The following is a 115343-nucleotide window of genomic DNA, read 5'->3' on the forward strand; positions in this document are numbered from 1 at the left end:
CCGCTATCAAACCAAACATCTAAAATATCATATACTTTTTCTAAATTTTCAGCTTTGTATTTTGAATTTGTAGGAATTAAATCTTTGATTTCAAACTCCCACCACGCATCAGCACCGTGTTTTTCAAAAATAGCTGCTACAAAGTCAAAAAGTTCATCATCAAAAATCACTTCTTTAGTGTTTTTATCTCTAAAAAAGGCTATAGGCGTTCCCCAGTCCCTTTGTCTTGAAATACACCAATCTGGGCGATTTTCCACCATAGAACCTATTCTTTTTACCCCACTTTGCGGATAAAAGGTTGTTTTTAAAAGTTGTTCTTTTGCACACTCTCTTAAAGTTTTTCCTTGAAGTTTTGGTTCATCCATTAAAATAAACCATTGTTTAGTAGCTCTATAAATCACAGGCTTATGCGTTCTCCAACAAAATGGATAAGAGTGTATAAATTTAGAAGAATGTAAAAGTTTTTCGCCTAAAAGTTCTAAAATTTTTTCATTGGCCTTAAAAATATGAAGACCTATAAACTCTTCAAGCAAATGAGAAGGCAAAAGCCCTTTAGCTCTTAAAGTTTCATCATAACATCCACTATCATCAACAGGCATTAAAACTTCAATACCGTATTTCAAACAAGCATAGTAATCATCTTCGCCATGTCCTGGTGCAGTATGTACAAGTCCACTTCCACCATCCATCAATACATGCTCGCCCATAATTAAAACAGATTTTCTTCCATTTAAAGGATTGATAGCTTCAAGTTTTTCAAATTCTTTTGCGTTTAATTCTTTTTGAATTTCTCCACTTGTAAGTCCTTTTTCTACCATGCTTTTAAGCAAAGCACTTGCAAAAATCAAACCTTCTTTAGTGATCACATAATTTTCGTTAGGATTTAAGGCTATAGCTTGATTAGCCACCAAAGTCCAAGGCGTAGTTGTCCATATCACTGCGCTTGCTTTTGAAACGCCTAATTTTTCGCAAGCTTTTACATCTAAATCAAAAGCCACAAAGATAGAATAATCTTCTTTATCTTGATACTCTACTTCAGCTTCCGCTAAAGCTGACTTTGCCGCCCAACTCCAAAAAACAGGTTTAGAACGCTCACAAAGTAAGCCTTTTTTAGCAATCTCACATAAAGTTCTATAAATCGCTGCTTCAAACTCAAATTTCATAGTCAAATAAGGCTTATCCCAATCCGCAATAATGCCTAAATTTTTAAATTCTTCTCTTTGGATATCTACAAATTCACTCGCATGTTGTCTGCAAAACTCACGAATTTCTTTCTTGCTTAAGCTTTTTTTCTTTTCTCCAAGCTTTACTTCTACTTGTTGTTCTATAGGTAAACCATGACAATCCCACCCTGGAGTAAAACGCACACTCTCACCTTTAAAATAATGCGTTTTGATAATAGTTTCTTTTAAAATTTTATTTAAAGCATGTCCTATATGAATATGTCCGTTAGCATAAGGGGGGCCATCGTGCAAGGTAAAACCTTTTTTCGCATTTTTGCGATTTTCTTTCATTTTTTCATAAGCATAATTTTGCTCAAACCATTTTTTAAATCTTTGCGGTTCAAGTTCCGCTAAATTCGCCCGCATAGCAAAAGTAGTGCTGGGCAAAAGTAGAGTTTCTTTGTAGTCCATTTTTTCCACCTAATTTTTAATAATCTTAAATTCTACTCAAATTAGCTTTAATTTCTACTTTGTTTTTGGCTATAATTATAAGAAAAAAAGGAAAATTTATGAAACATTTGCTTTATCTTATAGGAGATGAGCTTACTATAAACGAAAAATTCAAAAATTATATTTATAGAACTTATGAAGAAAAATTTAAAGAAATTAACGAAATTCGCATACAAAATAAAACCGATAAAGATTTACCCTTTTTGCTTGAAAATCTCTTAAATCAGTATGATTTTATCACTTTATTTACAAGCCCTTTGCATTATGCGACTGTTGCTAAAATTTTAGCAACTTTAAATGATGATAATCTTATCTTAAAAGATGATACCTTGGTTCCAGATAAAGCAGAATTTAGTAAAAATAGCTTTGTATGTAATTTTTCAAATTCAAAAATTAATGTCGTTAAAATAAATCCAAGCGAAAAATTACCTGATCTTCTTGGGCATATAAAATTAAATTTTGCATATTTTTGCATTTTTGGCATGGATGATGAAAGCGCTATATTACTACTGCAAACCCTAACAAAATCTTATGAGATAAGTATAAAATCAACCAAGTTTTTAGATAATCTTGTGCTTATTAAGGCCACTTGCGCTAATTTTGGAAAACTTGATGGTTTTTTAAATAGCGTAAAAAATCTTTTTGGACAAAAGGTATTTTTAGGTAAAGATCCTATACATTTTATAAGCTCTAAACTTTTAGAAAAAAAATTAAAAATTTCTTTTGCTGAAAGTTGCACAGGTGGACTTTGTGCAAGCACCTTAACCAAAATTTCAGGTGTAAGTGAAATTTTTGAAGGATCTATTATAAGTTATTCCAACCGCATCAAACACGAATGGCTTGGAATTAGCGAAAGCATTTTAGAAAATCAAGGCGAATACAGCGAGCGTTGTGTGTATTTTATGCTTAAAGGTATCTTTAAGACCGCAAAACCTGATTTTGCACTAGCTATTAGCGGTGTTACGGGAGAGCAAGATGAAGGGTTGGTAAAATCAGGCACTATTTATATAGGTGCAATGTTTAGAGATGGAACTTTTATCCAAGAAACGCTTTATTTAGATGGAGATCGTGAATTTATGCAAGAACAAGCTGTTTTGGCAACTTTTTGCCTACTTTTAAAATTAAAACCTGAGATTTTTGAAATTTAAGGGATTTAAAAATGAAAGAAATTAAGCTAAAAGAAGACTTGGAAAAAATTTATCCCTTGATAAAACAATTAAGAAATAACCTATCTTTGAAAGATTTTTTAGATAAATTCCAACTTGCTACACAAACTCAACATTATAAACTTTTTGCCTATGAAAATGAGGGAAGCTACAAAGCAGCTTGTGGAGTCATGCCCTTTAATGTACTTTATCATAATCATTGTCTTTATATTTGTGATTTTGTCGTAGATGAAACTTTAAGAGGAAAAGGTATAGGTCAAGCTTTTTTGAAAAAAATCCAAATTTGGGTAAAAAATCAAGGATATGAAGAATTAGAACTAAGTTCAAGTTTTTTTAGAACACAAGCTCATGAATTTTATATCCAAAAAATGGGTTTTGAAAAATCTGGTTTTGTTTTTAAGAAAAATATCAAACTATAATATTTTTTGATTAAGCTTTGCATTTTATAATTAATATTATTATTTTTGATTTTAAGGAATAAAATGAATTTTAAAGAACTAATTTCAAAACGCAGAGCTTGTAAACTTTTTTAATGATAAAAAAATCAATGAAAAGGATTTGCATTTTATCTTAGAAAGCGGAGTCTTAGCCCCAAGCTCGCATGGATTTGAGCCTTGGAAATTTGTAGTATTAGAACAAAAAGAACATAATCTTAAGCTCTCAACTCTATGTTACAATCAACAAAACGTAGCAAGTGCGAGTCATAATATTATTTTTCTAGCAAGAAAAGATCTTCAAAGCAAAGATGAATTTGCACAAAAACAAGTGCGTCGTTTCTCAGGTTCTAGCGAAGAAAATTTTCAAAAAATTTTAGAAATTTATACTCATAAAACCAATGCAATGAATGATAATGAACTCTATCATTATGCACAACTTCAATGCTATCTTGCTATGATGCAAATGTCACTAGCTGCAATGAGCTTAGGTATTGATTCTTGTATGATAGGTGGCTTTGAAAAAGTTAAAGTTGATGATTTTCTTAATTTAACTTATCCTTTTGAAACTGCTGTAATTTTATCCTTAGGATATAAAGCCCATGAACCAAAATATTCTACTCAACGCTTAAATTTTAATGAAGTCGTCGAATTTTACAAGGAAAAATAATGAAAAAAGAACTTGAAATTTTTAGCACAAGATATTCTTGTAGAAATTTTAAAAATGAAAAACTCAAAAAAGAGGATTTAAATTCTATTTTAGAAATAGCAAGATTAAGCCCAAGCTCCCTAGGACTAGAACCTTGGAAATTTATAGTAGTGCAAGATGAGAAAAGAAAAGAAGAACTTTCTAAAATTTGCAACCAGCAAAAACATGTAAAAGATTGCGCTGCGTTAATTATCATCATTTCAAGACTTGATTTTTTGGATTATTTTGAAGAAAAACTTAGAAAAAGAGATATGAGTGAAACAGAAATTCAAAAACGCTTAGATGCTTATATGCCTTTTTTAAAATCTCTAAATCAAGAAGAAAAAATATCTTATGCAAGAGAACAAGCTCATATAGCTCTAGCTAGCATACTTTACAGTGCTAATGCTTTAAATATAGCAAGCTGCACTATAGGTGGTTTTGATAAACAAAAGCTTAATTCTTATTTATCACTTGATATTCAAAAAGAAAGATCAAGTTTGGTGGTGGCTTTAGGATATTGCAACGATGAAAAAAATCCTCAAAAAAATCGTTTTAGTTTTGATGAAGTTGTAAAATTTATTTAAATTTTGCTTAAAAGCAAAATTTAAATAAAAATAAACTGATTCTTTTTTGTATTTTTACTAAGTCTTTGCTTAAATTTTATACAATTTTGATTATAATTTTACATTTAATTTCACAAGGCTTGTTATGAATTTACCCAATATCTTGGCGATTTTTAGAATGGTTTTAGCGCCTTTGCTATTTTTTTTATTAATTCATCATTTTGAAAATATTCATCAAAGTTGGATTAACTATTTTGCTGCTTTAACTTTTTCATTAGCAGCTTTAAGTGATTTTTTTGATGGATACATCGCAAGAACTTGGAAACAAACTACAAAACTTGGTGGAATCTTAGATCCATTAGCCGATAAAATGCTTGTTTTAGCAGCTTTTTTAGGGCTTTTACTTACAGGAAAAGCTAATGAATGGGTAATTTATATTATATTAGTAAGGGAATTTTTTATCACAGGTTTTAGAGTTGTAATGATTAGCGAAAATTTAAATGTCAATGCTTCTTTTGCAGGCAAACTTAAAACCGCTTTTCAAATGACTGCGATAGGATTTTTAATCATGGAGTGGATAGGCGGTGAAATTCTACTTTACATAGCTTTGATTTTAACTCTTTATTCTGGATTTGAATACATCTATACTTATATAAAAGCTCAAAAAAAAGGAGAAAAATGAGATCTTTATTATTTTTAATTGTTATTTTGATTTTGGGAATTAAATTTTATTCTATTGAATTTTTAGCAACTGTTTTAGTCATCTCATTTTTAATTTTCTTTCACGAATTAGGACATTTTTTGGCTGCAAGATCTTTGGGTGTAAAAGTTGAAGTTTTTAGTATAGGATTTGGAAAAAGTCTTATAGAGCGTGAATTTAAAGGCACAAACTATCGCTTAAGCACTTTACCACTTGGAGGATATGTTAAACTTAAAGGACAAGATGATATGCGTCCTGGTTTTGAAAATCTAGACAAAGATAGCTATAGCATTTTAAGTCCTTTAAAAAAGATTTATATTCTTTTTGCTGGACCATTTTTTAATCTAATTTTAGCTTTTTTTCTTTATATTATCATAGGAAATTTAGGTCTAAACAAACTTGCTCCGCAAATAGGAAACATAGCGCCAAACTCTGCTGCACAAGAAATAGGACTTCAAAAAAATGATACTATCTTAGAAATTAACGGTATAAGAATTCAAACCTTTGATGAAATTTCAAAGCATTTAAGTTTAGATCCTTTGAAAATATTAATCAATAGAGAAGGAAAAAATTTAGAATTTATTTTAACTCCAAAAATAGGACAAGGATACAATGACTTTGGACAAATCGTTGAAAAACCTCAACTTGGAGTCAGTCCAAATGGGACAAGCACTCTTGTAAAACACCAAGGTTTAGAAAGTTTTAAATATGCCGCACAAGAAAGTTTTCAAGCTTCTACACTCATCATCAAGGGTATTGTAAAACTCATAAGTGGTGAAGTTGAAGCAAAAAATTTAGGCGGTATTATCACCATGACTGAAATTACCTCAAAGGCTGCACAAAATAGCTTTACTTTGCTTTTATTTATCACTGCTTTAATTTCTATAAATTTAGGCATTTTAAATCTTTTACCTATTCCTATGCTTGATGGAGGACATATACTTTTTAATCTTTATGAAATGATTTTTAGACGCAAAGTTCCACAGCGTACTTTTGAATATTTAAGCTATACAGGCATGGCAATACTTTTAAGTTTAATGCTCTTTGCAACTTATAATGATATATCAAGGATTATAGGTGAATAAAAAATTTTCCTACCCTATTCCAAATTTTACTGATAGAAGAAAAAGTATAATCTTTTGGCGCTATTTGCGTTTTCAAGCAAGAAAAATTTTATATTTTCCTCAAGTAAGACTTCTAGAAAAAACGCTTAATAAAGAAAAAAATAAACATTTAAAAGACTTTTTCTCTCAAAGACCCTATGCTTGTTACAATGCTACAAGAAGATTTTGCGATAAAAGTTTTAAAGCAAATGAACGTGTTAAAACACTTATTTATGATGTTGATAAGGGACTCGCTTGTTTTAAATTCCTTCCCGAGGAACAAATAATTTTTTCTTTTGATGAAGATTTTGAGCTTTTTTTAGGATATAACTATAATGTTTGCGAAGAAGGTTTTTGGGCTTTTTCTTTAAAATTTAAAAAATACACAATCTTACAATGTAATTTTTGCTTTACTTTAGAAAACAATCTTCTACTTTCTTGTATACAAGGACATAAATACAAAGATTTTAATATTTTAGAAATTAATAAAATTTTAACTAAAAAATGTCATGGTTTGCGCCCTGTTGCTTTACTTATAGAATGCTCTAAGATGCTTTGTGAAATTTTAAAACTTCAAACTACTTTAGGTGTACATGAAAAAAATCAAATCCGTTCTCAAAAAGGAAAAGAAAAAGGCTATTTTGTAGATTATCAAAAAATTTGGCTAGAAAATGGTGGAGAATTAATAAAAATCAATAAACACAAATACTATAAACTCCACCACTCTCAAAAAAACCTAGAAGAAATCCCTTCGCAAAAACGCTCCATGTATAAAAAACGTTTTGCTATGCTTGAAGAAATCAAAACAAATTTAGATAAAACCTTAAGTATTCAAGACTAATTAAGTATATTTTGATATAATCTAGTCTTGCTTTATGCAAAATCCTTGCTCATAAAAATGGGCTTTAATATCCATAAGGAGAAAAGATGAAACATTATGAGGTTTTATTTATCTTAAAACCAACACTTACTGAAGAGGAAGTGAATGCGAAGTTGGAATTCGTTAAAGAAGTCCTAACCAAAAATAGTGCAGAAATTGAAACTGTTGTTCCAATGGGTACTAGAAAATTAGCGTATAAAATCAAAAAATACGAAAGAGGAACTTATTTTGTGATTTATTTCAAAGCTCCTACAAACTTGATCGCTGAGCTTGAAAGGGTGTTAAGAATCACTGAAGAAGTAATAAGATTTTTAATCGTAAAATATGAAAATAAAAAAGAAATTGCAGCTTGGGAAAAACTAAGCCACGGGATTAAGCAATCTAAAAAAGAAATTAAACCTTTAGATGCTCCTGAAATTTAATAAGGAAAAAGATGTTTAACAAAGTTGTTTTGGTTGGAAATCTTACACGTGATATAGAAATGCGTTATGCACAAAGCGGTAGTGCTATTGGAGCTTCCGCTATAGCAGTAACAAGAAGATTTACCGCAAATGGAGAAAAAAGAGAAGAAACTTGCTTTATTGATATAAGCTTTTATGGTCGCACCGCAGAAGTTGCAAACCAATACCTTGCAAAAGGTTCAAAAGTACTCATAGAAGGACGTTTGAGATTTGAACAATGGAGTGATCAAAATGGACAAAATCGCTCTAAACATAGCATTCAAGTTGAAAATATGGAAATGCTTGGCAATTCCAATGTTCCACAACAAGGCGGTTTTGGCAATAATAGCTTTTCAAACAACAATTATAGTGGAAACTATGAAAATCAAAGCTATGATCCTTATATGAGTGAAAATCAAAATTTTAATAAAGCAAAAGCAAACCCTGCTCCACAAAGAAACCAAAACCCACAACACGAAGAAAAATTAAAAGAAATTGATATCGATGCTTATGATAGCGATGATACTAATTTACCATTTTAAAGGATAAACTATGGCAGAAAAAAGAAAATACTCTCGCAAATATTGCAAATACACTGAAGCAAAAGTTGAATTTATTGATTATAAAGATACAGCAATGTTAAAACATGCTTTATCTGAAAGATTTAAAATCATGCCACGCCGTTTAACAGGCACAAGCAAAAAATACCAAGAAATGGTAGAAGTTGCAATCAAACGTGCAAGACATGTAGCTCTTATCCCTTATATAGTGGATAGAAAAGAAGTAATCAATAATCCTTTTGAAGGACTATAATCTTTTAAAGCAAACTTGTAAAAAGTTTGCTTTCTTATACATTTATTCTCAAAATAAAGTTAAACCAAAGTATATTCTAAAACATCACTGAAAGTATCAACAGCAATGATTTCCATATTGTCTCTAACCTCACTAGGAATATCTTTTAAATCTCTTTCGTAATTTTTTCTTGGAATTAAAGCTGTTTTTATATCTGCTTTATAAGCTGCAATTAATTTTTCTTTTAATCCGCCTATTGGTAAAACTTTTCCTTTTAAATCTATTTCACCCGTCATTGCAACATCTGCTTTAACCTTTTTATCACTAAAAATAGAAGCAATAGCTGTGCTTATCGTAATACCTGCACTTGGGCCATCTTTTGGAGTAGCTCCATCTGGCACATGTATATGAATATTATAACTATCATAAACATTAACTTTAGGATCAATAATTATTTTTTTAGGTATTTTTATTTTTCCTTCATCGATTAAAACTTTTATCATGCTAAAAGCAATTCTAGCTGATTCTTTCATTACATCACCCAAACTTCCTGTGAGCGTTAATTCTCCTTTACCTTTAATTTTTACAGCCTCTACTTTTAAAACATCTCCACCTACGCTTGTCCAAGCCAAACCATTGACCTGACCTACTTGATTTTCTCCATTATTTTTTTCTATTTCAAAAACTTTTTTATCTAAAAATTCATTCAAATTTTTTGTATTAATAATGACTTTTTTAATATTTTCTAAAAGTAGTTTTTTAGCACTCTTACGACACAACTCTGCCACTTTGCGACGCAAATTTCTAACTCCTGATTCACGAGTATAATCGCTAATGATTAGCTCTATAGTTTCATCATCAATAAATAATTCATTGGATTTTAAGCCATGTTTTTTAAGCTCATCTGGAATTAAATATTTTTTCATTATATGAAATTTTTCACTTGGAGTATAAGAGCTAAGTTCTATAAATTCCATTCTATCTCTTAAAGGTGCAGGAATATTGCTAATATCATTTGCCGTTGCTATAAAAATGACTTTACTTAAATCAATATTAAAATTTAAATAATAATCCCTAAATTTAGAATTTTGCTCTGGATCTAAAATTTCTAAAAGCACCGCACTTGGATCGCCTCTAAAACTGCGATTTAATTTATCAATTTCATCCAATACAATTACAGGATTAATTTGTTTTGCCTCTATGAGTCCTTGAGTAATACGTCCAGGCATAGCGCCTATGTAAGTTCTACGATGACCACGCAGCTCATTAACATCTTCAAGTCCACCTAAGGCTATACGAATAAGCTCTCTTTTTAAAGCTTTTGAAACAGAATTTGCCAGTGAAGTTTTACCCACGCCAGGAGGCCCATAAAGACAAAGTATAACTTTAGCACCATCTTTTTCTGCTATTTTTCTTTTTTCTAAAAGCTCCCTAACTGCAAAATATTCTTCTATGCGTTCTTTTGGTTTATTTAATGCATAATGATCATGGTTGAGCTGTTTTGAAACTTCCTTAATATCAAGTTTTTTCTTAGAAATTTTTTCAAAAGGAACATCTAATGCTGTTTCTATGTAAGTTTGAATCATCGATGCTTCGGAATTATCTTGATGAATGCGTTCGAATTTTTCAATTTGTTTTTTGATTTCTTTATAAGCGTCTTCGTGCATAAATTTCTTCTTTAACTCCAGACGCTTTTGATACTCTCTAACCTCATCTTCTTTTTGCGTATCAGAACCAAGCTCTTTTTGAATTTGTCTTAATTGTTCTTTTAAAAAATATTCTTTATTTACCTTATCAATACGAGAATGTACTTTATTTTTAATTTCTTTTTGAATTTTATTAGCTTCTATTTCTTGAGCAATTAAATCTATTAATTTTACTAATTTTTGTTCAAGATCTGTTAAAACAAAAAACTCATAAGCAACTTGTTTTTTAATACGCACAGTATTTAAAATCAAATCGCAAATCCTAGATGCATCAAAACCTTCTTCAATTGTTCTTAAAAGATCTGGAGAAAAATAATGACTAATATTTGCCAAATTTTTTACTTTCTCTTTTAAAACTTCAAGAAGTGCTTCTTTTTTAGTTCCTTCTAAAAAGTCTTCTTTTATAAGTTCTATCTTGGCTTCTAAAGGTTTATTAGAAATTTGCTCTATAATTTTACCCTTGGCATATCCTTGAAAAAGTATTTTCACTCTTCCATCAGGCAAAGGAACTTTTCGCATGATAGTCCCAATCACTCCGCAATTATAAATTTCATCAAAATTTCTTCCATTTTCCAACTTTGAAGGTGCAACAAAAAGCATGCTATCATTTTTAATCGCAAGATCTAAAGCTTTCATATTGGATGAATCGTTAATAAAAATAGGAGTTATCATAAAAGGATATAAAAATAATTCATCTTCAACCAATACTGGTAAATTTGCTGGATAATTTTGTATCTCTTCAATCTGCATTTATTTTCCTTGTTTATTAAAATCTTTCAAATATACTTCTATACCAAGGAAGCTCAGGTTTGATAATACTTTGCTGATAAAATTCACTTTCTTGAAGTCTTTGTTTATAAATTTGTGCACTTTCATCATGCCCTATGCGCTGGTATAGATTTTCTATAGTACTATTAAGATAAAAAACCGCTAAATTAAATTTTGTAAGCATTGTTTGAACCAAAGGTTCATATTCTGTATAAGGATAATCTTTCAAAAAAGTATCTATTTCTTTTTGGCTTTCAAGCATTAAAGCCTGATTACGATTTGGCACTGCAAATGCATCAAATTTTGCCTTAATTTTAAGATAACGAATATAATCAGCATTGCGTGAATTTCCAAATTTTTTATTATATTCATCTAAATAAAATTCAGCTAACTTATATTCCTCTTCATCCATATGAGCTTGTGCTAAAATAATTAAAGTAGTTTCTAATAAAGGATCGGCAACATGCTCACTTGCCATACCATTATAATGATCATCAGCTTTTTCCAAATCCTTGTCCTGCAAATCTTTAATAATTTGCTTATACCACTCACTAGCACTAAGATTGTATAAACCTTCATCATTTTTCGTACTACACGCACTAAAAAAAACACTTAAAAAAACCAATAAAAAAATACCTTTTTTCATACTTCACCTTGATTTATATTCTCAAAAATATATATTTTAACGATTTTATAATTATGTTCTTCTAAAATTATAATAAAATTAATTAAATAATTTAAAATTTTGGAATGATTATTGCTTATTTTATGTTAAAATATTAAACATTATAACTTGAGGAGAAAACATGACCCTAGCTGTTAAATGCCCTATCTTAGGTTTTGAAGAAACCAAAAATATGGAATTTTCAACTATCGATGAAGTATTTGTAAGACTTAAAAGTCTTGATGGTAAAGACTTTTCTTTTGTTTTAATTAATCCTTATTTGATTAGACCTGATTATGAATTTGATATACCAACTTATTATCAAGAGCTTCTTTCTTTAACACCTGAATCTAATATGAAAATTTTTAATATAGTAGCCATAGCAAAAAGCATTGAAGAATCGACAGTGAATTTTCTAGCTCCAGTAGTCATTAATCTTGATAATAATACTATGGTACAAGTGATACTAGATACAGTTAATTATCCCGACTTTTTTCAAGCTGATCAAATTGCTAATTATATTAAAAAATAATGCTCTATATACTTGCAAATGGATCTATGGCAACAGCCTTAGCCTATGGGTTAAAAGATGATTATGAAATTTGTATAGTAGGAAGAAGTATAGAAAAACTTCAAGCCCTCACCAAAGAAGGCTTTAAAACCTTACTTTACAAAGATTTTAACATAGAAGGTAAAGATGTTATTTTAGCATTTAAACCTTATGCTTTAGAAAATATTGCTCAAATGCTAAAAGGACAAGCACGTATCTTAATCTCTGTTTTAGCCAATGTTGATTTTGAAAAACTACAAACCATCAAAGCTCAAAATTATGTTAGAATAATACCCAATACAGCAGCTAAATACAAGGCTTCAACCACACCATATATACTTAAAAACTCTCATTTCGAAAATGAAATTTTAGACATTTTAAAAACTTTTGGCTCGGCTTATAAATTAGATAATGAAATACAAATGAATGCAGCTATGGCGATTAGCGGCTGCGCTCCTGCTTTTTTAGCACTTATAGCAGAAAGCATTGCTAATGCTGGAGTTTATGAAGGTTTGTCAAAAGAACTTAGTCTCAATCTTACGCGCTCTTTATTTAAAAGCTCTAGTGCTTTACTAGAACATGAACATCCAGCTATTATCAAAGAAAATATTTGCTCCCCTGGCGGAGTTACAGTAAAAGGCATAAAAATACTCGAACAAAAAGGAATTCGCGGAAGTTTTTTTGAAGCCATAAATGCTAGCAGCGCTAAATGAAAAAGGCTTTCATACTTATAGAAAGCATTAGTGCTATAACGATCATATCTTTAATTTTCATTGGCATTTTTTATTACTATATTCAACTTTACAAAAACTATGAAAATTTAAATATTTTTGAAAGACTCTATAAACTTCAAGAAGAATTATATGAAAAGCCTATTTTTAAAACCATCATACTTCAAACTTCAGCCTTAAAACCTATAGTTTTACAAGAACAGTTTGTTAATGATGGTATATTTCAATTTCAAAAATTATACTTTCAAGATCAAAATTATAGCGTTTATTTTAAAGAATGAGCAAAGCTTTTACACTTTTTGAACTTATAATATCACTAATACTTTTTACTTTTATAACTAGCTTACTTTCAAAACCTTTAATGGATTTTTATCATTTAAATTTTACTGCTTTACATACAAACAATCTTATCACTCAAGCACATTTAAACTTGCTTAAAATAGAAAAATTAATACAAAATTGTATTAATATTACATTTTCACAGAATACATTAAAATGTCTTTTAAAAGATGAGTTAATTAGCCTAAAAGATAATAAACTTTATCTTATTAATTCTGCTCTTATTTTAGAAAATAATCATACACTTTATTCACCTCATTCTGATTTTAAAACACAACTCCAAAATAGAAAAGATTTATATAACGACAATGAACATATTAGCTATGCTTATAAAATTAATAAGATTGAAAAAATATCTATCTTGGAAAATGGTATATCTGCAAATTTTACAGGTAGTTTTATTCCTTTGCAAGCTCAATTAGTTATCAAATTGCAAAATGAAGAACTTATATATGAAATAAAGCCAAAATTTAATGAACAATTAAACCAACAAGGATTAATTTCTAAAAACATAAGCTCATTTAACCTGCAAAACAATAAATTAAAAATTTGCCTAAAAAGACAAACAAAACATTGCCTTGAAAAAAGAATTTTACTGTGAAAAAAGCTTATGTTTTAATTTGGACAATTTTTTTAATACTACTAATAAGTCTATGGATGAGCTTGACCTTAAACATATCCAGCTATACTCCAAAAATAATCCAAGATAGTTATTACTACCTTCAAGCTCAAATTTTAAGTCACAATGCAACACAATTTTCTAAATATTTTTTATATCAAGCAAAGCAAGAAAATAAAGAATGTTTAGACAATATATATTTTAATTACACAAAAGCTTTGATTAAAATAAAATATTTTTATCCTATTGCACAATGTGTTAATTTTAAATTTTCCAACTTCAATCCCGATGCAAATTTAAGCAAAGATGGTGTTATTATAGCCCACATTAGTATTGCTTTAAATCGTGATAAAAACGTCAATGATGAAATTTTACTCACAAAAAGCATTATTATTTATCCCAAAGAAAATTTTTGGAATTTAAAAAATTAAACCAAAGTCTTAGCGAGCTTAACACAGTCTAAAAGACTTTGATTTTCGCATATATAAAGATTTTTAAAATTTAAAAGCTTCTTTGCTGTGCTTTGCCCTATAACTACAACCTTATCTTCTTCTTTTAAGCTATAAAATTTTAAAAAATTTTCTACACTTAAAGGAGAGGTGAATATAAAAATAGCAGGATAGATAAGCTTTTTGTCGCCTTTTTTAAAAACATTTTCATAAACAATCATTTCATCTAAATCCACACCTACATTTTTAAGATCCAAATTTAAAGTTGAAACAATATTTTTAGCCCTTAAATACAAACATTTTTGCATTTTTAACTCCTCTTTACATTCAAGAAAAAGATCTTTTCCATAAGCCTTTGATGGAATTTTAATCTTTTTAAAACCTAAATTTTTAGCGTATTGAGCTGTACTTTGTCCCACAGCGTATAAATTGAGTTTGAAATTTAAAGTGATTTTTGCATGTTGTAAAGCTTTTAAAGCATTTTTTGAAGTGCAGATTAAAGCATCATACAAACTCAAATCCACACTAAAATCATAAAAAACAATCTCATTTAAAATAAGATTTTCCACCCCTTCAAAAGGAGTTTCATTTAAGAGATAAATTTTCATAGATTTTACGCTTTAGCTCTTTAGCTGCCAAAAAAGCATCTTTAGCATCCATGATCGCCCTAACCACAGCCACACCGCTTAAATTTATACCCTTTAACTCAACAAGTGCTTCTTTGTCAATCCCACCTATGGCTACAACCCCTATAGGGCTTTTATCACAAATTTGACTTAAAAGCTCAAGGCTTAAAAGCGAACTTTCTTTAGTAGGCGTTGCCTTAATAGCTCCACAACCTAGATAATTTACTCCTTGTATAAACTCAAGTTGTTCTAACTTTTTAAGACTTAAGCCTATGATTTTTTCATCTCCTAAAAGCTTTCTAGCTAATTTTGCTTCTAAATCTTCCTGTCCTAAATGCACCCCATCAGCATCTAAGGCTAAAGCTATATCCACCCTATCGTTAATCAAAAAAGGTATTTTATAAGACTTGCAAAGTTTTTGCACCTTTAAGCCTAGTTTATAAAATTCTCTTGCATTAAGCTCTTTTTCACGAAGTTGTATGATACTTACTCCGCCTTTTATAGCATTTTCTAAAGTATTTAAAAAACACTCCTCGCTTTTATTTCCCTTAGTAGCAACCAAATAAAGGCTAAGATCTAATTTATTTTTCATCTAGAAACTTGAAAAAATGATTTGTAGGACCACAACCTTTTCCAAGATTAAGTGAATAATAAATCGCATTTCTTACATACTCTTTAGCTTCACTAACAGCGTGAAATAAATTCTTGCCTTTAGCTAAATTACTAGCAATAGCCGAAGAAAGCGTACAACCTGTACCGTGAGTATTTTTAGTTTCTATGCGTTCGCCTTTTAAAATATAAATTTCTTTTCCATTATAAAGCACATCATTGGCATTTGCTTCACTATGTCCGCCTTTAAGTAAAACTGCCTTAGTCCCCAAGCTGCATAAATGCTTAGCTGCTTTTATCATCTGCTCTTCATTAGCGATCTTAAAACCACATAAAAACTCTGCTTCAGGAATATTAGGAGTAAGAATGTCTGCAAATTTTATTATAGTTTGTTTGAAAAAATCACAATTTTCTTGCGGCATTAAAGCATGGCCATTTTTGGCAAACATTACAGGATCAATAACTATATTTTGAGGTTTAAACTCGCTTAAATTTTTAGCTACACAGCTCATTAATTCACAAGAACCTATCATTCCGATTTTAGTTGCCTTTGGCACTATATCTTCAAACACGGCAAGCATTTGTTCATCCACGCTTTGAGTAGGTATATCGTGTACAGAAATCACCCTTGCGGTATTTTCAGCTACCACACTTAAAATCACACTCATACCAAAAAGATTGTGTGCACTAAAGGTTTTAAGATCGGCTTGTATCCCTGCTCCACCACTACAATCACTCCCTGCTATAGTTAAAACAGGTATAAGTTCACTTCCTTTTGCTTTCATAAATCTTCCTTTAAAATTTTGATCCATTCTTCACCCTTAGGGCTTAATTTTTGTCCTTTAAAACTCTGTTTTGCAAAAGCTACAATCAAAGCATGAAAAATTTGATAAAGTTCGTAAAGTTCGCATTTTTTTCCTAAAATTTTATACAAATTTTCTTGCTCACTCTCTATGTCACTTTGAAAAAATTCTCTTAATTCTTCATAATTTTCAAACTCATAACCTAAGTAAAAAGCCAAACGCAAACTATAATTATCTACAACCAAAATCTCTCTTTTGCAAAGATAGTTTAAAATACTATCAACGCTTTCAAAACCTAAACCTTTGATATTTAAAAGCCATTCTCTGCTTGCATTTGTTTTAAAATTTTCTAAATTTTCATAAGTGTTTATGATACTTTCTACCAAACCTTTTAAACGCTTAGTTTTGGTATTATAAAATCCGCTAGGCTTAATTAAAGTTGCAAGTTCTAAATTGGATAAAGTATTGATTTGTTCTAAGCTTGCAATATTTTCTTTTTTCAAATTTTCTAAAGCTTTTAAGACATTTTTCCAATTTGTATTTTGAGTTAAAACGACAGAAATTAAAAGCTCAAATTCACTCAATCCTTGATTTTCAAGCCAATCAAAATCATGATAATTTAAATCCAAATTTAAAAGCTTGGTAAAAATTTGTGCTCCAGTCATTTAAAATTCTCCTTAAAAGCTAAATAAAATTGCTTTGCGGTACGACCACTTCTACTTGCTCTTAGAGTAGCAAATTCTTTAGCTTTAGCGTGCAAAAGCTCTTTATCACAAGAATAATCTTTAAAATAAAAATCTATCATCTTTAAATACTCTTCTAAATTTCCCTGATAAAAACTTAACCACAAACCAAATCTATCACTCAAACTTAATCTTTCTTCAGCAGCATCGCTTAAATGAAGTTCTGTATGTGTGATTTGCGTATCAAGATTATCAGTAATGCTTTCACTTAATAAATGCCTACGATTTGAACTCGCATAAATAATTACATTATTTGGGGCTTTTTCTATGCTTCCCTCAAGTAAAGGTTTTAAAAATTTATAACTATCATCTCCCTTTTCAAAAGAAAAATCATCACAAAAAAGTATGAATTTAAAATTTTCTAATCTGATTTCATCGATGATATCTGCTAAGGCAAATAAATCTTCTTTATTTAATTCGACAAGTCTTAAGCCCTGTTCTTTAAATTCATTAAATATAGCTTTAATTAAACTTGATTTTCCAGTGCCCTTAGATCCCCATAAAAGTGCGTGATTTGCTCCCTTATCTTGAATGAAATTTAAAGTATTTTCATAAAGTGCTTTTTTTTGACTTTCCATACCTACTAAATCTTTTAAAGCAATAGGATCGATTTCAAAAATAGGCTTTAAATAATCTTTTCTTGCTCTATAAATTGCTGCATAAGTTTTATTCCAATCCATTTTAAGCCTTTCTTAAATGCGTTAAAATTGCCTCTAAAATATCATCGTCATCTTTGCTTTTTGCCTTGATGAGTTCTTTTTCATCATTTAAAGCAGTAAATTGAATATTTTGCTCATAGTTACTAATGCTTTTAAATTTATTTAAAGCTAAAATTTTAATAGTAATCAAAGATAAAAATTGCTTAGTATAAATGTCAAGTTTTCCAAAGCGATCTTCAATTTCACCTTCGATCTCATAAACCTCATGAACTTGCTCACACTTGCTAAGTCTTCTATAAAGTTCTAATCTTAAGCGATCTTCGCTGATAAGTTCGCTGTTTAAAAAGGCATTAACATTGAGTTTTAAATCAAGTTTATTTTCTTTTTGATCCACTTCATTTTTACTTAAAGCATTAAGTTCATCTTCTAACATTTTAAGATATAAACTATATCCAATTTGCTCAATATGTCCACTTTGATCTACGCCTAATAAATTTCCACCGCCACGAATTTCAAGATCATGATAAGCCAAAATAGAACCTGCGCCTAAAAAAGAATTACTTTCTAAGGAAACTAGACGCTTTAAAGCATCTTTTGTGATAGCATTTTTATCTTCAATTAAAAAATAACAATAACCTTGCTTATCACTTCTTCCTACACGCCCACGCAATTGATGCAAATCAGCCATGCCAAAACGATCGCTTTTTTCTACTATGATAGTATTTGCATTTGGTAAATCAATCCCACTTTCTACGATAGAGGTACTTAAAAGCAAATCATATTCTTTGTTTTCAAATTTCAACATTTCTTCTTCTTGCATCTTGGCATCGATTTTAGAATGTAAAATCAAAATACGCAAAGTAGAAAAAAGTTCTAATAAATGCTTTTTACATTGCTCTATACTTGCAATATGATTATGAATATAAAAAATTTGCCCACCACGTCTTAACTCTCTTGCTATAGCTTCTTTTAAAAGTGCGTCATCATTTTCTTTGACAAAAGTTCTTACATCCATTCTATCTTCTGGTGGAGTTTGCAAAACACTATAAGATTTTATAGAACTTAAAGCTTGATTTAAGCTTCTTGGTATAGGGGTTGCTGACATGGATAAAATATGTGAATTTTGAGTGATTTCTTTAAGCTTTTCTTTTTGCTTCACTCCAAATTTATGCTCTTCATCAATAATAACAAGGGCTAAATTTTCACATTCTACACTTAAAAGTGCATGAGTTCCTACAACTACACAAGCTTTATTTTCTTTTAAATTTTGTAAAACTTGTTTTTTTTCTGCACTACTTGTAAAGCGATCCAGTTTAAAAACCTTTATATCAAAAGGATCAAAACGCTTTTTTAAGGTTTTATAATGCTGATGAGAAAGCAAAGTCGTAGGCGCAAATAAAAATGCGCAAAATCCACTTTTAACTACTGGATAAATAGCATTCATAGCGACTTCTGTTTTTCCAAAACCCACATCACCGCTTAAAAGCCTATCCATGACTTTTCCACTTTGAAAATCTTGCAAAATTTCATGACAGGCTTTATCTTGATCGCTTGTATAAATAAAACCCGCACTAGCTATAAAATCAGTCTGTCTATTTAAATCCACTGTAATTTTTTTTGCTTGCACCAAAGATCTTTTAGCCGCCATAATAACAATTTCAGAAGCTATGGCTAAAAGTTTAGTCTTTAATTTTTCTTTAAGTTTAATAAAGCTTGTTTTACCTAGTTTATCTAAACTTGGAATAGATCCACTCACGCCCAAATATTTATCAATTAAATAAAGATTTTCCACTGGTAATAAAAGCTTATCAGAATTTTGATACTCTATAGCAACAAACTCTTTTTTTGCTCCGCTTATCACTATCATCTCAAGACCTAAAAATTTACCTACCCCATAATCTTCGTGTACTATATAATCCCCATTTTTAAGCTCATCTATAATCAAACTAGCTTTTTTTCTTGTTTTTTGTTTTTCTTTTTGATTTAAAGAAATGATTAGCTCTTCATGACTAATAAGATTAAGCCTTAAATCACTTTTTACAAAATGAATATTTTGAGTATCTTCAAGCTCCAAAGCTTTAAACAAAGCTTCGTTTTTAGCTAAAAGTGTGATTTTTTTATTTTTATGAAATTCAAAAAAATCTTTATTGTAAGAACTTTGCAATTCTTTAAATTTTTTAGCTTGAGGTAAAATTTTTGCATTCACAAAACTTATATCTTTTTCATATTCGTTAATATCAAACTTTTCACAAGCTAAAAAATCAAGTTCTAAATAATTAAAAAAATCATCAATACACCAAAACCCTAAAGAATTGATATCATGTATTAAAGTATCACTTTGAAAATCTTCTAATTTGTCCTTAAAAATTTCATAATTTTCTTTGTCAAAATATTTTAAAAAAGGACAAATTTCAAAATGTTCTAGTTCGTTAGGAATAGACTTTTGACTTTGCAAATCAAAATATCTTATACTTTCAATCTCTTCGCCAAAAAGCAAAATTCTAATAGGATTTTCTTCATTGATGCAAAAAATATCAATAATATCCGCACGAATTGAAATTTCACCTTTATCCTGAACTATATCTACAAATTCGTATCCCAATCTTGAAATTTCATCTTCAAAACATTTCAAATCAAAATTTTGTTTTTTATCGATATGATAATTTTGCAAATGTTTTTTTGAAGGAAGTTTTTTTAAAACAGTATTTAAAGGAGAAATAAGGATTTTTTTTTCTTCTTCTTTATGATAAGCATTTAAAATCTTACAAAGATCAAAAAGTTCTTTAGAAAAAGCCCTTAAATCATCTCCAAACTGCGCTCTAAAATCAGGTAAAACAAAGGTTTTTAAACCCTTAAATCGTGAAACTTGAGCGAGTAAATCTGCTTGTTTTTCATCTTTACAAAGAAAAAGTTCACAAATTTTTGGATTTTGTAAGTATTCATAAAATGAAGCTTGCATTATTCTTCGTTGTTATTTTCAATAAGTTTGATAGTATCTTCTTTAATTTTACTAGTTCCATTAAAGCGACCGCCATTTTCTATAGAAATTTTTTGCGTTGAAATATCACCATTAACAACTCCGCCCGCTAAAATTTCTAAACTATTAGCCTCAAGTTGCCCTTCAAAACACCCATTTACTACAATTTTATCTGCTTGTAATTCACCTTTTAAATTTCCATTTTTTCCGATAACCACAATGCTTTCAGAATGAATAATGCCACTTAACTCTCCATCAACATGGAGCATAGAAGTAAAATAAAATTTACCCTCAATTCTCGCACCTGAAGAAATTACTGTTGTTTCTGAGCTAGAGCTGGATGTTGGGCTGATACCGCCTTTATTAAAGATTGCCATGGAACTCTCCTTTCTTGATTAAAAAAATCATTCATATTTTTTCTTTGCAAATTTAAAAAATACAAAGGTTCTAAAGTTTTATTAATAAACCTTACCTCATAGTGCAAATGCGGCCCCGTAGAAAGACCTGTATTACCACTATAACCTATCAACTGCCCTTTATTAACAAATTGACCTGCTTTGACCACTTCTTTGCGCATCATATGAGCAAATACTGTTTTAAAACCAAAATTATGCAATAAAATTACATTATAGCCATAGCCATTATCACTATAACCTGAAAATTCCACTACTCCACTTGCTGGTGCATAAATAGGGGTACCAATTTCTGCTCTTAAATCAATACCAGGATGAAATTCCCTTCTTTTTAAAAGCGGATGCTCTCTCCAGCCAAAATTTCCTGTAATGCCTTTATTTTCAATAGGCCATCCATTAGGAATTTGTCCCAAAATTCCAAGTTGCTGCTCATTGGTAAGCTGAAGATTATCAAGTCTTGCACTAATTGTAAGATTATTTTCTACTTCTAAGCCCAAAGCCTCTTCAAAAGAAGCTATTTTATCTTCTATAGCTGCATACTGCTGAGTTTTTTCTTCTATGCTTTTTTGCATTTGCGAATTAGATAATTCCAATTCTTTGCTTTTTTTCAAAAGCTCCTCACGCTTTTCACTGATATCGCTAAGTTTGCTATCGAGATATTTGATATAAAAACCACTAAAAACTAAAAATAAAACAATAAAAGCAATAGTATAAAAAACTATTTTTTTGATTATTTGATTTAAATAAAAATGTCTTGAACCGTTAATATCTGTAATGGTAATAGTGAATTTATTTTTTACCACACCACTCCTTTAAAAAAATTTCTACCAGCATAAAAGAACCAAAAACTAGATTTTTTTTATTCTCTTCTAATTTTACAAATTCTTTGCATTGTATACCTAGCTTTGATGCAATACTATAAATTTCATCATCGGCCAGCTTTCGTTCTGCACTTTTATATTTATATATTTGTATTGTATCAATAATAGGCTTTAATGTATTTAAAATTTGAAAAATATCCTTATCCAAATAAGCATTATAAATAAGATTTATTTTTTCTCCTTGAAATTTATCAAGCATAGCCTTAGCAGCCATAGGATTATGACCCACATCAACAAAAAAATTTGGAGAAATTTCTTGGCATCTTCCTTGTAAATTTAACTCTTGTAACTTTTTTAAAGCTTCTAAGGTTTTTTCTTGCGAAGTTAAAATTTCACAAGCCTTTAATGCAAGCTTTAAATTATGCTTTAAAAAATAAGGTAAAACAAACTTTTTACAATAAATCTCAAATTTTTCTTTCAAAAAAGGATTTAAGGAGGAAACTTGCAAATTAGCTTTTTTTAAAAAAGCAATTTTTTTTGCTAAATTTAAAACATTTTGCTCTTGCTCATCACTTATAAGTGCTATAGGTGCCATAACTTTAAGCTTGGTTCTTGCAATATCTTCTAAAGAATTGCCCAAAATTTGAATATGGTCAAATCCAATTCTTGTAAAAATACTCATTCTTCTTTCAAAAATAGAAGTAGCATCATATTCTCCACCCACTCCTGCTTCTAAAACAATGAAATCGCATTTTTGAAATAAAATCATAGCTAAAAAAGTAGCATATTCGAAATAACTTAATTTTTGCAAGTCTTGTTTAAAAATTTCTTCAAGTCTTATATGAGCTTGTTCTAATTCTTCATCATTCGCAATCTTACCATCAAGATAAAATCTTTCATTAAAACTGAAAATGTGCGGGCTAGTATAATGCCCTATTTTATAATTTAAATTTTCTAAAAGTTGGGTTAAATATCTACCCGTGCTACCTTTACCATTTGTGCCTATAAGTTGGATTATAGGAATATTTTTAAAATATTTCTTATATTTTTCATACATTCTAAACATCAAAAAACGATCAATTTTATCGTAATTTATACTTTTTTGAGCTAAAAAATTCTCAACTTTCATTATGTTGTTCATTAACCGCTGCAATTTGCTTTATTAACTCATCTAAAATATTAATACTTGGCTTACTTTGCTTATCAAGATAAGCCACGTGAATTTTAGGAGTTATAATATCTTGCTTATAAATAAATCTAAAATTTTCTATAGTTTTAAGATTTGTATTTACAAGCTGTGTAATTTCATCTTTGCTTTTTCCTGGCGAAACAATCAAATAACTCTTTTCATCTATCATCCACAGTTCATCAAATTCACTACAAGAATCTTTTAAAATTTTTTTAAATCGAACAAAAATTTCATTCAAACTTCCCATACCATATTTTTCCATAATGAAACGGTAATTTACTATAGAAAATAAAGCTAAAGAATAATTAACTTTATACTTATTAAAATTTTCATCCATTTTATCAAGCTCTTTAAGAACACTCCAAGCCTCTCTCTCTTCTAAGCTTTGCGTGAATTCAATTTGATTATTTAAAGATGTAATTTTTTCTCCAAGTTGTTTAAATTTTAGTTTTAAATCCTCAAAACTAAGTTTTACTTCCCCATTTTCATCTGGTTTTAAGGTATTGATAAAATCCATATTTTTTTCATTCGATTTATTAAGTAAGACAAGCAATTCATAGATTTTTTTTAGATTATCGTTAAAAAAATTTAAATTTTTTTGGACATACATATTATCAACCATTATGCGATGATTTATAAATTCCATTAGTTCATTTTTAAAATTTTCTTCGCCTATTACAAAAGGCTTTTGTGTTAAATTTTGTATAAAACCTTGAATTTTTAAATCTTCTACCAATGAAGGATTTAAACCCAAGCATAATAATTCACTAAAGTGCTCATAACTACGCTCTTCAAGCTTGACTAAGAGTTTTTTAATCACGCTATCATAATCATCATATTTACTAATGCCATATTTACGAGCTTGTTCTTCTAAGTCATTTTCATCATAATTTCTTTCAAGCTCTTTCCATTTTTTAGTAAGCAAGTAAATACTTTCACTATCCATAGTTTTAGAAATTCTAATCGAAGTCACCTTAGCCAAATCTCTTATCTTTTTATCCTTACTTATTTGCAAAGTTTTAGATATAGTATATAAAAAATCAAAAAATTCACTAAATTGTTTTCCGCTTTGTCTATTTAAAACAGAAATTAAAAAACTAATTAGTTCTTCTAAACTTCTTATAGTTTTAGAATTTAATTCTTGTTGATAAATCGGTAAAAGCAAGGTTTTGTATTTGTCAAGTTTAGCTTTATTTGAGCTTGTGATACCATATTTTAAAGATAATTCTTCAAAAATTTCCGTATAATTTTCAGGAGTTGGTTTTAGTTTTCTTTCTTTTAATGCAATTAAAGTTTGCTTTGCTATTTCATTAGTATTTGGAATCACGTTTTTGCCCTTTAATAGCAATTACGGAAATAAACTCATCAAATGCCTCGCTTGAAGCTGCTCGAATAGCCTCATACCTTGCAGAATCACTAATAATACTATTTGGAGAAATTTCAAAATTATAACTTCCACTTGTACTAAAAGCCTGACTTGAACCATCTTTAAAGACAACATTAAAATCTAAATTTAATTTAGCTTTATAACTAATGACATAACCATTTTTATCATAAGCTAAAGGAATAAGTTCTAAATTATTCATTTTAACATTAATTACATCATCTGCCTCATGTTTTAAAGCAAGCTTACGCCCTAATTTTGAAATTACCATTTCTTTTAAAGTATCGGCAACATAGATACTATTTTTTGGGTCTTGTTGACTTAATTCAACATTAACATAAACTTTCTCATCGAAAATATTATTAGCGATTTTTGATGTAGGAATATATCCACAAGCACCTAAAAATAAACCAATACAAAAAATTAAAATCTTTTTCATTTAATCACTAGATTAACTAGCTTTCCTTCCACATAAATTTCTTTAACTATACTCTTGCCTTCAAGCCATTTAGCAGTATTTTCTTTTGCAAAAGCTAAAATTTCTTCTTTGCTCGCACTACTTGAAATTTCAAATTCAGCCCTTTTTTTACCATTAATACTTACAGCTAAATTTAAAGTATCTTTTACAAAAACCTCTTCTTTAAGTTCTAATTTTTTGAAATTTTTACATTTAAAAAGCTCCTCGCTAAGCTCAAAACAAACATGAGGAATAATAGGCTCTAAAATATTTAAAATAATATAAAAAGCCTCTTGCTCCAAAGCTTCATTTTTACAAAGTGCTAAAGCATTTAAAGCTTCCATACAAGCTGCAATTAAAGTATTAAAAGCAAAACTTTGATGATAAACTTCAAAAGATTTTTTCAAAGCTTCATATACCTTTAATCTTGCATATTTTTCTTCTTTGTTTAAATTTTCTTGTTTTAATTCTACAAGCTCACCTTTTTTAACATTTTGCGCCCTATCATAGAGTTTGCAAATAAATCTATAAGCCCCTTCAACCGCATCATCATTCCATTCAAGCTCTTTAGCCGGAGGCGCAGCAAAAAGTATAAAAAGTCTTGCGGTATCAGCACCGTATTTTTCTATAATCTCATCAGGATCTACAACATTGCCTTTTGATTTTGACATTTTAGCACCATCTTTTAACACCATACCCTGAGTTAAAAGTCTATCAAAAGGTTCATTTTGTGTTAAATAACCCAAATCTCTTAAAGCTTTTTGGAAAAATCTCGCATAAAGTAAATGCAAGATTGCATGTTCAATACCACCTATATATTGATCCACACTCATCCAATACTTTACACTTTTTTCATCTAAAGCTTTTTCCTGCCAAGTTTTCTCATCACTTGCAAAACGTGCAAAATACCAAGAACTTTCAAAAAAAGTATCTAAAGTATCGCTTTCTTTTTGAGCCTCTTTGCCACATTTGGGACAGATACAATTTTTCCAAGTTGGATGTTTATCAAGTGGATTACCCTCACCTGTAATTTGCACATCTTCGGGCAGAGTAATAGGTAAATTTTCTAGTTTTTGAGGTACTATACCACAACTTTGACATTTAATCATAGGAATAGGCGCACCCCAATATCTTTGACGCGAAACACCCCAATCACGAATTTTAAAATTTACAACCCTTTTTCCTATATTTTTAGCTTCAAACTGAGAAATGATTTTTAATCTTGCTTCATTACAATCAAGATTATCAAATTCTTGACTATTAATTAATTTTCCTAATTTTTGCATATAAGGTAAATTTTCTTGAGTTTGAATAACTTGTTTGATGGCAAGATTATATTTTGTTGCAAATTCAAAATCTCTTTCATCATGAGCTGGAACAGCCATAACCGCTCCACTACCATAATCAGCCAAGACAAAATTAGCCACCCATAAAGGAATTTTTTCTCCGCTTAAAGGATGAATGGCATAAATTCCTAAAAAATAACCTTCTTTTTCAGAACTTTGTCTTTCTCTTGGGCTTTGATTTTGAATAACTTTGATTTTATTTAATACATCTTGATTTAATAAATTTTGTGAAAGCAAATTTTGAACAATCTTATGTTCTGGAGCTAAAGCGATATACGAAACTCCATAAATTGTATCTGCTCTTGTAGTAAAAACTTCTAAAGAACTTTCTTTGGTTTTTTGCTTGCTTTCTTCGTCTAAATTTAAAGAAAATTCCAAACCTTCGCTTTTACCAATCCAATTTTCTTGCATAGTTAAAACTTGATTAGGCCATTTATCTTTTAATTCTTCTAAATCTTTTAAAAGTTCCTCAGTATAAGCAGTGATTTTTACATAATAACCTGGCATTTTTTTCTGCACTACTTCATGACCACAACGCCAACATTTTCCGTCTTCAACTTGCTCATTAGCCAAAACCGTTTGATCTTGTTCACACCAATTTACATTTGCTTCTTTAGTGTAAATCAAACCTTTTTCAAACATCTTAATAAAAAATTCTTGCTCAAATTTTGTATAAAGTGGATCTGAAGTAGCAAGCATTCTTTTTTTAGAAAAAGAAAAACCTAAAGAAAAAAGTTCTTTTTTCATATAAGCTATATTTTCATAAGTCCATGACTTAGGATGAATTTTATGTTTAATAGCTGCATTTTCAGCAGGCATGCCAAAACTATCAAAACCTATAGGATGTAAAACATTAAAACCTATCTTGCGATAATATCTTGCCAAAGCATCACCTATAGTATAATTTCTTACATGCCCCATATGAATGCGTCCACTAGGATAAGGAAACATCGATAAAATATATTTTTTAGGCAAATTTAAGTCATCTTTTGGCTCAAAATATTCATTTTCATCCCAAATTTTTTGCCATTTTTTTTCTATTAAACTTGCTTCATAAGCCATAAATTCTCCTTACACAGTTCCTTTTTCATACATTGCACGATTGCGTTCTTTATCTTGTTTTCTTTTTGCTTTTTCAATTTCTTTATTTCTAAACTCAAGCACACTAAATTTAAACCATAATAATGTCGGACTTGCAACAAAAATAGAGCTTAAAGTTCCCGCTATAATACCTACAATTAAAGCCAAAGAAAATCCTTGTATCATTTCCCCGCCAAAGAAATAAAGTATCACAACGGTTGCTAAAGTCAACCCTGAAGTTAAAACCGTTCTTGATAAAGTTGCTGAAACACTTTCATTAATAATAGGTGCAAGTTCGGTTTTTTTACTTGTTTTAATACCTTCTCTGATTCTATCAAAAATAATAATTGTATCATTCAAAGAGTATCCAAGCACAGTTAAAACAGCAGCCAAAGTATCTAGATTGACATCAATTTTAAATAAAGAAATTGCTCCTAAAGTAATCACAACATCATGAATTTCACTGATTATAGCCGCAAGAGCAAAACGCCACTCAAAACGCAACGCTATATAAATTAAAATTGCTATCAAAGATACAGCTATAGCCATAAGTCCTTTATTTCTAAGTTCATCACCTACTTTTGGACCTACCACATCAGCACGACGCACTTCAAATTTTCCCGTATCCTTTAAAAGAGTGCTTATATGCTCACCTATATCATTGCTTACATTATCATTACTTCCTAAAAAGCGTATAGTTACTTCTTCATTGCTTCCAAACTCAGTTACAGATAAATTTTGAAAAGTTCCTTGATTTTCTAAAATTTCTCGAATTTGCGTTATAGGAGCTGCATTTTCATATTTAAGCTGAACTAAAGTTCCTCCGCTAAAATCAATGCCATATTGCAAACCCCTATCCCAAAGTAAATAAATAGAACCAAAAAACAAAATAAAAGAAAGGGAAATAGCAGCAAAACGCATTCTCATAAAATCATAAATTTTCTTTTCGCTAAAAAACTGCATTATCTTCTCCTATAGCCAAACCAAAATCTTGTATTATTATTTTTTTCTATGCGTTGCATAAAATAATCAAACATTCCGTGAGTTCCTAAAATAGCTGTAATCATAGAAACAACGATACCAATTCCCAAAGTCACAGCAAAACCTTTAACTGCTCCTGTTCCATAGGCATAAAGTGCTACCGAAGTAACTAAAGAAGTGATATTTGAATCTATAATCGCACTCATAGCATTTTTATAACCTTGTTCTATACTAACTCTTATATTTACTCCATCTCGCAAGAGTTCTCGTATACGCTCATTGATAATCACATTTGCATCTACTGCCATACCCACAGTTAAAACAAGTCCTGCCATCCCTGGTAAAGTTAAAGTTGCTCCAAACATAGCCATAACGGCAACTACTACCAAAACATTAACTAGCATTGCAATATTTGCAAAAATTCCTGCCACACCGTAATACATCATCATAAATACTACAATAAAAACCGATGCACCGATTAAGGCTATCATACTCATTTTAATACTATCAGCACCTAAAGATGGTCCTATGCTTCTTTGTTCAAGTAATTTTACAGGCGCAAGCAAAGCTCCACTTCTTAAAGCTACCGCCACATCGCGTGCTTCTTCTTGAGTAAAAGCTCCACTGATTTGCCCACTACCTCCGCCTATGCGTTCATTGATAGATGGAGCAGAATATACTTTATTATCAAGTACAATAGCAAGACGCTTTCCAACATTTGCTCCTGTATAATCAGCAAATTTTTTAGAACCCTCGGCATTTAAAGTAAAATTAATCACAGGATAATTACTCTTATCACTAATCCCTACTCTAGCATCAGTAAGCATAGATCCATCTAAAATAGGTATACTTTTTAAGGTATATTTTAAATTTGGATTTCTAGAATCAGGCACTAAAATCAGTCCATAACTCGCAGCCTCAGCATCGCTCATTGTAGAAGCTTGACCCATTTTAGAATCATCAACTTCCATAAGTTGCAAATGTGCTGCTTTTGTGATGCGTTCTTTTGCTCTTAGTTCATCTTCTTTGGTTTTAATCCCTGCAAGTTCAACCAAAATCTTATCATCACCTTGTTTAGCAACTGTTGGCTCTGCTAAACCAAATTGATCAAGCCTATTTCTTATGGTTTCAACTGCTTGCAAAAGTGCAAAATTTTCTATATTTTTTACTTCTTCTGAGGTAAAAGAAATTTTATAGTGCATATTTTCACTTTGTATATTAATTCCTTTTATTTCTTTAAGCAAATTTTCAACTTTTGCAATATCTGCATTATCAAGCAAAGTAAATTCTAAAATATCATCATGGGTATTTAAGCCATCATTTAAAATATTTTCTTTATTAAAAGAATAACTCAATGAAGATGCAATTGATTTTATTTTAGATTTTACAGCTTCTTCATTATCTACACCTAAGAGCATATAAAGCCCGCCTTGCAAATCAAGCCCTAAATTAATCTTCGCACCACGTTCTGACTGCAAAAAAGAAGGGAGTGAAAAAGCCACTCCAAAAATAAATACCGCTATAAAAATAATCAAGCGATAATTGATTTTAGAATTACGCATCAATTTTCTTTGCTATAAATTCTCTTGAAATTTTTGCAGTAACATTGTCTTCATTAAGCTTAACTTTGATAAAATCCTCCTCTGGTTTTACGACTTCACAAATAAGTCCGCCATTAGTGATGATTTTATCTCCTTTTTGCAAAGACTCAAGCATTTGTTTATGTGCTTTTGCTTGTTTTTGTTGCGGTCTGATCACCAAGAAATAAAAAATTGCAAATAACACTACAAGAGGTAACAATGAAGTTAAAATTGAATTTTCTGCCATATTTTTCCTTTATTCCAAAAAAATTAAACACTAATTCTATCATTTTTAAAATAATAAAAGTCTTTTTTATTGCAATTTTACTTTCAAATTCTATTTATCTATCATTTTTTGAAAATATTTTTACACAAACTATTAGCCCATTTTTAGCTATTTGGGGGTTAGTTTTACTTCTAAAAAGTAAAAATTCTAAACAATATTTTTGGATAGGTTTTTTTGTAGGGATTCTTTGGTTTTGGTGGATTGGTTTATCTTCAATTTATTTTAATCTAAACTATTTAGTGCCAATTATACCAATTATCATTGGTTTTATTTATGGACTACTTTTTAGATTATGTTATTTATTAAAATTTGATTTTTTAAGGCTTTGTGGAATTTTTTGCATAAGTTTTATTCATCCTTTAGGATTTGATTGGCTTAATTGGGGAATTTTTACAGTTTATGGTTTTTTTGACCCAAGTTATCGTGGTATTATTTGCATATTTTTAATAGCATATTTCATCTATGAGGGTTATATATCAAGATATTATAAAATAGCCATTGTTCTTATTTTATTCTTTAGTGGATTTCAATATAATGAAAAACAAGCTCAAACTCTTAATTTAAACTATAAACTCATCAATACTAATATCTCTCAAGATCAAAAATTTTTACAAGAAAATTTAAAATCAAATTCTGATATCTTAATTCAAGATATACTTCAAGCTATAAATGAAAAAAAAGAACTTGTAATCTTGCCTGAAACCGCTTTTGCTTTTGATTTAAAAAATACCAAATACGAGCTCATGCTTAAAGAATTATCTTATAAAATCACCATTATTACAGGAGCATTTCATGTTGAAAAAGAACATACTTACAATAGCACTTATATCTTTAAAAAAGGCAATGTCTATATTTTAAATAAGCATTTTTTAGTTCCCTTTGGTGAAGAAATTCCATTTTTTAAAGACTTAACAAAAAAATATTTTCTTAAAAATATTGAAGAATTTTCTAAAGGTCCTATACAAAGCAAATATAAATTAGATAATCAAATTATCACAAATACAATTTGTTATGAAGCTACCAAAGAACAAAACTATCAAAATTCACAAATTATTATAGCCCTAAGCAACAATGCTTGGTTTAATAATAGCAGCGAATACAAACTCCAGCAACTCTTAATGAAATTTTATGCAAGTAAATATGGGGTTAGTGTTTATCATGCTACAAATGGCAAAGAGAATATAGTTATACTCCCTAAAAAGCTTTTAAGTAAAGATTGGAAAAATTTATCCAAAGAAATATTTAATGATAAAAAATAATATTAAAATTTTAATTTTAAAGTAATTTAAGTTATTTTATATTATAATTCTGTCAAACAATATTTTGACTTAGAGGGGTTTTTACCCCAAAGCTAAATTAATTTAGCTTCCTTCCTAACTTTTATATTTATGGGGGATATTGAAAAATATCCCTCTAAGTCAAAAATTAATATAACCTCATTAATTCTTTATAATTATACAAGCCTTATTTAAGCTTGTATAATATTGTTAATTTTTTAAAGTAGCTTTTTAAACTGTTCTAGAGCATCAAGTTTTTCCCAAGGATAGTCCTTTTGTCCTACTTGCCCACGAGCTGCTACATCCGCATAAAGAAAAGTTTCTTTACTTGGTTTATCCAGATGAAATTTATCACGAATCCAATTTGGTGTTAAAGAGAAATTTTGCATAACAAAATCACTTAAAACATCGTCATTTACACTAGTATTTGTGCCCATACAATCTACGCTTACCGAAGTAGGTTTTGCAACACCTATAGCATAGCTAAGTTGAACAATACATTTTTTAGCAAGCCCTGCTGCAACTATGTTTTTAGCTAGCCATCTACCTGCATAAAGTCCACTTCTATCAACCTTAGTATAATCTTTGCTCGATTGTGCGCCACCACCTATTGGAGAATAACCTCCAAAACTATCTACTATAAGCTTTCTTCCTGTTAAACCACTATCATGCAAAGAAGAATGATTAACATATTTACCGGTTGGATTAATTAAAATTCTAGTTTTATTAGGATCAAAAAGTTCTTTTGGTAAATTACTAGCTAAGATAAGTTTCATCACCAAAGATCTTAAATCTTCTATTTTCATACTTTCAACACAAGGTGCAGAAACTACTATAGTATGGATACTTTGCGGTTTGCAATTTTCAAAATTTGCCTTAGTACCATAATCAATAGTTACTTGAGTTTTAATATCTACTCCAAGTTCATGTGGATTTGCTTTTGCATAAGCATAAACTCTATCGCATAGCATTCTTGCATAACTAATAGCTGCTGGCATGTATTCTTCAGCTTCGCAACTTGCAAAACCAAACATAATACCTTGATCACCTGCTCCTGTTTCGCCATCTTCTTGATCGACACCTTGATTGATATCAGGGCTTTGTTCATTTAAAAACACCATAACATCAACTTCATCAGGATGCAAACACTGCTCTTTACTAAAATGCCCTGCTCCGTCATAACCAATGTTTTTTAAAACATCTTTAACTAAATTATCGTAATCAGCTTTACTAAGCTTGTGATTTGACTTAACTTCGCCTCCTATCACAACCTTATTTCCTGCGACAAAAACCTCACTCGCCACCCTTGAATTTTTGTCATTTTTCAAGAGTATATCCACTATCGTATCAGCGATTATATCAGCGCACTTGTCTGGATGACCTGCACTTACGACTTCTGAAGTGAATAGATACATAAAAAGTCCTTTCATTTAAAATGAACCACAATTGTATCCAAATAAACTTATCAAAGCTTGATAAATTAAAAATTTACTAAAATTAAGCAAAAGTTAGTTAAAATCAACTTCTGATATAAAAAATATTTAAAAGGTTTTTATGTTTTCTAAAATCATTCAAAGCTACGCTAAAGGCAACCTCATAGTTCAAATTTGTATAGGTATAGTACTAGGAATACTCATAGGCATTAGTTCTAAAGAAATATCTGAAATTGCAAATTTACTCGGAATACTTTTTACAAGTGCCTTAAAAGCTATCGCTCCTATGCTTGTTTTTATTTTAATTTTAACCTCAATTTGCACTAAAGATTTTTCTCAAAGTGGTGCTAAGATCAAAAATATTATTATTTTGTATATAGTAGGCACCTTTCTTGCTTCAGCTTGTGCGGTTCTTGCTAATTTTTTCTTCCCTGTAAAGCTTGTTTTAGATGGAGTTCAAACCGCTACAAACTCATCTCCAACCCACATGAGTGAGATTTTCAAAGATCTTTTATTTAAAATTGTCGATAATCCTATAAATGCTCTTTCAAGTGGAAATTATTTAGGAATTTTAACTTGGGCAATAGCTGGAGGTATAGCATTAAAACACTGTTCTAACGAAGCAAAACAAGTTTTTATAGATATCAATGAAGGGGTTTTAAAAATTGTTAAATTTATAGTAAAACTTGCTCCTTTTGGAATTTTTGGACTTGTGGCTAATTCTGTAGCACAAACAGGAGCGCAAGGTTTACTAAGCTATGTAAAACTCTTAATTTTACTTGTAGCTACTATGCTTTTTGTTACTTTTGTTATCAATGCCTTAATAGTCTTTTTTTATACAAGAAAAAATCCTTTTCCTTTGATTTTTATCTGCTTAAGGCACAGTGCATTTTTTGCTTTTTTTACAAGAAGTTCAGCAGCAAATATTCCTGTAAATATGGCACTTTGTGCCAAACTTGGCATAGATAAAGAATTTTATGGCATTTCTATACCTTTAGGAGCTACTATCAACATGGCAGGAGCGGCAGTTACTATAGCCATTTTAAGTCTTACTGCAGCCAATACCGTTGGTATAGAAATCAGTCTTTTACAAGCCTTTTTATTAAGCATTATTGCTACCTTTGCAGCTTGCGGGGCTAGCGGGGTTGCGGGCGGATCTTTACTGCTTATACCTTTGGCTTGTTCTTTATTTAATATAGACTATGATATTGCTATGAAGGTAGTTGCCATAGGTTTTATTATAGGGGTTATTCAAGATAGTGTTGAAACTGCTTTAAATAGTTCTACAGATGTTCTTTTTACAGCAATTTGTTCCAAAAATGAATTAAATTACAATATCAAATAAGGCAAAAAACATGCGTCATCTCATCACTACAAAGGATTTTAGCAAAAGTGAAATTATGGAGCTTTTTAAAGAAGCAAGTGATTTCTTAGATGAAAAGCCTAGAACTTTTCTTGAAGGAAAAAGTATCACGACAATTTTTTTTGAAAATTCTACACGCACCCTTTCATCTTTTGAAAGTGCTGCAAGAAGATTAGGCGCTAGGGTTTTACGCCTTGATGTTTCAAGATCAAGCTCTAGCAAAGGAGAAGCTCTTTATGATACTGCTGCTAATTTAGATGCCATGAGTCCTAATGCTATTGTTGTAAGACACGCAAACTCAGGAGTTCCCTTGATATTAGCAAAGCATATACATTGTCCAGTTGTTAATGGAGGAGATGGAAAACACGCCCATCCTACTCAAGCTTTGCTAGATTTATTTACTATTTATAATCATTTTCAAGGTGATGTCGAAGGTAAAAAAATTTGCATCGTAGGTGATATTAAAAACTCTCGTGTAGCAGCGTCTAATATAGAACTTTTAAGCAGATTTAATCTTGATATTACCCTAGTAGCTCCACCGCATTTTATGCCTAATACCCATCTTAAAAAACATTATAAGCTTGATGAGAATATCATAGCAAATTCAGATATTATCATGAGTCTTAGAACACAAACAGAAAGACATAATAAAACCGTTTACGCTTCACTTAAAGACTATGCAAATGATTTTTGTATTCAAAAAAGCTTAGTAAAAGATAAAAAGCTTATTTTACTACATCCAGGCCCTGTAAATCGCAATATTGACATAAGCGATGAAATGATGAGCGATGAAAGAACTTTAGTTTTAAAACAAGTTAAAAATGGAGTGGCCATTAGAATGGCTGTTCTTAAAAAACTCATATTAGAAAATGAAGGATAAAAAATGTTAGAATGGGATTTAAGTGCTTTATTTCACGATAAAGAAGCATTACAAAATTTTACACAAGATCAAATCCAACAAAGTTTAAATTTCAAAAAAAACTATGAAAATAAACTTTATACATTGGATGCTAATGAGTTTTTACAAGCTTTAAAAGATTATGAAAATTTAAATCAAGCCCTTGGCAAAATCATGACTTATGCTTATTTACTTTTTGCTAAAAACACTCAAAATGGTTCTTTTTATGCACAATACGAAGAAGAATGCAAAAAAATAGAAGAAAATTTACTCTTTTTCGAGCTTGAATTTTGCGAGTTAGCTCCTGAAAAAAGTCAAGAATTTACAACTTTTTGCAAAGATTATGATTTTTATCTTTCTAATTTATTGCAAAACAAACGCTATAATCTTAGCAAAAACGAAGAACGCATTATGCTCTATCTTTCAAATACAGGTGCAAATGCTTTTAGTAGACTTTTTGATGAAAGTATGAGCGCTTTAAAAATCCCTTTTGAAGGTAAAAAACTTAGCGAAGAAGAAATTCTAAGCAAAATGTATGATGAAGATAGAAAGATACGCAAAAAAGCTGCTAAAAAATTCAGTAAAGTTTTACAAAAAAATAGCAGACTTTTAAGTTTTATTATCAATATGATAAAAACAGAAAGAAAAAATATAAGCTTATTAAGAGGTTATGAAAATGCTGAAATTTCAAGACATATCAGCAATCAAATTTCACAAAAAAGCGTTGATTCTTTGATAGCAAGTGCGCAAAAACATTTTAACTTAGTATCGCAATTTTACAAAAGAAAAAAACAAATTTTAGGCTATGATGAGCTTAAAGACTATGACAGATATGCACCCATAGGAAAAGAAGCAAGTTTTGATTTTAAAACAAGTAAAAATATTGTTTTAGAGGCATTTCAAGCTTTTTCTCCTCAATTTTATGATATAGCAAAAAATGCTTTTGATCAAGGCTGGATTGATGTTTATCCGCAAGAAAATAAACAAGGGGGTGCTTTTTCACATTCTGCAACTTCTGATGCACATCCTTTTGTTTTATTAAACTACACCAATAAAAGACGCGATCTTTTTACACTTGCACATGAATTAGGACACACCATCCATCAAAAACTTTCTTATCATGTAAGCTATTTAAATCAAAATACGCCTTTAACCACCGCAGAAACAGCTTCAGTTTTTGCTGAAATGCTGGTATTTGATTTTATTAAAGATAAGCTAAAAAAAGAAGAACTCCTATCTTTATATGCAAATAAAATCGAAGATATTTTTGCAACTTTTTATAGACAAATTAATTTTACTTGTTTTGAAAGACGCTTGCATGCCCAAGAAAATGAACCTAGCACTGAAGAAATCAATAAAATTTGGATGGAAGAATCTCAAAAGATGTTTCAAGACAGCGTAAAACTCACAAAAAATTATGCTTCTTGGTGGAGTTATATTCCTCATTTTATCCATTCTCCTTTTTACTGTTATGCTTATGCCTATGCACAACTTTTAGTTTTAGCTCTTTATGGACTTTACAAAAGTAAAAAATGTGAAAATTTTAAAGAACTTTATATCAAAATGCTTTCTTTAGGTGGAAGTGTGAGTCCAAAAGAACTAGTAGCAATGTTTGGATTTGATATAGAAGATGAAAATTTTTGGGAAATAGGCATAAAAGAAATTCAAAAACTTATCAATGAATTTATGGAGTTGCAATCATGCTAGAAACAATCTTAAAAAATGAAAATTTTATCCATACCATGCAAAAGCATTGTTATGAAGTTATTTCACACCTTATAGAAGAAAACATAGAATTTTCTATAGTTGCAAATACAAATTTCATAGATTTTGACCCTGAACTTCCCAAAGAGCTTGATGTTAAACAAAATCCTTATGCTCTTTTTGCCCTTGGAGGTTACACCTTTGAATCCATACAACTAAATAAAGATTTCATTCAATTTCACGCAGGTTTTGGAAATGATGATTTTGATAGTTTTGTAAAGGTTGATTTAGGAGCTATCACGCAAATTCAAATAGAAAATAGCATTTTATTTGTTAATTTTAGCCTTTATAAACGCGAAGATAGTAAAAATTTACAAAAATCTAAAAATATATTTTTAAATAATCCAAAAAATAAAGATATTTTCAAAAAATGAATCTATTTGAAGATTTAAATGATAGTCAAAAACAAGCGGTAAGCCACATTGATGGAGCTATGCTTATCCTAGCGGGTGCAGGTAGTGGAAAAACCAAAACTATCACCACTCGTCTTGCTTATCTTATCGGTGAAGTAGGCATCCCCTCGCATAACACTCTTACTCTTACTTTTACAAATAAAGCAGCTAGTGTTATGCGTCATAGAGCATTAAATTTTCTACAAGGCAATCACAATCCTTTGCTTTGCACCTTTCATAAATTTGGACTTTTATTTTTAAAACTCCATTTTGAAAGATTGGAGCGTAAAAATAGTTTTATTGTTATCGATACAGATGATACAAAAAAAATAATTAAAGACTTAATCCATGATAAAAACAAAGATAATGTCTATGATATTATCAAATACATATCTTATTGCAAAAATGAAGGCAAAAGAGTAAGCAATGTCTTTGAAGATTTAAATTTACTAAAAGAACATAATTTTGAAAAATATCAAAATGAATACAAATTTGCCAACTATTACCGTGCTTATGAAGAATACTTATTAAAGCAAAATTTTGTAGATTTTGATGATCTTTTATTGCTAAGCAATCTCATTTTAGAAAATGATATAAATTTTGCCAAAGAACAAAGCTTACTTTATAATTACATTACAGTTGATGAGTATCAAGATACTAATACCTTGCAATATAAAATTCTAAAAAATCTATGTTGTATGCATGAAAATATCACAGTTGTTGGTGATGATGATCAAAGTATTTATAGTTGGCGTGGAGCAAAAATTGAAAATATTTTAAATTTTCAAAACGATTTTAAAAATGTTAAACTTGTAAAACTTGAACAAAACTATCGTTCAGTAGGGACTATTTTACAAGCAGCAAATAATCTCATATCTCACAATGAGCAACGACTTGGAAAAACTTTAATCTGCACTAAAGATACTGGGGAAAATATTAAAATATTAAAAAACGAAAACGAAAAAGATGAAGGTTTATATATCGCTCAAGAAGTGAAAAAATTGCTAAATTCTGAAGTAGAAGCTAAAGAGATCGCCGTTTTATTTCGAGTTAATGCACTATCAAGAGCAATAGAAGAAGCATTTATGAAGGAAAAAATTTCTTATAAACTGCTTAGCGGTATGCGTTTTTATGAAAGATTAGAAATAAAAGATTTAATCTCGTATCTTAGACTTATCTTAAATCCAAACGATGATTTGTCATTTAGGCGTATTATAAATCGCCCTAAAAGATCCATAGGAGAAAAAGCCCTAAAAAATTTAGAAGAATATGCAAAAAAACGTCAAATTTCACTTTTTGATGCCTTATGTGAAAGCGATGGCGGTGTAGGAATTTTAACAACAAAAAAAGCACAAAATGAAGCAAATATTTTTATACAAAATATTCACACTCTAAAAAGCTACGATAATGCAAAAAAGGTTTTTGACAATATAGAAGAATTATTTAAAATCAAAGATTATTTTTCAGAGCAAGATGATGGAGATGAAAGAATCAGAAATCTTGATGAGTTTTATGCCAATCTAAGAGAAAAACTCAAAGAAGATCCCGAAGCTTCTTTAGAAGATCTACTTAGTGAAATTTCTTTATTAAGTGATCAAGATAATTTAGATGAAGAATGTGTTTGCTTGATGAGTATTCATGCTAGCAAAGGTTTGGAATTTGATTATGTTTTTATAATAGGCTTTGATGAAGGATTTTTTCCTTTAAATAGCGAAGAAAATCTCGAAGAAGAACGCCGTCTTGCTTATGTTGCCATCACTCGCGCCAAGAAATTTCTCACAATAAGTGTTGCAAATTCTCGTTTTTATCATGGTTCAAGAGCAAACATCAATCCTAGCCGCTTCTTAGAAGAAAGTAAATTAATCAATGAAAAATCAAAAAATCAAAATATACAAAAAACTAGTTTTTGCAAAGGAGATCTAGTTAAACATAAAATTTTTGGCATTGGCAGGGTTGTTGAAGTTAATAAAAGCGGAAAAGAGGAAAAGCTTAATATTAATTTTGGTGGTATAATGCGTGTAATCATGGCAAGCTTCGTGGAAAAAGCAGTATGAATAAGATCTTTGCAGCCTTTAAACCAAGAGGTTTGAGTTCTAATGCCTTTTTAAGTACTTTAAAGAAAAAATATAAAAATAAAAAAGCAGGATATTCTGGCACTCTTGATCCTTTCGCCAAAGGGGTTTTAATCGTTGCGTTTGGACAATACACAAAACTTTTCCGATTTTTAAAAAAAACTCCAAAAACCTATAAAGCTACTTTATGGCTTGGAGTTTACTCCTTAAGTCTTGATGATCAAAATATAAAAGAAATTAAAAATATAAAAGAATTTGATCTTGCAAATTTACAACAAATCATTGATCAAATGCAAGGAATTATCTCCTATACACCGCCGCAATTTAGCGCCAAAAGAATCAATGGAACTCGCGCCTATGAACTTGCAAAAAAAGGTATAGAAGCAAATTTAAAACCTTGCCAAATGGAAGTATTTGATTGCAAGATCTTAAGCTATAATCATCCTTTTTTAAATATCGAAATCACAGTCAGTGAAGGTGCTTATATAAGATCTTATTGTGAACTTTTTGCTAGAAAACTAGGTATTAATGCGACTTTAAGCTCTTTAGAGCGCATTAAAGAAGGCAAATTTGTTTATAATAATGAGAAAAGCTTAAATGTGTTAAAATACATTGACCTAAAGCCAAATTTTATCAAGAAATTAAATAAACTCGAAAATGGTGCTAAAATTTTTGTCGAAGAATTAGAATTTCATGATGAAGGAGATTATTATATTGAAACAGAAAAATATTTTAGCATAATTAATATTAAAGAAAATACAGTAAAATATCTTCTAAATAAGGTTGAAAAATGTTAATATTATCAAGAAAAGAAAATGAAAGTATAATTATCGGAGAAGGTATAGAAATCAAAGTCGTTCAAACAGGGAAAGGATATGCCAAAATAGGCATAGAAGCTCCAAAATCCCTTATGATACTTAGAAAAGAACTTGTTCAACAAGTAAAGGATGAAAATTTGCATTCTGTTGTTCAGAATGATATTAAACTTGATGACTTAAGCAAAAAACTAATCAAATGAAAGCTTACGCTAAAGCAAATATTTTTTTAAAACTTACCGGTTTTGACTCAAGAAAATATCATCTTTTAGAATCACGATTTATACTTTTAAAAGATGTTTTTGATGAGCTTGAGCTTGTTGATAAAGAATCAGACTCTAAAAAAGAATTTGAAATCATTAGTAATTTTAAATGCGAAAATAATATTATTCAAAAGGCTTATTTGCTACTTTCTAAAAGATATAATAACGAATTAAAAGAATTATTTAGCAAAAAAAGCCTAAAACTCACAAAAAATATCCCAGTATGCGCTGGACTTGGTGGTGGAAGTAGCGATTGTGCGAGTTTTTTACTACTAATGAATGAAACCCTAAATTTAAAATTAAACCTGCAAGAACTTATAAATTTAAGCATACAACTAGGAAGTGATATTGCCTTTTTTTTAAGTGGCTTTCACTCTGCTAATGTAAGTGGCTGTGGCGAAATTATAGAAGAATTTGAAGATGACATACCTAATTTAAAATGGACTTTTCCACAAATATCTTGCCAAACTAAAGCTGTTTATGATGAATTTGATAGAGGAATATTTGACTTTCAAAAAAACAATAATCAAGCGCAAATCTACAAAAAACTCAGCACAAAAGAGTTGTTACAAAATTTTAAAAACAAAGAATTAAATGATTTATTTACTCCTTGTGCAACTTTATATCCTAAAATGAAGTCTTACTTACAAGAAGATTTTTTTCTAAGCGGTAGCGGTAGTAGTGTTTTTAAGGTTGATCGATGAAAATTATTGCGAGAAATAAAAAAGCTTTATTTGATTATAGCATCATAGAACGCTTTGAAGCCGGAATTGTCCTTAAAGGAAGTGAAGTTGTAGCCTTAAGAGCAGGAAGAGCAAATCTTAAAGACTCTTTTGTTCGCATTATAAAAAATGAGATTTTTTTACTTAATTCTCATATTTCATTGCTTCATACTACACATTCTTTCTATAAACACGAAGAAAGAGGTGCTAGAAAGCTTTTAATGCATAGAAAGCAAATTGATAAATTATTAGGTAAAGTAAGTATAGAAGGATATACTATCGTTGCATTAGATCTTTATTTTAACACAAAAAATAAAGTAAAAGCTACCCTTGCTTTAGCTAAAGGGAAAAATTTGCACGACAAGCGTGAAACTTTAAAGAAAAAGCAAGCCGATTTAGAAGCTAGAGCTGCTATGAAAAATTACAAATAAAGGAAAATAAATGAAAAAAATTTCAGCCCTATTTTTAATAAGTTTAGCATTTTTTCTTAATGCTTGCTCCAAGGAAGAAGAAATTCAAAATGATTTTATGTTTGAAGAGTATCACAAAGGAGATAAAATAGTCTTAAATAGTGTAAATGGTGGAAGCAAAACTTTAATAAGAACAGATAAAGGTTTTGTGGTGGAAGGAGAGGAAGGAAAAGTTCTAATGTTTGATTTTTTTGGCACTTTTTGCACCCCATGTAAAGAAGAAGCTTTAGATCTTAGCAAACTTTGGAAAAATAATTCTAGCAAATTTATCATTATAGGACTTACACATTTTGAAGATGTTAGCGATGAAACAGTTAAAAAATTCGCGGGTGATTATGGTGCTTACTATTTTCTAAGCAATGGCAGCTCTAATGATCGTATTATTGCTCAAATTTTAAAAGATATAGACTATCAAAATATGGAGCAACTTCCTTTTAAAGTTGTTTTAAAAAATGGAATTTATCAAAAAATAAGCGATTACTGGAATAATAATACTCCAACAAATTTTTATCTTGGTAAAATTCCAACAGAACTCATGCAAGAAGATTTAAATAAAATCTACAAAGGAAAATAATGCCAAAAACCCAAACTCTAGAGCAAACAAAACTTAGTGAACCAAAAATGTATAAAGTTATACTCTTAAATGATGATGTAACAACCATGGATTTTGTCATAGAAATTTTGATGAATATTTTTCATCAAAACCTTGAGAAAGCAAGTCAAACAATGTTAGAAATTCATCACAATGGTTCTGGAATTTGTGGCATTTACACCCAGGAAATAGCTCTTTCAAAACAAAAAAAAGTTATGGATGCGGCTAAACTTGCTAATTTTCCACTACAAGCAAAGGTGGAAGAAGAATGAAATACCAAGAAAATTTACAAAAATATCTTGATAATGCCAAAAATCTAAGCTTAATAAATCACCATGAATTTGTTACCTGTGAGCATGTACTGTTTGCATTACTAAAACTAAGCACTGATTTTAAGGATATATTTGAAGAATTTTCAGATGGAGATCTTGAACTTCTAGAAACTGAATTAAAAAATTACATTTCTCAAAACAATCAAGTTATTAAACAAGAAATAGAACCTACAATATCTGTTGTTTTAGATGAAATCTTACTTTCATCTAAAAATAAAAATAATGAAATTAAAATTATAGATTTTTTAGAAAAGCTCATACAGGATTCAAGAAGTTATTCTAGCTATCTCTTAAAAAAACACAACATAAATCTTAACAAAATTCAAGAACTTCAAAATCATGAAAATATACAAAATTTAAACAACCACACAAGTGATTTAACACTTTTAGCTCAAAATGGCAAAATTGATCCTTTAATAGGAAGAAAATTTGAACTTGAAAGAATGATGCAAATTCTTTCACGTCGCAAGAAAAATAATCCTATTTTAGTAGGAGAAGCAGGAGTTGGAAAAACAGCCATTGTAGAGGGATTAGCATTGGCTATTGCGGAAAAAAAGGTGCCTAAAAACTTACAAAATGCAAAAATTTTTAGTCTTGATATGGCTAGTATACTTGCGGGAACAAAATACCGTGGAGATTTTGAGAAAAGAATTAAAGAAATTTTAAGTGAACTTGAGAAAATACCCAATGCTATTTTATTTATTGATGAAATTCACACTATAGTAGGAGCTGGAAGCACAGGAGAATCTCATACTGATTTTTCCAATCTTTTAAAACCAGCTCTAAGCAATGGAACTTTAAAATGCATAGGTGCAACAACTTTTATGGAATATAAAAATACTTTTGATAAAAATAAACCCCTAAGTCGCCGTTTTGCTAAAATAAATGTAGATGAACCAAGCCAAGAAGAAAGCTTGCAAATTCTTAAAGGATTAAAAAACAAATATGAAGAATTTCATCATATCAAATTAAACGATGAAATTCTTCAATATGCTGTAATTTGGGGTAAAAAATTTTTTAATGATAAATTTTTACCTGATAGCGCTATAGATCTGATCGATGAACTTGGCGCTTCTTTTGCTTTAAATCCAAGAGCTAAAAAAAATGCCAATTTAAAAGATTTAGAAAATGTTTTAGCAAAAATGACCCACCATCACAAAATGTTTGAATTCGATCAAAATAAAGCTTTAATGAACTTAAAAACAAATTTAAAAGCAAAAATTTTTGGCCAAGATGAAGTTATAGATAGCCTTGTTTCATCACTTAAGCAAAGTTTCGCAGGATTTAAAAATTCCAATACACCACGCGGAGTGTTTTTGTTTACTGGATCAAGTGGAGTTGGAAAAACAGAACTTTGCAAAGCTTTAGCTGAATTTTTAGGTTTAAATTTAGAACGCTTTGATATGAGTGAATATGCAGAAAAACATGCTATAAGTAAACTAATAGGATCTCCAGCTGGATATATAGGTTTTGAAGAGGGTGGACTTTTAAGCAATGCTATTCGCAAAAATCCTTTCAGTCTTGTTCTTTTTGACGAAATAGAAAAGGCTCATCCTGATTTAAGCAATACCTTTTTACAGATTTTTGACAATGCTGAACTCACCGACAATAGTGGTCTTAAAGTAGATTTTAAAAATACAATCATTATTATGACATCTAATCTAGGACTTAAAGAAAGCAATGAGCTTGGTTTTTTAAGTAAAAATGAAGAAAAAAGTAATCGTGCTATCAAAGACTTTTTTGCTCCAGAATTTATTAATCGCATTGATAAAATTTTACATTTTAATGATTTAAACGATGCTATACTTGTTAAAATTATCGAAAAAGAACTTGACGAAATTTCTAAAAATTTAAATAATATAAAATTATCAGTGGATGATAAAGCTAAAATTTATTTAGCTAAAAAAGCCTATAATAAAGAATTTGGAGTAAGGCTTTTAAAACGCATAATTTCTGAGGAAATAGGAGAAAAAATCAGTGATGAAATTTTATTTGGAAAGCTTAAAAAAGGTGGTATAGCTAAAATCAAACTTGGTAAAAATGAAAAGCTCGAATTTATATTCTAAATTACTCAATGCGCCTAAAAATGCTCCTGTATTTTTAAGTCAAAATTTAGAAGCTGATTTTATTGTAAAAGCTTATACTTTTGGTCTATTCCCATGGACAAGTAAACCTGTAACTTGGTGGTGTCCAGATCCTAGATGCATTTTAATTCCAAATCAAATTCACATCCAAAAAAATATGAAAAAATTTATTAATCTCTATCAAATTAAACTTGATTATGATTTTTTAAAATTAATTACATTATGTCGCGATACACGCTCTCAAAGCTGGATAGATGATGAATTTATTACCACTTATTATAAGTTATTTACCCAAGGCTATGCGCATAGCCTTGAACTTTATGAAAATAATGAACTTATAGGTGGAATTTATGGTTTAATTTTAGGCAAGGTTTTCTTTGGTGAAAGCATGGTAAGCATTAAAAAAAATGCATCTAAAGTTGCCATGATTAAACTTTGTGATTTATTAAAACCTTATGATTTTATCATAGATTGTCAAGTTTATAACCAACATTTAGAATTTATGGGTGCTCATAATATTTCTAGGAAAGAATTTTTAAATATTTTAAAAGAAAAATGCAATCAAGAAAGTGGTTTTAAAAATTTTAAAGATTTAATTACTTAAAAATAAGCGTGAAAATCACGCTTATGACATCGCTTTAGCAACTTCAGCAGAGCTTTCACGAATTTTCTCCATACACTCTCTTGCTTCTTTTGCAAGTTCAACACTCTGATTAACATCCTCTAAACCGCTTTTAATACTCTCAACCACTTGTGATGTAACATTGCGAATAGAATTAATCGTAGTGGTAATTTCATTAACCGAATGCCCTGTTCTTTCAGCTAAATTTCTTACTTCATCAGCAACAACAGCAAAACCTCTACCATGTTCACCAGCACGTGCTGCCTCAATAGCAGCATTTAAAGCAAGCAGATTAGTCTGATCAGCAATATCACTAATAGTTTGAATAATAGATTTAATTTCATCTGATTGTTGATTTAAAGAGGAAACAAGATTTGAACTTTGAGACATCATATCAGCAATATTCTGAACATTTGAAACAGTGTTTTCAATTACACGATCTCCATCTTGAGTAAGATTATCATTTTTTTCTGCAAGTTCGCTTATGAGACGAAGTTTTTCTTGATCTTTTTTAACTTGTTCGCTTATATCTGTAGCAAATTTAATAACCTTGTAAATTTTTCCATCATCATTTTTAACCGGATTATAACTTGCTTCAAGGTATACTTTTTTATTATTTCTTCCGTATCTTATATATTTACCTGATTGAAATTTACCCTCTCTTAAATCTTCCCAAAATTGAACATAGTCCTTAGAGTGTCTATAATTAGAATCACAGAACATACTATGATGCTTTCCTTTAATCTCATCAATATTAAAATCCATAGCTCTTAAAAAATTTTCATTAGCCGTAATAATAGTCCCATCAGGTTTAAATTCAATAATAGCCATAGAACGATTAGCAGCAGCAATAGTATTTCTAAGATCAAGCATTTCATAATGTCTTTGAGTTATATCATTGGCAAATTTAATAATTTTATAAACATAACCATTATTATCACTAATTGGAAGATAATTTGCTTCTAAATAAACATCTATCCCTCCCTTAGCTATACGTCTAAAAAGACCACTTCTAGCTTTTCCATCTCTTAAATCTTTCCAAAAATCACTATATGCTGAAGAATTAACAACTTCAGGCAAACAAAACATACTATGATGCTTACCCTTGATCTCTGAAAGGGAGTATTTCATAGTTGTTAAAAAATTTTGATTTGCCTCTAAAATAACGCCATCGGTAGTAAATTCAATTACCGCCATGGTATTCCCAATAGATCTTAAAATATCTCCTAAACCATTACATTTTTTTTCAAGTTGTTCAATTATTTTAGTATTATTTTTCTTAGCACCAAACATAAAACTCACCTTTTTAATAATAAATTATTTTAAAATTATATCATATTTATATAGTATTATTTACTTAAAATTATATTAATTTATAAGTTAAATATATCCTTTAAACCTACAATAATCATCTTAAACCCCATAGCAACAATAAATACTTGTGCTATACGAGAAAAAACATGTAAAATCAATTTTCCAACTATTTTTTCTATAGTAGCTGCAAAATGAAAAAGTATAAACATAAAAATAAAAGCTATCATTACTCCACCAAGAGCAACATCAAGCCCACCATCTTCGGCTATAACAATAACGCTAGCTAAAGTTCCAGGCCCAACAAGCATAGGAAATGCCATAGGTATTAAACTCTGTCTTAAAATTTCCTTATCATCCATATCTTGATAAGAACTAAAATCCTTAGTTGCAATTTTTGTTGAAAAAAGTAAATTTTTAATAGCCATTATAATAAGAACCAAACCACCAGAAACCCTTAAATCATCCAATGAAACTCTAAAAATATAGTTCATAAATAAAGGTCCTGATAATAAAAACACCAAAACTATAGTAAAAGCTGTATAGAGAATAGTTCTAAAAAGTTTTTTTCGAAGCATTAAAGGCAATCCATCACTCATAGCCAAAAATTGAGTTAAATTACCAAAAGGATTTAATATAGCAAGTAAAGTAATTGCAGCAAAAAACATCAAATAAAGCTCAGAACCCATACTAGAAAACACTATCAATCCTTAGTTTTTACAAATTCCAAAGAAATAGAATTTACACAATGTCTTACATTTTTAGCAGAAAATCCTTCTCCTTCAAAAACATGACCTAAATGTCCATTGCAGTTTGCACATACAATCTCGGTTCTAATCCCATCTTTATCAGGAATTCTTTTAATAGCCCCTTTTATTTCATCATCAAAGCTAGGCCATCCGCAACCTGATTTAAATTTATCTTCGGATTTATAAAGCGAAGCTCCACATTGCTTGCATTGATAGATTCCTTTTTCATAAAAATCATTATATTTCCCACTAAAAGGAGCTTCTGTTCCTTTATTTAAAATTACTTTTTTTTCTTCTTCATTTAATTCTTTCATGATCTGCCCTTGTAAAATAATTTTTATATTATATAATTAAAATTTCAATTTTAAATGATAAATTTTTATAATTTTCAAGAAAGTTTTAAATGCAAAAAGAATTTTTTCAAGAACTTCAAGATATTTTATATGAAAAAAATATAACTATAAAATTTCACTCTTTTCAAAATTTTTATGAAGACTTTAAAAGCCACAAATTTATTTTTAATCACGAGCATCAAAGCATTTTCAAAAAAAATACATCGCAACAAATTACCTTGTTTCATCCTACGCGTATAAGAAGGCCTAAATTTCTCAATTCAACTCATGCGCTTGCTAAAATAATTCATTCAGTCGCTCATATAGAATTTAATGCAATTAACCTGGCTTTAGATGCGAGTTATCGCTTTAAAAATCTACCTTTGCAATTTTATTACGATTGGCTGGAGGTGGCAGATGAGGAAATTAAACATTTCAAACTTTTAAATTCAGCGCTTGAAGAACTTGGTTACAAATATGGAGATTTTCCAGTGCATGATAATTTAGAATCTGCTCTAGAAGCTACAAAAGACTCTTTAAGCTTTAGAATGGGAATAGTTCATAGAGGTTTAGAAGCTAAAGGGCTTGATGCCAACCCCTTTGTTGTTCAAAAACTTCAAAGTTCCAATCATTCCATTAAAAATCTTTTAATGGAATATCTTGAAATTATACTTAATGATGAAATAAAACACGTTAAAAAAGGAGATACTTGGTGGAAATTTGCAAACCAAAACAAGTATAATTTTATCGAGCTTTGCAAAACATTTAAACAATTCTCTCTTGCAGGAAAAAAACTTAACATTCAAGCAAGAATCAAAGCTGGCTTCACTCAAGAAGAATGCGAAGTCATTGAAAAATTTTACTCTTGATTTCTTGTCTTAAATTTTGAAACGATAATAGTATATAAAACTCGAATAATTCCATAAAGCACATACAAGCTTGCTAAAATTACTAAACTTTCAAGAGGGTAAAGATATAAAAATGAAAATATTATAATTAAAATAATCAAAACTTTTAAAACACTAGAACGATTAAAATCAAGCTTTTTAAAGCTAGGATAGCGTATATTACTTACCATTAAAAGCCCTAAAATTGCTTGAAGCACCAAAAAAACTACACCATAAGGCTTTAAAAAATCATAACTGATAAATGCATAAGTCCATATAGCACTCACAACTGCTGCAGTAGGTATAGGAAGACCTATAAAAACGGAGGGTTCATAAGTGCCTGTGGTAACATTAAATCTCGCCAAACGAATAGCTCCAAAAACCACAAAAAAAGCTGTAATCAAAGATCCAAGCTTTCCAAAATCATAACCTATAGCCATATAAAAAAGAACCGCTGGAGCAACTCCAAAAGCTACTAGATCAGCTAAAGAATCAAATTCTACTCCAAATTTTGAAGTAGAATTTGTAAGTCTTGCAACGCGGCCATCAAGCCCATCGCAAATCAAAGATAAAATAATATAAATCAAAGCTGTATAATAATTTCCATGTATTGAAGCTATAATAGAAATAACCCCTAAAAAAGCTGAAGCAGCTGTAAAAAGATTGGGTAAAATATAAATTAGTTGCGGTCTGTTATTCATTATTTTTCCTTACGCAAAATAGCCTAGCAATGAGCCTGCTTTAATTTCATCATTTAAGCCTATGTGAATTCTAGTATCTTTTGGTAAAAGTAAACTTATAGAGCCATTGATTAAAAAACCCATTCTATCTCCTGCTTTTAAATCATGAGAAATATTATCGAGCTTTAATTTTCTATCAAAAGAACCTGCATAGATTCGCAAGGCTATCGTTTTATTCTCTTTAACTTTTGCCAAAATAAAAGCTCTTTCATTCATCATTTTTGCAGATTTTAATTCACTGCACAAAAAAAGCCCATGTCGTAAACGAATATCTATTATAGACATTGCAAAAGGTGTATTAAAATTCCCAGCATCATAAAGAGCATTTTTAATAGTAATTTCAACACATTCACCCAAATCTTTATGATGAATATTTTCTATTTTAGTAACCCTACCATCTATAGGTGCAAAAATAGCTTTTTCATCACTACAAACAAGTTCTCTTTTAGGTGTTCTAAAAAGAAAAATACAAATTACAATTAATGCTAATAGCAAGATGGAAAAAGAGTAAAAAATCCACATAAAAATAAAAACCAAGCTTAAAATAATAAGACTTAAATATCCATCTTTTGCAATAAAATCTTTCATTCTTCTACTTTAACTTCAGTTTTAACTTCTTCGAGTTCTTGTAAACGAGTTGGTAGACTATTTTGATCCTCAAACTCTTTAATAATCTCACGCACTTTATTACCTTCAATAGTTTCTTCTTCATAAAGGGCTGCAACCATAGTCTCAATCGCTCCTTTATAAGTATTTAAAGTATCTTTAACATCTTTATAGCGTTCATCTAAGGTTTTCTTTACATAATCATCTAAAGATTCTGCCATCTTTTCAGAATAGTCTTTTATAGTTTGCCCACCACTTAAGAAAGTATTTCTTTGTTTTTCAAGCACCATAAGTCCTGCAATTTCACTCATACCATACATAGAAATCATAGCTTTTATGATATCAGTTGCTCTTTCCAAATCATTACTTGCACCCGTTGAAATTTCACCTATGAACACTTCTTCAGCCGCACGACCACCCAAAAGCACATCTACTTCGGCAATAAGTTCATGTTTTTGCATTAAAAATTTATTTTCCTCAGGGGTGTTTAAAGTATAACCTAAAGCCGCAAGACCACGTGGAATCACAGAAACCTTACTTACACGTTTTGCACCTTTGGTAGTTTCAGCAATCAAGGCATGACCGCATTCATGATAAGTAACAATTTTCTTTTCTTTTTCATTAATACGACGTGATTTCTTCTCAAGTCCTGCTATAGCTCTTTCAACAGCTTCAACTAAATCATTTTGTTCTACATATTTTTTAGAATCCCTACCTGCTAAAAGTGCCGCTTCATTAATAATATTTGCAAGATCAGCTCCTGCAAGCCCTGCGGTTAAGCGTGCTATATCTTCTACTTTAACTTTTGGAGATATTTTGACATCTTTCATGTGCACTTTTAAAATATCACACCTACCTTTAAAATCAGGTTTATCAACTAAAACTTGTCTATCAAACCTTCCTGGTCTTAAAAGCGCTGCATCTAAAACTTCTGGGCGATTTGTTGCTGCTAAAACAATGACTGGGGAACTTTCTGTCCCAAAGCCATCCATTTCAGCCAAAAGCTGATTTAAAGTTTGCTCTCTTTCATCGTTTCCACCCATCATGCCACTTGCTGCACGACTTTTACCAATAGCATCTATTTCATCTATAAAAACAATAGCAGGAGCTTCTTTTTTTGCATTTTCAAACAAATCTCTCACACGAGAAGCACCTACACCCACAAACATTTCTATAAAAGACGAACCTGAAACACTAAAAAACGGCACATCAGCTTCACCTGCAACTGCTTTTGCAAGCAAAGTTTTTCCTGTACCTGGAGGCCCAACAAGTAAAAGCCCTTTTGGAATTTTAGCTCCCAATTTAATATATCTTTCAGGATACTTTAAAAAATCTACAATTTCTTTTACTTCTTCTTTAGCTTCTTCAACACCAGCTACATCGCTAAATTTTACTTTAGGTTTTTCTGAATTTACAAGCTTCTTAGAACTTCCTATACCCAATATAGAACTTCCCATATTTTTTTGCATACGACTTGCCAAAAACATCCAAATACCAAAGAAAATAAATACTGGCAAAACCCATGAAAAAAGTATATCCGTAAACCAATTTGTTTCAGAATACGCACCATAAGCGATATTTTTACTATCTAGTAAACTCACAAGCTCAGGATCATTAACTTTTTTTGCTGTATAAACAGTATTGTGAGAGCTTGAAATCGCTTTGATTGTTGTTTGTCCTATACTAACTTGATTGATTTGTCCACTTTCAATAAGCTTTTTTAACTCAGAATAAGGGACATTTTTATTTACTTCATTGCCATTCAATGCCCCGCCAAAAGAACCATTGCCATCAAAAAATCCCTTAAAAATAATTATCATTATAATTGCAAAAATCGCAAAAATAAAAATGGGATTTTTGTTAAAAAAATTATTACCCTGCGGATTACCCTTATTATTTTGGGTATTATTATTCATTACTTATCCTTTTTTATTATTTTTATATACAAAACTACACCACTCATTGATTTGCATTTCATCAATGAGTTCCAAATCTTGAAATTTTTCTTTAATTCTTGTTGAATATTTATCTAAAATTCCTGACAAAATAAGTATAGCATTATCTTCTAAATGGTTTTTAATATCTTTTTCTAAAATTAAAATCACATCTGCAATGATATTTGCAACAATTAGATTATATAAACCATTTGCTTTATCTATAGATCCACACCAAGCCTTGTGAAAATCGACACCATTTAATCTTGCATTTTCTAAAGAACTATCAATAGCCAACTCATCAGTATCACAAATTTCAACATTACAACCAAACTTTGCCATAATAATACCCAAAATTCCACTACCACAACCAAGATCTAAAGCTCTTAATTTACTTTTAGAAAATTTTTGTAAAAATTTTACACAAGAATATGTGCTTTCGTGATGTCCTGAGCCAAAGGCTAAGGCTGGATTAATCTTTATATTTATACAATTCTTCTTTTCTTCTTGCCAAGTTGTATGGATGTAAACATTATCCACTAAGATAGGTTTTATGCCTTTTTTATATTCTTGTATCCAGTCCTTGTTTTCTTTCTCTACAAGACTTAAATTAGAAATAATTTTATGGTTTAAATTGAAAGTAGTTGTAAGTTTTTGAGCAAATATTTCAAGTGCCCATGAAAACTCTTCTAAACTCTCATGGGATCTAATGTAAACACCATTATCTTTCTCTTCTATGGCTTCTATACCTAAATCAAAAGCAAAATCAAGAAATAAATTTTTATACCGCTCTTCTACGATAAAGAACAATTCATAATATTTTTTTTGCATTTAGAATTTTAAAAATCAGCCTTTACTCAGCTGCACCTTCTCCACTTCCTGTTCCTAAAACATCTTCAAGTTTTTCCTTTAAAACTTGTGGAGTAAAAGGTTTTACAATATAGTTATTTACGCCAGCTTTTAAAGCAGTAATCACTTCAGCTTTTCCGCCCTCAGTTGTAACCATGATGATAGGCATATCTTCATATTTTTTCTCTGCTCTTACTTTTTTTACCAACTCCAAGCCATTCATTTCTGGCATATTCCAATCTGTAATTAAAACTTTTACATCTTCATTTTTAGTTAATAAATCCCAAGCTTCAACGCCATGCTCAGCTTCTAAAACATCATCGTGTCCAAGTCTTGTTAGGGTATTTTTAATAATCCTTCTCATAGTAGAACTGTCATCAACAACTAACAATTTCACAATTTCGTCCTTTCAAAGTTTTTATAGTTTTATTTTACCCTTTTTAGCCTTATTAATCAAGCTAAAAAATTTTAAAAAACAGCATTATATCATCTTTTACTTAAATTTTTACTCAAATATTATTATTTTTATACTTAACCGTAAATAAATATACGCTTAAACCTAAAAGAAGCAAGCTCACTCCACCGATAAGATAAATCGCATAAATCATCTGAGAAAGATCACCAATAGCAAGTTTAAATACCAACATCAAAGCTTCTATAGCTAAAGCAATGATAATAGAACCCAAAAATCTCACCATAGTTTTTTGAATTCCACCTTCTTCTTTTTTTGTCCTTCCTAATACTTCTTGTTCGATCAAAGTTTTTGCCAAATCAAAAATAGCTAAAGCCAAAGTTATAGCGATGGTACTTTCAAACATATGTTCTATACCTATAGCTTGATTATCAAAAAGACTAAAAAAACCTTTTTGAAATAAAAAACAAGTAATCACAAATAAAACCAGTGCGAAGCAAAAATATACCGAACGACTAAATTGAGTAAAAACAAATTCAAATTTTCCTGCTTGAATAATCTTTAAAATATCTTCAAGTTTTATATCAATACAAACAACAAAAAGCAAGTTATTTTTATCATCGTAAATTGGCATAGAAGCTGTCACGCAAAGCTCATTATTTAAAACCGAAGGATAAGGATCGCTCAAAACACATCGTCTTAATTTTACAGCTCTATAAAAATAAGAACGAGTACTTCTATCCTCACCCTGTCCTATTTCATGAGCCTTATTTAAGGAAATCGCATTTTCTATTTGCATGCCTGAAATATCTAAAATATACAAAGCATCAAAAACAACAACTTCATGAGCTATTTTATCCAAAGCTGTTTTAATCGTTTCAAGGTGAATGTCAGGAAGTTTATTGGGCAGATTTCTTGTTAAAATATAACTCATATAAGCCCTAGCACGATAGCGATTATCTTCAAATCTTTGTATATCTTTTATATACATTATACGCCTTCTTTATTGTGTTTAAATTCAGGTACAATCTTTAATAAAGCCTCTGAAATATCTTCACATATTTGTAAATTTTCTATCTCTTTATTAAGCCAATCAAGATCAACCTTCTCATTCTTTGCTACAAAAATACTCTCATATTGCGTTTTAGCATCATTTTCATCAATCAAAAGCTCTTCATAAAGCTTCTCACCTTTTCTTAAACCTGTGATTTTAATTTCTAAATCATTGCGATTAGAAAGTAAAAGCATTTTTTTAGCTAAATCTATGATTTTCACAGGCCTACCCATATCCAAAACAAAAAGCTCTCCTCCTTTTGCGATAGCTCCAGCTTGTAAAACAAGTTGCACTGCCTCAGCCACAAGCATAAAATAACGCACTATATCAGGGTGCGTTAAAGTTAAAGGCTCATTATTGGCAATTTGTGCTTTAAATTTCGGTATCACACTACCACTAGAACCTAAAACATTACCAAAACGCACACAAGCAACTTCAAAATTTTCATCACTCATACTTAAAGTATAAAGCTCACAAACTCTTTTAGTGCAACCCATAATATTTGTTGGTCGCACTGCTTTATCTGTACTTATCATCACAAATTTAGCTACTTTATTTTCTTTAGCACTGTCGCATAAAATTTTAGTTCCTAAAATATTATTGATTACTGCTGAATGTGGATTTTGTTCGCAAAGAGGCACATGTTTATAAGCGGCTGCATGTAAAATAAGCTCAGGTTTATAAGTTTTTAATACCTCATCTAAACTTTGCTTATCTAAAATACTCAATAAAATAGGAGTAATTTTTTCTTTATATAAATTTAAATCATCATTGATCTTATAAAGATTATACTCACTATGATCAACCATAATAAGATGCTTAGCACCAAATTTAATACATTGCTTACAAAGTTCACTGCCTATAGTTCCACCTGCTCCACTTACCAAAACTACCTTGTCTTTTAAAAAAGCCGCCACAGCACTATCATCTAAATCTTTTGGTTTTCTAGCAAGCAAGTCTTCTATACTGATATCTCTTGCTTCGTTTCTTGTAAAAGAAAATATTTTTACATCACAAATACCATAAGCTACAAGTTCTTCAAAAAGTTTTTTAAGCTCTTCTTGTTCAAGTCTTAAAGCAATAATGGCAGTTTTTACCCCTTGTTCTACATAAGATTTTATTTTTTCTTTTTCTTCTACAATAAATTTATCACAATAAGTCCCTATAAGCTCTTTTCTCGCATCAACTACGCCTACAGGAAAAAGCCCTAAAGAACCTTCTTTTGCACCTTTTAACAAATGCAAAGCCTTAGAAGTTGCCCCTACTACAATACAAGGAGTTTCTTCTTCTTTCATTCTAGAAGGTTTAAAATCCACAAGCATTCTTTTGCTAATTCTTAAAGTACCTATAAACATATAAGAAAGAACAAAATCTATCACAATAGCACTTCTTGGAAAAGGATTAAAAAAATCACTAAAAAAATAAAAAATAAGAAAAAAACAAAACTCAGCTAAAAGCAAAGCGATAAAAATTTTTCTTGCTTCATTGAGAGAAAAAAATCTCCAAGCTACTTTATAAATTCTAAAAACAAACAAAAATGAAAGTTTTAAAACAAGCAAAATAATAGCAGAAACCATCATACCATGATAAAAAATACTCGGAATATCTCCACTAAACCTCAAAGAAAAAGCCAGATAAACGCTAAGTAAAATTAAAACAATATCTGAAGTTAAAAAAAATGCTAATCTTTTGCTTTTATAAAAAATCATTTTAAGCCTTTATGCTCTTTAAGATCAGTTTTGAAATTTCATAAACATCATCTTTACTCATCGCCGTGCCACTTGGCAAACAAATTCCTTTTTGGAAAAATAACTCACTATTGCCATTAAGATAAGCCTTAGCTCCTTTAAATACTTCTTGAGCGTGCATAGCTTTCCATAATGGTCTTGTTTCTATTTGTTCATTTTTCAAATCTTCTATGAGTTTTGAAATTTTTGGATGCAAAGTAATATTTTTTTGACTGATATTTATATCTTTTTGACAAGAATTAAGTTCATTTTTATCAAAATCAATCAAAGCTGTACTTAACCAGCGATTGCTTCTTGAATTTTCTAATTCATCTAAAAAGCTAAAACACTCTCCTAAAAATTCTTTATACCACTCATAAATTTCTCTTTTTTTAAGCACTCTTTGTTCTAAAACCTCCATTTGCGCTACGCCAATAGCTCCTAAAACATTGCTTAAGCGGTAATTATAACCATAATCTAAATGTTCATAATGCAAATAATTTTCCCTAGCTTGAGTGCTATAAAATCTTGCTTTTTCAATCTTTTCTTTATTTTTTCCTATAAGCATACCTCCACCTGAAGTGGTGATAATTTTATTGCCATTATAAGAATAAGCTCCAAATTCTCCAAAAGTTCCTAAAGCTTTATTCTTATAAAAACTTCCTAAAGCTTCAGCAGCATCTTCGATTAAAACAATTTCATTTTCTTTGCAAATTTCAACAATTTCATCCATTTTAGCCGCATTGCCATAAAGATGAGTTAAAATCAATGCTTTTGGTTTTTTTTCACATTCTTTAATAGCAAGCTTTAATAAATCTACATCGATATTATAAGTTTCATCACAATCTATAAATACAGGTTTTGCTTTAAGATAACAAATAGGTGCTACTGAAGCGATAAAAGTAAAAGAAGAAGCCAAAACAATATCATCTTGTTTTACCCCTGCCACCCTTAAAGCTAAATGCAAAGCCGCTGTGGCTGAATTTAAAGCTAAGGCATTTTCACTTTTACTGTAAGCCTTGACACTTTGTTCAAAGCGATTTACAAATTCACCCAAAGGTGCTATATAATTGCTTTTGAAAACTTCTTCTATGTATTTTAATTCATTACCACCCATATGCGGAGGAGAAAGAAAAAATCTCATGATTTATCCTTTGTGTAAAACAAAATTTTTATAAATTGACTCTATTTTACCTAAAAAAATTTACAAAGATTCAAATATTTAAATTCTTTTTATAGTCAAAGCTTGTTTTCATACCAATTTTTAAGCTTTTCTAAGTCTTCTTTTTTATAAATACTTTCAAAGCATTTAAGGAGTATTTTATTTTTTGTTTTGATAACAAAACAAACTTCAACTTGATTTAAAAATTTCATTTTTTCTATTTTAACAATTTCCAAATCTTCTCGTTTTATAAAATACATATAAAAAAGATTAAATTTACTAACTATATAAATTCCATTTTCACAAACTATTGCTAAATTTATAACATATATCAACAATAATAACATACCTGTTATCACAGAAGAAACTGATACTTGCAAACTCCAAAGTGTTTTTAAATTTTCATTTTCTAATTCAAAGAAAAAAAGAAGTTGATAAAAACCTTCAAAATTATACCAAATTCCTATTAATCCACCCAAAAAAGCAGCAATACCTGTATATTTTATAATCCTACTATTTTTAGAATTTACATTTGCTTTAAGACTAAAAAGTTTTTTGTGTTTTAAAGAATTTTTCAAAGGAAATATGTAGCATATTAGACATATGGTTAGTAAATTAATGACAATCCACCCCAAAGGCGAAGGATTTACTATATAGTGAACAACAAGATTGTTATTAAAATGCAATTTACATCCTTTTTGCAGGTACTCCCACAAAAACACCTTTTTCATCTTGATTTTTAACTAAAGTTGCTCCACCACCTAAAATACTATCATCTGCCAAACTTAAATTAGGCAAAACACAAGAATTAATCCCTAAAAAACAATTTTTACCAATTTTTACATTACCCGCACATTTAGCTCCCACACTCACATGAGAAAATTCCCCTATCACACATTCATGCTCAATTACGCTTGAAGTATTTAAAATCACACCTTTTTCTATTTTAGCTTTAGCGTTAATCACTACATAAGGCATGATTAAAATTCCTGCATTTTCTTCCACGATTGCGCTAGGACTTATAAGTGCACTTTTATGGATAAGATTGACAATTTTAAAGCCATTTTCTGAAATTTTTTGATAAATCTTTTTTCGAATTTCATTGTTTCCTATGGCTATAAAAAAATCATATTTAGGTAAGGTACTTTCAAATTTCATTCCTTTAAAATCATCTAAAAAAATACATTCTTTATAACCCATATTTTTAGCCACATCTTCACAAACAAGCCCATGACCACTAGCACCATAAATATAAATTTTTTCAGTTCTTGCCATTAAATTTCTCTGTTGTAACATGGCCTTCTTTGCTTACCCCACTTCGTTTTAAAACCTTTAAAGCTGTTAAAAACATGATTTTTAAATCAAGCAAAAAAGAAATATTTTTCACATAATACACATCAAGTTCGAATTTTTTCTGCCAAGAAATAGTATTTCTACCATTTACCTGCGCCCATCCTGTTATACCTGGACGCACTTTATGACGCAATTTTTGCTCTTTATTGTAAAGAGGCAAATACTCAACCAAAAGAGGTCTAGGTCCAACAAAACTCATATCCCCTTTTAAAACATTAAAAAGTTGCAAAAGCTCATCCAAACTTAAGCTTCTAACGATTTTTCCAAAAGCTTTCAAACGCAATTCATCGCTTAATAACCCACCCTTTTCATCTCTTTCATCGCTCATGGTTTTAAATTTATAAATTTTAAAAATTTTTTCATCTAACCCGGGACGATTTTGGGTAAAAATCACACTTCCTTGAGTGATTTTTAAAAGTAAAGCAGTGATTAAAATCACCGGAGAAAAAAGCACTAAAAGCACTAAAGCTAAAATAAAATCAAAAATTCTTTTAAAAACTTTTTCATACATTCTTAATTACCCTATCATAAAGTTTTAAATAACGCTGTGCGATTATATTTTCATCGTATTGTAAAGCATCTTGGGCGGCATTTTTAGCTAAATTTAATCTTAATTTTTCATCTTCTAATAAAAGTGAAATTTTTTCGCTTAAATCTTTAGCATTTTTTGTTTTTGCCCAAAGTCCATCATAAGCATTAGAAATAGCCTCCACACAACCTTCACAATCACTCACCACTATAGCCTTACCGCAAGCTTTTGCCTCCAAAACACTTACAGGAAAGCCTTCTTTATAGCTTGGCAAAACAAAAATATCACAATTTTGCAAAAGCTCGACTATATCACTTCTAGCACCCAAATAATGCACCGCGCCAGAGTTTAAAAACTCCAAACTTGCACAAGAAGGATTTTCATCTCTTCCACCAACTAAAACAAAATTTGCTTTGTCTTTTAGCATAGTAGCACTTTCATAAAATTCTTTTACACCCTTATGCCATAAAGCTCTTGCTATCATAAGCACAATGGGTTTTTTATCTATGTTTAAATTTTTCCAAAAAAGCTCTTTTTTTTCCGATTCTACATAAATAGGAAAAAATTTTTTTAAATTGATCCCTACAGATTTTATCACGCAAATTTTATTTTCTTTAAGTCCTAAATTCCGCATAAACTCAGCATTACTTTCATTGACAAAAATAAATTGGTGTGCAAATTTAAAACTTAATTTATAAAGACTATTAATAACAAAACGCACTAAATTTGCCTTAAAACCTTGATCTATATAAAAAGATCCCAAGCCTTCTACTAAGGCAAAACGATAAGGAATTTTTGCCCATTTTGCTGCTAAAATTCCAAAAGTATTGCTTTTGTGTGCCGCACTTTGAATAAAATCAAGATTTAAATTTTTCAAAACCTTAGCAAGATAAAAAAAATTCTTTAAAACCACAAAAGGATTTAAACTAGCTCTTGAAAACTCATAAACAATTACTTTTAAGCCAAGATCTCTAAGTTTTTGCGTGTATTCATCTTGCGGCACTATAACAAAAACTTCGTCTTTTCTATCTTTTAACGCTTTTATAATAGGCATTCTAAAATGATAAATACTCGCTCCTGCATGTGATAAAAATCCTATTCTCATTTTCAACCCTTAAATTTTAAGTTTAAAAACTTTAGCATCTCTAGAATTAATCACCAAGTCAAATAAATTCTTATCATAATTTCCCAAAAAAAACATTTGCACATAAGCACTATTAAACATGGTTTTATCCATTAAAATAAATTGTGCGTAAGGAATAGCACTATCCTTTAAATAAAAAATATAAAACTGAGCCTTATCATCGATTGGAGTGATTTTGTATTCACCTTGTTTAATAGAATTAATCTCTACGATACTATTTACAGAAACCACATTATCACCTATTTTAAAACTTCTAAAATCATCGCTTAAAACCACTCCGTTGCTAAGATAAATTTCTCCATTTTTAACATCAAGTGGATAAGCTGTGCTAAAGGTAAAAGGTTTATCCAAAACTCCTGTATCTAAATTAATAAAAGAAAAACTAGCCACCGTAGAAAAAATCAAAGACATTCTAGCGGGCATATAAAGATAAATATCACGAGTTTTTGGTGTATCGATTTTAAAATCAGGTTTTGATAATGAAGCTAGAAATAAATCCACATTGCTTTGATTATAATCTTTCATCATGGCTTGTAAAATGTCTGATTTTAAAATATCATTTTGCGGAGCATAAAAGCTTTTTTCTGTATATTCTACACTAAGTCTTGCCATATTAGCCGCAGCTTGTTCATCTTTGCTTAAAGCAAAAGAAGGGAAAAAATTATCCTTACCTAAATGCTTTCCACCATCTACTAAAGTTTTCACATCGCTATAATAACGCACAGGATAACCATAATCCCACCAAGTTACCACATAATCTTCTCTATTGGCTATATTTTTTAATTGATTTAATAATGATGCTTCATTTTGAGAAAAAACTGTTGGCGCTTTATAGTTGTAAATATGGATAAATACTGGAGCTAAAGTCAAAATAGTTGCAAAAACAATACAAACATTTGAAGTTAATTGGCTATATTTTTTAACCAATATAGCCTTAAACTCGCTCAATAAAAAACCAAATCCTAAAGCCATTACAGGTACAGAATAAATGGTAAATCTAAGCCCCCCTTTTAAGGCTAAAAACCCAAGTACCAATATAGGTAAAGCCATAATCATACTTTTATGTTTTCTCAAAAGCCATACAAAACCAAACAAAGAAAACAAGAAAACAATTTCACTACCACTAATTCTTCGCATAAATTCGCTAAAATCTACATTTTCAACTTCTTGTATGGTTTGATTAACATTAAAATACATAAAGCCCTGTGTTAAATTCGCACTTTCATCACTTCTAAAAATATAAAATTTAAGCTGATAAAGTATAGGATCAACCCCACCACTTAAAATCAAAAATATCAAAGTTGCACTACCTAAAATTCCTATAATCATAAAATTTAAGCGTTTTTGCTCTAAGGCGAATAAAGCAAAAAGTATTACTATAATGGCACTTTGATAAAACCATGCTATATTTGAAAGAGTAAGAGAAGACAAAATCACAGCTATATAAAAAATCTTTTCTTTTCTATGAAAAATAAGTGTATAAATTAAAAAAAGTCCAATTAAAGCTACATTTAAAGTATAACTTGAAGGATACCACCAAAGATAAATTCCTATAAATAACGGCAAGGCAATCAATGAAAAAAAGTCTTTTTTTAAAATCATTCTTACCATAAAAAATAAAATAAACATAGGTAAAACAATTACCAGCATATCCGTATCATAATACCCACTCATAGTGCGATTATAATAACTGTTTGCTATACTTGCTAAAAGAGCAGCTACAAAGCCCATTAAAGGACGTTTGTATTCATTAGCTAGTAAAATAATAGGAATCACCACCAAAGAAGATAAAAAAGTACTCATATATAAAATGATACTTTCAAAAGAAAAAGGTGTGACTTTATAAAGCCAATAAGTAAGCGCGGATAAAGAAGATCCATAGTAACTCAAATCATTAGGCTGATGAAAACCTGCTATCATATCTCTTGCGCCCTCAGCAAAAGCATAGCCATCGTTTGAAATGATCATTAATTGATTATTGAAAAAATACTCGTTAAACTCACTTGCCCACCAAACCCAATAAAACCTGCAAAATACACTAAAAACATAAGCTAATACAATCATCGCAAACAAAACTAAATAAGGGTTTTTTAAATACTCTTTTTTCAACATCTTTTATCCTAATAAATATTTCAAAGCATCGCGTGCAATTTTTACTTTATCAAAGGCTTTAGCCCTAGTTTTAGCTTTGTTTTTATACGCTTTTCTTAATTTATCGTCTTCAAGCATAGTTTTTAAACCCTGAAACATAGAGTTTTCATTATCTACTTCTACTAAAAGTCCAAATTCATCATCGCCAAAAAGCTCTCTTGCACCACTTTTATGATCAGTGCAAACCACCGCACAAGAACAAGCCAAACTTTCGATTAAAACATTTGAAAAACCTTCAAACACAGAAGCAAAAGCAAAAAATTCGCATTTAGCCATGTATTTATAAGGATTATTATCAAATCCTAAAAGCAAAACCTTTTCTTCCAAATTTAATTCTTTAATCAAAGCTAAAAGCTCATCCTTAAGCACACCTTCACCTAAAATCACAAGCTTTAAATCTGTTTTCAATCTCGCATAAGCACGAATTAATAAAGCATGATTTTTACCTTTATCAAGCCTACCCACACTTAAAATAAATTTATCTTTTAAAGCTATATCTTCAAGAGCTTTTTGCTCTATGTTTTCTAAATCGATGGCATTGTATAAAATTTCACATTTTTTTGGTTTTATACTAAAATTTTGCTCTAAATCTTCTAAATTTCCCTTAGAATTAGGCAAGATTAAATCAGCTCTTGGATAAAGTAAAGAAATTAGAAATTTATTTGCCAAAGAATTAAAATTATTTTTCGCATACATCACACTTGGCGTAGTGCATTCATTGATCACAAGGCGGGTTTTATTTCCAAACATTCTTGCTATTAAGGCTATATAATTAGGTCGATTTAAAAAAACAAATTCTGTATCAATACCCAAATTGCTGCAAAGTTTTTTGTATTTTAAAGCCAAAAAAGGTAGTTTTAAAAATTTCAAAATAGGATTTTCACTAGGTTTTGAACATTCTAAAAAATGAATTTGACACTCTGGAATTTCATAAGAAATTTTATCATTCATCAAGATCAAATGCACTTCAAATTTCAAACTTAAAATAGGCAATAAAGTCGCCACAACTCTTTCAGCACCACCACTTCCTAAAGAATAAATAAAAATGCCTAATTTTTGCATAAAGCCACCCGAATTTTTGATAATTTTTCAATCATATTATTTGGAATTATACTTAAAATGAGTAATATCAAAGCAGGAGCGTTGATTTTTATACTTAGGCTTTTAAACAAACATTTATAAAGGGCTTTATAATTTTTTGCAAGTTTTGCATAATAAGCTGCCATTTTATAATAACTCGCACAAGTTTTTTTATAATCTTTATCCTTACTCATTCTAAGTTCATTTTCTAAAATTTTAGCAAGCTCTAAATATCCCAAATATACCCTATGAGCATTTTTACTCGCCCCCAAAGTCACGCTATCTTGCCTAAAAATCCTATAAATCCTAAAAGCCTTATGGATATAAAAACTTTTTTCCTTGTATAAATTTACCCAAAGCGTGGCTTCATTGCCATAAAATTCTTCATTAAAACGCTGGTTCTCAAGTAGAGATTTTTTAAAAACAGAAAAAAACTCTCCGCTAAATTTAGCCATTAAAAAATCTTTTTTAGAAATTTCACTATCTTTTTCCAAGCCCTTGCCGCTAAATTCCTTGCTTAAATTTCCTTCTTTTTCTATCAAACAATTTCCAAAAACATGAGCATAACCCTCATTTGCTTTTTGCATCAAGGTGCTTAAAGCCTCAGATAAAAGTTCATCATCATCATCTAAAAAAGTTACAAACTCGCCACTTGCTTGATCTAAGCCATTATTTTTATTGCCATTTGGGCCTTGTTTGTAATTTTGATTTAAAAAATACTTAATGCGATCATCATCTTTTTGTAAATTTTGCACCACACTTTTAGTATCATCGCTAGAATTATCATCGCTTACAATAATTTCTAAATCTTTAAAATCTTGATTTTGTATGCTTTTAATAGCCTTTTCTAGTAAAACTTGACGATTAAAAGTTGGTACTATAACAGAAAGTTTAGGCATTTTTAACCTCAGCTATAAGCTTAAGCCATTCTTCTTTGATATGAGAAATTTCAAAGTCTTTACACCTTTGTTTGGCATTATTTACAAGTTCTTTTCTAAAATTTTCATTATTTAAAACAAGTTCAAGTTTTTTAGCAAGTGCTATTTCATCATCACAACCTATCAAAAGCCCATCATGATTATCTTTGATTAAATCCTTAGCACCATTATAATAAGAACTTGAAATTCTACAAACCTCAAAATACAAACTTTCAATTAAAACCGTTGGCAAACCCTCTACAAAAGAACAAAGACAAAGCACTTTTGCTTTTTCATAAAGAGTCTTGACATTTTCAACTCGTCCTAAAAAATCAACTTTTATTCCTAAAGATTTTACCTTGTATTCAAGTTCTTGCCTTAACTCTCCATCTCCTGCTATAACAAATTTATAATTTTCTTGCAAATTTTTATCCAAATGCGCTATAGCTTTTAAAAACATTGCAGGGTTTTTGTTGTGATCTAAACGCCCTATAAAAAGAACCAAATTTTCCTTTTCAAAACTAGAATCAAAAGGAATTTCATCGCTAAAATGACAAGGGTTTAATAAAAGCCTAACCCTTTTTACAAATCTTTCATAATACACCTTATCACTGCTTCCAAGCACACTTAAAGCATCACAAAAAGGATAGCTTACCCTTCTTAAAAAACGCCAAATTTTAGGTTTTAAATACGCTTCATTGCTATGCTCACTTATAATGAGTGGAGTTTTAAACCCTATTTTCGCAGCAATACAAGCAATATTAGTCGTATCCAAAAAAGAAATAAAAACATCAGCCTTACTTTCTTTCAAAGCCTTTCTTAAAGCAAAAAATTTCTTAAAACGACTTGCGATTTTATGATAAAGCGTATCAAATCTAAATTGTTCTAAACTTGTAACTTTAACTTCATTTTCAAGCTTATAAAAAGATTCTCCTGCATGAAATTTAATAATACTTACTTCATGCTCTTTGCAAAGTGCATTAACTAAGGTTACTAAAACACGCTCAGCGCCTCCTGAATTTAAAGTTGCGATAATAAAGCTTATTTTCATCATTTCTCCTCTTTAAGCTTACCGTGTTCTAAACGATAAACCTTATCACATTGCGTTATCGTAGAAAGGCGATGTGCGATAATAATCATGGTTTTATCTTTAGAAATTTTATAAATTTCATCCATGATTTTTGCTTCACTTTGAGTATCAAGAGCAGAAGTTGCTTCATCAAGCACTAAAATTTCAGGCTCTAAATATAAAGCTCTTGCTATAGCTATGCGTTGTTTTTGTCCCCCGCTTAAATTACTCCCCCCATCACCCACTTTTGTTTGCACTCCTTGAGATAAATTTTTTATAAAATGCTCTAAATTTGCTTGTTTGATAACCCTATTAAGTTTTTCTTCATCAACCGCATCTCCAAAAGTGATATTTTTAGCTATACTGTCATTAAAAAGATAGATATTTTGCGGGATATAGCCTATTTTTTGGCGATAATTTTTTGTATTATTTGCATTTAATTCTTGCTCATCAATTAAAATTTGCCCTTCTTTTGGTTTTAAAAGTCCTATGATAAGATCTACTAAGGTGCTTTTTCCACAACCACTCTCCCCTATAAAAGCGATTTTTTCGCCTTTTTTAATGTTTAAATTAAGATTTTTAAATAAATGTTTTTTTCCCTCATAACCAAAGCTAAGATTGCAAATTTTAAGCTCTTGATTAAAGCTTAATTTTTCCTCGCCCAAATTTTCTTCTTCTTGTCTTAAATTTTGATAAATAATATCCAAAGAAGAATGATAATAAAGCAAATCATGATAACTTGTAATAATACGATTTGCGCTTGGCATTAAGCGATAAAGTGCTAAAACAAAAATAGAAATCGTGGATAAAATACCTGAAATATCACTTTCATTTTTCAACACCAAAAATACCACGATAAAAACAAGTACACAAAAACCTATTCCTTCAAGATAAATTCTAGGCACCGCAGCTACACTTTCGTTGGTAATATTTGCTTTAGAAAAAGCTTCACTTTGCGCTTTAAAAAGACTTAATACTCCATCTTCTTTGGTTTTAAGCTTGATAAATTTAAAATTATTTAAATTTGTATTTAAAATTTCAAAGAAATTTTTCATCGCTTCTTCGCGTCTTACTCCTGCTTTTTTAATGATAGGGCTTAAAATTTTCACTAAAATAAAGGCATTTAACACCATAAAAATACTTAAAAATAAAGTGATTTTATAATTAATCAAAAGCATTAAAGCATAAAGCAAAAGCACTACAAAAATTTCACTCATCAAAAGCAAAAATGATGAAATCATAGTGCTTAGATTATAAACTTCCCCTGTAATGGACTTTAAAATTTCAGATTGATTTTTTTGAGTAAATTTTTCATAATTAATATTTAAAAATTTAGAAAAAACCTTATAAGCGATCGCATGATAACGCCCTTTAGAAAATCTTGCTAAAAGATGAAAATAATACGCATTTAACAAAGCTCTAAACACATAAAAAACAATAAGCCCCACCCCAAAATAAACAATGATTTCAAAAACAGGGATATTAAGATATTCTTTTAAGCTGATTAAATATTTATTACGATCAAAATAAGAAAAATCACTGGCCAAAGTGATAAAAGGCATTACTAAAGAAATTGCAAAAGTTTCTATAAAAGAAACAAATATTGAAAAAACAAGCAAGAAAAATAAAAAATTTTTATCTTCCTTACTTAAAATAAAAAAAAGTTTTTTTAACACTGTTTTTCCCAATCAAAAGCAGATTTGCAAATAAGCTCTAAATCATCATATTTAGGCTGCCAAGAAGTAAGATTTCTGATTTTACTTGCATCAGAAATCAATACACTAGGATCACCTGCACGGCGTGGGGCAAGTTCTACTTTAAAATCCACTCCACTAACTTTTTTCATCGCTTCAATCACTTCTTTTACACTAAAACCGTGCCCATAACCTACATTAAAAACATTACTTTCATTCTCTTGTAAATAATCCAAAGCCGCTAAATGCGCACTTGAAATATCATCTACATGGATAAAATCTCTTATGCAAGTACCATCTTTTGTATCATAATCATCGCCAAATATGAAAAGTTTGTCACGTTTTCCTGCGGCACATTCAGCTGCAACTTTTATGAGCAAGGTTGCTTTTGGATAGCGTTGCCCTAAAGTATAATCCATACAAGCACCTGCAACATTAAAATATCTTAAAATACAATGCTTAAATTCAGGATTTGCCATACTTGCATCACGCAAAACCTCTTCACTCATAAGCTTACTACGCCCATAAGGATTAATAGGTGCTAAAGGGCTTGTTTCGCTCACAACAGGAGTTTGTGGTTCGCCATAAGTGGCTGCCGTTGAAGAAAATATAAATTTATTCACTCCAGTTTGCAAACAAATTTCGATGAGATTTGTCGTATTAACAGTGTTGTTCATATAATATTTTAAAGGATTTTGCATACTTTCAAAAACTTCAATGCTTGCTGCAAAATGCACAATAGCGTCAAATTTTTCTCTCTCAAACAATGCTTTTACGCCTTGAAAATCACTTAAATCTTGTTCGAAAAATTTAAAAGCTCTTGTTTTTTGCAAATCTTCTATTGCGATTTTAGAACCCTTAGAAAGATTATCTAAAACACAAATTTCATGATCTGTTTTTAAAAATTGTCTTAAAGTATGAGAACCTATATAACCTGCACCACCGCTAATAAGAATTTTCATCATCATTCCTTTTTTTAAAAATGTCAAAAATAAATTTTAATATATTTTCTTAAATACTTAAGATCGAACTTTTGAAATTTCACTCTCACAAGCTTTTGCAAAAACTTCTGTATAAGAACGATCTGATTTTTTTGCACACAAGAAATCTCTCATATAAGAAAGAAAACCAACATAATCTTCTTCATCAACATTAGCTTTAATAAGTTCATATTTTAAAAAAAGCATATAGGTGTTTAAAACATCACTTTCACAATATTCGTGGATTTTTTCAAGTTTATTTTCATAAAAAAGTTTCATTACCTCATCGCCATGCACATCATATTTTCCTGGCAAACCCACCATAGAACAAAGTGTATCAAGCTTTATTCCACGCCCGTTAGATCCTAAGGATTCTAATAAATCACAATGTTTTAATTCTGAAAATCTTGTTTTATAATTATTCCATTTATCACTTTGAGTATCCAAATAAGTTGCTGCTTTTAAATTGTATTTTAAAGCCCTTAAAACAAGAACGGGCATATCGAAATTTTTACCATTAAAGCTGACTAATTTTGGCTCATAATTTTCTATAAAATTGAAAAAATTCTCAATCATTTCTTTTTCATTTTGCCCATCAATTTTATTTACTTTGATAAATTTTCCAAAATTATCGCTTAAAACCGCACAAATACTAATGATTTTATGATAAGGCAAAGGCAAAAACTCACTCCCACTTTGTTCTTTTTGCCACTGAAGTGCTTTTAAACTTACCTCTAAATCACTTCCTTCAAAACCCAAAGTTTTGCGGATAAGCTCAACATCTGGCACACTCTCACAATCAAAAACACAAATATAACCTTCATTTTTTGCCATTTTTAACCTTTTTTTAAATAATTTCGCTAAAATCATAGCAAAAATTTTAAAATATTAGGCTTTTAATGAAAATAGCAATTGTTCGTTTGTCAGCACTTGGTGATATTATCCAAAGTGCCGTGGTTTTGCAATTTATCAAAAATTTTAAAAAAGATATAGAAATTCATTGGTTTGTAGATGAAAAATTTGAAGGCATACTTAAAAACCATCCTTTAATAGACAAACTCTATGCCCTACCCTTAAAAGACAAAAAAATTTTAAAAAGCCTAAAAATTCTTCTTAAAGCAAGAAAAAACAACTATAATGCAGTAATAGATCTACAAGGGCTTATAAAATCTGCTATTGTAAGTCGAATTTTAAGTAGAAATAATTTTGGTTTTGATAAAAATAGCCTTAAAGAAAGTTTTGCTCATAATTTTTACAACCAAAAACTTGAGTTAGATTACAATGAAAATGTATTTGTAAGATACTTAAGTCTTACCTCCTTTATGTTAAATACTGATTTTAATGCCAAAAATTTAGCCTTTAAACAAGATGTTTTTAGCGTAGATGAAAATTTAAAACAACTCTTAAACAATAAACTCAAGCTCGACAAAAACGAAAAAAACATACTCATACATGTGGGCTCAAGTGTAGAAAATAAAATCTATCCTAAAACCAAACTTGCTATACTTTGCAAACTTTTAATCAATGAATTTCAACAAACAAAAATTTGGCTCGCTTGGGGAAATGTAAAAGAATACGAATTTGCTAAAGAGGTTTTAAATCTTAGTGGTATTGATGAAACACATATAGAATTAGCGCCAAAATTTAATCTTGAAGAGCTAATGGCTTTTACAAAAATGATGGATCTTATCATAGGAAATGATAGCGGTCCAACACATTTAGCTTTTGCTTTAAATAAAGCATCTATTACGATTTTTGGTGCAACACCAAGCTACCGCAATGCTTTTCAAACTCATATCAATAAAATCATTGATACAGGTAAAAAAATCCAAAATGCCAAGCATATCGATAAAAGTGATTTTTGTATCACGCGTATAGAAGAAGAAGATATCTTCAAACTTGCCAAAGGCTTACTTAATGAAAAATAGTGATAGAATATATCTTAGTCTTTATTATATTTTGAAATTTTTTGTTACTTTTATGCCTGATTGTATCTTGCATTTTTTAGCTTTGATTGTAGCAAGAATCGCTTTTCATCTTAACAAAAAACACCGCAAAATCATCAATACAAATTTGCAAATCTGTTTTCCTCAATACACTCAAAAAGAACGCGATAAATTGTCTTTAAAAATTTATGAAAATTTTGCTCAATTTGGGATTGATTGTTTGCAAAATCAAAACACCACCAAAGAAAAAATTCTCAATAAAGTAAATTTCATCAATGAAAATTTTCTTATAGATGCTCTAGCTTTAAATCGTCCTATTATCTTCACAACTGCACACTATGGAAACTGGGAAATTTTAAGCCTTGCTTATGCAGCTAAATATGGTGCGATTTCTATAGTAGGGAAAAAGTTAAAAAGTGAAATTATGTATGAAATTTTAAGCCAAAGTCGCACCCAATTTGACATAGAACTTATCGACAAAAAAGGCGGCATAAGACAAATGCTAAGCGCTCTAAAAAAAGGGAGAACTTTGGGAATTTTAACTGATCAAGACTGTGTAGAAAACGAAAGCGTAAGATTAAAATTTTTTAACAAAGAAGTGAATTATCAAATGGGAGCAAGCCTTATCGCACAAAGAAGTAATGCTTTGATCATCCCTGTTTATGCCTATAAAGAAGATGGTAAATTTTGCATAGAGTTTTTTAAAGTAAAAGATTCTCAAAATGCAAGCTTAGAAGAACTGACACTTTATCAAGCACAAAGTTGCGAAGAAATGATTAAAAAAAGACCTTGGGAATACTTTTTTTTTCATAGACGCTTTGCAAGTTATAATAAGGAAATTTACAAGGATGCAAAATGAATCTAAAGCAAATAAGTGCTATTATCATCGTAAAAAATGCAAAACAAACCTTGCTTGAATGTTTAAATTCTTTAAAAGATTTTGATGAAATTATTTTACTTAACAATGAAAGTAGTGATAATACCCTAAATATAGCTAATGAATTTAAAAAAGATTTTGCTAATTTGCACATTTACCACAGTGCTTTTATAGGTTTTGGAGCTTTAAAAAACCTTGCTTTAAGTTATGCAAAAAATGATTGGATTTTAAGCATTGATGCTGATGAAGTGCTTGAAAATGAGTGTATTAAAGAGCTTAAAAATTTAGAACTTCAAGAAGATAATATCATCGCACTTAGTCGTAAAAATCTCTATAAAGGCGAATGGATAAAGGCATGTGGTTGGTGGCCTGATTATGTTTGGAGAATTTTTAATAAAAATTTCACTCGTTTTAATGATAATTTAGTACATGAAAGCCTTGTTTTGCCAAGTAATGCTAAAAAAATTTATCTTAAAAATGGATTAAGGCATTATGCTTTTAGAGATATTTCCCACCTAATTGACAAAATGCAGTACTACTCAAGCCTTTGGGCAAAACAAAATATACACAAAAAAAGTGGTGTTTTAAAAGCAAATTTAAGAGCTTTTTGGACTTTTTTTAGAAATTATTTTTTAAAAAATGGCTTTTTATATGGTTATAAGGGTTTTATAATTAGCGTTTGCAATGCCTTAGGGACTTTTTTTAAATACATGAAATTATATGAACTTCAAAAGCAAAAGCCAAAAACTTGCGCTTTAATAATAACAACTTATAATCAAAAAGAACGCCTTAAATTAGTGCTTGATAGTGTTAAAAATCTAGCCTTTTTACCCAATGAAGTTTTAATCGCAGATGATGGTAGCAAAGAAGATACAGCAAGGCTTATTGAAGAATATCAAAAAGATTTTCCTTGCCCTTTAAAACACATTTGGCAAGAAGATGAGGGTTTTCGTGCTGCAAAAAGTAGAAATAATGCTATTAAAGCTTCTAAAAGTGAATATATAATTTTAATTGATGGTGATATGATTTTAGAAAAAGACTTTGTAAAAAATCATTTAGAATTTGCAAAACGCAAAGTAATTTTACAAGGTTCAAGAGTAATTTTAAATAAAAATGAAAGCGAAGAAATCTTAAAAAACAATAATTATAGTTTAGCTTTTAATAAAAAAGGTTTTAAAAATCAAAGAAGTATTTTTTTAGCTAAATGTGTATATAAATTTTCAAAACTAACTAAGAAATTTTTTAAAAAATCACAACTTGTTAAAGGTAGTAAAACTTGCAATATGAGTTTTTATAAAAGTGATTTTGAAGCCATTGAGGGATTTAATGAAAAATTTATAGGCTGGGGTAGGGAAGATAGTGAGTTTGTAGCTAGATTTTTATTTAATGATGGAGTGTTTAAAAGGCTTAAATTTAATGCTCTGGCTTATCATATCTATCATGAAGAAAATAGCAAAAATATGCTCGAAATCAATCATCAAATTTATCTTGAAACTATAAAAAATGAAAAAACAACTTGGAGATAAAACATGAAAAAAGTAGGTGTAGTAATCCCCATATACAATGTAGAAAAATATCTAAAAGAATGTTTAGATAGTGTAATCAATCAAACTTATACTAATTTAGAAATCATACTAGTAAATGATGGTAGTACAGATGAAAACTCACTTAATATTGCAAAAGAATATACTTTAAAAGATAAAAGAATAATTCTTTTTGATAAAAAAAATGGTGGTTTAAGTAGTGCTAGAAATGTAGGTATAGAATATTTTAGTGGAGAATATGAAACACAATATATTGAAAAAGAAAATGAATTAAATGTTTTTAAGATTATTGGCGATAATCCACAAAATATTTATAAAATTTATAAGTACAAAAATGCTTTAGCGAGTGATAAGCTAGAAATTTCAAAGATTGATTATATTATCTTTTTAGATTCTGATAATTATTGGGAGTTAAACTGCATAGAAGAGTGTGTTGTAAGAATGCAAAATGTAGATGTATTATGGTTTGACCATGCTTGTATTTATGATGATGGTATAGAAGATAAGGGTCAAAAAACAAGGATGAATGTATTTAATTTTACTCAAGAATGCACTATCACTCCAAGAGACTATGCTAAGCAAGCTATAAAAGTAGGTTCGAGGGATATCTCGTTTAGCTGGGGTGGTATGATAGATTTTTCATTTTTAAAACAATTAAAACTTAAATTTATCAACAAAATCATCAATGAAGATATTCATTTTGGCATGGTTTTGTTTGCGAGTGCTGATAGTATCTATATTTTACCAAAAAGATTGTACTTATGCCGTTTGAGGGCAAATAGTATATCAAATCATGATAAAAAAGTTACAAAGGCAAATGTGTCAGAGTATTTTAAAGACTTGTATGAATTTTTTGGAGAAAATGCTAAAGAGGCAAAAAACTATTTAAAAGCAGCAAGTAGGATGATAACAGCTTTGGAGTTGATAGAATTTTTTAAAGATCAAAAAAATGAAAATTCTCAAGCCATAAAAGAGGCTTTTTTGCCTTTTTATGTAAAAAAGGCTTTGATGATTAAAAAATTTAAAAAAGATCCTTTGAATTTAAAGGAAAAATTACCTATAATTAAACCTTTTATCCAAACAAAAATTCCTTATGATCTTTGGAAAATTTGGCAAAAAATAAAGGGTATTTTAGATAAAATCAACTTTGCAAAATGATTTTATCTATCATTGAATCTTTTTTTATAGATTTAAAATGCGTGAGTTTGTGTAAAAAGCTTTGTTTTTGAATTTCTTCCCAAAGAGTTGAATTAAATTTTTCTTTGGCACTAAATTGTAATAAATGGCATTCTATATCGCTCATGTTTTTATAGATATCATTTACAAAGCCATGCTCTTTTAAAAGTTCAAATATGATATGTAGTATAAAATAATAGTGATTTTCACTTGATTGCTCATTTTTCCAATAATTCATTAAAATATCTTTTAGAGTTTGAATAAAAGTATTGTTTGTTTTGGCTATCATAAAACTACTTAGCATTTTAACTTTAAAATCATCATTCCAGTTAAAGTATCCATAAGAAAAATATCCACTTTTGATAAATTTTTTCAATTTTTCTTTACTAGGTTTTATTTTTGATCTTTCAAAGGTAAAAAAGTCTTTATCACAAAGTTCACTAGGAATTTTAGAACTTAAAAATATACTTGCATCACACCATATACCTCCATAAGTTGCAAGCAAGCATACTCTTAAAAGATCTGAAAAAAAAGTTATAGTTTTTTCTCCAAAAAAATTATTTTCTAATTTTTCTATAACAAATGGTGGAAAATCAAGGTAATCTTTTATATTATCTTTATCTAAAATGATAATTGTGTAGTCATCTTTCATTTGACTTTGTACAGAGTTAAAACATTGTTGTATCATAGGTGAAGCTTGATTTTTACCTTGATACCAAAATTGCCAAATAATTTTATCGTTTTTAAAATAATGTTTTTTTTCAAAATCAAAATGAGGAATTTTCCCTTCTAAAAAAGGATTAATATAGTTGTTTGAAAGATAATTAGTCACTTTAGGGTGTTCTAGCTTATATTGAATATGATTTCTTAATTTTCTTCTTGTTGATTTTATGGGTATAAATGAGCTTAGTTTTTTTGTTAAAGTATTATAAATTAAAGAATTGTTTTGTTGTATTTGCATATATATTCCTAAAAAGTTTTTTGATATAATATCAAAAATAATTAAGGTTATGTATATATGAAAACCGTAGGTGTAGTAATCCCCATATACAATGTAGAAAAATATCTAAAAGAATGTTTAGATAGTGTAATCAATCAAACTTATACTAATTTAGAAATCATACTAGTAAATGATGGTAGTACAGATGAAAACTCACTTAATATTGCAAAAGAATATACTTTAAAAGATAAAAGAATAATTCTTTTTGATAAAAAAAATGGTGGTTTAAGTAGTGCTAGAAATGTAGGTATAGAATATTTTAGTGGAGAATATAAACTCAAAAATAAAACTCAAACTATAAAAGAAAATTCTTTAATAGAATTTAACATAGAAGGTAATAATCCTTATGAAATATATACTGTATATAAAAGCTATAAAGCTTTTAATAATGAACAAGATTTAACTAACTTTACTTATCCTATTATAGATTATATCATCTTTTTAGATTCTGATGATTATTGGGAATTAAACTGCATAGAAGAATGTGTACCTAGAATGGATGGGGTAGATGTGGTTTGGTTTGATAGTATTGAATATCATGATATAGAAAAAAGTTATTTCAAGCATCATAGTCGTTTAAAAGATATTAATATAAAGAAAGAATGTAGAATAAATCCTATAGAGTGGCTTAAGCTTCTAAGGCAAAATAAAATTAAAGACTTTGCATTTGCGTGGAGTGGCATAATTGATTTTGATTATATAAAAGATAAAAAAATGAAATTTAAAGACGCTATTTTTGCTGAAGATCATTTATTTGGAATTTTGCTTTTTTCGCAAGCTAAAAATATTTATGTCTATCCTAAAGTATTTTATTATTATAGAATTCGAGCTAATTCTTTGACAAATCAAGATAAAAAAATCACTAAAGATAATATACTTCCATATTTTAAAGATATATTTATTGCATTTGAAGAGAATGCAACTTTAGCAAAAGAGTATTTTAAATATGTTAGTTGGGTGGAAACCAGTTTAGAATTAGTGCGATTTGTAGAAAATTATCATGATAAAAAAATTTCTTCGTTGCTGAAAGATACTATTTTGTATTTTTATATCAAAAATGCATTTAAAATTAAAAAATTCGATAAAGATCCTTTGTGTATTAAAGAGAAATTGCAACTATTAAAACCCTATAAAATTTCAAAAATAAGATATAAAGTTATGAAATTTTTAATATCTTTACGGAATTAAATTATATAAAAATTTTTTCCATTTGAATTGATATTTTTGATATAAAATATTTATTTTATAATAAATAAGATTTATATTTCTTTTATTAAAATTTTGTTCATATTTCAATAATTGAATTTTTAATAAATATATAATTAGAAAATATAGAGGTGTTTTTTTATTTTTAATTGATTTTAAAACATTTAAAACAATTTTATGTTCTTGAATATTAGCTTCTAAAGAATTAATATTATTTGTTATAGAATTGCTATTTACATGCTGGGTATACAAAGGTTGTGTTAAGTAAAATATTTCATTAGATAATATTGTCAAAGGATAATATAATAAGGCATCTTCTGCCATATTTATTTTGATTTCTTTTTTGAGATTTAACATGTTGAAGGCTTTTAAATAAATATCTTTTTTGATTATTTTAGCCCACATTGTCCAAAATGGATTTTTAGTTTTAAGTATTTGCATTGTAAATTCTTTGTTGTTGTATTTTCCTTGTTTTATATTTAATTTTTTTATTGATTTTTTTGCATTGGTAATAAAAGCTTCAAAACACAACAAATCAATTTTACCCCCCCCCCACCCATATCCAAAATTTTAATACATTCTTCGCAAGCATTAAGTTCTAAATAATCATCAGAATCTAAAAACATGATATAAGGTGAAGTTGCTACTTTAGCACCTTCATATCTTGCTCTTAAAAGCTTTAAATTCTCTTCATTATGTATGATTTTTATTCTATCATCTTTACTAGCATACTCTTTAGCTATATCTATACTTTTATCATTACCACAATCATCTACTACAATGATTTCTATATCTTTAAAAGTTTGGTTAATGCAACTTTCTAATGCTCTAGCAATATATTTTTCCACATTATAAGTTGGTAGTATGATGGAAATTTGACTCATTTTAGCTCTTTATTTTTTTTTGATATAATTATACTATAAATTTAAGGTAATAAAATGAGTATGAATATTAATGCTTTGGTATGCGGTAATGGACCTAGTTTAAAAAATATAGATTATAAAAGGTTACCAAAACAATTTGATGTATTTAGATGCAATCAGTTTTATTTTGAAGATAGATATTTTGTGGGTAAAGATGTAAAATATGTTTTTTTTAATCCTTTTGTGTTTTTTGAACAATACTATACTAGTAAAAAACTTATACAAAACGAAGAATATAACATAGAAAATATAGTTTGTTCTACTATTAATTTAGAATACATAGATGGATTTCAATTTGTTGATAATTTTGAATTATACTTTAGTGATGCTTTTTTAGGTCATGAGATTATAAAAAAGCTTAAAGATTTTTTTGCCTATATTAAATATAATGAAATATACAATAGGCAAAGAATTACTAGTGGAGTTTATATGTGTGCTACAGCTGTGGCTCTGGGATATAAAAGTATATATATAAGTGGTATTGATTTTTATCAAGATACAAATAATTTATATGCCTTCGATAATAATAAAAAAAATTTATTAAATAAATGCACTGGTTTTAAAAATCAAAAATTCAAATTTATCAATCATTCAATGGCATGTGATTTACAAGCTTTAGATTATCTAATGAAAAGGTATGATGTGAATATTTATAGTTTAAATTCAGATGAGTATTTTAAATTGGCTCCGGATATTGGAAGTGATTTTGTATTGAGTAAAAAACCAAAAAAATATATAAATGATATATTGATACCAGATAAGTATGCACAAGAAAGATATTATGGAAAAAAAAGTAGGTTAAAAGAAAATCTCCATTATAAGCTAATAAAAGATCTAATTAGACTTCCAAGTGACATAAAACACTACTTAAAGGAAAAATATGCAAATAAAAATAGATAAATTAACTATTTCTCAGAAAAATCCTTTGATAATCCCTGAAATAGGTATAAATCACAATGGTAGTTTAGAAATAGCAAAACTTATGGTAGATGCGGCCAAAAGAGCAGGAGCTAAGATAATAAAACACCAAACTCATATAGTCGAAGATGAAATGAGCCAAGAGGCTAAAAATGTTATACCGGGTAATGCAAATATTAGCATTTATGAGATTATGGAACAATGTGCATTAAACTATAAAGATGAACTAGCTTTAAAAGAGTATGTAGAGAAGCAAGGTTTGGTATATCTTAGCACTCCATTTAGTAGAGCTGCAGCAAATCGTTTAGAAGATATGGGTGTAAGTGCTTATAAAATAGGCTCAGGTGAATGTAATAATTATCCTTTAATAAAACATATAGCACAATTTAAAAAACCTATGATTATAAGCACCGGAATGAATAGCATAGAAAGTATAAAACCCACAGTTAAGATACTTAGAGATTATGAAATACCTTTTGTTTTGCTTCATACTACAAATTTATATCCTACTCCATCGCACTTAGTAAGATTACAAGCTATGTTAGAATTATATAAAGAGTTTAATTGTCTTTATGGACTTAGTGATCATACCACAAACAATCTTGCATGTATAGGTGCAATAGCTCTTGGAGCAAGTGTACTAGAAAGACACTTTACAGATACCATGGACAGAAAAGGCCCTGATATAGTTTGCTCTATGGATGAAAGCACTTTAAAAGATCTTATAAATCAAACACAAGAAATGGTGCTTTTAAGAGGCGATAATAATAAAAATCCTTTAAAAGAAGAGCAAGTGACCATTGATTTTGCATTTGCTAGTGTAGTAAGTATTAAAGATATAAAAAAGGGTGAAATTTTATCTATGGATAATATTTGGGTAAAAAGACCTTCAAAAGGTGGTATAAGTGCAAAGGATTTTGAAGCCATACTTGGAAAAAGAGCAAAAAAAGATATAAAAAATAATATACAACTAACATGGGATGATTTTGAATGAAAAAAATAGTTTTTGTTAGCGGAACTAGAGCTGATTTTTCTAAAATAAAATCTCTAATGATGAAAGTTGAAAATTCAAATGAATTTGAATTATTTATATTTGTAACCGGTATGCATATGAGTAAAAAGTTTGGTTCTACTTATATGGAAATAGAAAAATGTGGTTTTAAAAATATATATAAATATATAAATCACGATAAGTATTATCAGATGGATAAGGCTTTATCATCAACAATAGATGGTTTTTCTAAATTTATACATGAGATAGAGCCTGATTTAATAGTAGTGCATGGTGATAGAGTGGAGCCTTTAGCTGCTGCTATAGTAGGAAGTTTAAATAATATCTTAGTGGCACATATAGAAGGCGGAGAGCTTTCAGGAACTATAGATGAGAGTTTAAGACATGCTATTAGTAAATTAGCACATATTCATTTAGTAAATGATGAAATAGCAAAAAAAAGATTAATACAAATGGGTGAAGATGAGAAATCTATTTTTATTATAGGTTCTCCTGATTTAGAATTGCTAAATAATACTATATCTTTAGATGAAGCAAAAAAATATTATGATATAAAATTTAAAAATTATGCCATAGCTATATTTCATCCAATTACAACCGAAATAAACTCTTTATATAAACAAAGTGAAGAATTTGTAAATGCTCTTATAAAAAGTGAAAAAAATTATATAGTTATTTATCCAAATAATGATTTAGGATTTGAATTAATTTTGCAAAATTATGAAAGGCTAAAAAATAATGAAAGATTTAAAATTTTTCCTTCTTTAAGATTTGAGTATTTTATAAGTTTGCTAAAAAATGCCAATTTTATCATAGGAAATTCAAGTTGTATAATAAAAGAAGCTTTATATCTTAATATAAATGGAATTTTAGTTGGTTCAAGACAAGATGGTAGAACTGACATTAATAAAACAATAAGAGTAAATGCAGAGGAAAAGGATATATTGGAAGCGATTTTAAATACTAGTAAATGCACTAATATTACAAATAAAAGACTAGAAATTTTAAATAGTTCTGAGCAATTTTATAGGTTATTGAAAAATAATATTTTATTTACTATAAACAAGCAAAAAATATTCATGGATAAAAAATGACTTTGTTTTATAAAATTATAGCTTTTTTAAGATTGCTTAAAATTGATAAAAAATTAAAATTTGATAATGAATATTTTTTAAACTTAAATAAAAAAATCTACAATGAAAAGCATAAAGGTTTTTTTGATTTTGATCCAAACTCAAAAGATACAAAATCTCCTTTAAATCCATGGGCTTTTATAAGAGTAAAAAATGAAGCCACTACTTTAAGAGTATCACTTGAAAGTATGTTACCTGCCATACAAAGAGGTGTTATAGGATATAATGATTGTACTGATGGAAGTGAAGAAATTATTTTGGAATTTTGCAAACAATACCCTTCGTTTATACCAGTAAAATATCCCCATGAGGTGCAAATTGAAAATCCGCAAAGCGAAGAAAATAAACTTCATAGTTATTATAACTATGTAGCTAGTTTTATACCGCAAGATGAGTGGCTTATAAAAATAGATGTGGATCATTACTATGATGCAAAAAAATTATATAAGAGTTTTTATATGGCATCAAAAAATACTGCTGTTAGATTTCCAAGAATTAATTTTTTAATACTAGATAAAATTGTAATTCAAAATATAGGAGAATGTGGTTTTATCGATGGAGGGGATCAATTGTTAATTCAAAAGTGCAATAGTGTATTTATAGAAAGAATGGTTTCAAAGCAAAGTCAGTGGATTGATCCTGAAAAAACTGTGAAAGAATTGTATTCTGAACAGCAAATTATACCCAAACATATAAAAATCTTACAAGCAGAATTACTTCAATGGCATTTTCCTGCTTTAAAATATCATAGAAATGATTATCAAAAACATTTGGATGCTTTAACTTTAGAAGATTTTAAAAAAATCCATTATAGACATAGAAAAATAAAGAAAATAAATTATACAATGCTTGATGAAAAAGTAATTCGTGAAATATTAGATAAATTTAAATTGAGTGGTAAAAAAATGACTTTAGCTATAATACCTGCTCGAGCTGGTTCAAAAGGTATAAAAAATAAAAATTTAGCTCTTTTGCATGATAGGCCTTTGTTGTATTATACTATCAATGCAGCAAAAAATTCAAAGTATGTAGATAAAATTGTTTTAAGTAGTGATGGCGATGATATATTAGAATATGGACAAACTCAAGGTGTAGATGTGTTAAAAAGACCTAAAGAATTAGCGCTAGATGATACAACTAGTGATAAGGTTGTATTGCATACCTTGAGTTTTTATAAAGATTATGAAAATATTGTTTTATTACAACCCACTTCTCCTTTAAGGACAAATGTACATATAGATGAAGCTTTTTTAAAATTTAAAAATGAAAACTCAAATGCATTAATAAGTGTTGTAGAATGTGATAATAAAATTTTAAAAGCTTTTATAGATGATAATGGTAACTTAAAAGGAATTTGTGATAACAAATATCCATTTATGCCTAGACAAAAATTACCAAAAACTTATATGAGTAATGGTGCAATTTATATAGTAAAGTCAAATTTATTTTTAAATAACCCAACTTTTCTACAAGAAAAAACAAGTTGCTATATAATGGACGAAAAAGCTAGTTTGGATATAGATACAACAGAGGATTTAAAAAGAGTTAATAATATAAGCTTCTTATAATTTTTTTATAAAAAACTTGGTTAAAAAGGATGCTATATTATCTAGCATTGATGTTTTTAAACAAGTATTTATCTGATTATATAATTTTTCTATCTCATGTTTTTTTAAAAGTTGTCCATAAACTCCCATTTGATGAAAAGTATTTTTCTCCATATTATTTAATCTCCACATTTCTGAAAATAAATGTAAGAAAGGTTGACTGATATCTATTGAAGTATTATCTAAAAAAATTTTTACATTACACCATGGAATCTGACAAGTTCTTTTATAATCCCAAACAAAATTTTCTAAACCACATTTTTTTACATGATCAGCTAAAAACCAAGGTCCTATAACACCCCACGAGATTTTTTTTCTTTTATTAATGATTTTTTCTGCTTCTTGTATAAGATTTTTTCCAAAATCTGAATATCGAGAAAATTTTAAAAAGGATGTTGTGATTCTTGATTTTTTATTATCTTCATCCACTTCTTGTGTAAAGATATATTCTTCATTTAAATCAATATAATTTAAACATATCATATCAAGATCTACCCATACCCCCCCCCCTTTTTTTTTTTAAGATAAAGTAAATTGTATCTAAAATAATCACTAAACGCTGCTACTCCAGATCCCCTATCGTCTCTAAAATAATTTTTAAAAGAAACAATTTCATTTGCATCTTTTAATTCAAAATCATCAAATAATTCATCTAATTTTTTAAAAATTTTATCATCTAAATTATAAGTATAAAGTATAAATTTATAACCATTATCTATAAAAGATTTTATAGATAAAAGCTCCATTAAACCAATACCTTTATAACCTCTAGGTGTATACCAAAAACTACTAATTTCTTGCTTCATCAACCCTTCTTTGTAAATCAAATTCTTCTTTCTCTAAAACCTCAAACAACTTCTTATGAAAATCATTATTTTTAAAGTTTAAACAAAGCTTTTTTACAAGTTCATTGCTTTTCTTTTTATCTTGATAATTCTGCCATAAAATTTCTTTATTTTTGTTTTCATATCTTCCATTTGGATTAAATTCATAATGATAAATGCAAGTTTTAAAAACAGCTATTTTCTCACAAAACATAAAATAAACATAACAAAAAAGCACATCTTCGCCATAACTCAAACGCTCATCTATTTTAATTTTTTCAAAACTTTTTAAGATAATATCTTTTCTAAAACACTTAGCCCAAACCGACCAGCAAAAATGCCTTTGTTTGCTTAGAAATTCTAAAAATTCTTTTTGATTAAAAAACTCATCTTGTTTAAAACGATAAAATTGCTTGGTTTTTACCCTATGTACAAAAGCATCAAAGCAAAGCAAATCAAAACCTTTTTTCATCTCTTTAAGCGCTATTTTACAAGCATCAAGAGTTAAAAAATCATCACTATCTAAAAACATTATAAAATCAGAACTAGAATGCAAAACTCCCAAATTTCTACTTGCAAAAGTGCCCAAATTTTCTTCATTTTGAAAGATTTTTATCCTTGGATCTTTTTTAGCAAATTCTAAAACCATATTTAAACTATTATCTTTACTTTTATCATCGATAATCAAAATTTCAATATCTTTTAAAGTCTGATTTATACAACTTTGCAAAGCTCTTGAGATAAAATTGCAAGAATTAAAAAGCGGGATTATGATAGAAAGTTGTGGCATATTTTTCCTAAATTTTGTTAAAATAATAAAAACAATTCTATCAAAGTTTAGGAAATTTATGAAAATTTTTATACATCTTCCCACCTGGTTAGGCGATACGGTAATGGCTTCACCTGCTTTATACACTATAAAAGAACATTTTAAAGATGCTCAGTTTATCCTTTATGGTTCTTTTGTTTCTACAGCACTTTTTAAAGAATTTCCTAATTCTAAAATCATCATAGAAAATAAACTATCCCGTTATAAACAAGCTCTATCTTTACGCAAAGAACTTGGTAAAATCGATCTTAGCTTTGCTTTTAGATCTGCGTTCTCTTCTAAGATTATCTTGCATATCCTTAAAACAAAACAAAGATATTTTTTTGACAAAAACAAGTACAAAGAAGAACATCAAGTTTTAAAATACCTTTATTTTATAGAAAATTCACTTAGTATAAAAGCTCATTTTAAGGACTTAAAGCTTCCCTTTAAGCTAAAATTTCAAAACCCTCTTATCTTAAGAAATGGTAAAAAAATTCTAGGACTCAACCCTGGTGCAAGCTTTGGAAGTGCAAAAAGATGGGATGCGAGTTATTTTGCTAAAGTGGCTTTAAATTTCAGCCAAAGTCATGATATTTTAATCTTTGGTGCAGGAAAAGCCGAACAAGAACTTTGTAATGAAATTTATCAAATTTTAAAAGAACAAAACATAAAAGTAAAAAATCTTTGCAATAAAACCACCATCAAAACCCTTTGTCAAAATATCGCTTTTTGCGATCTTTTCATCACAAATGACAGTGGACCTATGCACCTAAGTGCGGTTTATAAGGTAAAAACCGTAGCTATTTTTGGCCCTACGAAATTTACTCAAACTTCACCTTGGCAAAATGAAAATGCAAAATTAGTGCATTTAGATCTAGCTTGTATGCCTTGTATGCAAAAAACCTGCCCTTTAAAACACCACAAATGCATGAAAGATCTAAAGCCTGAAAAAGTGATAGAACAGGCTAAAAATTTACTTAAAAACTCTCATCTATGATCTGACAAAGTGTGTGTATGATTAAAATGTGCATTTCTTGAATTCTAGCTGTATCATCGCTTGGCACAACAAGATTATGATCACAAAGCTTATTCATCATTCCACCACCTTTTCCGCTAAGCCCTAGACAAAGCATATTAAGCTCTTTTGCTTTTTTTAAAGCTTCTAAAACATTAGGGCTTTTTCCGCTCGTTGAAATACCGATTAAAACATCCTTTTCATTCCCTAAAGCTTCCACTTGTCTTGAAAAAACAAACTCAAAACCATAGTCATTTCCTATGGCACTAAGTGCTGAAGTATCGGTTGTAAGTGCTATGCCTGCTAAAGCCTTGCGTTCTTTTTTATAACGCCCGCTAAGTTCAGCCGCAAAATGCTGAGCATCAGCCGCACTTCCACCGTTTCCGCAAATTAAAATTTTACCACCTTTTTTAAGACACTCACACAAAAGCTCACCTACTTTAGCGATTTGTCCTTTTAAAATTTCGCTTGCTTGAACAATTTTTTGATGTTCTTGCCATTCTTTTTCCACTAAATTTATCATTTTTTATCCTTAATCTTTTCTATGATCTTACTTGTACTAAATCCTTCTTCAAAGTCGATTAATTCAACCCTTGAAACGATATCTGCACCTACAACAAGTTTATCTTTATAATCAGCTCCTTTAACCAAAATATCAGGCTTTAAAAAGCTTATAAGTTCTAAAGGCGTGTCTTCATCAAAAATCACTACAAAATCAACAAAATAAAAAGCTGCCAACATACAAGCTCTTTGAAATTCTGAATTTACAGGACGACTCTCGCCTTTGAGTCTTTTCACACTCGCATCTGAGTTCAAACCTACAATCAAAACATCGCCCAATCTTTTAGCTTTGTCAAGGTATTTTATATGTCCAAAATGCACGATATCAAAACAACCATTTGTAAAAACAATCTTTTTATTATTTTGTTTCAAAAGTACCAAAAGTTCTTCTTTGCTTTTGATTTTTTTCTCAAAATCCACGCGCTTAAAACTTTTAATCTCATCAAAACTCACACTCACGCTACCTATTTTACTTACCACAACAGCTGCGGCTTCATTGGCAAGTTCGCAAGCTTTAAAAATTTCAATTTCATTTGCCAAACAAAAAGCCAAAACTGCGATCACACTATCGCCCGCTCCTGTTACATCATAAACCTCTAAGGCTTTAGCAGGTGCGATTTTCAAACCCTCATCAAAAAGTGCAATTCCAGCTTCTGAAAGAGTGATGATAGAATAACGCAAAGAAAAATCTTCTTTTAATTTTTTGATGCCTTTTTCTAAATTTTCACCCTCTAAATTTTCAAATTTCAAAGCCTCTAAAGCTTCTTTTTTATTAGGCGTGAGTAAGGTTGCACCGCTATATTTACTAAAATCACTGCCTTTAGGATCAACTAAAACAGGAATATTTAAAGCCTTAGCTTTTTTTATCACAGCCTTACAAACTTTAGGGGTTAAAACACCTTTGGCATAATCGCTTAAAACCACAGCCTTAAAGTCTTTAATCTTTTCATCAAACAAAGCAATAAGTTCATTTTCAAGCAAAATTGCACTTATGTCTTCTTCATCTAGTCTTAAAACCTGCTGATTGTGTGCCATAATGCGATTTTTAAAAGGGGTTTTGCGTCCTTTTTGGATCAAAAATTCTCCTTTTAAATTTTCTTGTAAAAATTTCCCACTCTTATCATCACCCACAACACCGAGCGCAAAAACATCAGCTCCCAAGCTTTTTAAATTTGTATAAACATTTGCAGCCCCGCCTAATCTTTTATCTTCTTTAAGGGTTTTAGCTACCAAAACAGGGGCTTCAGGACTGATACGCGAACAATCACACCAAGTGTAATTATCCACCATAAAATCCCCTATAATTAAAATTTTAGGTTTTTGCTGACTTAAAAACTCAAGCATTTACTTCCTTTTCAAAAAGTCTTTTTATCTCGCCTAAATAATCTTTTATACCCTCTTCTAAAGTGAATTTTGGCCGATAATCCCAAGTTTGATCTAGTTTTGCCTCGGTATGAAATTGATAAGATTTTACATAAGGATTTGGGATATATTCGCAAGGCAAATCAGTCTTTAACTCTTTTTGCAAAATATCAACTATATCTTGAAAAGTTCTTGCTTTACCGCTGCCTACATTATAAACCCCACATTTTGAGTCAAGGGCGATTAAATTGGCATTAATAACATCTTTAATATAAGTAAAATCTCTATAAATTTGATCACTTCCTTCAAACAAGCGTGGATTTTTTCCTGCTAAAATTTGATGGCCAAATTGTAAAACCATAGAAGCGGTTTTGTTTTTGTAAAATTCGCCTTTTCCATAAACATTAAAATATCTAAGTCCTACTAAATGGGCTTTATCGTAGTATTTTTTCGCTAACTTATCCATCATCAATTTTGAAAAAGCATAAGGATTTTTTGGTTCTTCATCTTTACCTACGGTTTGCGGACTTTTTGCATCGCCATAAACTGAAGCTGAACTTGCATAAATAAGCTTTGCATTAAGATCTATGCTAAGTTCTATAAAATCTTTAAAAGTATTTAAATTGGTTTGTAAAACCTTAGTTTGATCAAAAACCGTAGTGTCTGAAATTGCTGCTTGATGAAAAATAATCTCTGGCTTAAAATCTTCAATCTTTTTTAAAACTTTTTCATCATTAATATCGCCTGCAAAAAGTTCTCCATCAAATTCAAGTAAATTTTTAAAATGCCCAAAACTTTGCAAATTTCCATTTTCAAAAGTCGCACTACTACGCATTTTATCGACGATTAAAATTTCATGTTTTTCTTGCAAATTTAAAGCCAGTTGCGAACCTATAAACCCTGCGCCACCTGTGATTGCTATTCTCATTTAAATGTCCTTTTCTTTAAAAAAGCTCAAAATTTCTTTTAAATTTTTAAATTGTCTAAAAAAATCACCTTCTTTTTTTTCTTCATTCACTAAAATCAAAGTGCCAATATCAGCATTTAATCCTGCTTGCATATCGCTTAGATTATCTCCGATAAAGATAGAATTTTTCATATCTAAATCAAACTCATCTTTTGCTTTTAAAAGCATTCCTGCTTTAGGTTTGCGACACTCACAACCTTCTAAATGCGGACAATGATAAATTTTATCAATTTTTATATCTTGCTTGGCAAATTCTTTAAGCATATAATCACAAAGCTTAAAAAAATCACTTTCTTTATAATATCCTCTTGCAATGCCTGATTGGTTTGTCGCTATAAAAAGCAAATAATTTCTAGCTAAAAAATATCTACAAAGTTCAAAAATTCCATCACAAAATTCGAAATCTTCTATTTTATAAACATATTTTTTATCTATATTAATCACACCGTCTCTATCTAAAAATAATGCTTTTGTTTTCATAAAAACATTATAATATAGCTTTTTTAAAAAGAAAATAAACATTATCTTTAATTTCTTAAGATTTTTATTAAAAATAAAGATATATAATACCTAGCAATCTAATTTTTACTAAGGAGAAAACAAATGAAAAAATTATTAGTAGTTTCTGCTTTGGCATGTCTTGGTGTTTCTGCTTTTGCTGCAGATGGTGCTACACTTTTTAAAAAATGCGCAGTATGCCATGGTGCAAATGCTGACAAAGTTTACTTAAACAAAGTTCCAGCTTTAAAAACTCTTTCTTCTGCTGAAAGACTTCAATACATGAAAGAATATTCAGAAGGTAAAAGAAATGCTTATGGTCAAGGTGCGATCATGAAACTTAACCTTAAAGGTTTAACTGAAGAAGATTTTAAAGCTATCGAAGCTCATATTGAAACTTTAAAATAATTTCTAAAAAAGGCTTTTCTTTTTAAGAAAGCCTTTTTTTATCCAAAGCTTCTTTTTTACGTCTTTCTAATTCTATAGCATCACGTAAAGAATCCTCATCATCATTTAAAGTAGTAAATTTATAATCATCATCAAATTGCTTATTTTTAATCCCCCAAAGCAAAGTTGCCAAAATGATAAAAAACGCTAAGATAGAAACTCCTATCATCATCATGATTATACTATTCATTCTTTAATCCTTAAAGCATTTAAAACGACTATTATACTACTAAAAGACATAGAAATAGCAGCAAATAAAGGATTTATCATACCCAAAAAAGCCAAAGGTATGGTGCAAGCATTATAAAACAAAGAAAAAGCAAGATTTTGCTTGATAATTTTAAAGGTGTTTTTAGATAATTTGATGGCTTTTTTTAAAGAAAGCAAGTCATTTTTCAAAAGCAAAACATCACTACTTTCTATAGCTAGATCACTTCCTTCTCTTAAAGTCATTGAAACACTTGCGTATTTTAAAGCTAGTGCATCATTTACCCCATCACCTACAAATAAAACTTTGTAATTTTTACTTAAATTTTCTATAGTTTTCATCTTATCTTCAGGCAAACAAGAAGCTTGATAATTTTGAATTTCTAACTTTTTAGCGATTTTTTCCACTGCTTTTTGATGATCGCCACTGAGTATCATTAATTCTTTCTTTTCTTTTTTAAGATAAGCGATAAGCTCTTTTGCACCTTCTCTTAAAACACTATCAAACTCAAAAAAAGCTAAAATTTTACCTTCCTTGGCAAAAATAAAATGCGTATTATCAAATTCTTTAGCCACAATACCCTTTTCTTGCAAAAATTTAGAACTTCCGCCTAAAAGCAACCCTTCATTTAACTCAGCACTTAAACCTTTAGCTTGAATACTCGAATGCTTTTTAAAATCCAAATTTAAATCCTTAGCTCCTTTTTGCTTTAAATATAACACAATATTTTGAGAGATAGGATGTTTAGAAAGTTTTACAAAATTATAAAGCTCGTTTAAATCAAGCGCTTTATCTAAAAAAACCTCTTTAAGTTCAAGCTCTATTTTGGTTAAAATACCCGTTTTATCAAACACCACACAATCACATTTGCTTAAATCTTCTATCACGCTAGAACTTTTAAATAAAATATGCTTTTTTAAAGCCCTACCTAAAGCCACAAGATTGCTCACTGGCGTTGCTAAAGCCAAAGCACAAGGACAAGCGATAATCAAAACTGCAATCGCATTGACTAAAGAAATTTCGAAACTCTCTTCTTTATAAAAAAACCAAAAAGCAAAACAAATAAAAGCGATCAATAAAACCGTTCTAGAAAAATAAGCCAAAAGACTATTGACCAAACTTTCAAGTTTTGCTTTTTTAGAACTTGCAAGTTCTAAAAGCTGGATAATTTGACTGAGTTTTGAATCCTTGTAAAGCTTTGTTGCTTCATACTCCACACTTCCATCAAGCACTATACAAGCTGAAAAAATTTCATCTTCTTTTTGTATGAGTTTTGGGGTATTTTCTCCATTTAAAGAAGAAGTATCTACGCTCATTTCACCACTTTTACAAATCCCATCGATTAAAATTTTATCTCCAGTTTTAAGCAAAATTCTATCCCCCAAACAAACCTTTTGCACTTCTTTAGAGACAAATTCTTTACCATTGAAAACTAAAACTTCATTTTGCAAAAAATCATTAAGCCCATCTATAGTATCTAAAGCACGCTTTTTGCTAAACATCTCAAGATATTTACCTATAAAAACAAAGCAAATTATCATCGCCACAGAGTCAAAATACACCTCCCCTACCCTAAAAAACATGGCCCATAAAGAATAAACATAAGCCAAACTCGCTCCGCTAATCACCAATACATCCATATTTAAACTATGCATTTTTAAAGTTTTAAAAGCACTTTTATAAAAATGAGATCCCGTATAAAAAAGCACAGGAGAACAAAGGATAAATTCAGCAAAATTTAAAATATCCTTAGTGTCCTTATCCATACCGCTAAAAAATCCTGCGTATTTTGCCACTGCTATCCACATGATATTCATCACACAAGCTATAGCCACAACAAGCTTAGAATAAAATTCCCTTTTTAGTAAATCCGCTTTTTTTGAAGCCTTGCTCGCATCATAAGCACTCGCTTTATAGCCTATGCTTTCAATAAGTCTTAAAATTTGCACCAAAGAAATGCTTTGCTCATCAAAAACAATGCGTGCTTTATGGTTTAAATGATTAATATCAAGTTCTAAAATTCCTTCTTGTTTGGTTAAAATTTTCTCATTAAGCCACACACAAGCTGCACATTCTATACCGTGTATCATGAGATAAATTTCACTAAATCCTTCTTTGGTTTTAGTGATAAACTCATCATAATTTTTCATTTCATTTTGAAAATTTACAGGGCTTAAAGTTTGATTTCCAAGCTTTTCATAAAACTCATCTAATCCACTTTCATGCAAAATTTCCCAAACGCTCTCACAACCTTTACAACAAAAAAATTTACCCTTATACTCTATCATTTGGGCTTGTTTATAATCAAGTTTGCAATGTTCACATTTCATAATCATTCTTTAAAAAAATATTTTTTATAATTATAAACAAATTTGACAAAAAGTGCATTTTTTTATTAAAATCACATTTTACAAAAATTATTCTGCTAAATCTTACGAGGACTTATGGAAAAAGAAAAAAAACAACATCAAAGAACCCACGTTCCAGTGGAAGGTTATAAAATCGAAGAATTAAAATTATTAGATTTAGAAAATCTAGTTAAAATCGCCAATGAATGCGAAATCGAAAACCCAAGAGAATTTCGCCGCCAAGAACTTATTTTTGAAATTTTAAAAGCACAAACAAAAAAAGGCGGTTTTATACTTTTTACAGGGATTTTAGAAATTTCTTCCGAAGGTTATGGCTTTTTAAGAGGTATGGACTCTAATCTTAGCGATAGTGTTAATGACGCTTATGTTTCAAATTCACAAATTAAAAAATTTGCTCTGCGTGTAGGCGATATCGTTACAGGACAAGTTAGAGAACCAAAAGATCAAGAAAAATACTACGCTCTTTTAAAAATCGAAGCGATCAATTATCTGCCTTTACAAGAAGCCAAAGAAAGACCTTTATTTGATAACTTAACCCCTATTTTTCCAACAGAAAAAATCAAACTCGAATACGATGCAATGAAGCTTACAGGTCGTGTTTTGGATCTTTTTACTCCTATAGGAAAAGGACAACGCGGGCTTATCGTTGCTCCACCACGCACAGGTAAAACAGAGCTTATGAAAGAACTTGCTACTGCTATTGCAAAAAACCACCCAGAAATGCATTTAATCGTACTTTTAGTCGATGAAAGACCTGAAGAAGTTACCGATATGCAAAGATGTGTAAAAGGCGAAGTTTTTAGTTCTACTTTTGATTTACCTGCTTATAATCATGTGCGTGTAGCCGAACTCGTGATAGAAAAAGCCAAAAGAATGGTAGAAACAGGCAAAGATGTTATCATCTTACTTGATAGTATCACAAGACTGGCACGTGCTTATAACACCGCAACTCCAAGCAGTGGAAAAGTCCTAAGCGGCGGGGTGGATGCTAATGCCCTACACAAACCAAAACGCTTCTTTGGTGCAGCTAGAAATATAGAAAATGGAGGCTCTTTAACCATAGTTGCTACAGCTTTAATTGATACAGGTTCAAGAATGGATGATGTGATTTTTGAAGAATTTAAAGGCACAGGAAATAGCGAAATAGTTCTTGATAGAAATATCGCCGATAGAAGAATTTATCCTGCGATTAATATCATCAAATCAGGAACAAGAAAAGAAGAATTGCTCCAAGGCGTAGCAAATCTTCAAAAAATTTGGGCAATCCGTTCAGCGATTTCTCAAATGGATGATGTTGAAGCGTTGAAATTTTTATATTCTAAAATGCTTAAAACCAAAGACAATGTAGAACTTTTATCTATAATGAACGAGTAGAAAATGCTTCAAGCTTTAGCGATTAAATACAGACCAAAAACCTTTGATGAACTCATAGGACAAAAGACAGTTAGCGTAAGTTTAAAATACGCCCTAAATCATAATCGCTTAGCTCATGCTTATCTTTTTTCAGGACTTAGAGGAAGTGGAAAAACTTCGAGTGCTAGAATTTTTTCTCGTGCTTTAGTTTGCGAACAAGGACCAAGTGATACTCCATGTGGCACTTGCAAACACTGTCTTGCAGCACTTGAAGGCAAACATATAGACATTATAGAAATGGATGCTGCAAGCAACCGTGGGCTTGAAGATATACAAGCCTTAATCGAACAAACCAAATACACCCCTTCTATGGCAAGATTTAAAATTTTCATCATTGATGAAGTACATATGCTTACCCCACAAGCTGCAAATGCGCTTTTAAAAACCTTAGAAGAACCCCCAAGTTATGTTAAATTTATACTTGCAACCACAGATCCTTTAAAACTTCCAGCTACTGTGCTTTCAAGAACACAACATTTTCGCTTTAAACAAATTCCACAGAGTGAAATTTTAAATCATCTTAAAGAAATTTTACTTAAAGAAAATGTTAAATTTGAAGAAGAAGCTTTAAAATTTATAGCAAGAAGCGGCAATGGATCTTTAAGAGATACTTTAACCTTGCTTGACCAAGCTATTATTTTTTGTCAAAATGAAATCAGCATTAGTAAAATTACAGATATGCTAGGATTTTTAGATCCTCAAAAAATCAAAGCCTTTTACCAGACTATCTTAACAAAAGACAAGGAAAAAGTTTTTGTGTATTTAGAGGAATTACAAGACTATGAAGCCTCAAGCGTGATTGATGAAATGCTTTTTTATTTAAAAGAAAGTTTTTTTGCAAAAAGCACAGAATTTTCTACTTTAATTTATGAAAGATTTTTCCGTATTTTATCAAAAGCTAAGAATATGCTTTGCGATGATGATGGCTTTACGCTTTGTGTTATGGCTTTTATGATGATGGAAGCAAGTCATTTAAAAGAAATTGACGCACAAATCCAAGAAATCAAACAAGAAAATACAACAAATATTATACCTAGGATCACACCTTCTCCTATCATACCTCATCTTGAGAAAAAAACAGAAAAAAATGCTTATGAAATCTTGCTTGATAGTATTTATGATAGGGATTTTGATCTTGCAGAATGCTTTAAACAAAGTACAAATTTTATTAGTTTTGAAAACAATACTTTAAATATAAACTCAAACGCACAAGGACAAAATCGCGATACACTCAATAAAGGTTTTAAACTCATACAAGAACTTTTTAAAGCTAAATTTGGAGAAAATGCTAAAATTAATGTGCAAAAAGCACTAACAATTGATGAAAATAAGCTTCAATCCTTAACTCAAGAATTACCAAACAATGAAAATAAAAACATAGATATTCAAAGTTCTATTAATATGCTTAAAGAAGGGGCCAAAAAATTTGACCCACAAGAAGATCTTAAAGAGGCTCTTAAAGATTGTTTTGGAGAGCCTAGTATAGAAAATTAATCATCATTTTTAAGAGAGATGAAAATCAAAGCTAAAAACATATAAGTTACCAATCTTATAGTATCAGGTAAACCTTTCCAAACCTTACTCATCCACATTCCAAACCATTCTGCAACAACTACTTGGAAGGCAAAAAACCATAAAATACACAAGTTAAAGAAATAATCCCAAAAAATCTTAGCATTATGAAAGCTTTGAGCATCTAAATTTCTAGCTTTAAACATATCATAAGCACCTTTTTTAGAGCTGTTAAGGCAATAAAAGTTTCAAAAAGAATAATTGCTATATAGCCTATATGATAAATCACGGGAGAAGTAATAGCCATTATAAACTACAGCATTACCTAAATAAATCAGGCTTTGTATCCATACTCATCACATGCGAAACAAATTGGAAATTAGAATTGTAATCTGTCACATTTCCAAAAACCACTATACCTGCTAACGATACAACGGTAAGCAAAATAATAATTTTTGAAAATCTAATCATTTTGCTTATGCAAAAACATTTTTGTTGCATTTATACTCTTTTAATAATATATTTTAGTAATATTAATTATATATAATATATTATTAATAAAAATTAAATTTTTAAATTCTTTTAAGTCTTAAAGAATTAAGCACTACAGTAATAGAACTAAAACACATTGCAAGTGCTGCTATATGAGGACTTAAAGAGATAAAAGGTATAAATCCTGCCGCGATAGGAATGCAAAGCACATTATAAATAAAAGCCCAAAAAAGATTTAGCTTAATAATACCGCGTGTTTTTTTAGCAAGTTTAAAACATTTAAAAATCGCTGATAAATCATCTTTTATCAAGATAAAATCTCCTGTTTTTTTAGCAAGTTCATTTGCCTTTGAAAAACTCATACTCACACTTGCAGCAGATAAAGCCGCCGCATCATTGATCCCATCTCCTACAAAAAGAGTTTTTTTAAATTTTTGAATGATTTGTAGTTTTTCTTCACTCTTAAGCTGAGCGTGAAATTCGTCTATTTGTAATTCTTTGGCTATTTTTTCTACATTTTTTACATGATCGCCGCTTAAAATAAAAGTTTTAAGATTTTGCTTTTTTAAATTTAACACAAGCTCTTTGGCTCCATCTTTTAAAGCATTGCTTAACAAAACACCGCCTAAACACTTTTTATTCTTAGCAAAATACACCCTAACATATTCTTTAAAAGTATCAAAAAAGATATCACTTTCTTTTGTGTCAATTTCATTTTCGTGCAAAAACTGTGCATTGCCTACGAGATAATTATCATTATCTTCTTTGTATTTTATACCAGAACCCACAATCACTCTTCCCTCACCCTTTAAATCAAAAAAATGATCTTTATGTAAAGCCTTAGCTATAGGATGAGAGCTTAAACTTTCAATTTGACATAATTTATCAAAATCATCTTTAGAAAGATTGTGTTTAAAAATACTCAAATTTTCCTTTGTTAATGTACCCGTTTTATCAAAAAAAGCATACTTAACTAAGGCTAATTTTTCTAAAGCAGCAGGATTTTTAATAAGAATGAAATTTTTTGCCGCATTTGCACTTGCCACAACCAAAGCTATAGGCGTTGCAAGACCTAAAGCACAAGGACAAGAGATCAAAAGCACAGCACAAGAGTGTAAAAAAGCTGTATTTAAATCTGCTTTTAGCACCCAAAAAACAAAAACTAAAAAAGCAAAAAATATTATACCCCCTACAAAGTATTTAGAAATTTGATCTGCTAAATTTGCCAAAGGACTTTTGATACTTCCTGCTTCAAAAACTAGATTTTTGATTTGTTCTAAAGTACTATCCATGGCCTTTTTGTTTGCTTTGATCCTTAAAGCACCATTTAAAACTACTGCTCCTGCTTGAACTTCATCGCCTTCTTTTTTTAAAACAGGCAAAAACTCCCCATTTAAAAAACTCATATCAAGCTCTGCACTCCCTAAAAGCACTACTCCATCTGCAACAATGCTTTCTCCTTCTTTTACCAAAAGTACATCGCCACTTTTAACAAAAGAACTTGAAATTTCTTTGATACTTTCATCTTCAAGCAAAATTTTTGTCTTTTTTGTGTCTATATTTTCTAAAATTCTTTGATAATCTTGTGCCTTAAATTTAGCCTTACTTTCAAGATATTTTCCTAAAAGCACAAAGGAAATAATCATCATTGCATCACTAAAATACAAATCTTCTTCTTTAAAAATTTGCAAATACACCAAAAAAGAATACACAAAAGCACTCAAAGTCCCCAAAGCTACAAGGGTATTCATATCTAAATTTTTGCTTTTAAAGCCTAAAAAAGCATGAGAAAAAAAGTCTCTCCCACAATAAAATATCCCAAAAAAACTCAAAGCCATTTGGATATTTTGAGAAAAAGAACTTTTAACAAACATTTCAAAATACATAATAATCACACTCAAAACTATACTTAAGAGCAAATTTTTTCTTAATTCTAAGTGTTTTTTTGCCTTGTATGCGTTCAAGCTTTGTTCATCTTCTAAAATTTCAAAGCCTAAATTTTTAATTTTTGCGATGATATCCTTGCGTTTTTTTTGATCTTCAAGTAAAAAAACCCCGCTAGAATTCACATAAGAAACACTAGCATCTTTAACACCATCAATTTTTTTACAAGCTCTTTCTATAGCATTAGAACAATTAACGCAAGTCATTTTGCCTATTTTTATACGCAATTCTTCCATTATAAACGCTCTACAATCTCAAAACCTAAATCTTGAAATTCTTTTGTAAAATTTGATACTTGATTTTCTTCTAAATTTAAACTTAAAATTTTTTGCTCCAAATCCACTTCTATATTTCCAAATTCATCTTCAAGAGAATTTTTGATCAAATTTACACAATTCATGCAATTAACATTTTTTACTTTAAATTTCATTTTCACTCCTTATAGGTTGTATGGTAATATGCCCGATTTCAAATTCATGCAACAACTTATGAGATAAATCCTGAGATAGTTTTTCAAATTCCTTTAGATTGCAAACTCTTACTTTTAAATGCATAGAGGCTACTAGCATTTTATTAGTGATTTGAGTAATATGCAAATCCACTACCTCATCCACACTAGGATTTAAAAGCAAAACTTGTCTTACTTTTTCTATATCCACAGGAGAACTTTCAAGCAAGACATTAGCACTTTGTTTAAGCAAGATAATCGCCCATCTTAAAAGCAAGATTGATAATACAATAGCTAAAATCGTATCTATATAAACAATATCACTAAAATACACCACAATCCCACCTATAATAACCGCTAAAGAACCCAATAAATCGCTCATCATATGCAAAAAAGCGGACTTCATATTGACATTTTCTAAATTTGCACCCTTAAACATCATCAAAGCATTAATCCCATTTACCAAAAAGCCCAAAATAGCTACAATTATCATGGTTTTAGCGTCAATTTCTTTTGGATTGATAAATTTTTCTATAGCCTCATAAATGATAAATAAAGCCGATAAAATAATGGTTAAAGCATTGATAAAAGCCACTAAAACTTCAAGACGAAAATACCCAAAGGTCTTTTGATGATCTTGCCATTTTTCTACAGCTATAATGGCTAAAAAACTAAGAGCTAAGGCAAAAACATCAGAAAACATATGCAAAGTATCGCTTAAAAGTGCCAAAGAATTTGAAAGGATTGAATAAATAAATTGCACAAGCATCATAGAAAAAGTCATTAAAAGAGAAATTTTTAAAATCTTTTTATCCACACTCCTTGCATCGGCATGGGAATGATGATGTTCATGAGAATGTTCTTCGTGATTATGATGACAAGATTTGTTAGCTAAAGGCTCGTGTGATAAAAATTTATACATCTTATATCCTTTTTTGCTTGACATTTTAAGATATTAAGCTAAAAAGGATATAAATATTTGTTATTTTTATAAAAATTAAAAGTCAAAAAGCTCGCCTAGCCAACTTTCTTTCTTTTTCTTTTTATAATAGTCATTGTGCTGATGATAAGCTGAGTCATTATATCTTGACTCTTGTCTTGGAGCTTGGTTAAAATTTGCTGTATTAGGGACACTGCGTTCTATGATTTTGTCAAGCTCTCCACGATCAAGCCAAACGCCACGACACTTTGGACAATAATCAATCTCAACTCCACTCCTATCACTCATAACCAAATCTACATTACAAACTGGACATAACATACAATACCTTTTTTTAAATTTTTGACTTAAAATTATAAAAAGAAATATTAAACAAATTTACAACAAGTTTTAATGTTTTTTTGCATGTCTAGTCATCATAAAACTTTGTTCAAAAAATATAAGCAAGGTAACACTCACTCCTATAGCTAGAGCCAAAGTCACAGAAACAGTTGTAAAAAAATAATCAAAAAATTGAACTAAAAATTCAGACTTAGCCTTCAAATCATCACTGCGTATAAAAGAAATAAGATACAAAATCGCTTTATAAGCATAAATTCCAGGTATCATAGGAATAAGAGCAGGGAAAGCGATAATTTCAGCAGGAGTTTTGATGATTTTTGCTAAAACAATTCCTAAACATCCTATGCAAAATGAAGCAACAAAAGTTGCAATTGCTAAAGTTTGAAAATGAAAATATTCCACCAAGGTAAAACGAAGTCCATGTGCAATTGCCGCTAAAAGAGCAGATAAAATAAGGGTTTTTAAAGGTGGATTACAAGCATAAGCAAAGCCAAATCCCGCCACAGCAGCAAAAAACATATCTCTTAAAATAAATTCAATCATCTTAAAATCCCAAAATCCGAAATACTAAGCGTCATGTAAATTCCAAGTGCTATACAACAAATCAAAATAGCCACGCTGATAATACGGCTAAGCCCCATTAAAATATGATCTTTTAATATATCAATCACAGAATTTATAAAAAATACCCCTGGTATAAGATACAAGATACTAGAACCCAAAGCCACATCAGAAGTATTGGTATATCCCATATCCAGTCCAAAAAATACAAACCATGATGAGATAAAAGAACAAAGGATGTATTGAATTCTTAAATCAATCTTTGCTTTAGTTAAAATATATCTTAATAACAATCCCACAAAAGTTGCAAAAAATACTAAATTTCCAGCACCAAAATCACCACCAAAAAGCCTGCAAAAAGCCGAATTTGCCATAGAAACAAATAAAAGATTAAGCAAATAAGAATGCTTTTTTTGTTGAGAAATTTGCCCAAAAACGACTTTTGCTTTTTCAAGATCGTATTTGTGATCATATATAGCCCAGCTTAAAGCACTTAAATCAAAAATAAGTTTAAAATTAACATGGGCATGATGATTGGGTATAACATAAGTTCTTTGAATGGAGTTATCATCCATATCTACAACATTTAAAGTAATATGATGAAAAAAGAAATTGATATTTATCTCATAGCCATAAACCTCAGCTATTCTTCCTACGCATTTTGCCACCCTAGCTGTATAAGTTCCAGCACCTAGCAAAGTTTTAGTATATACGATTAAAAAATTAGTTAATCTTTGTATATCAGGTTTTTCCATATTTTAATAATCTTTGATTGAATTTGTTATAATTATAGCAAATTTTAAAATAAATAAGGAGAAAAAATGGCAAAAATCGGTATAGTTGGTTTAGGTTATGTAGGAGCTGCTAGTGCTTATAGCATAGTTACTCAAGGAATTTGTTCAGAACTTTACTTATATGATATAAAACAAGATTTAGCTCTAGCTCATGCAAGAGATTTGGAAGATATGTCAGCCATTCATTTTTCTTATACAAAAATTTTTCATGCGCTAAATTTAGAAATTTTAGCTTCTTGTGATATTATCATTTTAGCTTTTAGAAAAGAAAGCTTAAAAGAATTACCTAGTCGCTTAGTAGAACTTCAAAACAATATCCTTGAACTTAAAGACATTGTCTTAACCTTAAAAAATTCTAATTTTAAAGGCAAATACATCGTCGCAACAAATCCAAATGACACCATAACTTACTACACTCAAGTATTAAGCCAATTACCTAAAAATCATGTTTTTGGTAGTGGAACAAATTTAGATAGTTCAAGACTTAAGAAATTTTTAGCCAAAGATTTAAGCATAAATTTAAAAGATATTTTTGCTTGTATGATTGGCGAACATGGAGATTCTCAGTTTGCAGCACTTTCTAATGCAAGCGTTTTAGGACAAAATTTATTAGATTTTTACAAGCAAAAATTAGGCAAAGATTTAGACATACAAGAACTCGAAAAAGCCGTGATTAGCGAGGGATATTTCATCTATGAACGCAAAGGAAGAACAGAATTTGGCATAGGAACTTCTTGTGCAAATTTGGCCAAAGCCATCCTAGAAGATAGAAAAAGTTTACATCCTGTAAGTGTGGTTTTTGATGATATAGCTTTTTCAATGCCCGCTATCATAGGAAAAGATGGTATAGAAAAGGTTTTTGAATTAAAATTCAATGAAAAAGAAAAAACAAAATTAGAAAATTCAAAACAACAAATCAAAAACGCCATACAAAGCGTAAAAGATAAAATTTAAGCCTTTTTAAAAGGCTTTTTGATTTTGATATAAATTAAACTTGCTAAAACCACAAAAACAATTATAATGATTAAAATTTGAGTTAAATAAGTTTTAATCAACTCTTCATTTTGTCCTATATAATAACCCAAAAATACAAGTATAGCCACCCAAATAGCACTACCAAGTGCAGTAAAAAGTATAAAATTTACAAGTTTCATTTTTACCAAACCTGCAGGCATAGAAATATACTGACGAATTCCTGGTAAAAGACGACAAGTAAAGGTTGAAAATTCCCCGTGTTTGTTAAAAAATTCTTCGAATTTAGCAAATTTGACTTCATTTATACCAAAATACTTACCCCATTTTAATACAAAATTTTTACCCCAAAAAAAGCAAATATAGTAATTAATCAAAGCCCCTAAAACAGAACCTAAAGTCCCACTAAGTATACAAAGAGTGATATCAAGATCACCTTTATGTGCCAAATATCCAGCAGGCATCATAACAACTTCACTTGGAAAAGGTATAAAACAACTCTCTAAGGTCATTAAGATAATAATACCCAAATACCCCCAAGCACTAGCCGTCTCAACAATAAAAGAAATGATTTCTTGCATATTAGCCTTATTTGAAGAAAATTTTAAAAAATTGTAGCTTAAAAGATTAAACAGTAAAAAGCGGTTTTATACCGCTTTTTTTATTTACCTGCAACTGAAACTTGATTTGGATTGTCCGCTGCACGAGCGATCATACACTCTTTTAAAACAGCAGCATCAGCTGGATCGCTAACTTTTTTATTAATCCAGCGTTCAACTTGTTTCATTGTTTTTGACTCTGGCTCTGGAGCTTCGTATTTTGCCATCAAACTTGCACAATCAGCCAAAGCAATGATAGGTAATAAACTTGCAAAAAGTATTTTTCTCATCTTTTGCTCCTTAGAATTTTACATTATACATTAACATGATATTATCAGCTCTTGCTTTATCTTTTTTCGCTCCACCAAATGGTAAGCCACGATTACCCCAAATGTTTTGGATATTAGTATAGCTTAAACGTAAGAATTGATATCTATCAAGTTGATAAATCACATAAAAATCATGTGCTGTTCCTCTTGTCATTCTTATATTAAGCGGATCGTTGATACTTGGACGGCTCATAGTATACCAGTATCTACTTCCCCAGAAGAACTCATACCCTACTTTTAAAGTCTTGGTAAAATCATAGCGTCCGCCTACATGTACAGCATAGCCATCTTCTTCATTAAATTTACCATTACCATAACCTTGCCCTTTAATAATTGCACTTAATGTAGGGCTTAATTGATTGTTGTTCCCGTGAGAATAACCTAAAGATAGAAAATAATTAAAATTCGTTCCAAAAGCTTTATAATTTTCAAAATGAAGATTTGCTATAGTTAAATCTCCTAAATTTACCACACCATCATCATCAAGAATAATACCATTAAAACCAATTGGACCATTATTAAGTGGTAAAGCAAAATCACTTAAATATGCAATATTAAATAATATTAAATTATCTCCCATACCTTCTATAGGAAGCTCTCCTTCTACTGCAGCATAGTAAAGATTAGAATCAGCATCTTTTTGATCGCTCATCCAGTCTCTTACCTTGCCTTCTTCATCCCATTGATAGGTTTTACCATAAGCTGCACGGATAGCTACCTTATGATCTTGCAAACTTTCAGGCTTATAAGTGATCACTGCTGCATCACCTAGAGCATTAATCGCTAAGGCTGGATAAGTGGATTGTCTTAGAGCATTGTTTCTAAGATTACTTCCCGGACCATCGGTTCCTGGCTGTCTTCCTATAGTTGCAATCCACTCAGGTGTGATATAGTAGTCAAGATAAGCTCTATCTACATAAAGTACAGGCCCGCTTGATCTTGTATTTCTTCCTGCATCTAAGTCATAAGGAGTACCACTCCAACCCATTTGAGACCAATTTTTAGCCATAGATAAACGACCATAGAATTTGGTTTTATCATTAATATCAGCATTCATATTTAAATGAAGCTCATTCATCCATTTGTTATTAGCACTATAATCTTGTCCGCTAACTTTATAGTTTGTATTTGAAACTGCTGTTGAAAACTCAAGTCCAAATTTAACCTTGCTCAAAGCAGCTTGGAATTCTGTTTCATCGGCTCTATCATTAAGATCAGCAAGTTCAGCTTTTACAGCTTCATTTTGCTTAGATTGAGCTTCCCTTTCTTTTCTGATTTGTGCAAGTTCAGCTTGAATTTGTGCAAGCTGTTTTTGAAGCTTGGTTATCTCATCATCTGTATTTTTAGCAAAAAGTGAAGATGAAAGAAGACAAGCACTTAAAATAAGTGAAAACTTAGTTTTCATAATCATAACTCCTTGTAATTTTGTTACATTTAGCAAATTAAAATTGTGATTATAGAAAAAAAAGTTTAAAAAAAAATTATACATTAATCATTTTTAGCTAGTCAAACTTATGACTAGCTTTGTAAATATTGTAGTTTCAAAAAAGTTTTAAAATTTTAAATTTTTAAATTTTATCGCAAATTTTTATGTCTAAAATTTTATCTCCTTGATGTATAGAGTCTAAAACTTCTAAACTTTCTTCATCTTTTGGATCAATTTGCCCAAAAACAGTATGAACCCCATCTAAATGAGCTTGAGGGCTGTGACAAATGAAAAATTGAGAACCACCCGTATCGCGTCCTGCGTGTGCCATAGATAAAGTTCCACGCTCATGTTTATGCTCTTGATCATCACATTCGCAAATGATTTCATATCCAGGCCCACCTACACCATTGCCGTGTGGACAACCTCCTTGTATGACAAAATTTGGGATCACACGATGAAAATTTAAATCTTTATAAAATCCCTCATTAGCCAAAGTAGCAAAATTACAAACCGTTTGCGGAGCCTCATCGCCAAAAAGTTTTAATTTCATTGTGCCTTTTTCAGTTTCTATAAGAGCAAATTTGTATTCATTTACTTTGCTTGTGTCGATTGTTTTTATCATTATTTCTCCTTAATCTATATTTGTATAAACAGCTTGAACATCATCATCATCATCTAACTTATCTAAAAGTTTTTCTATATCGCTAAGCTGTTCTTCGCTAAAGCTTACAGGATTGTTTGGTATATACTCAAGCCCTGCTTTTTTAAGAACTAAACCCTTAGCTTCTATAGCAGAACTTAGCTCACCAAAGGCAGTATAATCACCGCTAATTACTAACTCTTCTTCATTTTGCTCTAATTCTTCAAGCCCTGCATCGATCAAATCAAGCTCTAATTCTTCTAAATCTCCTGCAAATTTTTCAAGATGAAAAACCGCTTTTCTAGTAAACATAAAGCCTAAAGATCCATTTTGTAAAACTTCTCCACCATTTTTGCTAAAAATGGCTTTAACATTAGCCACGGTGCGCGTAGGGTTATCGCTCATACATTCAACTATAACCAAAGCTCCATGTGCAGCTTTTCCTTCATAATGAATGTTTTTAATATCTGCGCTATCTTTTCCACTTGCACGCTTAATAGCCGCATCTATATTATCTTTTGGCATATTATTTGCTTTTGCTGTGGCTATAGCACTTCTTAATTTTGGATTCATATCAGGATCAGTGCCACCTTCTTTAGCAGCTACTTGTATGGCTTTAGCAAGCTTAGGAAAAAGCTTACTCATTTTATCCCATCTAGCCTCTTTAGAAGCTCTTCGGTATTCAAACGCTCGTCCCATAAATTCTCACTTTCTTTAAAGATTTTTAAACTTAAAAGTATAAACTAAAAAGGCTAATTAAAGCTTTAAATGGTATGATTTTACCATTTATTTTTAGGGAGAAGCTTTTTGAATATCGCAAAAAAAGAACTTTTTATTGCTTGGTTTTTCTTGATTGCTGCTATTGTATTTGAAGTTTTAGGTACTAGTTTTTTAAAAATGGAAAATCAAATTTTAGGCTATATATTTATGGCTTTATTTATAGCTTTTTCTTATTTTTTTATGGGCAAGGCGATTAAAAAAATTCAAGTAGGCATAGCCTATGCCGTATGGGAACTTTTAGGGATTATTCTTATACTTTTAGTTTCTTTTATAGTTTTTAAAGAGAGTTTAACCTTAACTCAAATTTTAGGCATTGTTCTTTCTATCGTTGGAATTATCATGATTAATATAGGCGAGGTTAAAGAATAATGTATATTTTTATTATTGTTCTATCGGCATTGTTAGATATCGTAGCAAATTTATTGCTAAAAAAATCAGATGGTTTTAAGAATAAAATTTGGGGCTTAGCTGCGATTGTCAATGCTATACTTGCTTTTTTTCTACTTTCTTTTTCTTTAAAATATGTTCCTTTAAGCATAGCTTACTCAACTTGGGGTGCTATAGGCATCATAGGAACTTGTCTTGGTGGATGGATTTTATATAAAGAAAAATTAAACAAAATAGGAATTTTAGGTATCATTATCGTGATAATAGCAGTATTTTTACTAAACTATTAAAACAGCAAAATGCGGTTTTAATGTTCCATTTTGTTTTTTGCTTCAATACCCATTAAAGAAAATGCGGTTTTAATACTAAGAGCAACCAAAGAAAATAATTTAAGCAAATCATTTTCATTTGCAGAGCCTACAACTTTATTTTCATTGTAGAATTTATGAAAATTTGCAGCTAAATTTTTAAGATAATCAGGAATTTTTTGCAAAGCTCTAGCCTCAAAAGCATCGTTTAAAACAGCCTTTAAATTCAAAGCTTCAAAAAGCAAATTTACGCCATCTTGATTTAAACTTTGTAAATCAGCTTTCATTACATCATCGATTTTTTTACCAGCTTTAGCAAACACTTGATGAATTCTAGCGTGTGCATAGTTGATATAATACACAGGATTAGAACTATCTTCTTTTTGCAAATCACTGATATCAAATTCCAAATGCGTATCGCATTTTTTGCTCAAAAAGATATAACGCAAAGCATCACTTCCTATCTCATCAACCACATCGCTCATCAAGATAAAATTTCCTGCTCTTTTACTCATTTTATAAGGTTCTCCATCTTTAAGTAGGGAAACCATTTGTGCTAAAATAATCTCAAGATTATTAGAGTCAAATCCCAAAAATTCCATCGCAGCTTTCATTCTAGGGATATAACCATGATGATCTGCTCCCCAAATATTAATACACTTTCCATAACCACGACTCATTTTATCTTTATGATAAACAATATCTGCTGCCAAATAAGTCCCGCGTCCATCTTCACGGATAATTACCCTATCTTTTTCATCGCCTTTTTGCGAAGAAGCAAGCCAAATTTTACCTTCTTGCTCGTAAATTCCTTTATGCTCTTTTAAAGATTCTAAAGTTGCATTTAAAGCATCATAATACGATCTTTCGCTTACATAGCTGTCAATTTTAATCTTTGCTTGTTCTAAATTTTGTTTAATCAAAACAAGCATTTTATCTTTTGCCCAATCAGCCAAACTAGGGATATTTTCTTCGCTAAAAAATTCTTTACCAAATTTTTCAAAAGCTTCTTTTGCTAAATCCGCTATATACTCGCCTTTGTAATATTGCTCTGGATATTCAACATTTTCATGAAGTATATTTTCTTTCACACTTAGTAAAATAGAAAGCCCTAGTAAATAAATTTGATTACCCGCATCATTGACATAGTATTCTGTATCGAATTTATAGCCCAAATGTCTTGCAAGTCTTGTTAAGGTGTCTCCAAAAACAGCGCCTCTTGCATGTCCTATGTGTAAAGGCCCAGTAGGATTTGCACTCACATATTCAAGCAAAAAACTTTCTTGTTTTTTTTCTCCTTTAGTAAAATCATTTGGATTTGTTAAAGCCTGATTTGCAAGTTCATTTAAAAAAGTTTTGGAAATTCTAAAATTTAAATACCCATTTATAGCTTCAACTAATTCAAAACAATCATGATTTTGAAATTTGCTCGCTAAGTCGCTAGCGATCAACATAGGGGATTTTTTTAATTCCTTAGCCAGTGAAAAAGCCAAAGGGGTAGCAAAATGTGCTAAATTTTTATCCTTTGGATTTTCAAGCGCAAAATCACACTCTAAAATCTTTTTAATTTCATTAAAAATAATACTTTTCAAAAGACTAAACCTTAAGCTTTTTTTGTTTCGTCTATACTTGCATCAGCATTTGTATTATTAGTTGTGTTTTTGTTTTCTTCTATTTTTTGAGTATTTTTTGCTACTTCATCATCATTATTCATTTCATCTTTAAAAGTTTTAATACCTTTGCCTAAACCCTTTGCAAGTTCTGGAATTTTTTTTGCTCCAAAAAGCAATACAACAATCAATAAAATAATCAACCAATGACTTGGACTTGACCAACCACCCATTTTATTCTCCTTCATTCCAAATATTCTGAATTTGCCCTAGATTCTGCCCTTTGGTTCTAAATTTATGGGCGATTAAAATCGCTCGCAATGCTTCATAACTTTGCTTTAACTCATCGTTAATGATAAGATAATCATACTCGCTAAGCTCTTTCATTTCATCACTAGCGTTTTGTAATCTTTTTTCTAGTTGTATTATTGTATCAGTATTTCGCTTAATAAGTCTTTTTTTTAACTCATCTTTATTTTTTGTAGTAATAAAAACAGAAACAATCTTATCAGCCATTTTTTTTCTGGCTATTTTAAATCCTTGCACATCAATATCAAAAACAACTATTTTTCCATTATCTAAAGCATTTTGAGTGTGCTTTAAAGAAGTACCATAAAAATTTTCATGCACTCTAGCCCATTCTAAAAAATGATCACTATCTATACCTTTTTGAAATTCTTCATGGGATATAAAATGATAATGTATTCCATTTTTTTCACCCTCTCTTGGTTTGCGAGTTGTTGAAGAAATAGAAAAATAAAGCTCATCTTCAAATTCATCAAAAAGTTTTTTTAAAAGAGTTGATTTTCCAGCACCACTAGGACCTGAAATCAACAAAACAAAACCTTGCAATTTCAATCCTCTTTAAAACTAATGTTTATATTTATATTCATATTCATACCCTTAAGAGCAGCTTTTAAGGTATCATCTTTAATACTTGAAGTGATCGCTCCTGCTATGCTTTGGCTAAGCTCATTAACTATCTCTTCGCTATTATCATCTTTAGTTACATCACTTACTATAGGCTCTTCATTTTTTTCTAAGATTTCCTCTCCAAGAGCTTCTTGTATATCACTTTCTTTCAATGTATCAAAATCACTTATATTTAAATTTGGCACAACCACTTCCTCTTCATTTGTTCCTAATTCTTTATCGTCTAAAATTGGTTCATCTTTAAAATCTTCTAAGACCTTGCTACTATTATCACTATCAATACCATAATCAAGCTCATCAAGTTGAGCTAGTTCTTCTTTGATTTGATCTTGAGTACTCAAATTTGAAGTAAAATCATCCATTTCATCTTGAACATCTTCTTCCACAACAGGAGCAAACTCCTCTAAAACTTCCTCTGATTCTTCATTATCTTTTGCTTGACCTAAAAATTCAGCATCCTCAGGAAGATCATCAAAATCCATTTCTTTTTCTTGCTCTTCAACCACAGGAAGATCATCAAAGTCGCTTATATTAGCTTGTAATTCTTTGTTATCTTCTAAATCTTCATCATTTTTATCATCTAGCTCATCTAAACTAGGCTCAGTATCCAAAGCTGTATGTTCTTGGCTTAAGTCTTCTTTTTCGCTTTCACCATCTTCTAAAGTTAAATCTAAATCAGTTTGAGTGTCTTCTTGAGTCTGTTCTTTAATTGTTTCTTGTTCTAAATTGTCATGTTCTAAATTTTGAGTTTCTAAAGTTTTGTTTGAATTATCATCTTGAGATTCGCTAAGCTCTTCTTGCATTTCTAATGTATTTGTTTTAGAATCGTCTAATAATTCTTGCTTTTCTATTTCTTCATTTTTATCATCTTCTTTGATTTCTAAATCTTCATCATTTTTATCATCTAGCTCATCTAAACTAGGCTCAGTATCCAAAGCTGTATGTTCTTGGCTTAAGTCTTCTTTTTCACTTTCGCCATCTTCTAAAGTTAAATCTAAATCAATTTGAGTGTCTTCTTGAGTCTGTTCTTTAATTGTTTCATGTTCTAAATTTTGAGTTTCTAAAGTTTTGTTTGAATTATCATCTTGAGCATCATCATCAAAACTCAAATCTTCCATTCCCTCTGAATTTATATCTAAAGAATTTTCATCAGGCAAATCATCTAAATTTAAATTATCTAAATCCAAGCTTATATCAGCATAAGGATTTTCATCATTGCTTAACATTGGCAAATCAATAGATGTATGCTTGTTCGCATCTTTATTATTAAGTAAATTTAAAAAATCTGTAGGTAAAAAAGGTTTTTGTAAAATTTGCGCATCTATATCTTCTACATTTTGATTTCGCGGGGCTAAAAAAATCAATCTATCGCATTTTTCTTTAAGAATTTTTAAAGGTGCCGGAGTATCACTATCTACAACAATCACATCATAATTACCCAAATTTTCACTATAAGCATTAAGTTCTTCAAAATCATAAGACATTTTTTTAGCACTAAGGCTTACAAGTCTTGAAACTACAGGGTTTTCATTTAAAAGTAAAATTTTCATCACTTTAATCCTTAAAAAATAATCGCTATTTTACGATAATTTCATTTATCCTTTCCTTAGGAGAAAAAAAGAGTTTGCATATGAGTAAAAAGTTCTAAAATTAAATTTTTAAAATATTGCATCATAACTAGTAAAATAGCAATCAAAACTACAAAACCTAGAGCTATCTTTATAGGATAGCCAATAACTAAAAGATTAAATTGTGGCATTGTTTTCATCAAAAGTCCAAAAATAACATCGGCTAAAAGTGAAATTCCAAGTATAGGAAAGCTCATAGTAAAACCTATGATGAAAATATTAAACATACCCATATTTAAATAATGTATTAAATTCTCATGCGGATAAAATCCACCTAAACTAATATAACCCAAAGAATGACTTAAAAACAAAAGCATTAAATGATGGCCATCAAAAGCAAGAAAAAACATCAAAGCAAGTAAATTTAAAATTTGTGCCGTAATAGGCATACTCGTTCCAGAACTTGGATCTAATATACTTGCCATAGTAAATCCCATAGTAAAAGCAATCTGCTCACCTGCCATCATAATAATAGCAAAAATAATTTGAAGCATTAATCCTGCTATCATTCCAAAAATCACTTCACTAATAAGCTGTAAAACAAAAAAACTATCTAAATGCAAAGATTCTAATCTAGCCAAAGGATATAAATACATAGTCAAAAATAAAACTATAGTACTTTTTATCACCATAGGAATAGAATTATGTGAAAAAAAAGGAAAAAAAACTATAAGACCACTCATTCTAGCAAGAAGCAACATAAAAGTTACAACATTTTTATCACCTAAATAATTAACAAATTCCATTGGCGTTTATAGTATAAGTTTTATCACAAAAACTTGCAAGCTTGCTATCGTGAGTTACAAAAAATAAAGCTGCATCATTTTCTTTAACATAGGAAATTAAAAGCTCGATAACATTTTTAGCATTATCAAAATCCAAATTTCCAGTTGCTTCATCAGCAAAAATAATCTTTGGTTTTTTACAAAGCACACGTGCGATACTCACACGCTGTTGTTGTCCGCCGCTAAGCTTTCCTATTTTTTGATGTAAAAGCGTATCAATACCTAACCTTTTTAAAATTTTCTCATCTAAATCTTGACCCGATAAAACACTAGCAAGTTCGATATTTTCTAAAGCCGAAAAACCTTTAAAAAGATAATGTGTCTGAAAAATAATACCAAAATCATAACGGCGAATTTTTAATCTTTCGTTTTCATCTATCTGATAAAGACTAGAACCTTTAAAAAAAACTTCACCTTTTTTTGGAATCAATAAAGAAGAAAGTATATGCAAAAGAGTAGATTTACCACAACCGCTACTCCCTTGAATAGCAATGCAATCTTTGGTATTTAAAGTAAGATTTAAACCCTCAAAAAGCGGATAATCAAAACTATGGCTTAAATTTTCCGCTCTTAAGAGTTCCATTTTTAACCGTTTTTAAAGTTGTGCAGCAACTTCAGCCGCAAAATCTTCAGTTTTCTTTTCTAAACCTTCGCCAACTTCAAAGCAAATAAATTCAACAATTTTAATTTTTCCGCCAAATTCTTTTTCTTTTTCAGCAATTACTTGTTCTACAGTTTTTTTATCATCCATTACATAAAACTGACCCATTAAAGTAAGTTTGCTATCGAGTTGAGAATTATCAGCTATAAAACTATTCATTTTGCCCGGGATAATATTGTCCCAAATTTTTTCAGGTTTACCTTGAGCTTTAAGTTCTTCTTTGATTTTTTCTTCAGCTTCTTTTAAAATTGCATCGCTTAATTGTTTGCGACTTGCAAATTGAGGAATTTTATGTTCAGGTTTATTTGGATCTTTCAGTCTGCGTCTTTCTTCATTTTCTTTTTCAAGTTCAGCAACCAAAGCTTTGTATTCATTTTCAACAAAAGTCATATCCAAATCTTCATAACTTAAATAACTTGGTCTCATTGCTGCAATATGCATACAAATTTGTCTTAACAAATCTCTTGATTTTGAAGCCACTTCAGTGCTATCACAAGCTGCAGCGATCACAACGCCCACACGGCCATTTGTATGGATATAACCATTTACAACGCCGTTAGCACCTGCTTTTAAAGTTGCAAATCTTCTTACAACTAGGTTTTCTCCTATAGTTGCAATTTGACTTTTTAAATATTCTTCAAATTTTACACCATTAATCGTACTTGAGTGAAGCTCTTCCACACTTTGCAAGCTATTGCTTTGAATATGAGCTGTAGTATCTTTTGTTAAAGCGATAAACTGATCATTTTTTGCCACAAAATCTGTTTCGGAATTAATCTCACTTACAGTTGCGCTTGTAAAATCATCACTTACTTTTACACTTACTAAACCTTCTGCAGCAAGTCTATCTGCTTTTTTAGCAGCCTTACCTAAACCTTTTTCTCTTAAAAGTTGTACTGCTTTATCAAAATCTCCATTAGTTTCACTCAAAGCATTTTTACAATCCATCATCCCCGCGCCTGTACTTTCGCGGAGTTCTTTTACCATTGCAGCAGTAATTTCAGCCATTATTCTTGCTCCTCACCAAAGTCTTCTTCGCTCATCGCTTCATCTAAAACTTCTTTTTTCTCTTCATCGGTGATTTCTTTTTCTTCATTTGCTAAAGCTTCGCCATCTTGTTCTCTTAAAGCTTTTCCTTCATTAATCGCTTCAGCCATTTCTTGGCAGAAAAGTTGCACTGAACGAATTGCATCATCATTTCCTGGAATAGGATAAGTTACCAAGTCAGGATCGCAGTTTGTATCTAGTGGAGCTACAACAGGAATTCTTAATCTATTTGCTTCTTGAACAGCAATTTTTTCTTTTACTGTGTCAATAACAAAAATCATATCAGGTTGAGTTTTCATATAACGAATTCCACCTAAATAAGCTAATAATTTTTCTTTTTTTCTTGTAAGCATTAAAGCTTCTTTTTTAGTTAAAAGTTTAATACTTCCATCTTCTTCCATTTTTTCAATTACTTCTAATTTTCTAATTGATTGGCGAATGGTACCAAAATTTGTCATCATACCGCCAAGCCATCTATGATTTACATAAGGCATACCGCATTTTTCAGCGTATTCTTTAATCGCTCCACCTGCTTGTTTTTTTGTCCCGACAAAAAGTATAGTTTTTCCTTCGGCAGCAGCGTCACGAACGATATTATAGGTATATCTAAAATATCTTAAAGTTTTTTGTAAATCAATTACATAAATACCTTTTCTCTCGCCAAAAATGAATTTTTTCATCTTTGGATTCCAGCGTCTTGTTTGGTGTCCAAAATGCACACCGCATTCTAATAAATCTCTCATACTAACCATGAGTTTCTCCTTATAAATTTAGCTTTATTCCTCCACATCCCTTAATTTACACAAGCTAAAAAGGATTGATGCGTGTGAAATGAAGCTAAGATTTTATCAAATTTAAGTTTAGTTTTTACTTATATATGTAGTCCTTGGTAAGACTTAGATTATTATTGATTTCTTTTGTGATTAAAAATTGAAACAAATCCACGCTTCCAACACGAAAAGCAGAGGCACAAGAACGAAGGTACAAATCCCACATTCTTATAAATTCTTCATCATATTTTTCCCTTACCTTGTCCAATACTTCGTTAAAATTTTCATCCCATAAATCTAAAGTTTTTGCATAGTGCATTCTTAAACTTTCTGCTAAAAGAAGATGAAAATCCCACTCACTCATAGCACTTACAACCTCTCTTAAAGAAGGTAAATATCCTCCTGGAAAAATATATTTATCTATCCAAGCATTTGTTTTTCCTTCAAACATGGCTAAAATAGAATGTAAAAGCATAGAACCTCCAGGTTTTAACACTTGTTTTACTTTCATGAAATAAAGTCCTAAATTCTCTTTGCCTACATGTTCAAACATACCCACAGAAACAACTTTATCAAAATAATTTTCAAATTCTAAATCTTGATAATTTTGAAGTCTTATTTCTATTTTATCTTCAAGACCAAGTTCTTTTACTCTTTCCTTAGCTTTTTTACACTGCTCCTCTGAAATAGTAATTCCAACAACCTTAACTCCATACTTTTGAGCCGCCATAATAGAAAGCCAACCCCAGCCACAACCTATATCTAAAAGCTTTTCTCCTTCTTTTAAATCAAGTTTTTTAAGAGTATGTTCTATTTTGTTAATTTGAGCTTCATAAAGAGTATTATTAGGCTCTTTAAAATAAGCGCAAGAATAGCTCATAGTATCATCAAGCCAAAGCTTATAAAAATCATTACCTATATCATAATGACTTTTGATATTTTTACTTTCCTGTTTTTGGGCTATTTTACTCAAGATATCCTCTGTATTTTTTAAAAAACGCTTATTTGAAAAATAATACAAAACTTTAGCTATTTCATCATAATCACCTTCTATTTCTAGTTTAGACTCCATATAATGTTTTGCAAAAACTAAACTCGTATCACTAAATAATTTTAAAAAAGGTATTTTTTCTTTGAAAATTAAAGAAAATTTAGCAGGCTGATTACCCACATGAAATTCTTCTTGATCCCAAAATACAATTCTAAAATTTCCATAATTCCATTTTGAAAGAATAAATTTAATCATTTGTTTTTCAAGCATAACATACTCCAACTAATAAAAATTATTATTTGATAGTATCTCTTAATTATGTTTAAAATTTGATAAAATTGAAGAAAAGATAGAATTTTTGCCACAGATATAAAATAGTGGCAAAAATTTTATAATACTAATGTAATTTAGACCAAACAGAACGCTTCCAACCTATAGCAAAAATACTTAAAATTACAAAGAATATCATTACATAAATTCCTGTAGTTTTTCTTTCTTCTTTTTTGCTATCACCCACTTGATCAATATAAGATACAACCTTAGCCTGTGCAGCTTCTGTTAAACCTACTCTTGGCATAGCGGTTCCTGGAAGAAGTTTTTGAGTATTATTAATAAAATCATGTAAATATTGCTCACCACGAGATCTTATCATCATAGAAAGATCAGGTGGAACAGAACCTAAATAAGTTTTTAAATCATTTTGATTTGATGGAGTAAAAAAGCTATCGTATTTCATATCATGACAACGTCCGCAAGCCTCAATAAAAGTTGCTTTATCTTTAGCAAATTTTATATCTTTTTCCATTAAAGCTGCTTTTTGAGCACTATTTTCCATTTTAGCATATTTTGCCTCAACATCTTTCTTAATAGTAGCATCTTCATTGGCTTCAAATTTAACACTCACATCTTTAAGATAAGCAATTACATTGGCTATATTTGCATTTGTAGCTTCTTCACTTTCTCCTGAAGTATCTTTATTGTAAGCTGTCATAATAAAAGCATCACCAAATTTATGATCTACTTTTAAAGCAAGCGCAGGATGCATAATCAAAGCTGCTAAAAATTTTTCATCAAAAATAGCACCAGCTGCACTGAGATCAGGCGGTATTACTCCCATAGAAGAATCAGTAATATTAGCTGCTATTCCATCTTCTTTTACACCATGACATGCAAAACAGTTATTTTCAAAAAATTCTTTACCTTTTTTTGCATCACCCTTAGCAAAATCGATCTTTGCAACATCTGCCCAAAGTGTTTCAACCTTGCTTAATTCTTCTTTTGCTTTTTCAAGTTCTTTGTTTGCACTCTCTATTCTTTTAGCATCTCCTGAAGCTTGTGCATCTTTTAGAGCTAATTCTTTAGCTTCAACTATACCTTTTGCAAAAGTAGTATCTTCAACAGCAAAATCAAAATTTGCAGGAGCAACATGAGGCTTCATCACTGAATGAGCATAAGGCTCTACCCCCCAATATACAAGTGCAGTAAAAACTACTACAACTAAAAATATTTTTATTTCTCTCATTGTTTAGCTCCTTTTCTCTCCATAATAGTAATAACCGGTAAAACTACAATAAGTAAAAGTAAAAATACTATAGAAGCGTAAAATCCTACCCAAGCATTTACACCTGTTGGAGGTAATTTTCCATAAACTGTTAAAACAATTAAATCGATAAGCAATATCCAAAACCAAATGAAAAATAAAGGTCTTTCATGAGCTGGTTTTACCACATCACTTCTATCAAGCCAAGGAAGCAAGAAGAAAATCACTTGAGCAATACCAAATGCAGCCAAACCTATATCAAAAGCTTTAATACTTGCAATATCAAAGAAAAATCCTCTTAAAACTTCATAACTCCATAAGAAATACCACTCAGGATAAATATGAGCTGGTGTTTTAAGCGCATTAGCTGGATCAAAATTAATTGGATCCATTGCAAATTCAAATTTAAAACAGACCAAATAAAAGAAGAAAATCATAAAAAAGCTTATATACATAAAATCTTTTGATAAAAATCCTGGCCAAAAAGGAATCACTTTAGAACCCTTTGTGTCACCTGCCATATATTTCTCAGCCTCTAAATCAAAGTCAAGTTCTTCAGAAATTTCATTATTAACATGAGGAATTCTTAAAGAATAGAAGTGAAATGCTATAATAGCAATGATAACTATAGGAAGCAAGCACACATGAAGCATAAAAAATCTTGTTAAAGTTGGATCAGAAACCGCATAATCTCCACGAATCCAAATCACAAGCTCAGGGCCAATAAATGGTATCCCTCCAAAAAGATTAGTGATTACTTGAGCTGCCCAATAACTCATTTGTCCCCAAGGAAGCATATACCCACTAAAAGCTTCAGCAGAAAATACAACAAACAAAAGCATACCGCTAACCCAAATCATCTCACGACCTTTTTTATAAGAACCGTAATAAATTCCTGTTAGCATATGTATGTATATAATCAAAAATACAACAGAAGCGGCAACACCATGCATGTGACGCCAAAGCCATCCATAGTCCACCTCTTGCATAATAGTCTTATTCACACTATCAAAAGCAAGTGCAGTATCTGGTTTATAATACATCACAAGTAAAAGTCCTGTAACAAAAAGCACTGCAAAAAGA

The 115343-nt window shown here is 29.8% G+C and carries 118 protein-coding genes and 4 pseudogenes (2 of these 122 running past the window's edge); 47 read left to right on the forward strand and 75 right to left on the reverse strand.

The annotated features are described in order from the left end of the window. Nucleotides 1-1634, reverse strand: the 5' portion of a protein-coding gene (gene ileS, locus FBF20_RS05460; protein ID WP_002890066.1) for an isoleucine--tRNA ligase. The gene continues 1120 nt to the left of window position 1, outside the view; 1634 of the gene's 2754 nt are visible here — the first part of the coding sequence; its start codon is at nt 1632-1634; its stop codon lies beyond the left edge, outside the window. A 98-nt stretch (nt 1635-1732) separates the two neighbouring features. Between ileS and FBF20_RS05465 the strand changes: the two genes are divergently transcribed. The 10 genes and pseudogenes from FBF20_RS05465 (at nt 1733) to rpsR (ending at nt 8463) form a co-directional block, all read left to right on the forward strand. Continuing rightward, nucleotides 1733-2821: a CinA family protein gene (locus FBF20_RS05465; protein ID WP_002890067.1), complete on the forward strand. Its 1089-nt coding sequence runs from the start codon at nt 1733-1735 to the stop codon at nt 2819-2821. Nucleotides 2822-2832: 11 nt separating this feature from the next. Then, nucleotides 2833-3258 carry a GNAT family N-acetyltransferase gene (locus FBF20_RS05470; protein WP_002890069.1) on the forward strand — a complete coding sequence of 142 codons (426 nt, stop codon included), beginning with the start codon at nt 2833-2835 and terminating at the stop codon, nt 3256-3258. A 63-nt stretch (nt 3259-3321) separates the two neighbouring features. After that, nucleotides 3322-3943, forward strand: a pseudogene (locus tag FBF20_RS05475) (NAD(P)H-dependent oxidoreductase). Then, nucleotides 3943-4548 (forward strand): NAD(P)H-dependent oxidoreductase, encoded by a 606-nt coding sequence (locus tag FBF20_RS05480; RefSeq protein ID WP_002853045.1) that lies wholly within the window; start codon nt 3943-3945, stop codon nt 4546-4548. The pseudogene FBF20_RS05475 and the gene FBF20_RS05480 overlap by 1 nt, the downstream one beginning before the upstream one ends. A 124-nt stretch (nt 4549-4672) precedes the next feature. Continuing rightward, on the forward strand, nt 4673-5209 hold the full coding sequence (gene pgsA / locus FBF20_RS05485; RefSeq protein ID WP_002853053.1) for a CDP-diacylglycerol--glycerol-3-phosphate 3-phosphatidyltransferase: 537 nt from the start codon (nt 4673-4675) through the stop codon (nt 5207-5209). After that, nucleotides 5206-6312 carry an RIP metalloprotease RseP gene (rseP, locus tag FBF20_RS05490; RefSeq protein WP_002852927.1) on the forward strand — a complete coding sequence of 369 codons (1107 nt, stop codon included), beginning with the start codon at nt 5206-5208 and terminating at the stop codon, nt 6310-6312. The genes pgsA and rseP overlap by 4 nt, the downstream gene beginning before the upstream one ends. Then, the gene (locus tag FBF20_RS05495; RefSeq protein ID WP_002859152.1) at nt 6305-7171 is read left to right on the forward strand and encodes a VirK family antimicrobial peptide resistance protein; all 867 of its coding nucleotides are present in this window, start codon (nt 6305-6307) and stop codon (nt 7169-7171) included. The genes rseP and FBF20_RS05495 overlap by 8 nt, the downstream gene beginning before the upstream one ends. Nucleotides 7172-7257: 86 nt before the next feature. Further along, nucleotides 7258-7632, forward strand: coding sequence for a 30S ribosomal protein S6 (gene rpsF / locus FBF20_RS05500; RefSeq protein ID WP_002890070.1), 375 nt, complete (start codon nt 7258-7260; stop codon nt 7630-7632). A gap of 11 nt (nt 7633-7643) precedes the next feature. Next, a complete protein-coding gene (locus FBF20_RS05505; RefSeq protein WP_002890071.1) occupies nt 7644-8192 on the forward strand; it encodes a single-stranded DNA-binding protein in 549 nt (182 codons plus the stop codon). A 10-nt stretch (nt 8193-8202) separates the two neighbouring features. Continuing rightward, nucleotides 8203-8463, forward strand: a complete 261-nt coding sequence (gene rpsR, locus FBF20_RS05510) for a 30S ribosomal protein S18 (protein ID WP_002853032.1) — start codon at nt 8203-8205, stop codon at nt 8461-8463. Nucleotides 8464-8522: 59 nt separating this feature from the next. On the opposite strand, the gene lon is transcribed toward rpsR, so the two are convergent. Further along, on the reverse strand, nt 8523-10898 hold the full coding sequence (gene lon, locus FBF20_RS05515; RefSeq protein WP_002853487.1) for an endopeptidase La: 2376 nt from the start codon (nt 10896-10898) through the stop codon (nt 8523-8525). A 16-nt stretch (nt 10899-10914) separates the two neighbouring features. Further along, a complete protein-coding gene (locus FBF20_RS05520) occupies nt 10915-11562 on the reverse strand; it encodes an outer membrane protein assembly factor BamD (protein WP_002852961.1) in 648 nt (215 codons plus the stop codon). A gap of 160 nt (nt 11563-11722) precedes the next feature. On the opposite strand from FBF20_RS05520, the gene fliW reads away from it, so the two are divergent. The 5 genes from fliW to FBF20_RS05545 are packed head-to-tail and all read left to right on the forward strand — an operon-like array spanning nt 11723 to nt 14250. Beyond that, entirely contained in the window at nt 11723-12112 is a 390-nt protein-coding gene (gene fliW, locus FBF20_RS05525) for a flagellar assembly protein FliW (RefSeq protein ID WP_002852982.1), read from the forward strand. Beyond that, entirely contained in the window at nt 12112-12843 is a 732-nt protein-coding gene (locus tag FBF20_RS05530) for a pyrroline-5-carboxylate reductase (protein WP_002864259.1), read from the forward strand. Before fliW ends, FBF20_RS05530 begins: the two co-directional genes overlap by 1 nt. After that, entirely contained in the window at nt 12840-13142 is a 303-nt protein-coding gene (locus FBF20_RS05535; protein WP_002853046.1) for a type II secretion system protein, read from the forward strand. The genes FBF20_RS05530 and FBF20_RS05535 overlap by 4 nt, the downstream gene beginning before the upstream one ends. Beyond that, the gene (locus FBF20_RS05540) at nt 13139-13801 is read left to right on the forward strand and encodes a hypothetical protein (RefSeq protein WP_002858296.1); all 663 of its coding nucleotides are present in this window, start codon (nt 13139-13141) and stop codon (nt 13799-13801) included. The genes FBF20_RS05535 and FBF20_RS05540 overlap by 4 nt, the downstream gene beginning before the upstream one ends. After that, nucleotides 13798-14250 (forward strand): hypothetical protein, encoded by a 453-nt coding sequence (locus tag FBF20_RS05545; protein ID WP_002859148.1) that lies wholly within the window; start codon nt 13798-13800, stop codon nt 14248-14250. Before FBF20_RS05540 ends, FBF20_RS05545 begins: the two co-directional genes overlap by 4 nt. On the opposite strand, the gene FBF20_RS05550 is transcribed toward FBF20_RS05545, so the two are convergent. The 15 genes from FBF20_RS05550 to yajC are packed head-to-tail and all read right to left on the reverse strand — an operon-like array spanning nt 14247 to nt 30183. Then, complete coding sequence (locus tag FBF20_RS05550) at nt 14247-14876, reverse strand: uroporphyrinogen-III synthase (protein WP_002878794.1); 630 nt, start codon at nt 14874-14876, stop codon at nt 14247-14249. The genes FBF20_RS05545 and FBF20_RS05550 overlap by 4 nt on opposite strands. Next, on the reverse strand, nt 14854-15486 hold the full coding sequence (gene thiE / locus FBF20_RS05555) for a thiamine phosphate synthase (RefSeq protein WP_002852670.1): 633 nt from the start codon (nt 15484-15486) through the stop codon (nt 14854-14856). Before thiE ends, FBF20_RS05550 begins: the two co-directional genes overlap by 23 nt. Continuing rightward, nucleotides 15476-16288: a bifunctional hydroxymethylpyrimidine kinase/phosphomethylpyrimidine kinase gene (gene thiD, locus FBF20_RS05560; RefSeq protein ID WP_002890078.1), complete on the reverse strand. Its 813-nt coding sequence runs from the start codon at nt 16286-16288 to the stop codon at nt 15476-15478. Before thiD ends, thiE begins: the two co-directional genes overlap by 11 nt. Then, nucleotides 16285-16971 (reverse strand): endonuclease III domain-containing protein, encoded by a 687-nt coding sequence (locus FBF20_RS05565; RefSeq protein WP_002852847.1) that lies wholly within the window; start codon nt 16969-16971, stop codon nt 16285-16287. Before FBF20_RS05565 ends, thiD begins: the two co-directional genes overlap by 4 nt. Further along, nucleotides 16968-17729 (reverse strand): ATP-binding protein, encoded by a 762-nt coding sequence (locus FBF20_RS05570; RefSeq protein ID WP_002852748.1) that lies wholly within the window; start codon nt 17727-17729, stop codon nt 16968-16970. The genes FBF20_RS05565 and FBF20_RS05570 overlap by 4 nt, the downstream gene beginning before the upstream one ends. Nucleotide 17730: 1 nt before the next feature. Then, nucleotides 17731-20667: a DEAD/DEAH box helicase gene (locus FBF20_RS05575; protein WP_002890080.1), complete on the reverse strand. Its 2937-nt coding sequence runs from the start codon at nt 20665-20667 to the stop codon at nt 17731-17733. Then, nucleotides 20667-21062 carry a polymer-forming cytoskeletal protein gene (locus tag FBF20_RS05580; protein WP_002878797.1) on the reverse strand — a complete coding sequence of 132 codons (396 nt, stop codon included), beginning with the start codon at nt 21060-21062 and terminating at the stop codon, nt 20667-20669. The genes FBF20_RS05575 and FBF20_RS05580 overlap by 1 nt, the downstream gene beginning before the upstream one ends. Next, nucleotides 20999-21901: a M23 family metallopeptidase gene (locus tag FBF20_RS05585; RefSeq protein ID WP_002853442.1), complete on the reverse strand. Its 903-nt coding sequence runs from the start codon at nt 21899-21901 to the stop codon at nt 20999-21001. The genes FBF20_RS05580 and FBF20_RS05585 overlap by 64 nt, the downstream gene beginning before the upstream one ends. Beyond that, nucleotides 21888-23072, reverse strand: coding sequence for a folylpolyglutamate synthase/dihydrofolate synthase family protein (locus FBF20_RS05590; protein ID WP_079263771.1), 1185 nt, complete (start codon nt 23070-23072; stop codon nt 21888-21890). Before FBF20_RS05590 ends, FBF20_RS05585 begins: the two co-directional genes overlap by 14 nt. Then, nucleotides 23038-24435 carry a hypothetical protein gene (locus FBF20_RS05595; RefSeq protein WP_002858150.1) on the reverse strand — a complete coding sequence of 466 codons (1398 nt, stop codon included), beginning with the start codon at nt 24433-24435 and terminating at the stop codon, nt 23038-23040. Before FBF20_RS05595 ends, FBF20_RS05590 begins: the two co-directional genes overlap by 35 nt. Beyond that, on the reverse strand, nt 24419-24931 hold the full coding sequence (gene lptE, locus FBF20_RS05600; RefSeq protein ID WP_002890081.1) for an LPS assembly lipoprotein LptE: 513 nt from the start codon (nt 24929-24931) through the stop codon (nt 24419-24421). Before lptE ends, FBF20_RS05595 begins: the two co-directional genes overlap by 17 nt. Continuing rightward, nucleotides 24928-27357: a leucine--tRNA ligase gene (leuS, locus tag FBF20_RS05605; protein ID WP_002878799.1), complete on the reverse strand. Its 2430-nt coding sequence runs from the start codon at nt 27355-27357 to the stop codon at nt 24928-24930. Before leuS ends, lptE begins: the two co-directional genes overlap by 4 nt. A 9-nt stretch (nt 27358-27366) precedes the next feature. Beyond that, entirely contained in the window at nt 27367-28338 is a 972-nt protein-coding gene (gene secF / locus FBF20_RS05610) for a protein translocase subunit SecF (RefSeq protein ID WP_002858025.1), read from the reverse strand. Further along, nucleotides 28338-29918, reverse strand: a complete 1581-nt coding sequence (secD, locus tag FBF20_RS05615) for a protein translocase subunit SecD (protein WP_002869546.1) — start codon at nt 29916-29918, stop codon at nt 28338-28340. The genes secF and secD overlap by 1 nt, the downstream gene beginning before the upstream one ends. Beyond that, entirely contained in the window at nt 29911-30183 is a 273-nt protein-coding gene (yajC, locus tag FBF20_RS05620; RefSeq protein ID WP_002786346.1) for a preprotein translocase subunit YajC, read from the reverse strand. Before yajC ends, secD begins: the two co-directional genes overlap by 8 nt. Here yajC and FBF20_RS05625 point away from each other — a divergent pair. Beyond that, nucleotides 30156-31481: an apolipoprotein N-acyltransferase gene (locus FBF20_RS05625; protein WP_002890084.1), complete on the forward strand. Its 1326-nt coding sequence runs from the start codon at nt 30156-30158 to the stop codon at nt 31479-31481. The genes yajC and FBF20_RS05625 overlap by 28 nt on opposite strands. Nucleotides 31482-31717: 236 nt before the next feature. Here FBF20_RS05625 and metK read toward each other — a convergent pair whose 3' ends face one another. After that, on the reverse strand, nt 31718-32914 hold the full coding sequence (metK, locus tag FBF20_RS05630) for a methionine adenosyltransferase (protein WP_002890086.1): 1197 nt from the start codon (nt 32912-32914) through the stop codon (nt 31718-31720). A gap of 139 nt (nt 32915-33053) precedes the next feature. On the opposite strand from metK, the gene sstT reads away from it, so the two are divergent. From sstT to aat, 13 genes are read left to right on the forward strand one after another with little or no spacing between them, the layout of a single operon-like run. Next, entirely contained in the window at nt 33054-34277 is a 1224-nt protein-coding gene (sstT, locus tag FBF20_RS05635) for a serine/threonine transporter SstT (protein ID WP_002856259.1), read from the forward strand. A 10-nt stretch (nt 34278-34287) separates the two neighbouring features. Then, a complete protein-coding gene (locus FBF20_RS05640) occupies nt 34288-35175 on the forward strand; it encodes an aspartate carbamoyltransferase catalytic subunit (RefSeq protein WP_002890088.1) in 888 nt (295 codons plus the stop codon). Nucleotides 35176-35178: 3 nt separating this feature from the next. Then, a complete protein-coding gene (locus FBF20_RS05645) occupies nt 35179-36900 on the forward strand; it encodes a M3 family oligoendopeptidase (protein WP_002890090.1) in 1722 nt (573 codons plus the stop codon). Continuing rightward, on the forward strand, nt 36894-37331 hold the full coding sequence (locus tag FBF20_RS05650; protein ID WP_002890092.1) for a hypothetical protein: 438 nt from the start codon (nt 36894-36896) through the stop codon (nt 37329-37331). Before FBF20_RS05645 ends, FBF20_RS05650 begins: the two co-directional genes overlap by 7 nt. Beyond that, nucleotides 37328-39403 (forward strand): 3'-5' exonuclease, encoded by a 2076-nt coding sequence (locus tag FBF20_RS05655; RefSeq protein ID WP_002890094.1) that lies wholly within the window; start codon nt 37328-37330, stop codon nt 39401-39403. The genes FBF20_RS05650 and FBF20_RS05655 overlap by 4 nt, the downstream gene beginning before the upstream one ends. Beyond that, entirely contained in the window at nt 39400-40218 is an 819-nt protein-coding gene (gene truB, locus FBF20_RS05660; protein ID WP_002890099.1) for a tRNA pseudouridine(55) synthase TruB, read from the forward strand. Before FBF20_RS05655 ends, truB begins: the two co-directional genes overlap by 4 nt. Next, nucleotides 40212-40439 (forward strand): carbon storage regulator CsrA, encoded by a 228-nt coding sequence (gene csrA / locus FBF20_RS05665; RefSeq protein ID WP_002852854.1) that lies wholly within the window; start codon nt 40212-40214, stop codon nt 40437-40439. Before truB ends, csrA begins: the two co-directional genes overlap by 7 nt. Next, complete coding sequence (locus FBF20_RS05670; protein WP_002869041.1) at nt 40436-41203, forward strand: 4-(cytidine 5'-diphospho)-2-C-methyl-D-erythritol kinase; 768 nt, start codon at nt 40436-40438, stop codon at nt 41201-41203. Before csrA ends, FBF20_RS05670 begins: the two co-directional genes overlap by 4 nt. Further along, nucleotides 41200-41652 (forward strand): SsrA-binding protein SmpB, encoded by a 453-nt coding sequence (gene smpB, locus FBF20_RS05675; RefSeq protein WP_002852861.1) that lies wholly within the window; start codon nt 41200-41202, stop codon nt 41650-41652. Before FBF20_RS05670 ends, smpB begins: the two co-directional genes overlap by 4 nt. Nucleotides 41653-41662: 10 nt before the next feature. Beyond that, nucleotides 41663-42265, forward strand: a complete 603-nt coding sequence (locus FBF20_RS05680) for a TlpA disulfide reductase family protein (protein ID WP_002852711.1) — start codon at nt 41663-41665, stop codon at nt 42263-42265. Beyond that, on the forward strand, nt 42265-42555 hold the full coding sequence (locus FBF20_RS05685; RefSeq protein ID WP_002852892.1) for an ATP-dependent Clp protease adaptor ClpS: 291 nt from the start codon (nt 42265-42267) through the stop codon (nt 42553-42555). Before FBF20_RS05680 ends, FBF20_RS05685 begins: the two co-directional genes overlap by 1 nt. Then, complete coding sequence (locus tag FBF20_RS05690) at nt 42552-44681, forward strand: AAA family ATPase (protein WP_002852743.1); 2130 nt, start codon at nt 42552-42554, stop codon at nt 44679-44681. The genes FBF20_RS05685 and FBF20_RS05690 overlap by 4 nt, the downstream gene beginning before the upstream one ends. Next, nucleotides 44656-45303, forward strand: a complete 648-nt coding sequence (aat, locus tag FBF20_RS05695; RefSeq protein ID WP_002852895.1) for a leucyl/phenylalanyl-tRNA--protein transferase — start codon at nt 44656-44658, stop codon at nt 45301-45303. The genes FBF20_RS05690 and aat overlap by 26 nt, the downstream gene beginning before the upstream one ends. Nucleotides 45304-45324: 21 nt before the next feature. Here aat and cetZ read toward each other — a convergent pair whose 3' ends face one another. The 3 genes from cetZ to FBF20_RS05710 all read right to left on the reverse strand — a co-directional run bounded on the left by cetZ (nt 45325) and on the right by FBF20_RS05710 (nt 47695). Continuing rightward, the gene (gene cetZ / locus FBF20_RS05700; RefSeq protein ID WP_002852708.1) at nt 45325-46614 is read right to left on the reverse strand and encodes an energy taxis response protein CetZ; all 1290 of its coding nucleotides are present in this window, start codon (nt 46612-46614) and stop codon (nt 45325-45327) included. Nucleotides 46615-46694: 80 nt separating this feature from the next. Then, complete coding sequence (locus FBF20_RS05705) at nt 46695-47321, reverse strand: MarC family protein (RefSeq protein WP_002860212.1); 627 nt, start codon at nt 47319-47321, stop codon at nt 46695-46697. Nucleotides 47322-47335: 14 nt separating this feature from the next. Further along, entirely contained in the window at nt 47336-47695 is a 360-nt protein-coding gene (locus FBF20_RS05710; RefSeq protein ID WP_002853613.1) for a methionine-R-sulfoxide reductase, read from the reverse strand. An 89-nt stretch (nt 47696-47784) separates the two neighbouring features. Here FBF20_RS05710 and FBF20_RS05715 point away from each other — a divergent pair, with 89 nt between their 5' ends. Beyond that, nucleotides 47785-48582 carry a ferritin-like domain-containing protein gene (locus FBF20_RS05715; protein ID WP_002890476.1) on the forward strand — a complete coding sequence of 266 codons (798 nt, stop codon included), beginning with the start codon at nt 47785-47787 and terminating at the stop codon, nt 48580-48582. On the opposite strand, the gene pssA is transcribed toward FBF20_RS05715, so the two are convergent. The 19 genes from pssA to FBF20_RS05810 form a co-directional block, all read right to left on the reverse strand. Then, the gene (gene pssA, locus FBF20_RS05720; protein WP_002853992.1) at nt 48573-49301 is read right to left on the reverse strand and encodes a CDP-diacylglycerol--serine O-phosphatidyltransferase; all 729 of its coding nucleotides are present in this window, start codon (nt 49299-49301) and stop codon (nt 48573-48575) included. The genes FBF20_RS05715 and pssA overlap by 10 nt on opposite strands. Nucleotides 49302-49310: 9 nt before the next feature. Further along, a complete protein-coding gene (locus tag FBF20_RS05725) occupies nt 49311-49928 on the reverse strand; it encodes a phosphatidylserine decarboxylase (RefSeq protein WP_002904918.1) in 618 nt (205 codons plus the stop codon). Then, nucleotides 49925-51862 (reverse strand): ATP-dependent zinc metalloprotease FtsH, encoded by a 1938-nt coding sequence (ftsH, locus tag FBF20_RS05730; protein WP_002852796.1) that lies wholly within the window; start codon nt 51860-51862, stop codon nt 49925-49927. Before ftsH ends, FBF20_RS05725 begins: the two co-directional genes overlap by 4 nt. Nucleotides 51863-51865: 3 nt before the next feature. Continuing rightward, nucleotides 51866-52711 (reverse strand): 50S ribosomal protein L11 methyltransferase, encoded by an 846-nt coding sequence (locus tag FBF20_RS05735; RefSeq protein ID WP_002856135.1) that lies wholly within the window; start codon nt 52709-52711, stop codon nt 51866-51868. A gap of 22 nt (nt 52712-52733) precedes the next feature. Further along, entirely contained in the window at nt 52734-53126 is a 393-nt protein-coding gene (locus FBF20_RS05740; protein ID WP_002866134.1) for a chemotaxis response regulator CheY, read from the reverse strand. A 112-nt stretch (nt 53127-53238) separates the two neighbouring features. After that, nucleotides 53239-54132 (reverse strand): PDC sensor domain-containing protein, encoded by an 894-nt coding sequence (locus FBF20_RS05745; protein ID WP_002856519.1) that lies wholly within the window; start codon nt 54130-54132, stop codon nt 53239-53241. After that, nucleotides 54132-55904, reverse strand: coding sequence for a UDP-N-acetylglucosamine 4,6-dehydratase (configuration-retaining) (pglF, locus tag FBF20_RS05750; protein ID WP_002855851.1), 1773 nt, complete (start codon nt 55902-55904; stop codon nt 54132-54134). Before pglF ends, FBF20_RS05745 begins: the two co-directional genes overlap by 1 nt. Before the next feature lies 1 nt (nt 55905). After that, a complete protein-coding gene (gene pglE / locus FBF20_RS05755) occupies nt 55906-57066 on the reverse strand; it encodes a UDP-N-acetylbacillosamine transaminase (RefSeq protein WP_002890472.1) in 1161 nt (386 codons plus the stop codon). 95 nt (nt 57067-57161) lie between these two features. Further along, on the reverse strand, nt 57162-57815 hold the full coding sequence (locus tag FBF20_RS05760; RefSeq protein WP_072223330.1) for a hypothetical protein: 654 nt from the start codon (nt 57813-57815) through the stop codon (nt 57162-57164). After that, on the reverse strand, nt 57772-58359 hold the full coding sequence (pglD, locus tag FBF20_RS05765) for a UDP-N-acetylbacillosamine N-acetyltransferase (RefSeq protein ID WP_002852865.1): 588 nt from the start codon (nt 58357-58359) through the stop codon (nt 57772-57774). The genes FBF20_RS05760 and pglD overlap by 44 nt, the downstream gene beginning before the upstream one ends. Continuing rightward, entirely contained in the window at nt 58346-58948 is a 603-nt protein-coding gene (gene pglC, locus FBF20_RS05770) for an undecaprenyl phosphate N,N'-diacetylbacillosamine 1-phosphate transferase (RefSeq protein WP_002890471.1), read from the reverse strand. Before pglC ends, pglD begins: the two co-directional genes overlap by 14 nt. Further along, the gene (gene pglA / locus FBF20_RS05775) at nt 58941-60071 is read right to left on the reverse strand and encodes a N,N'-diacetylbacillosaminyl-diphospho-undecaprenol alpha-1,3-N-acetylgalactosaminyltransferase (protein ID WP_002852885.1); all 1131 of its coding nucleotides are present in this window, start codon (nt 60069-60071) and stop codon (nt 58941-58943) included. The genes pglC and pglA overlap by 8 nt, the downstream gene beginning before the upstream one ends. A gap of 9 nt (nt 60072-60080) precedes the next feature. Then, nucleotides 60081-62222, reverse strand: coding sequence for an undecaprenyl-diphosphooligosaccharide--protein glycotransferase (pglB, locus tag FBF20_RS05780; RefSeq protein WP_002879052.1), 2142 nt, complete (start codon nt 62220-62222; stop codon nt 60081-60083). A 3-nt stretch (nt 62223-62225) separates the two neighbouring features. Then, entirely contained in the window at nt 62226-63323 is a 1098-nt protein-coding gene (gene pglJ, locus FBF20_RS05785) for an N-acetylgalactosamine-N,N'-diacetylbacillosaminyl-diphospho-undecaprenol 4-alpha-N-acetylgalactosaminyltransferase (RefSeq protein ID WP_002879051.1), read from the reverse strand. Further along, nucleotides 63311-64240 (reverse strand): GalNAc(5)-diNAcBac-PP-undecaprenol beta-1,3-glucosyltransferase, encoded by a 930-nt coding sequence (gene pglI / locus FBF20_RS05790; protein ID WP_002890470.1) that lies wholly within the window; start codon nt 64238-64240, stop codon nt 63311-63313. The genes pglJ and pglI overlap by 13 nt, the downstream gene beginning before the upstream one ends. Further along, nucleotides 64233-65312: a GalNAc-alpha-(1->4)-GalNAc-alpha-(1->3)-diNAcBac-PP-undecaprenol alpha-1,4-N-acetyl-D-galactosaminyltransferase gene (pglH, locus tag FBF20_RS05795; protein WP_002859237.1), complete on the reverse strand. Its 1080-nt coding sequence runs from the start codon at nt 65310-65312 to the stop codon at nt 64233-64235. The genes pglI and pglH overlap by 8 nt, the downstream gene beginning before the upstream one ends. After that, on the reverse strand, nt 65309-67003 hold the full coding sequence (gene pglK, locus FBF20_RS05800; protein ID WP_002890469.1) for an ABC-type lipopolysaccharide transporter PglK: 1695 nt from the start codon (nt 67001-67003) through the stop codon (nt 65309-65311). The genes pglH and pglK overlap by 4 nt, the downstream gene beginning before the upstream one ends. Next, nucleotides 66997-67983 carry a UDP-glucose 4-epimerase GalE gene (gene galE, locus FBF20_RS05805; protein ID WP_002853529.1) on the reverse strand — a complete coding sequence of 329 codons (987 nt, stop codon included), beginning with the start codon at nt 67981-67983 and terminating at the stop codon, nt 66997-66999. Before galE ends, pglK begins: the two co-directional genes overlap by 7 nt. Before the next feature lie 57 nt (nt 67984-68040). Continuing rightward, on the reverse strand, nt 68041-68835 hold the full coding sequence (locus FBF20_RS05810) for a 3'-5' exonuclease (protein WP_002853812.1): 795 nt from the start codon (nt 68833-68835) through the stop codon (nt 68041-68043). Nucleotides 68836-68900: 65 nt separating this feature from the next. Between FBF20_RS05810 and waaC the strand changes: the two genes are divergently transcribed. Genes waaC through FBF20_RS05830 form a run of 4 tightly spaced genes read left to right on the forward strand, consistent with a single transcriptional unit; the run spans nt 68901 to nt 73526 of the window. Next, nucleotides 68901-69929, forward strand: a complete 1029-nt coding sequence (gene waaC, locus FBF20_RS05815) for a lipopolysaccharide heptosyltransferase I (RefSeq protein WP_002855693.1) — start codon at nt 68901-68903, stop codon at nt 69927-69929. Then, on the forward strand, nt 69919-70806 hold the full coding sequence (gene htrB / locus FBF20_RS05820) for a lipid A biosynthesis lauroyl acyltransferase HtrB (protein ID WP_002890465.1): 888 nt from the start codon (nt 69919-69921) through the stop codon (nt 70804-70806). Before waaC ends, htrB begins: the two co-directional genes overlap by 11 nt. After that, nucleotides 70803-72350, forward strand: a complete 1548-nt coding sequence (locus FBF20_RS05825) for a glycosyltransferase (protein ID WP_002858148.1) — start codon at nt 70803-70805, stop codon at nt 72348-72350. The genes htrB and FBF20_RS05825 overlap by 4 nt, the downstream gene beginning before the upstream one ends. Before the next feature lie 3 nt (nt 72351-72353). Beyond that, nucleotides 72354-73526: a glycosyltransferase family 2 protein gene (locus FBF20_RS05830; RefSeq protein ID WP_002858013.1), complete on the forward strand. Its 1173-nt coding sequence runs from the start codon at nt 72354-72356 to the stop codon at nt 73524-73526. Here the strand turns inward: FBF20_RS05830 and FBF20_RS05835 are convergent. Continuing rightward, nucleotides 73510-74505: a capsular polysaccharide synthesis protein gene (locus FBF20_RS05835; protein ID WP_002858358.1), complete on the reverse strand. Its 996-nt coding sequence runs from the start codon at nt 74503-74505 to the stop codon at nt 73510-73512. The genes FBF20_RS05830 and FBF20_RS05835 overlap by 17 nt on opposite strands. 57 nt (nt 74506-74562) lie before the next feature. Here FBF20_RS05835 and FBF20_RS05840 point away from each other — a divergent pair, with 57 nt between their 5' ends. Continuing rightward, nucleotides 74563-75732, forward strand: a complete 1170-nt coding sequence (locus tag FBF20_RS05840; protein ID WP_002858320.1) for a glycosyltransferase family 2 protein — start codon at nt 74563-74565, stop codon at nt 75730-75732. Here the strand turns inward: FBF20_RS05840 and wlaN are convergent. After that, nucleotides 75721-76634: pseudogene (gene wlaN, locus FBF20_RS05845) on the reverse strand (beta-1,3 galactosyltransferase). The gene FBF20_RS05840 and the pseudogene wlaN sit on opposite strands and share 12 nt — an antisense overlap. Nucleotides 76635-76688: 54 nt before the next feature. Here wlaN and FBF20_RS05850 point away from each other — a divergent pair. The 5 genes and pseudogenes from FBF20_RS05850 to FBF20_RS09115 all read left to right on the forward strand — a co-directional run bounded on the left by FBF20_RS05850 (nt 76689) and on the right by FBF20_RS09115 (nt 81304). Next, nucleotides 76689-77573 carry an alpha-2,3-sialyltransferase gene (locus FBF20_RS05850; RefSeq protein WP_002858290.1) on the forward strand — a complete coding sequence of 295 codons (885 nt, stop codon included), beginning with the start codon at nt 76689-76691 and terminating at the stop codon, nt 77571-77573. After that, nucleotides 77554-78585: a sialic acid synthase gene (gene neuB1, locus FBF20_RS05855; protein ID WP_002858213.1), complete on the forward strand. Its 1032-nt coding sequence runs from the start codon at nt 77554-77556 to the stop codon at nt 78583-78585. Before FBF20_RS05850 ends, neuB1 begins: the two co-directional genes overlap by 20 nt. Further along, entirely contained in the window at nt 78582-79697 is a 1116-nt protein-coding gene (gene neuC / locus FBF20_RS05860; protein WP_002858400.1) for a UDP-N-acetylglucosamine 2-epimerase, read from the forward strand. The genes neuB1 and neuC overlap by 4 nt, the downstream gene beginning before the upstream one ends. Continuing rightward, nucleotides 79694-80608, forward strand: a pseudogene (locus FBF20_RS09110) (beta-1,4-N-acetylgalactosaminyltransferase); the annotation flags it as partial. The gene neuC and the pseudogene FBF20_RS09110, both read left to right, overlap by 4 nt. Before the next feature lie 33 nt (nt 80609-80641). Further along, nucleotides 80642-81304 carry an N-acylneuraminate cytidylyltransferase gene (locus FBF20_RS09115; protein ID WP_002881429.1) on the forward strand — a complete coding sequence of 221 codons (663 nt, stop codon included), beginning with the start codon at nt 80642-80644 and terminating at the stop codon, nt 81302-81304. Here the strand turns inward: FBF20_RS09115 and FBF20_RS05875 are convergent. Continuing rightward, a pseudogene (locus FBF20_RS05875) lies at nt 81299-82149 on the reverse strand (glycosyltransferase). The gene FBF20_RS09115 and the pseudogene FBF20_RS05875 sit on opposite strands and share 6 nt — an antisense overlap. Beyond that, nucleotides 82133-82957: a glycosyltransferase family 2 protein gene (locus FBF20_RS05880; protein WP_002858096.1), complete on the reverse strand. Its 825-nt coding sequence runs from the start codon at nt 82955-82957 to the stop codon at nt 82133-82135. The pseudogene FBF20_RS05875 and the gene FBF20_RS05880 overlap by 17 nt, the downstream one beginning before the upstream one ends. Nucleotides 82958-83015: 58 nt before the next feature. Between FBF20_RS05880 and waaF the strand changes: the two genes are divergently transcribed. Continuing rightward, nucleotides 83016-83975, forward strand: coding sequence for a lipopolysaccharide heptosyltransferase II (gene waaF / locus FBF20_RS05885; protein ID WP_002875425.1), 960 nt, complete (start codon nt 83016-83018; stop codon nt 83973-83975). Here the strand turns inward: waaF and gmhA are convergent. From gmhA to gmhB, 4 genes are read right to left on the reverse strand one after another with little or no spacing between them, the layout of a single operon-like run. Then, nucleotides 83956-84516, reverse strand: coding sequence for a D-sedoheptulose 7-phosphate isomerase (gene gmhA / locus FBF20_RS05890; protein ID WP_002858021.1), 561 nt, complete (start codon nt 84514-84516; stop codon nt 83956-83958). The genes waaF and gmhA overlap by 20 nt on opposite strands. Further along, nucleotides 84513-85898 (reverse strand): D-glycero-beta-D-manno-heptose-7-phosphate kinase, encoded by a 1386-nt coding sequence (gene rfaE1, locus FBF20_RS05895; RefSeq protein ID WP_002890180.1) that lies wholly within the window; start codon nt 85896-85898, stop codon nt 84513-84515. Before rfaE1 ends, gmhA begins: the two co-directional genes overlap by 4 nt. After that, entirely contained in the window at nt 85891-86844 is a 954-nt protein-coding gene (gene rfaD / locus FBF20_RS05900) for an ADP-glyceromanno-heptose 6-epimerase (protein WP_002852832.1), read from the reverse strand. Before rfaD ends, rfaE1 begins: the two co-directional genes overlap by 8 nt. Next, complete coding sequence (gmhB, locus tag FBF20_RS05905; protein ID WP_002878815.1) at nt 86845-87405, reverse strand: D-glycero-alpha-D-manno-heptose-1,7-bisphosphate 7-phosphatase; 561 nt, start codon at nt 87403-87405, stop codon at nt 86845-86847. An 81-nt stretch (nt 87406-87486) separates the two neighbouring features. Between gmhB and FBF20_RS05910 the strand changes: the two genes are divergently transcribed. Beyond that, on the forward strand, nt 87487-87789 hold the full coding sequence (locus FBF20_RS05910) for a cytochrome c (RefSeq protein WP_002852762.1): 303 nt from the start codon (nt 87487-87489) through the stop codon (nt 87787-87789). Nucleotides 87790-87811: 22 nt separating this feature from the next. On the opposite strand, the gene ccoS is transcribed toward FBF20_RS05910, so the two are convergent. Beyond that, nucleotides 87812-88018: a cbb3-type cytochrome oxidase assembly protein CcoS gene (gene ccoS / locus FBF20_RS05915; RefSeq protein ID WP_002852798.1), complete on the reverse strand. Its 207-nt coding sequence runs from the start codon at nt 88016-88018 to the stop codon at nt 87812-87814. Next, nucleotides 88015-90372: a heavy metal translocating P-type ATPase gene (locus tag FBF20_RS05920; RefSeq protein WP_072224466.1), complete on the reverse strand. Its 2358-nt coding sequence runs from the start codon at nt 90370-90372 to the stop codon at nt 88015-88017. The genes ccoS and FBF20_RS05920 overlap by 4 nt, the downstream gene beginning before the upstream one ends. Nucleotides 90373-90480: 108 nt before the next feature. Between FBF20_RS05920 and rho the strand changes: the two genes are divergently transcribed. Both rho and FBF20_RS05930 read left to right on the forward strand, forming a co-directional pair. Then, entirely contained in the window at nt 90481-91779 is a 1299-nt protein-coding gene (gene rho / locus FBF20_RS05925; protein WP_002852852.1) for a transcription termination factor Rho, read from the forward strand. A gap of 3 nt (nt 91780-91782) precedes the next feature. After that, a complete protein-coding gene (locus FBF20_RS05930) occupies nt 91783-93312 on the forward strand; it encodes a DNA polymerase III subunit gamma/tau (RefSeq protein WP_168952608.1) in 1530 nt (509 codons plus the stop codon). On the opposite strand, the gene FBF20_RS09080 is transcribed toward FBF20_RS05930, so the two are convergent. The 8 genes from FBF20_RS09080 to FBF20_RS05970 all read right to left on the reverse strand — a co-directional run bounded on the left by FBF20_RS09080 (nt 93309) and on the right by FBF20_RS05970 (nt 98812). After that, nucleotides 93309-93536, reverse strand: coding sequence for a DUF2165 family protein (locus tag FBF20_RS09080; protein ID WP_002868592.1), 228 nt, complete (start codon nt 93534-93536; stop codon nt 93309-93311). The genes FBF20_RS05930 and FBF20_RS09080 overlap by 4 nt on opposite strands. 115 nt (nt 93537-93651) lie before the next feature. Beyond that, on the reverse strand, nt 93652-93831 hold the full coding sequence (locus FBF20_RS09085) for a DUF2165 family protein (RefSeq protein ID WP_002868591.1): 180 nt from the start codon (nt 93829-93831) through the stop codon (nt 93652-93654). A gap of 71 nt (nt 93832-93902) precedes the next feature. Beyond that, entirely contained in the window at nt 93903-96002 is a 2100-nt protein-coding gene (copA, locus tag FBF20_RS05945) for a copper-translocating P-type ATPase CopA (protein WP_168952609.1), read from the reverse strand. Next, nucleotides 96002-96196 carry a cation transporter gene (locus tag FBF20_RS05950; protein WP_002852760.1) on the reverse strand — a complete coding sequence of 65 codons (195 nt, stop codon included), beginning with the start codon at nt 96194-96196 and terminating at the stop codon, nt 96002-96004. The genes copA and FBF20_RS05950 overlap by 1 nt, the downstream gene beginning before the upstream one ends. Next, a complete protein-coding gene (gene czcD, locus FBF20_RS05955) occupies nt 96186-97136 on the reverse strand; it encodes a CDF family cation-efflux transporter CzcD (protein WP_002852858.1) in 951 nt (316 codons plus the stop codon). Before czcD ends, FBF20_RS05950 begins: the two co-directional genes overlap by 11 nt. A 75-nt stretch (nt 97137-97211) precedes the next feature. Further along, nucleotides 97212-97475 carry a zf-TFIIB domain-containing protein gene (locus FBF20_RS05960; protein ID WP_002831611.1) on the reverse strand — a complete coding sequence of 88 codons (264 nt, stop codon included), beginning with the start codon at nt 97473-97475 and terminating at the stop codon, nt 97212-97214. A 69-nt stretch (nt 97476-97544) separates the two neighbouring features. After that, nucleotides 97545-98039: a threonine/serine exporter family protein gene (locus FBF20_RS05965; protein WP_002831613.1), complete on the reverse strand. Its 495-nt coding sequence runs from the start codon at nt 98037-98039 to the stop codon at nt 97545-97547. After that, entirely contained in the window at nt 98036-98812 is a 777-nt protein-coding gene (locus tag FBF20_RS05970; RefSeq protein ID WP_002858457.1) for a threonine/serine exporter ThrE family protein, read from the reverse strand. The genes FBF20_RS05965 and FBF20_RS05970 overlap by 4 nt, the downstream gene beginning before the upstream one ends. 66 nt (nt 98813-98878) lie before the next feature. Between FBF20_RS05970 and FBF20_RS05975 the strand changes: the two genes are divergently transcribed. Next, nucleotides 98879-99805, forward strand: coding sequence for an L-lactate dehydrogenase (locus FBF20_RS05975; protein WP_002890177.1), 927 nt, complete (start codon nt 98879-98881; stop codon nt 99803-99805). On the opposite strand, the gene FBF20_RS05980 is transcribed toward FBF20_RS05975, so the two are convergent. The 5 genes from FBF20_RS05980 to FBF20_RS06000 form a co-directional block, all read right to left on the reverse strand. Next, complete coding sequence (locus tag FBF20_RS05980; protein WP_002890176.1) at nt 99802-100404, reverse strand: DedA family protein; 603 nt, start codon at nt 100402-100404, stop codon at nt 99802-99804. The genes FBF20_RS05975 and FBF20_RS05980 overlap by 4 nt on opposite strands. A gap of 80 nt (nt 100405-100484) precedes the next feature. Next, nucleotides 100485-100712: a hypothetical protein gene (locus FBF20_RS05985; RefSeq protein WP_002822505.1), complete on the reverse strand. Its 228-nt coding sequence runs from the start codon at nt 100710-100712 to the stop codon at nt 100485-100487. A 10-nt stretch (nt 100713-100722) separates the two neighbouring features. Continuing rightward, nucleotides 100723-102156, reverse strand: a complete 1434-nt coding sequence (locus tag FBF20_RS05990; RefSeq protein ID WP_002890175.1) for a DUF3373 family protein — start codon at nt 102154-102156, stop codon at nt 100723-100725. Nucleotides 102157-102319: 163 nt separating this feature from the next. Continuing rightward, entirely contained in the window at nt 102320-102802 is a 483-nt protein-coding gene (locus tag FBF20_RS05995) for a peptidylprolyl isomerase (RefSeq protein ID WP_002890174.1), read from the reverse strand. A gap of 9 nt (nt 102803-102811) precedes the next feature. Next, a complete protein-coding gene (locus FBF20_RS06000; protein ID WP_002890173.1) occupies nt 102812-103519 on the reverse strand; it encodes a YebC/PmpR family DNA-binding transcriptional regulator in 708 nt (235 codons plus the stop codon). 108 nt (nt 103520-103627) lie between these two features. Between FBF20_RS06000 and FBF20_RS06005 the strand changes: the two genes are divergently transcribed. Beyond that, nucleotides 103628-103969 carry a multidrug efflux SMR transporter gene (locus FBF20_RS06005; RefSeq protein ID WP_002852742.1) on the forward strand — a complete coding sequence of 114 codons (342 nt, stop codon included), beginning with the start codon at nt 103628-103630 and terminating at the stop codon, nt 103967-103969. Beyond that, the gene (locus FBF20_RS06010; RefSeq protein ID WP_002777309.1) at nt 103969-104277 is read left to right on the forward strand and encodes a multidrug efflux SMR transporter; all 309 of its coding nucleotides are present in this window, start codon (nt 103969-103971) and stop codon (nt 104275-104277) included. Before FBF20_RS06005 ends, FBF20_RS06010 begins: the two co-directional genes overlap by 1 nt. A 17-nt stretch (nt 104278-104294) precedes the next feature. Here FBF20_RS06010 and argS read toward each other — a convergent pair whose 3' ends face one another. From argS to FBF20_RS06065, 11 genes are all read right to left on the reverse strand, one after another. Continuing rightward, nucleotides 104295-105887, reverse strand: coding sequence for an arginine--tRNA ligase (gene argS, locus FBF20_RS06015; RefSeq protein WP_002890172.1), 1593 nt, complete (start codon nt 105885-105887; stop codon nt 104295-104297). Nucleotides 105888-105898: 11 nt separating this feature from the next. Continuing rightward, nucleotides 105899-106138 carry a twin-arginine translocase TatA/TatE family subunit gene (locus FBF20_RS06020; RefSeq protein ID WP_002852866.1) on the reverse strand — a complete coding sequence of 80 codons (240 nt, stop codon included), beginning with the start codon at nt 106136-106138 and terminating at the stop codon, nt 105899-105901. 1 nt (nt 106139) lies between these two features. Further along, nucleotides 106140-106763, reverse strand: coding sequence for a guanylate kinase (gmk, locus tag FBF20_RS06025; RefSeq protein WP_002860253.1), 624 nt, complete (start codon nt 106761-106763; stop codon nt 106140-106142). Further along, entirely contained in the window at nt 106760-108388 is a 1629-nt protein-coding gene (locus tag FBF20_RS06030; protein WP_015016472.1) for a hypothetical protein, read from the reverse strand. The genes gmk and FBF20_RS06030 overlap by 4 nt, the downstream gene beginning before the upstream one ends. A 56-nt stretch (nt 108389-108444) precedes the next feature. After that, a complete protein-coding gene (fliR, locus tag FBF20_RS06035; RefSeq protein WP_002889853.1) occupies nt 108445-109212 on the reverse strand; it encodes a flagellar biosynthetic protein FliR in 768 nt (255 codons plus the stop codon). Then, nucleotides 109199-109834, reverse strand: a complete 636-nt coding sequence (locus FBF20_RS06040) for an ABC transporter ATP-binding protein (protein WP_002852807.1) — start codon at nt 109832-109834, stop codon at nt 109199-109201. Before FBF20_RS06040 ends, fliR begins: the two co-directional genes overlap by 14 nt. Before the next feature lie 12 nt (nt 109835-109846). Continuing rightward, the gene (gene tsf / locus FBF20_RS06045) at nt 109847-110920 is read right to left on the reverse strand and encodes a translation elongation factor Ts (RefSeq protein WP_002868580.1); all 1074 of its coding nucleotides are present in this window, start codon (nt 110918-110920) and stop codon (nt 109847-109849) included. Beyond that, entirely contained in the window at nt 110920-111711 is a 792-nt protein-coding gene (gene rpsB / locus FBF20_RS06050) for a 30S ribosomal protein S2 (RefSeq protein ID WP_002853455.1), read from the reverse strand. The genes tsf and rpsB overlap by 1 nt, the downstream gene beginning before the upstream one ends. Before the next feature lie 115 nt (nt 111712-111826). Beyond that, on the reverse strand, nt 111827-112990 hold the full coding sequence (locus FBF20_RS06055; protein WP_002858137.1) for a cyclopropane-fatty-acyl-phospholipid synthase family protein: 1164 nt from the start codon (nt 112988-112990) through the stop codon (nt 111827-111829). 127 nt (nt 112991-113117) lie between these two features. Beyond that, entirely contained in the window at nt 113118-114242 is a 1125-nt protein-coding gene (locus tag FBF20_RS06060) for a cytochrome c1 (RefSeq protein ID WP_002852693.1), read from the reverse strand. After that, nucleotides 114239-115343, reverse strand: the 3' portion of a protein-coding gene (locus FBF20_RS06065) for a cytochrome bc complex cytochrome b subunit (protein ID WP_002865731.1). 146 nt of this gene lie beyond the right edge of the window; only the last 1105 of its 1251 coding nucleotides appear in the window; the start codon falls outside the window, past its right edge; its stop codon occupies nt 114239-114241. Before FBF20_RS06065 ends, FBF20_RS06060 begins: the two co-directional genes overlap by 4 nt.

The sequence above is a fragment of the Campylobacter sp. CFSAN093259 genome, from assembly GCF_012889985.1.
GTDB lineage: Bacteria > Campylobacterota > Campylobacteria > Campylobacterales > Campylobacteraceae > Campylobacter_D > Campylobacter_D jejuni.

Coding starts and splice junctions, on each gene's coding strand:
- FBF20_RS05465 (WP_002890067.1), top strand. CDS start 1,733: ATGAAACATTTGCTTTATCTTATAGGAGATGAGCTTACTATAAACGAA.
- FBF20_RS05470 (WP_002890069.1), top strand. CDS start 2,833: ATGAAAGAAATTAAGCTAAAAGAAGACTTGGAAAAAATTTATCCCTTG.
- FBF20_RS05480 (WP_002853045.1), top strand. CDS start 3,943: ATGAAAAAAGAACTTGAAATTTTTAGCACAAGATATTCTTGTAGAAAT.
- pgsA (WP_002853053.1), top strand. CDS start 4,673: ATGAATTTACCCAATATCTTGGCGATTTTTAGAATGGTTTTAGCGCCT.
- rseP (WP_002852927.1), top strand. CDS start 5,206: ATGAGATCTTTATTATTTTTAATTGTTATTTTGATTTTGGGAATTAAA.
- rpsF (WP_002890070.1), top strand. CDS start 7,258: ATGAAACATTATGAGGTTTTATTTATCTTAAAACCAACACTTACTGAA.
- FBF20_RS05505 (WP_002890071.1), top strand. CDS start 7,644: ATGTTTAACAAAGTTGTTTTGGTTGGAAATCTTACACGTGATATAGAA.
- rpsR (WP_002853032.1), top strand. CDS start 8,203: ATGGCAGAAAAAAGAAAATACTCTCGCAAATATTGCAAATACACTGAA.
- lon (WP_002853487.1), bottom strand. CDS start 10,898: ATGCAGATTGAAGAGATACAAAATTATCCAGCAAATTTACCAGTATTG.
- FBF20_RS05520 (WP_002852961.1), bottom strand. CDS start 11,562: ATGAAAAAAGGTATTTTTTTATTGGTTTTTTTAAGTGTTTTTTTTAGT.
- fliW (WP_002852982.1), top strand. CDS start 11,723: ATGACCCTAGCTGTTAAATGCCCTATCTTAGGTTTTGAAGAAACCAAA.
- FBF20_RS05530 (WP_002864259.1), top strand. CDS start 12,112: ATGCTCTATATACTTGCAAATGGATCTATGGCAACAGCCTTAGCCTAT.
- FBF20_RS05535 (WP_002853046.1), top strand. CDS start 12,840: ATGAAAAAGGCTTTCATACTTATAGAAAGCATTAGTGCTATAACGATC.
- FBF20_RS05540 (WP_002858296.1), top strand. CDS start 13,139: ATGAGCAAAGCTTTTACACTTTTTGAACTTATAATATCACTAATACTT.
- FBF20_RS05550 (WP_002878794.1), bottom strand. CDS start 14,876: ATGAAAATTTATCTCTTAAATGAAACTCCTTTTGAAGGGGTGGAAAAT.
- thiE (WP_002852670.1), bottom strand. CDS start 15,486: ATGAAAAATAAATTAGATCTTAGCCTTTATTTGGTTGCTACTAAGGGA.
- thiD (WP_002890078.1), bottom strand. CDS start 16,288: ATGAAAGCAAAAGGAAGTGAACTTATACCTGTTTTAACTATAGCAGGG.
- FBF20_RS05565 (WP_002852847.1), bottom strand. CDS start 16,971: ATGACTGGAGCACAAATTTTTACCAAGCTTTTAAATTTGGATTTAAAT.
- FBF20_RS05570 (WP_002852748.1), bottom strand. CDS start 17,729: ATGGATTGGAATAAAACTTATGCAGCAATTTATAGAGCAAGAAAAGAT.
- FBF20_RS05575 (WP_002890080.1), bottom strand. CDS start 20,667: ATGCAAGCTTCATTTTATGAATACTTACAAAATCCAAAAATTTGTGAA.
- FBF20_RS05580 (WP_002878797.1), bottom strand. CDS start 21,062: ATGGCAATCTTTAATAAAGGCGGTATCAGCCCAACATCCAGCTCTAGC.
- lptE (WP_002890081.1), bottom strand. CDS start 24,931: ATGAAAAAGATTTTAATTTTTTGTATTGGTTTATTTTTAGGTGCTTGT.
- leuS (WP_002878799.1), bottom strand. CDS start 27,357: ATGGCTTATGAAGCAAGTTTAATAGAAAAAAAATGGCAAAAAATTTGG.
- secF (WP_002858025.1), bottom strand. CDS start 28,338: ATGCAGTTTTTTAGCGAAAAGAAAATTTATGATTTTATGAGAATGCGT.
- secD (WP_002869546.1), bottom strand. CDS start 29,918: ATGCGTAATTCTAAAATCAATTATCGCTTGATTATTTTTATAGCGGTA.
- FBF20_RS05625 (WP_002890084.1), top strand. CDS start 30,156: ATGAAGTTAAAATTGAATTTTCTGCCATATTTTTCCTTTATTCCAAAA.
- yajC (WP_002786346.1), bottom strand. CDS start 30,183: ATGGCAGAAAATTCAATTTTAACTTCATTGTTACCTCTTGTAGTGTTA.
- metK (WP_002890086.1), bottom strand. CDS start 32,914: ATGTATCTATTCACTTCAGAAGTCGTAAGTGCAGGTCATCCAGACAAG.
- sstT (WP_002856259.1), top strand. CDS start 33,054: ATGTTTTCTAAAATCATTCAAAGCTACGCTAAAGGCAACCTCATAGTT.
- FBF20_RS05640 (WP_002890088.1), top strand. CDS start 34,288: ATGCGTCATCTCATCACTACAAAGGATTTTAGCAAAAGTGAAATTATG.
- FBF20_RS05645 (WP_002890090.1), top strand. CDS start 35,179: ATGTTAGAATGGGATTTAAGTGCTTTATTTCACGATAAAGAAGCATTA.
- FBF20_RS05650 (WP_002890092.1), top strand. CDS start 36,894: ATGCTAGAAACAATCTTAAAAAATGAAAATTTTATCCATACCATGCAA.
- FBF20_RS05655 (WP_002890094.1), top strand. CDS start 37,328: ATGAATCTATTTGAAGATTTAAATGATAGTCAAAAACAAGCGGTAAGC.
- truB (WP_002890099.1), top strand. CDS start 39,400: ATGAATAAGATCTTTGCAGCCTTTAAACCAAGAGGTTTGAGTTCTAAT.
- csrA (WP_002852854.1), top strand. CDS start 40,212: ATGTTAATATTATCAAGAAAAGAAAATGAAAGTATAATTATCGGAGAA.
- FBF20_RS05670 (WP_002869041.1), top strand. CDS start 40,436: ATGAAAGCTTACGCTAAAGCAAATATTTTTTTAAAACTTACCGGTTTT.
- smpB (WP_002852861.1), top strand. CDS start 41,200: ATGAAAATTATTGCGAGAAATAAAAAAGCTTTATTTGATTATAGCATC.
- FBF20_RS05680 (WP_002852711.1), top strand. CDS start 41,663: ATGAAAAAAATTTCAGCCCTATTTTTAATAAGTTTAGCATTTTTTCTT.
- FBF20_RS05685 (WP_002852892.1), top strand. CDS start 42,265: ATGCCAAAAACCCAAACTCTAGAGCAAACAAAACTTAGTGAACCAAAA.
- FBF20_RS05690 (WP_002852743.1), top strand. CDS start 42,552: ATGAAATACCAAGAAAATTTACAAAAATATCTTGATAATGCCAAAAAT.
- aat (WP_002852895.1), top strand. CDS start 44,656: ATGAAAAGCTCGAATTTATATTCTAAATTACTCAATGCGCCTAAAAAT.
- cetZ (WP_002852708.1), bottom strand. CDS start 46,614: ATGTTTGGTGCTAAGAAAAATAATACTAAAATAATTGAACAACTTGAA.
- FBF20_RS05705 (WP_002860212.1), bottom strand. CDS start 47,321: ATGGGTTCTGAGCTTTATTTGATGTTTTTTGCTGCAATTACTTTACTT.
- FBF20_RS05710 (WP_002853613.1), bottom strand. CDS start 47,695: ATGAAAGAATTAAATGAAGAAGAAAAAAAAGTAATTTTAAATAAAGGA.
- FBF20_RS05715 (WP_002890476.1), top strand. CDS start 47,785: ATGCAAAAAGAATTTTTTCAAGAACTTCAAGATATTTTATATGAAAAA.
- pssA (WP_002853992.1), bottom strand. CDS start 49,301: ATGAATAACAGACCGCAACTAATTTATATTTTACCCAATCTTTTTACA.
- FBF20_RS05725 (WP_002904918.1), bottom strand. CDS start 49,928: ATGAAAGATTTTATTGCAAAAGATGGATATTTAAGTCTTATTATTTTA.
- ftsH (WP_002852796.1), bottom strand. CDS start 51,862: ATGAATAATAATACCCAAAATAATAAGGGTAATCCGCAGGGTAATAAT.
- FBF20_RS05735 (WP_002856135.1), bottom strand. CDS start 52,711: ATGCAAAAAAAATATTATGAATTGTTCTTTATCGTAGAAGAGCGGTAT.
- FBF20_RS05745 (WP_002856519.1), bottom strand. CDS start 54,132: ATGTATATAAAAGATATACAAAGATTTGAAGATAATCGCTATCGTGCT.
- pglF (WP_002855851.1), bottom strand. CDS start 55,904: ATGATTTTTTATAAAAGCAAAAGATTAGCATTTTTTTTAACTTCAGAT.
- pglE (WP_002890472.1), bottom strand. CDS start 57,066: ATGAGATTTTTTCTTTCTCCTCCGCATATGGGTGGTAATGAATTAAAA.
- FBF20_RS05760 (WP_072223330.1), bottom strand. CDS start 57,815: ATGAAAAAGGTGTTTTTGTGGGAGTACCTGCAAAAAGGATGTAAATTG.
- pglD (WP_002852865.1), bottom strand. CDS start 58,359: ATGGCAAGAACTGAAAAAATTTATATTTATGGTGCTAGTGGTCATGGG.
- pglC (WP_002890471.1), bottom strand. CDS start 58,948: ATGTATGAAAAAGTTTTTAAAAGAATTTTTGATTTTATTTTAGCTTTA.
- pglA (WP_002852885.1), bottom strand. CDS start 60,071: ATGAGAATAGGATTTTTATCACATGCAGGAGCGAGTATTTATCATTTT.
- pglB (WP_002879052.1), bottom strand. CDS start 62,222: ATGTTGAAAAAAGAGTATTTAAAAAACCCTTATTTAGTTTTGTTTGCG.
- pglJ (WP_002879051.1), bottom strand. CDS start 63,323: ATGCAAAAATTAGGCATTTTTATTTATTCTTTAGGAAGTGGTGGTGCT.
- pglI (WP_002890470.1), bottom strand. CDS start 64,240: ATGCCTAAACTTTCTGTTATAGTACCAACTTTTAATCGTCAAGTTTTA.
- pglH (WP_002859237.1), bottom strand. CDS start 65,312: ATGATGAAAATAAGCTTTATTATCGCAACTTTAAATTCAGGAGGCGCT.
- galE (WP_002853529.1), bottom strand. CDS start 67,983: ATGAAAATTCTTATTAGCGGTGGTGCAGGTTATATAGGTTCTCATACT.
- FBF20_RS05810 (WP_002853812.1), bottom strand. CDS start 68,835: ATGGCAAAAAATGAAGGTTATATTTGTGTTTTTGATTGTGAGAGTGTG.
- waaC (WP_002855693.1), top strand. CDS start 68,901: ATGAAAATAGCAATTGTTCGTTTGTCAGCACTTGGTGATATTATCCAA.
- htrB (WP_002890465.1), top strand. CDS start 69,919: ATGAAAAATAGTGATAGAATATATCTTAGTCTTTATTATATTTTGAAA.
- FBF20_RS05825 (WP_002858148.1), top strand. CDS start 70,803: ATGAATCTAAAGCAAATAAGTGCTATTATCATCGTAAAAAATGCAAAA.
- FBF20_RS05830 (WP_002858013.1), top strand. CDS start 72,354: ATGAAAAAAGTAGGTGTAGTAATCCCCATATACAATGTAGAAAAATAT.
- FBF20_RS05835 (WP_002858358.1), bottom strand. CDS start 74,505: ATGCAAATACAACAAAACAATTCTTTAATTTATAATACTTTAACAAAA.
- FBF20_RS05840 (WP_002858320.1), top strand. CDS start 74,563: ATGAAAACCGTAGGTGTAGTAATCCCCATATACAATGTAGAAAAATAT.
- FBF20_RS05850 (WP_002858290.1), top strand. CDS start 76,689: ATGAGTATGAATATTAATGCTTTGGTATGCGGTAATGGACCTAGTTTA.
- neuB1 (WP_002858213.1), top strand. CDS start 77,554: ATGCAAATAAAAATAGATAAATTAACTATTTCTCAGAAAAATCCTTTG.
- neuC (WP_002858400.1), top strand. CDS start 78,582: ATGAAAAAAATAGTTTTTGTTAGCGGAACTAGAGCTGATTTTTCTAAA.
- FBF20_RS09115 (WP_002881429.1), top strand. CDS start 80,642: ATGACTTTAGCTATAATACCTGCTCGAGCTGGTTCAAAAGGTATAAAA.
- FBF20_RS05880 (WP_002858096.1), bottom strand. CDS start 82,957: ATGCCACAACTTTCTATCATAATCCCGCTTTTTAATTCTTGCAATTTT.
- waaF (WP_002875425.1), top strand. CDS start 83,016: ATGAAAATTTTTATACATCTTCCCACCTGGTTAGGCGATACGGTAATG.
- gmhA (WP_002858021.1), bottom strand. CDS start 84,516: ATGATAAATTTAGTGGAAAAAGAATGGCAAGAACATCAAAAAATTGTT.
- rfaE1 (WP_002890180.1), bottom strand. CDS start 85,898: ATGCTTGAGTTTTTAAGTCAGCAAAAACCTAAAATTTTAATTATAGGG.
- rfaD (WP_002852832.1), bottom strand. CDS start 86,844: ATGAGAATAGCAATCACAGGTGGCGCAGGGTTTATAGGTTCGCAACTG.
- gmhB (WP_002878815.1), bottom strand. CDS start 87,405: ATGTTTATTTTCTTTTTAAAAAAGCTATATTATAATGTTTTTATGAAA.
- FBF20_RS05910 (WP_002852762.1), top strand. CDS start 87,487: ATGAAAAAATTATTAGTAGTTTCTGCTTTGGCATGTCTTGGTGTTTCT.
- ccoS (WP_002852798.1), bottom strand. CDS start 88,018: ATGAATAGTATAATCATGATGATGATAGGAGTTTCTATCTTAGCGTTT.
- FBF20_RS05920 (WP_072224466.1), bottom strand. CDS start 90,372: ATGATTATGAAATGTGAACATTGCAAACTTGATTATAAACAAGCCCAA.
- rho (WP_002852852.1), top strand. CDS start 90,481: ATGGAAAAAGAAAAAAAACAACATCAAAGAACCCACGTTCCAGTGGAA.
- FBF20_RS05930 (WP_168952608.1), top strand. CDS start 91,783: ATGCTTCAAGCTTTAGCGATTAAATACAGACCAAAAACCTTTGATGAA.
- FBF20_RS09080 (WP_002868592.1), bottom strand. CDS start 93,536: ATGTTTAAAGCTAGAAATTTAGATGCTCAAAGCTTTCATAATGCTAAG.
- FBF20_RS09085 (WP_002868591.1), bottom strand. CDS start 93,831: ATGCAACAAAAATGTTTTTGCATAAGCAAAATGATTAGATTTTCAAAA.
- copA (WP_168952609.1), bottom strand. CDS start 96,002: ATGGAAGAATTGCGTATAAAAATAGGCAAAATGACTTGCGTTAATTGT.
- FBF20_RS05950 (WP_002852760.1), bottom strand. CDS start 96,196: ATGAAATTTAAAGTAAAAAATGTTAATTGCATGAATTGTGTAAATTTG.
- czcD (WP_002852858.1), bottom strand. CDS start 97,136: ATGTATAAATTTTTATCACACGAGCCTTTAGCTAACAAATCTTGTCAT.
- FBF20_RS05960 (WP_002831611.1), bottom strand. CDS start 97,475: ATGTTATGTCCAGTTTGTAATGTAGATTTGGTTATGAGTGATAGGAGT.
- FBF20_RS05965 (WP_002831613.1), bottom strand. CDS start 98,039: ATGATTGAATTTATTTTAAGAGATATGTTTTTTGCTGCTGTGGCGGGA.
- FBF20_RS05970 (WP_002858457.1), bottom strand. CDS start 98,812: ATGGAAAAACCTGATATACAAAGATTAACTAATTTTTTAATCGTATAT.
- FBF20_RS05975 (WP_002890177.1), top strand. CDS start 98,879: ATGGCAAAAATCGGTATAGTTGGTTTAGGTTATGTAGGAGCTGCTAGT.
- FBF20_RS05980 (WP_002890176.1), bottom strand. CDS start 100,404: ATGCAAGAAATCATTTCTTTTATTGTTGAGACGGCTAGTGCTTGGGGG.
- FBF20_RS05985 (WP_002822505.1), bottom strand. CDS start 100,712: ATGAGAAAAATACTTTTTGCAAGTTTATTACCTATCATTGCTTTGGCT.
- FBF20_RS05990 (WP_002890175.1), bottom strand. CDS start 102,156: ATGAAAACTAAGTTTTCACTTATTTTAAGTGCTTGTCTTCTTTCATCT.
- FBF20_RS05995 (WP_002890174.1), bottom strand. CDS start 102,802: ATGATAAAAACAATCGACACAAGCAAAGTAAATGAATACAAATTTGCT.
- FBF20_RS06000 (WP_002890173.1), bottom strand. CDS start 103,519: ATGGGACGAGCGTTTGAATACCGAAGAGCTTCTAAAGAGGCTAGATGG.
- FBF20_RS06010 (WP_002777309.1), top strand. CDS start 103,969: ATGTATATTTTTATTATTGTTCTATCGGCATTGTTAGATATCGTAGCA.
- FBF20_RS06020 (WP_002852866.1), bottom strand. CDS start 106,138: ATGGGTGGTTGGTCAAGTCCAAGTCATTGGTTGATTATTTTATTGATT.
- FBF20_RS06030 (WP_015016472.1), bottom strand. CDS start 108,388: ATGAAAATTTTACTTTTAAATGAAAACCCTGTAGTTTCAAGACTTGTA.
- fliR (WP_002889853.1), bottom strand. CDS start 109,212: ATGGAATTTGTTAATTATTTAGGTGATAAAAATGTTGTAACTTTTATG.
- FBF20_RS06040 (WP_002852807.1), bottom strand. CDS start 109,834: ATGGAACTCTTAAGAGCGGAAAATTTAAGCCATAGTTTTGATTATCCG.
- tsf (WP_002868580.1), bottom strand. CDS start 110,920: ATGGCTGAAATTACTGCTGCAATGGTAAAAGAACTCCGCGAAAGTACA.
- rpsB (WP_002853455.1), bottom strand. CDS start 111,711: ATGGTTAGTATGAGAGATTTATTAGAATGCGGTGTGCATTTTGGACAC.
- FBF20_RS06055 (WP_002858137.1), bottom strand. CDS start 112,990: ATGCTTGAAAAACAAATGATTAAATTTATTCTTTCAAAATGGAATTAT.
- FBF20_RS06060 (WP_002852693.1), bottom strand. CDS start 114,242: ATGAGAGAAATAAAAATATTTTTAGTTGTAGTAGTTTTTACTGCACTT.